Genomic DNA, 99,202 nt, shown 5'->3' with positions numbered 1-99,202 from the left:
CCTCTATTTCCTTGGTTGCCCCGCCATTTTTTCGCCACGCCCCCCCCCCCCCCCCCCCCCCCCCCCCCCCCCCCCCCCCCCCCCCCCCCCCCCCCCCCCCGGGGCCGAAGTGTCTGGAGCGGGTGACGAGAATCGAACTCGCGTGACCAGTTTGGAAGACTGGGGCTCTACCATTGAGCTACACCCGCATGCCGCATGTGAGCATACGACGCCCCCGAAGACTCGTCGGTCACGAGGACGGGGTCAGCCTACCTGGTTCGGTCGGTTGCTTGCACACTGCTTCCGGTTCCGGGCATGTCCGGCGGGCTCTCGATATAGCGGCGAGCGCGGCCCGACCGACGTGTACGCTTCCTCTCGGCACCACGGGGTGTGGCGCAGTTTGGTAGCGCGTCCGCTTTGGGAGCGGAAGGTCGTCGGTTCGAATCCGGTCACCCCGACAGTGCGGCAGGGTCTCGTCAGCGGACGGGGCCCTGTTGGCTTTTTCCGACGACCACTCAGTCGAAGCCGCCGTCGTCGACTTCGAGTTGACGACGTGTCGGGCCAGGTGCCGTCTTGCGCGCCGCCGAACCCGGACCCGCCAAGGCGGCGCCCGATCGGGCGGCGGCGCGCTGATCGCGGGCGGGCCTGGCGTCCGCCTTTCGTGGTACCGGTAGGATGGGCCGCTGGCCGGTAGTGCCTGTGCATACGCCCAGGTCGACCGCCTGAGGGCGAGGAGTCACGCTCACCGTCCACCATGTACGGGAGATGCAGCCCCAACCGCCCATCGCCCGTCTCGCCCGTGCCGGATGAGCCGGACGGGCGGAGACAACCTGACCGCAAGCCCTTAGGAGACCCAACCGTGAAGAGCGCCGTCGAGACTCTGAACCCGACCCGGGTTCGACTCACCGTCGAGGTGCCCTTCGAGGAGCTCAAGCCCAGCCTCGACGCGGCGTACAAGAAGATCAACCAGCAGGTCACGGTCCCGGGCTTCCGTAAGGGCAAGATCCCGGCCCGCGTCATCGACCAGCGCTTCGGCCGCGCCGCCGTGCTGGAGGAGGCGGTCAACGACGCCCTGCCGCGCTTCTACACGCAGGCCGTCGACGAGGGCAAGATTGAGGTCCTCGGCCAGCCCGAGATCACCGACATCGAGGGTGTCGAGCGGATCGCCGACGGTGGCGACCTGAAGTTCACCGCCGAGGTCGACATCCGCCCGGAGATCACCCTGCCGGACTTCTCCACCATCGAGGTCGAGGTCGACCCGATCGTGGTCGAGGACGCCGACGTCGAGAAGTCCCTGGAGCAGCTGCGCGAGCGCTTCTCCTCGGTCAAGGACGTCGAGCGTGCCGCCGCCGAGGGCGACGTCGTGATCGTCGACCTGGAGGCCAAGGTCGACGGTGAGGTTCCGGAGGACGGCACCGCCTCCGACGTCAGCTACGAGATCGGCTCCGGCCGCCTGCTGGACGGCATCGACGAGGCCGTCACTGGCCTGTCCGCCGGTGAGTCCAAGACCTTCACCACCGAGCTCAAGGGCGGCACCCAGGCCGGCAAGAGCTCCGACGTCACCGTCACCGTGAAGACCGTCCAGGAGAAGGAGCTCCCGGCGCTGGACGACGAGTTCGCCCAGCTGGCCAGCGAGTTCGACACCCTGGACGAGCTGAAGGAGGACTCCCGCAAGCGCCTGGAGCGCATGCGCGAGTTCGACCAGGCCACCCAGGCCCAGGAGCGCGTCCTGGACGAGCTGCTGAAGCTGGTCGAGATGGAGTACCCGGCCAAGCTCCTCAAGGACGAGGTCGAGACCCGCCGCCACAACCTGGAGCACCACCAGCTGGAGCCCATGGGTCTGAACCTGGACACCTACCTCGCCACCCAGGGCAAGACCATGGAGGAGTTCCTGGCGGAGACCGAGGAGCAGGCGAAGAAGGGCATCAAGACCCAGTTCGTGCTCGACGCGATCGTGGCGAAGGAGGAGCTCGGCGTCAACCAGGAGGAGCTCACCGAGCACCTGATCCGCCGCGCCGCCGGTTCGGGCCTCACCCCGGACCAGTTCGCCCAGCAGGTCGTCCAGGGCGGCCAGGTTCCGCTGCTGGTCGGCGAGGTCGCCCGCGGCAAGGCGCTGGCCACCGTGGTCGAGGCCGCCACCGTCAAGGACACCAACGGTGAGGTCGTCACCTTCGACGACGCCGAGGACGAGGGCGCCGAGGACGAGGGCGCTGCCGAGAGCACCGAAGCCTGAGTCAGCGAGTAGTGGCCGACGGCGAGCCCGGGTACCGGAAGGTGCCCGGGCTCGCTGCTTTCGAATGCTGACCCTGCGCTCACAGCGAACAGTTCTGCGTGGGGGATTCCGTGGCCCGGCCTGGGCGTTAGGGTCCTTAGACAGCGACATCCACGCAGTGAAACTGCGACAAGCGACGGCTGCTCCGCGGTCCGTCCAATTCAACTGAGCAGGTGGCTAAGTGACGTTCCCGCAGATGCAGATGCCTGGCCTCATGGCGCCGCACGCCGCCGCTGGTGACGTGCTCGGTGGCCTGGGGGACCAGGTCTACAACCGGCTGCTCAACGAGCGCATCATCTTCCTCGGCCAGCAGGTCGACGACGACATCGCCAACAAGATCACGGCCCAGCTGCTGCTCCTGGCCGCTGACCCGGACAAGGACATCTTCCTCTACATCAACTCCCCAGGCGGCTCGATCTCGGCCGGCATGGCGATCTACGACACCATGCAGTACATCAAGAACGACGTGGTGACGATCGCGATGGGCATGGCGGCCTCGATGGGCCAGTTCCTGCTCACCGCCGGCGCCAGGGGCAAGCGCTTCTCGCTGCCGAACGCCAACATCCTGATGCACCAGCCCTCCGCCGGTCTCGGCGGTTCCGCCACCGACATCCGCATCCAGGCCGAGCAGCTGCTGCGCACCAAGAAGCGGATGTCCGAGCTGATCGCCTTCCACAGCGGCCAGAGCTTCGAGAGGGTCACCGCGGACTCCGACCGTGACCGCTGGTTCACGCCCGAGGAGGCCAAGGAGTACGGTCTGATCGACGAGATCATGCACAGCGCCGCGGACGTCCCCGGCGGCGGCGGCACCGGCGCCGGCCTGAGCGCCTGACGCCGGCAGCAGACCCCAGACCGCACGCTTCGGAGGACCATAACCTTATGAACATCCCCAGCCTGTCCAGCGCCAAGGCGCGTGTGGAGGACATGCGCGCCGAGGGCCGCTACATCGTCCCCCGCTTCGTCGAGCGCACCTCGCAGGGCATCCGCGAGTACGACCCGTACGCCAAGCTGTTCGAGGAGCGCATCATCTTCCTCGGCTCGCAGGTGGACGACGTCTCGGCCAACGACATCATGGCCCAGCTGCTCTGCCTGGAGTCGATGGACCCGGACCGCGAGATCCAGATGTACATCAACTCGCCCGGCGGCTCCTTCACCGCGCTGACGGCCATCTACGACACGATGCAGTACGTGAAGCCGGACATCACCACGGTCTGCATGGGCCAGGCGGCCTCCGCCGCCGCGGTGCTGCTGGCCGCCGGTACGCCCGGCAAGCGGATGGCGCTGCCGAACGCCCGGATCCTGATCCACCAGCCGTACACCGAGACCGGCCGCGGCCAGGTGTCCGACCTGGAGATCCAGGCCAAGGAGATCTTCCGGATGCGCGAGCAGCTGGAGGAGATGCTGGCCAAGCACTCCAACAAGGACACCCAGCAGGTCCGCGACGACATCGAGCGCGACAAGATCCTGACGGCCGAGGAGGCCCTGGAGTACGGCCTGATCGACCAGATCATCTCGACCCGCAAGACCTCGCTGACCGACTGACCTCGGCAGCTCCGGCGGGGCGCACGGCGCGGCTCCGGTGGGCCGCGGCCCGCGGACGGCTCCGCCGCGTACGGGGCGGGCGACGGGCGACGAGGGCTCCTCGCCCCGGCCGCCGGGCCGGGGGCACCTCCGGCCCGGCGGCCGGGGGAGCCCTGCCCGGTGGCGGGCGAGGGGCCGAGCGGCGTCGGCACCGGGCGGCAGCGACCGGAAGCGAAGGGCGGGGAGTGACGCACGCCCCGCTCTCGTTCTGTTCCGGACGGGCCCCGGGCCCGGCACAATCTATTGCGGGCGTCATGCCCGCGAGACGGCATCTGTTCGGTATCAATTCGCCCAGGGCGTAGGGCAGAGCTGTCGAAGTCGGCGGATTCACCGGCTCAGCAGAGTACCGTCGGATACCGAGACCGGACGCCGACGGCGCAGCCGGTCCACAGCACCAGGCCCCGGACCCCCGCGGGGCCCCTGGCGAAGGGGAAGCACCTCGTGGCACGCATCGGAGACGGTGGCGACCTGCTCAAGTGCTCGTTCTGCGGCAAGTCGCAGAAGCAGGTGAAGAAGCTGATCGCCGGGCCAGGCGTGTACATCTGCGATGAGTGCATCGACCTGTGTAACGAGATCATCGAGGAGGAGCTCGCGGAGAGCTCCGAGGTGCGGTTCGAGGAGCTCCCGAAGCCGCGCGAGATCTACGAGTTCCTCGACCAGTACGTGGTCGGCCAGGACCTGGCGAAGAAGGCGCTGTCCGTCGCGGTATACAACCACTACAAGCGGGTCCAGGCGGGCGAGGCCGGCCGCAGCGGCGGCAACGGCCGTGAGGACGCGATCGAGCTGGCCAAGTCCAACATCCTGCTGCTCGGTCCGACCGGCTCCGGAAAGACGCTGCTGGCGCAGACCCTGGCCCGGATGCTGAACGTGCCGTTCGCGATCGCCGACGCCACCGCGCTCACCGAGGCCGGCTACGTCGGCGAGGACGTCGAGAACATCCTGCTGAAGCTGATCCAGGCGGCCGACTACGACGTCAAGAAGGCCGAGACCGGGATCATCTACATCGACGAGATCGACAAGGTCGCCCGCAAGAGCGAGAACCCGTCGATCACCCGCGACGTCTCCGGTGAGGGCGTGCAGCAGGCACTGCTGAAGATCCTGGAGGGCACCACCGCCTCGGTGCCCCCGCAGGGCGGCCGCAAGCACCCGCATCAGGAGTTCATCCAGATCGACACCACCAACGTGCTGTTCATCGTGGGCGGTGCGTTCGCCGGTCTGGAGCGGATCATCGAGGGCCGGGCGGGCGCCAAGGGCATCGGCTTCGGTGCCAACATCCGCTCCAAGCGGGAGCTGGACGCAAGCGACCACTTCCGCCAGGTGATGCCCGAGGACCTGGTGAAGTTCGGGATGATCCCCGAGTTCATCGGCCGCCTGCCGGTGATCACCAGCGTGCACAACCTGGACCGCGAGGCGCTGCTGCAGATCCTCACCGAGCCGAAGAACGCGCTGGTCAAGCAGTACCGCAAGCTCTTCGAACTGGACGGCGTGGAGCTGGAGTTCACCCGGGACGCGCTGGAGGCCATCGCCGACCAGGCGATCCTGCGGGGTACCGGCGCTCGCGGACTTCGGGCGATCATGGAGGAGGTGCTGATGTCCGTGATGTACGAGGTGCCCTCGCGTCAGGACGTCGCCCGCGTGGTCGTGACCGGTGACGTGGTCTCCAAGCACGCCATCCCGACTCTGGTCCCGCGCGACATGATCAAGCGCGAGCGCCGCGACAAGAGCGCCTGAGACACCGCGAAGGGGCCCCGCCGAGCGATCGGCGGGGCCCCTTCGCGCTGCCCGAACTACTTCCTGATCTCGGCGAGTTGACGCAGCTCCCGGGTGTCGGCGGCGAGCCCGTCCAGGTCCGTCTCCGGGCCGCCGTCGAACTCCGTCACGGTGACCAGGCTGCTGCCGTCGGCCCAGACGCAGAAGGCCTCCCCGGAACCGGAGTTGTGATGGGCGCAGTCCAGCCGGCCGCCGAGCGGGCCGGGGTCGAAGCTGCGCCGGTCGGTGGCTCCCAGGTGCCTGAGGACGGAGTCCTGACGCTGGTCAGGGAGCAGCAGATCGCCCCAACCTCCCCACACCAGCAGGGCTTTGTGCGAGCCACCATCGTGGTAGACCGCGCTGACCGGGTGCCAGGTGCCGGAGTTGCCCCCGGCCGCCGCGGTGGTGTCCGCACTGAGCTTCCGGGCCACCGGGGCGTCGTCGTCCCGCTTCATCCCGTGGAAGTCGTCGGGCAGCGCGACGCGGTGGTTGCCGGTCTTCGACGCCACCTCGGCGACGAAGTACACCACCGCGCCGCCGCCGAGCAGCGCCACGCCGCCCAGCATGCCGAGCACGGTCCACAGCACCTTGCGGGACTTCTTCGGCGGCACCGGCGCGGCCCAGCCGGGCGCACCCCAGTCGGGGGCGCCGGGCCGGGGCGGACCGTCGGACGGCGGCGCGGCGAAGGGGTTGCGCTCGGACACGCGGAGATCGCCTTCGGGTCGGTGAGACGGGTGGCCGGCCGTGGGAGCGCTACTTGGCGACGACCGCCGCGTCACGGATGGCGCGGGCCTGGTCCGCCGCTTCGGAGGGCGAGAGGGGCTGCACCTTGTCGGTCAGCGAGATGTGGGTGAAGGTGACCGAGCCCATGGTGGAGTGGTTGACCCAGAGGCAGACCGGAATCTCCATGTTGCCGGTGCTGCTGCCCATCACGCCGCAGGAGAGCTTGCCGCCCGGGTCCTTGGCGTCCTTGGCGTCCACGGGAGCGATCGGCGTCTTCCAGGTCGCCCCGTTGGCGACCTTGGCGGTCATCTGGCCGCTCATCGCGGTCATGACCGCGTCCGGGTCCGAGATCTTGCCCCAGGAACCGGCGAGGCCGATCACGTCGGTGGGGGACCCGTTCTTGTTGTACGAGGCGGCCATGGCACCGTCCACCGAGGTGAAGCCCGCGGGGGCCTTCGACGGGTCGGCCGGTGCGTCGGTGGCGGACTTCTGGACGTAGCCGCCGGGCAGGCTGGCCGGCGCGGAGATCTTGTACTGGCCCGCGGTGGAGCCGCCGCCCCCGCCGCCGTTCTTGTCGCCCATCAGCGCGTACGCGCCGAGGCCGCCACCGACCAGCACCACCGCGCCGATCACCAGGCCGACGATCAGGCCGGTGCTGCCCTTCTGCTGCGGGGCCGGCTGCTGGTAGCCGATCGGCGGCTGCGGTGCGCCGTACGGCTGCTGCCCGTACTGCGGCGGCTGGGGCGCCCCGTACTGCGGCTGCTGCGGCGCGCCGTACTGCGGTGCCGGCGGCTGGCCGTACTGCGGCGGCTGCCCGTACGGCTGCTGCGGCTGGCCCTGTGGATACTGCTGCCCTTGGCCGTACATCGGCTTCGCTCTCCCCCACCGCGTCCGCGGCCTGTGTTGTGGCGTGTGTCTGTCGTACCGGTACTCGTACAAATGGGTGCACGAGTACCGGGCACGGTACCGTACCGGAGTGTCAGCCCGTCGGAGTGGCTCGCCAGCAATGCGTTAGTAAGGCACCTCCCGCCGTACGTAAACTGTGCGTCGTGACCGACACGACGAACCAGCGCCCCGACGCCATTCCCGGGGACAACGCAGCCACCCTCCCGACGACCTATGCTCCGGCCGAGGTAGAGGGCGAGCTGTACGAGCGCTGGGTAGACCGCGGTTACTTCACCGCCGACGCGAAGAGCGACAAGCCCGCGTACACCATCGTCATTCCGCCGCCGAACGTCACCGGTTCGCTGCACCTGGGCCACGCGTTCCAGCACACGCTGATGGACGCGCTGACCCGCCGTAAGCGAATGCAGGGTTACGAGACGCTCTGGCTGCCCGGTATGGACCACGCCGGCATCGCCACCCAGAACAAGGTGGAGCAGCAGCTCGCCGAGTCCAACCTCTCGCGCCACGACCTCGGCCGCGAGGCCTTCGTCGAGAAGGTCTGGCAGTGGAAGGAGGAGTACGGCGGCAAGATCCTCGGCCAGATGCGCCGGCTCGGCGACGGTGTCGACTGGTCCCGTGAGCGCTTCACCATGGACGAGGGCCTCTCCAAGGCCGTCCAGACGATCTTCAAGCGGCTGTTCGACGACGGCCTGATCTACCGCGCCGAGCGCATCATCAACTGGTGCCCGCGCTGCCTCACCGCGCTCTCCGACATCGAGGTCGAGCACGAGGAGGTCCCCGGCGAGCTGGTCTCCATCCGCTACGGGGAGGGCGAGGACTCGATCATCGTCGCCACCACCCGGGCCGAGACCATGCTGGGCGACACCGCCGTGGCCGTCCACCCCGACGACGAGCGGTACCAGCACCTGATCGGCCGCACCATCAAGCTGCCGCTGACGAACCGTGAGATCCCGGTCGTCGCCGACGAGCACGTCGACCCGGAGTTCGGCACCGGCGCCGTCAAGGTGACCCCGGCACACGACCCGAACGACTTCGCCATCGGCCAGCGCCACAACCTGCCGTCGCTGACGGTGATGGACGAGCACGGTCTGATCACCGTCCACGGCCCCTTCCTCGGCCTGGACCGCCTGGAGGCCCGCTCCGCCGTCGTCGGCGCCCTGCGGGAGCAGGGGCGCATCGTCGCCGAGAAGCGCCCCTACATGCACGCGGTCGGCCACTGCTCGCGCTGCAAGACCGTGGTCGAGCCGCGGCTGTCCCTGCAGTGGTGGGTCAAGGTCGAGCCGCTGGCCCGCGAGGCGGCCGCCGCCGTCCGCGACGGCCGGGTGCAGATCCACCCCAAGGAGCTCGAGGGCCGCTACTTCTCCTGGGTCGACAACATGCACGACTGGTGCATCTCGCGCCAGCTGTGGTGGGGCCACCGGATCCCGGTCTGGTACGGGCCGGACGGCGAGGTGGTCTGCGTCGGCCCGAACGAGGAGCCGCCGAGCGGCGAGGGCTGGCACCAGGACCAGGACGTCCTGGACACCTGGTTCTCCAGCGGCCTGTGGCCGTTCTCCACGCTGGGCTGGCCCGAGCAGACTCCGGACCTGGAGAAGTTCTACGCCACCGACGTCCTGCTCACCGGCCACGACATCATCTTCTTCTGGGTCGCCCGGATGATGATGTTCGGCCTGTACGCGATGGACGGCCAGGCGCCGTTCCACACCATCGCGCTCACCGGCCTGGTCCGTGACGAGCGCGGCAAGAAGATGTCCAAGTCCTTCGGCAACGTGGTCGACCCGCTGGACTGGATGGACGCCTACGGTGCCGACGCCGTCCGGTTCACCCTGGCGCGCGGTGCCAACCCGGGCGCCGACGTGCCGATCGGCGAGGACTGGGTCCAGGGCTCGCGGAACTTCTGCAACAAGATCTGGAACGCCACCCGCTTCGCGCTGATGAACGGCGCCACGGTCGCTGGCGAGCTGCCGCCCGCCGAGCAGCTGACGGCCGCCGACCGGTGGATCCTGTCGCGCCTGAACGCGACCGTCGCCGAGGTGGACGCGCTCTACGACGACTACCAGTTCGCCAAGCTCAGCGACACCCTGTTCCACTTCGCCTGGGACGAGGTGTTCGACTGGTACGTCGAGCTCTCCAAGACCACCCTGGCCAAGGGCGGCGCGCAGGCCGACGCCTCGCGCCGGGTCCTCGGCGAGGTCCTGGACGTCACGCTGCGGCTGCTCCACCCCATCGTCCCGTTCGTCACCGACACCCTGTGGACCACGCTCACCGGCGCCGAGTCCCTGGTGGTCACCGAGTGGCCGAAGGACAGCGGCTTCCGCGACGCGGACGCCGAGGCGGAGATCGCCACGCTGCAGCAGGTGGTCACCGAGGTCCGCCGGTTCCGTTCGGACCAGGGCCTCAAGCCCGGTCAGCGCGTCCCGGCCCAACTGGAGCTGGCCGGTACCGTCCTGGTCGCGCACGAGGACGCGATCCGCTCGCTGCTGCGCCTGACCGTGCCGGAGGACGGCTTCCACGCCACCGCCTCGCTGCCGGTCGCCGGTGCCACCGTCGCCCTCGACCTCTCCGGCACCATCGACGTCGCGGCCGAGCGCAAGCGCCTGGCCAAGGACCTCGCGGCGGCCGAGAAGGAGAAGGCGCAGACCTCCGGCAAGCTCGGCAACGAGGCCTTCCTGGCCAAGGCCCCGGACGACGTGGTCGCCAAGATCCGGGCCCGCCAGGCTGCCGCCGAGGCCGACATCGCCCGGATCACCGCCCAGTTGGCCGCGCTGCCGCAGGGCTGATCCGCCACCCGCACCCGTCGAGGGCCGCACCACCCGCCGAACCGGCGGGCGGTGCGGCCCTCGGTGCTTACCCGGCCGGCGAGTTGACGACAGGGGGGGACTAAAGCCCCAGGCGCTTAAGGCATTTGATCCCGGGGCGTCATTCGGCAGCACTGGCAGAGTTCCTGATAACCCGTTCGGTCGAATTCCTCACGCGCCCATGCCCCGAAGCCGGATGTCCGGATGTGCGCGAAGAGGCGGAAACGGCGGAACGGGCGGCCGCCAATGACGAGTGTGCGGCGCGGACACGGACCGGCATTGGCATCGACCTCGGAACCGGCGGCATGCTGGTCCACCTGCGTGGCAAGGGGATTGTGCTCAATGAGCCTCCGTCGCCGTGGCGGACCGGAAGACCGGCGGGGTCCTCGGCGTCGGCGTGGCGGCGAAGACGGCACCCAGCCGGGCGTGATGGTCCGTGTGCTGGACGGTGCCACCGGATCCGGGCGGCGGGCTGTCGTGGAGGGGTGCGCGGTGCCGGAGCGAGGAGCCGATGGTGGCGGCGATCCGCGTCTGAACTGCCGCGTAATTGGCCCCGATACCCGGCCCATTCCAGGGTATTGCGGCCGCTCGGAAGTCGTGTTGTCCCAGGTTTGTTCCTCCGCGCCTGTTACCTGAGCGAGTTCACCGAATTTTGCAGGTGCACTGTGTACGGTGAGCAGAAGTCCAGGGAGTTCGTGTTGCGACTGACGGGAGGGCACGGCGTGGTGGTGACCGAGGAGTTGGCCGACGAGCTGTCCGCGGAGGAGGTCGAGGCAGCCAAGTCCCGTGTGGCGACCCTGTTGCTCGCCTTCCGGCACGGCAATCAGCTCGCATTCGACCACGAACTCGACTGCCTTCTGGACGACGGGGCCGAACGCGAGGTGACCACGCTGCTGGTGTGGGTCGCCGCCGAGGCGGTCCGCAAGGCGTACGCGCCCCAGGTGGGCGACCGGGTGCTGCGGGCACTGGTCCGGCGGGCTCCGGCGGACACCGGGGCGGTCGCGGTGGACGAGGACGCCGTGGGCGCGGCCCGGTTGATCGAGGCGGTCGGCTCGAGCGATGTCGCGGCGGTGCGGGCGCTGGTGGCGTCCACGGCCGACACCACCTACCTGCTGGGCGGGCTGCTGCAGGCGGTGGCGATGATGCTGCCGCTGCTGCCGCCGAGGGAGGTCGAGCAGGTGGTGGCCGAGCTGAGGGGGCGGCACGGCGACCGGACCGGCCGGGCCTCCGGTGCTCCGGAGGCCCGGCGGTACTGACCGGGAGCCGGCGCTACGGCACGGCGTGCAGGTGGCTGCCGACGGAGCCGGCGATCTGTCCGCCGTCGCTCGCATCCCAGTTGGTGGACCAGGGCATCGCGCCGCCGATCCCCGGCCAGGTCTGCCTCGGCTTGAAGGAGCCGCAGCCGGCACCGGAGGCGAGGAAGTCCGAGCGCGGCGTTCACCGTGCTCGGACTCAATTCCACTGTCAAGACCGGTGACCGGGTGCGCGCCAGGGCATGGGGTCCCGTGCCCGGGGGCGCCCGTCGAGCACCCGATGGCCCTCGGGACTCCCGACAGAAAGCGACATCAGGTGATGAATCCGCGCTGAACGATCAATCCCGTGCCGCCGCGGTGGAGCGCGGGCACCAGCCCGTCACGGCCCGCCCGGCCGTATCCCGCTCCGACGCCAGCCCCGTCGCTCCGTAGACTGAGGGCGTGAGCGACAAGGCCGAGCAGAACCCGTACACGATCCGCCCCACCAGCAGCGACCCCGCCGACCCGGCGGCCGGACTGCGCGAGGTGGAGGTCGAGCTGGCCAAGCGCTGGCCGGAGAACAAGCTGGAGCCCTCGCTCGACCGGATCGAGGCGCTGATGGACATCCTCGGCCAGCCGCAGCGCTCCTACCCCTCGATCCACATCACCGGCACCAACGGCAAGACCTCCACCGCCCGGATGATCGAGCAGCTGCTCACCACCTTCGACCTGCGCACCGGCCGCTACACCAGTCCGCACGTGGAGTCCGTCACCGAGCGGATCAGTCTGGACGGCGAACCGATCACCGCCGAGAAGTTCGTCGAGACCTACCGCGACATCGAGCCCTACGTGCAGATGGTCGACGCCCAGCAGCCGGTGGCGATGTCCTTCTTCGAGGTGCTGACCGGCATGGCCTACGCTGCCTTCGCGGACGCCCCGGTGGACGTGGCCATCGTCGAGGTCGGCATGGGCGGCTCCTGGGACGCCACCAACGTGATCGACGCCGCCGTCTCGGTGATCACTCCGATCGGCCTCGACCACACCGACAAGCTGGGCGAGACCACCGGCGAGATCGCGGTCGAGAAGTCCGGGATCATCAAGCAAAACGCGCTCGCCGTGGTCGCCCAGCAGCCGCTGGACGCCGCCGAGACCATCCTGCGGCGCGCCGTCGAGGTGGATGCCACGGTGGCCCGCGAGGGCATGGAGTTCGGCGTGATCCACCGTGAGGTCGCCGTCGGCGGGCAGATGGTGACGCTGCGCGGTCTCGGTGGCTACGAGTACGAGGAGATCTTCCTGCCGCTGCACGGCGCCTACCAGGCGCACAACGCGGTCCTGGCGCTGGCGGCCGTCGAGGCGTTCTTCGGTGTCGGTGGCGCGGGCGGCGGCAACCTGAACCCGGACAAGGTGCGCGACGCCTTCGCCGGGGTCCGCTCGCCGGGCCGGCTCGAGGTCGTCCGCCGCAGCCCCACCGTGGTCCTGGACGCGGCGCACAACCCGCACGGCGCCGAGGCGACCGTCGCCGCGCTCGGCGAGTCCTTCGGCTTCACCAAGCTGGTCGGCGTGATCGCCACCAGCGGCGACAAGGACGTCTCCGGTCTGCTGGAGGTCTTCGAGCCGGTCCTGGCCGAGGTGGTCATCACCCAGAACTCCACCCACCGCGCGATGCCGGTGGACGACCTGGCCGCGCTGGCCGTGGAGATCTTCGGCGAGGAACGGGTCCAGGTCGAGCCCCGGCTGGACGACGCCATCGAGGCGGCCGTCACCCTGGCCGAGGAGGAGGACCTCGGCGGCGCCGGAGTCCTGGTCACCGGTTCGGTCATCACGGTGGGCGAGGCCCGCCTGCTGCTCGGGAGGAAGTAGTCATGCGGACCCTGTGCTCCTCGACCCTGATCGGCGAAGCGTTCCTGCTGCTCTTCGCCGGACTGGTCGCCATGCAGCTCAGTCACGTCTCCACCGCCACCATCTGGACCGTCACCGGCATCGCGATGCTGCTGTGCGTCGCGCTCTGCGGTGCGGTCACCCGCCCCGGCGCGGTCGCCGTCGGGTGGGCGCTCCAGATCGGCCTGGTCGCCAGCGGTTTCGTCCTGCCGACCATGTTCGGCCTGGGCGCGGTCTTCGCGGGCCTGTGGTGGTGCTCGGTGCACTACGGCCGGAAGATCGACCAGATCAAGGCCGCGCGCGAGGCCGCGGCGGCTGCCTGAGGTCCGTTCCGGCTCCGCCTCCGCGACGCAGGCTCCCCGGTCGGCGGGGCTTCGCCGACCGGGGGGGGGAGCAGGCTCCGCGTCCAGGGGGACCGGGAGCGCATCGCCGCTGCTCACCCAAGGTAATCTTCGGGTGAGGCCGTATACACCACGCCCCACCGATTCCCCTGGAGCCGCACCGTGTCCCAGCGCACTCTCGTCCTGCTGAAGCCCGACGCCGTCAAGCGCGGCCTGGCCGGCGAGATCATCAGCCGTATCGAGCGCAAGGCGGGCTGGCAGCTCGCCGCCGTCGAGCTGCGCACCTTCGACCGGGCGACGCTGGAGCTGCACTACGCGGAGCACGTCGGCCGCCCGTTCTACGAGCCGCTGCTGGAGTTCATGACCTCGGGCCCGTCGATCGCCATGATCATCGAGGGTGAGAACGTCGTCCCGGGCATCCGCGCGCTGGCCGGTGCGACCGACCCGCTGCAGGCGGGCCCCGGCACCATCCGCGGCGACTTCGCGACCATCACCCGCGAGAACCTGATCCACGCCTCCGACTCCCCGGAGTCCGCGGAGCGCGAGATCAAGATCTTCTTCCCCGCGCACGCCTGATCGAGGTCCGGGAGAGACCTGGTCGGGCCGGGTGCCGCCACTCGGCCACCACCTCCGGGCGCCCTTGCCCACCATGCCGGCCGACGGCCGTGCCGCAGGCGGCGATCCTCGCTCCGGCATGCGCCGTGCCGGAGCGTCCAGGGCCGTCCGCCCCCTCCGGCGTCGGCTCGTCCGCAGGCTCGGCTGGGGTCTGGCCCGACCAGGTGACTCTCAACTTTTCATCCTCAAATAACGGAACTCCCGACCTCGACACGGCGTCCCAATCCAGGAAGAAGCCATCGAGTCCCCCGAGAATGGGCGGCGAACCTCACTCGCCGCTCGTGCTGACCGGCGTGGCTACGATGGACACAACTCATGGGCCCGGTACGGCTGCTCAGCTGAAGTCCGCCCCCCTTGCCGTGGGCGAGCGTCACCACCGGCCTGCTCCCCGCCATCTGACTCCGAGTTCGGGAAGGCACTGCACACCCCATGGCCAACAATCTGTCGTTCATCGGCCGTGACATGGCGATCGACCTTGGTACTGCCAACACGCTGGTGTACGTCAGGGGCAAGGGGATCGTCCTCAACGAGCCTTCCGTGGTGGCGGTCAACACCAATACCGGCGGCATCCTGGCGGTCGGTTCCGAGGCGAAGAAGATGATCGGCCGGACCCCCGGCAACATCGTCGCCATCCGCCCGCTCAAGGACGGTGTGATCGCCGACTTCGAGATCACCGAGCGGATGCTCCGCTACTTCATCCTGAAGATCCACCGCCGCCGGTACCTGGCCCGCCCCCGGGTCGTGGTCTGCGTGCCCTCCGGCATCACCGGGGTCGAGCGCCGCGCCGTGATCGAGGCCAGCTCCCAGGCCGGTGCGCGCCAGGTGCACATCATCGAGGAGCCGATGGCAGCGGCGATCGGCGCGGGCCTGCCGGTCCACGAGCCCACCGGCAACATGGTGGTGGACATCGGCGGCGGTACCACCGAGGTCGCGGTGATCTCGCTCGGCGGGATCGTCACCGCCCAGTCCCTCCGGGTGGCCGGCGACGAGCTGGACAACGCGATCGTCCAGCACATCAAGAAGGAGTACAGCCTGCTGCTCGGTGAGCGCAGCGCCGAGCAGATCAAGATGAGCATCGGCTCCGCCTTCGCGCTGGAGGGCGAGAAGGACGAGCACGCCGAGATTCGCGGCCGCGACCTGGTCAGCGGCCTGCCGAAGACCGTGGTGATCTCCGCGGCCGAGGTGCGCGAGGCCATCGACGAGCCCGTGAACTCCATCATCGACGCCGTCAAGACCACCCTCGACCAGTGTCCGCCCGAGCTGGCCGGTGACGTGATGGACCGTGGCATCGTTCTCACCGGCGGCGGCGCCCTGCTGCGCGGCCTGGACGAGCGGCTGCGCCGTGAGACCGGCATGCCGGTCCACATCGCGGAGAACCCGTTGGACTCCGTCGCACTCGGCTCAGGCAAGTGCGTCGAGGAGTTCGAGGCGCTCCAGCAGGTGCTGGACGCGCAGCCGCGCCGCTGACCCGTCCGAATCTGACAATCTTTCAACTGAAAGGTCCTCGCCCCGCGCCGCACGGCACGGGGCGAGGTCAGGAACTGAAGGGGCAGCTCCACCACCGTGAGGGACACCCGAGAGAGCCGGCTACTGCTCGTCGTGCTGGTAGCCGTCGCCTTCGCGCTGATCACCGTGGACATCAGGGGCGGCGAGAGCTCCCCACTGAACGGTGCCCGGCGGGCCGCCGCCGGCGCCCTCGGGCCGGTCGAGCGGGCCGCCTCCGGCCTCGTCGACCCGGTCGCGGGCACCGTCCGGGCGATCCGTGACGCCGGCACCCACCAGCAGCGGCTCGACCAGATCACCCGCGAGAACACCGACCTGCGCCAGCGCCTGGCCTCCTCCGAGACCGCCGCGGGCCGCACCAAGCAGCTCGACGACATGCTCCGCACCGCCGGAGCCGGCGGCTACACCATCAAGGCCGCCCAGGTGATCGCCATCGGCGCCGCCCAGGGCTTCTCCTGGACCATCACCATCGACGCGGGCAGCAACGACGGCCTCGCCCGCGACATGACGGTGATCAACGGCCAGGGCCTGGTCGGCCGGCTCACCACCGTCGGAGCGACCACCTCCACTGTGCTGCTCGCCTCCGACCCCGGCTTCACCGCCGGCACCAGGCTGGAGGGCAGCAACGAGATCGGCTTCGCCAACGGCCAGGGCACCGGCCCGATGCGGGTCTCGCTGCTGAACGGCCGCGCCCAGGTCAAGGCGGGCGACCGGCTGGTCACCTTCGGCTCCCAGAGCGGCCGCCCGTTCGTCCCGGGCGTGCCGGTCGGCCAGGTGGTCGAGGTGGAGGCGACGCCCGGCCAGCTCACCAAGACCATCCTGGTCCAGCCGTACGTCCAGTTCACCCGGCTCGACCTGGTCGGCGTCGTGGTGGTCCCGCCGCGCACCGATCCGCGCGACGCCGTACTGCCGCCGTCCCCGGCCCCGACCCCGTCGGTCGCCCCCGGTACCCAGCCGGTCGTCCCCGTCACCCCCGACGCTCCCGGCGCCCCCGTGGCCCCCGGCGCGTCCGTACCGTCCGCCGTGGCCGGTGCCACCGGAGCGAGCCCCGTCCCCAGCGCGGCCGCAGCCGGCTCCGCCACGGCGAAGCCCAGTCCCTCAGGGGGGAACTGACCCATGCGTCCTGGCCGCATCCCGCTCGCCGCCGTTCTGCTGGTGCTCGGCCTGGTGATCCAGGTCAGCATCCTCGGCCGACTCCAACTCCCGGGCGCCACGCCGGACCTGCTGCTGCTGATGGTGGTCGGCCTGGCCCTGGTGTACGGGCCGACGGGCGGCTGCCTGGTCGGCTTCACCGCCGGCCTGCTCGCCGACGTCGCGCCGCCCTCCGACCACGCCATGGGCCGCTACGCCCTGGTGCTCTGCCTGATGGGCTACGCCGCCGGCCTGCTCCGCCCCGAGGGCGGCCGCCAGCGCTCGGCGGTCAGCGCGCTGTTCGTGGTGGCCGGCGCCGCCGTGCTCTCCACCCTCCTGTACGCCGTGGTCGGCGCGCTGGTCGGTGACACCGCCGCCCGCCATGTCGGCCTCACCGGCCTGGTGTTCAGCGCACTGCTGTACGACCTGCTGCTGGCCCCCTTCGTGGTGCCGGCCGTGATGCTGCTGGCCCGGCGCCTCGACGGTGAGCGCCCGGCGATGGAGTCCGAGGACGGCAACCGCTCCGGCCTGGGCAGCCTGGCCCGCTACAAGACCACCCGGGAGGCCTCGCCGCTGCCCGGCTACAAGAAGAAGCGCCTGCCCGGCCTCGCCAAGCGCCCGTGAGGGGGGACCGCACATGAGTAACATTCCGGAGACCGGCCGCACCCGACGGGTGACGATCCGACTGGTCGTCCTGCAGGTCCTGGTGCTTTCCCTGCTCGCCACCCTCGGCGGCCGGCTGTGGTACCTGCAGGTCCGCAACGGCAGCGAGTACGCGGCCAAGGCCCAGGGCAACCACATCCGCGAGGTGGTCGAACCCGCCGTGCGCGGGGAGATCCTGGACGCCTCGGGGCGGATCCTCGCGGGGAACGAGACCAAGCTGGTCGTCTCGGTCAGCCGCACCGCCCTGCTCCAGCAGAAGGACCACGGCAAGTCGGCCCTCACCAAGCTCGCCGAGGTGCTCGGCATGCCGGTCAAGGACGTCGAGAACAAGGTCAGGCTCTGCGACGCCAAGACCCCGCAGCCGTGCTGGAACGGCTCGCCGTACCAGCCGATCCCGGTGACCCAGCAGGCCACCACCCAGCAGGCGATGCAGATAATGGAACGCCGCGAGGACTTCCCCGGCATCACCGCCCAGTCCACCGCGCTGCGCCGCTACACCGGCGTCGAGGGCGCCAATGCCGCCCAGATCCTCGGCTACCTCTCCCCGGTGACGGACGACGAGGTCGCCAAGAGCGTCGGCAAGTCCGGCCGGGACCGCCGGCTGCCCTCCGACCAGATCGGCCGGGCCGGTCTTGAGTCGGTCTACGACGACGACCTGCGCGGCACCACCGGCGTCGACCGGCTGGAGGTCGACAACCTCGGCCGGGTGATCGGCAGCGCCGGGCGCACCCCGGCCAAGCCCGGCGACAACCTGGTCACCAGCATCGACGCCCGGGTGCAGAAGGTGGTCGAGGACCAGCTGGCCCAGGCCATGTCGGACGCCCGCAAGACCTACGACAAGGAGACCCAGAAGAACTTCGAGGCGGACTCCGGTGCCGCCCTGGTGATGGACGTGCACACCGGCCGGATCGTCGCGATGGCCAGTGCTCCGACCTTCGACCCCAACCTGTGGGTCGGCGGCATCTCGGCCAAGGACTACCAGAGCCTGACCGGCAAGGACTCCAACTACCCGCTGCTCAACCGGGCCATCCAGGGCCAATCCGCCCCGGGCTCCACCTTCAAGGTCATCTCCACCACGGCGGCCGTCCAGGCCGGCTACTCGCTCGACGGCCACTACGCGTGTCCCAAGAGCATGACCATCGGCGGCCGCGAGTTCAAGAACTTCGAGAGCGAGAGCTTCGGTGACATCTCGCTGGAGCGCGCCCTGGAGGTCTCCTGCGACACGGTCTTCTACGGCCTGGCCTATGACCAGTGGATGAAGGACGGCGGCATCAAGCCAAAGAAGGACCCGGCCGACTGGTTCTTCAAGACGGCCCACCAGTTCGGCCTCGGCGCCAAGACCGGCATCGACCTGCCCGGCGAGGTGCCCGGACGGGTGCCGGACCGGCAGTGGAAGCAGTCCTTCTACGACGCCAACAAGGACGCCTGGTGCGCCCAGGCGGCCAAGGGGGGCCACGAGTACGCCGACGAGATCGCCCGGGAGAACTGCGTCGACGGCAACGTGATGCGCGCCGGTGACTCGGTCAACTTCGCCATCGGCCAGGGCGACACCCTGGTCACCCCGCTGCAGATGGCCCGGATCTACGGCGCTCTCGCCAACGGCGGCACGCTCTACCGGCCGACCATAGGGAAGGCCATCGTCAGCCCGGACGGCACACCGGTGCGCGAGATCGCCCCGCACGTCGACGGCAAGCTGCCCGACGACGACAAGCTGCTCAGCTACATCGACCAGGCCACCGCGGGCGTCATCACCAGCGGTACCGCGGCCTGGAAGTTCGTCGGTGCGGGCTGGCCGCAGGACAAGATCGAGCTGCACGCCAAGACCGGAACCGCCGAGGTCGCCGGCAAGCAGACCACCTCCTGGCTGGCCACGTACAGCAAGGACTACGCGGTCGTGATGACGATAAGCCAGGGTGGTACCGGCTCCGGTGGTTCCGGTGACGCGGTACGACGGATCTACCAGGCGCTGTACGGCGTGGACGACAAGGGCGGCATCGACAACTCCAAGGCGCTGCTGCCCAAGCCGCAGACCGACCTGCCCAAGTTCAACCCGGACGGCACCGCCATCATCCAGCAGGCCGGTTACCCGGCCGGGTCCGCCTTCCTGGACCCGGCCCAGCCGGCCGGCGCCCAGGCCCCGGCCACCGTGCTGCCGGCTGCGCTGGAACCCACCCGCTCCACCGGAAGGGGCCGGGCATGACCTCGTACGGCTCGTACCGCCCCGTCCGGCTGGCGCCGGAGCGCGGCTCGCTGGCCCGGGTGCTGGCCAAGGGCTCCCCGCTGCGCAGGCTGGACTGGATACTGACGCTGTCCGCTCTGACGCTCTCGCTGGGCAGTTCGCTGCTGGTCTGGTCGGCCACCCGCGGCCGGGACTCGCTCACCCACGGCGACCCGCAGTACTTCCTCTACCGGCACCTGACCAACCTGCTGATCGGCCTGGTGCTGTGCGGCGCGGTGATCACGATAGGGAGCCGCCGGGTCCGCACCGCGGTCCCCGTCGTCTACGCCGTGGTGCTGCTGCTGCTGGGGGCGGTGCTGAGCCCGCTCGGCTCCACCATCAACGGCGCGCACTCCTGGATCCAGTTCGGCGGCGGCTTCTCCATCCAGCCCGCCGAGTTCGCCAAGCTGGCCATCGTGCTCAGCATGGCGCTCCTGCTGTCCGCACAGGTGGACGCGGGTGAGCGGGAGATCCCCTCGCACCTCAGCGTGATCCAGTCGCTCGGGCTGGCGGGGATCCCGATCGGGCTGGTGCTGCTGATGCCGGACGTCGGCTCGGTGATGGTGATGTGCGTGATCATCCTGGGCATCCTGCTGGCCTCCGGCGCGCCCAACCGCTGGGTGTTCGGCCTGCTGGTCGCCGGTACGGCGGGATCGATCGCGGTCTGGCAGCTCGGCATCCTCAGCAAGTACCAGATCGACCGCTTCGCCGCCTTCGCCAACCCCGCCCTCGACCCGTCCGGTGTCGGCTACAACACTGCCCAGGCCAGGATCGCCATCGGCTCCGGCGGGCTGACCGGCATGGGTCTGTTCCACGGCACCCAGACCATAGGGCAGTTCGTCCCCGAGCAGCAGACCGACTTCGTCTTCTCGGTCGCGGGTGAGGAACTCGGCTTCGTCGGCGGCATCGCGCTGATCGGGCTGCTCGGTGTGGTGCTCTGGCGGGCCTGCAAGATCGCCCGGCAGGCCACCAACCTGTTCGACACGGTGGTCTGTGCCGGGGTGATCAGCTGGCTCGCCTTCCAGGCGTTCGAGAACATCGGCATGAACCTCGGCATCATGCCGGTCGCGGGCATCCCGCTGCCGTTCGTCTCGTACGGCGGATCCTCGATGTTCGCGGTCTGGATCGGCATCGGACTGCTCCAGTGCGTCCGCACCCAGCGCCCGATAGGGATCTGAGCCGTCCGGCCGGTTCGGCTACTCTTGATGGTCAGCTTGTTTTCTCGGTAAAGGTCCTGTGCATGACTGTCGAGTCGGTCTTCCCCCAGTTGGAGGCCCTCCTCCCGCACGTCCAGAAGCCGATCCAGTACGTCGGTGGCGAGCTCAACTCGACCGTCAAGGACTGGGACGCCTGTGACGTCCGCTGGGCGCTGATGTACCCCGACGCCTACGAGGTCGGGCTGCCCAACCAGGGCGTCATGATCCTTTACGAGGTGCTCAACGAGCGCGAGGGCGTGCTGGCCGAGCGCACCTACAGCGTCTGGCCCGACCTCGAAGCGCTGATGCGCGAGCACGGCGTCCCGCAGTTCACCGTGGACGCCCACCGTCCGGTGCGCGCCTTCGACGTCCTGGGCCTGTCCTTCTCCACCGAGCTCGGCTACACCAACATGCTGACCGCGCTCGACCTCGCGGGCATCCCGCTGGAGTCCAAGGACCGGACGATGGACGACCCGATCGTCCTCGCGGGTGGCCACGCGGCCTTCAACCCCGAGCCGATCGCGGACTTCATCGACTGCGCGGTGATCGGTGACGGCGAGCAGGCCGTGCTCGACATCACCGAGATCATCCGAGCCTGGAAGGCCGAGGGCCGGCCGGGCGGCCGGGACGAGCTGCTGCTGCGCCTGGCCAGGACCGGTGGCGTCTACGTCCCGCGCTTCTACGACGTGGAGTACCTGGCCGACGGCCGGATCGGCCGCATGGTGCCGAACGCCCCGGGCGTGCCGTGGCGGGTCTCCAAGCACACCGTTATGGACCTGGACGAGTGGCCCTACCCCAAGCAGCCGCTGGTCCCGCTCGCCGAGACGGTGCACGAGCGGATGTCCGTCGAGATCTTCCGGGGCTGCACCCGCGGGTGCCGCTTCTGCCAGGCCGGCATGATCACGCGCCCCGTGCGGGAGCGAAGCATCACCGGCATCGGCGAGATGGTCGAGCGCGGACTGAAGGCCACCGGCTTCGAGGAGGTCGGCCTGCTGTCGCTCTCCTCCGCCGACCACACCGAGATCGGCGACATCGCCAAGGGCCTGGCCGACCGCTACACCGAGGACAAGGTCGGCCTCTCCCTCCCCTCCACCCGGGTCGACGCCTTCAACATCGACCTCGCCAACGAGCTGACCCGCAACGGTCGCCGTTCCGGCCTCACCTTCGCCCCCGAGGGTGGTTCCGAGCGCATCCGCAAGGTGATCAACAAGATGGTGTCGGAGGAGGACCTGATCCGCACCGTCGCCACCGCTTACGGCAACGGCTGGCGCCAGGTGAAGCTGTACTTCATGTGCGGCCTGCCCACCGAGACCGACGAGGACGTGCTCCAGATCGGCACCATGGCGAAGAACGTCATCGCCAAGGGCCGCGAGGTCACCGGGCAGAACGACATCCGCTGCACGGTGTCGATCGGCGGTTTCGTACCCAAGCCGCACACCCCGTTCCAGTGGGCCCCGCAGCTGAGCGCGGAGGCCACCGACGCCCGCCTGGCCAAGCTGCGCGACTCCATCCGCGGCGACCGCAAGTACGGCAAGAACATCGGCTTCCGCTACCACGACGGCAAGCCCGGCATCATCGAGGGCCTGCTCTCCCGTGGTGACCGCCGGGTCGGCGCGGTGATCCGCGCGGTGTACGACGACGGCGGCCGCTTCGACGGCTGGCGTGAGCACTTCTCCTACGACCGCTGGATGACCTGCGCGGAGAAGGCCCTCGCGGACACCGGTGTCGACGTCGACTGGTACACCACCCGCGAGCGCACCTACGAGGAGGTGCTGCCCTGGGACCACCTGGACAGCGGCCTCGACAAGGACTGGCTGTGGGAGGACTGGCAGGACGCCCTCGAGGAGGTCGAGGTCGAGGACTGCCGATGGACGCCGTGCTTCGACTGCGGTGTCTGCCCCCAGATGGACACCCACATCCAGATCGGCCCGACGGGGAAGAAGCTGCTGCCGCTGACCGTGGTCAACAAGTAGCCCGACTTTCTCGGATCCCCGACCGGACGCCTCCGGTCGGGGATCCGTCGTGGTCGGCATCGACCGGCCAATGAGATACCGGGGGGAGAGATGACCGAGCAGCAGCCTGCGGGGTGTCTGACCGGGGTCGCGCGGGCGGTCGCGCTGGTGGTCGTGGTGCCACTGCGGCTCGTCTGGGAAGTCCTCTGCGTGGTGGGGCGGTTCCTCAAGGCCGTGCTGTACGCGGTGTTCGTCTGGCCACCTCTGATGCTGGGCCGGTACGTACTCGCACCGCTCGGGCGTTGGCTGCTCGTCCTGCCCGCGAGGTGGTTGTGGCGGTGCGTCCTCGCGCCCGTCGGGCGGTGGCTGGGGGAGTGGGTCCTGGTCCCGCTGCTGCGGGGGTTCGCCTGGCTGGTCGAGTACCTCGTCGTGGTGCCGCTGAAGGCGCTGTGGCGGCACGTGCTGGCGCCGGTCGGCCGCGCGGTGGTACTGCTGCTGGGGTACGTCGGGCAGGCGGTGGCGTGGCTGCTGCGGTGCCTGGTGGCGATCCCGGTGGCCTGGGTGTGGCGGGTACTGCTGTTCCCGGTGCTGCGGGAGTTTGGCCGGGCGGTGGTCTGGGCCTGGCGCGTGGTCGGGCGGGTCTGGCGGTCCCTGGTGGTGCGGCCGTGCCGCTGGGTGCGGCGCGAGGTGTGGTGGCCGGTGAAGGCGGAGGTGCGGCGGGTGCTGCAGGAGATCCGGCGGGCCCTGCTGGGGTGATTGCTCCGTGCGGAGGAGAGTCGGCGTGTCGCGGGCGCGTACCCTTGTCCTGACAGAGTCCGGCCAGCTGTTGCCGGATCGGGAAACTGACTAAGGACTGAGTGACCCTGGCACGCCGCACGCCCGACGGTCCGCCGCCCGCGCCGACGGTGCAGCGCATCCGTCTCCGCTACACCAAGCGCGGCCGTCTGCGCTTCACCAGCCACCGCGACTTCCAGCGCGCGTTCGAGCGGGCACTGCGCCGCTCGGCGGTTCCGATGGCGTACTCGGCCGGCTTCACCCCGCACCCGAAGGTCTCCTACGCGAACGCCGCTCCGACCGGGGTGGCCAGTGAGGCCGAGTACCTGGAGATCGGTCTGGCCGCGGCGCGCGACCCGGAGGCGCTGCGCGCGCAGCTGGACGAGTCGCTGCCGACCGGTCTGGACATCGTCGACGCCGTCGAGGTCCGTACGCCGAACTTCGTGGAGCGGCTGGAAGCCTCCGAGTGGCAGATCAGACTCGCCGGCGTGAGCGAAGAACAGGCGGCCGGTGCGGTCGGGGTCTTCCTGGCCGCGGAACGGGTCGAGGTGCAGCGGCTCACCAAGAACGGAGTCCGGGTCTTCGACGCGCGCAGCGCGGTCGCCGGGATGGAGGTCCTCCCGTCGCAGGTCGACGACGGTAACGACACCGCCACGGAACGCACCGGCGATGTTCGTACGGGCGGTCCCTGTGCGATACTGCGGCTGGTAGTACGACACGCCACACCCGCCGTACGACCCGACGACGTTTTGTCCGGTCTCCGTGCGACGGCCGACCTGGCGCCGCCGGTCCCCGCTGAGGTGACCAGGCTGGCGCAGGGGCCGCTCGACGAGGAGACCGGCACGGTGACCGACCCGCTGGCGCTCGACCGCGCAGCGGCCCCGGCCGGCCTGTAGCGGCTGCCGGGCCGCGCACACTAGCCGACCGCCGAGCGGGAGGGGAACGGGCTCGAAAGGGCCGTGTCTCCCCTGGCCCCCGCGGCTCCCCAGGGGAGCGAGCGCCGTCGCACGCAGGCCAGCTCCTTGCGGCCTGCCGACTCCGATGGTCGGCGGGCTCGAGGGCCCGCCCCTCCTTGCCCGCCATCGGGCTGGGGGCACGCCCCCAGCCTCCGGCCCGGGGGACCCCACCCAGCCCGCCAGGCTGGGGGAGCGGGGATCCGGCTGGGCCTGGGACAACCTGAGAAGACTGGTCAGACCAGAAGACTTTCGACACCCCGCACCATGCGGGGCGCCGAGCGAGACTACGAGCCCCTGTGCGGCTCCGTGTCCGCACGGCGACACCGTGGGAGTCGGCCCGCCATTGCCGCGGCCGACCGGAAGAGCGGTGCCGCGCCGTGCCCGGATGCGGAGCCCGGGGGCCTGACGGGAGATCCACCCGCATGCTCGATAACACTGAACCGCAGCAGCCTGCCGCATCGGGCAGTTCCGAGGCAGACGGCTCCGCCGCGCCCGTGCGCCGCCGTCGCCGGGCGGTGTCCCGCCCGGCCGGTGCGCCGGCCGGAGCGGCCGCCGCCGATTCCGCCGAGACCGTGCTGCCCGCCGAGAGTCACACCGAGGCGCCCGCGCCCGTTGAGGTTCCGGCCGCCGAGCCGGTGGCGGAGAAGCCGGTACGGGCCCGCCGTACCCGCAAGCGCGTCGAGTCGCCGGCCGGTGCGCCCGAGGCCGCCGAGGTCATCGTGACCGCGCCCGAGGCCGCCGAGGCGCCCGCGCCCGTTGAGGTTCCGGCCGCCGAGCCGGTGGCCGAGAAGCCGGTGCGCGCCCGCCGTACCCGCAAGCGCGTCGAGTCGCCGGCCGGTGCGCCGGCCACCGCCGCCGGGCCGGTTGCCGCCGAGACCGTGCTGCCCGTCGAGGCCCCGGCCGCCGAGCCGGTGGCCGCGCCGGCCGCGCCCGCCGCCGAGGAGGCCCCTGCCGCCGCGCCCGCCCGCCGCCGTCGCCGCCGGGTCGTCGAGCCCGCACCGGCCACCGTCGAGCCGGCCGCCGAGGAGGCCCCGGAGGCGGCCGAGACCGCGGAGCAGCCCGAGGAGGAGGCCCCCGCCGAGGCCGTGCAGCCCGCGCCCGCGGTGGAGGAGCCGCCCTCGCCCCGGGGCCGCCGCCGTGCCGTGCGCCCGTCCACCGCGATCTTCCAGGCTCCGGTCTTCCAGGAGCCGGCCCCGTACGTCGCCCCGGCCCCCGCCAAGGCGCAGGGCCCGGTGCAGCCGGCGGCTCCGGTCGCTCCGGCGGCCGAGGAGGAGGACGAGTACGAGTACAGCGGCGTCGGCCGCCGCCGCCGGGTGCGTACGGCCGTTCGGGTGAGCACTCCGGTCAGGCCCAAGCCGGCCGCCGTCGAGGTGCTGGCCGAGGAGGCGCCCGCCGCTGCCGCTGCCGCTGCCGCTGCCGAGGTCGAGGCCGAGGGCGAGGGCGAGTGGGAGGAGGACCGTCCGTCCCGTCGCCGTCGCCGGGGTGGCCGTCGCCGCCGCCGTGGCGAGGCCGAGGAGTTCGAGGCCGAGCAGACGCCGGCCGAGGCCGAGCAGGCAGCCGAGGAGGAGCCGGGCGCGGAGTCCGAGGAGGAAGAAGAGGACGAGCTGGCCGCCGGCCTGAGCTCCTCCCGCCGTCGTCGCCGTCGCCGCCGCCGCACCGGTGAGGCGGGCGTCGAGACCGGTGCCGAGACCACCGAGGATGGCGTCCGTACCGTGGTCAAGGTGCGCGAGCCGCGTCGCCGCTCCACCGAGCCGTCCTTCGACCCGGACGAGGTGCAGTCCATCAAGGGTTCCACCCGCCTGGAGGCCAAGAAGCAGCGCCGCCGCGAGGGCCGCGAGCTGGGCCGCCGCCGGGTGCCGATCATCACCGAGGCCGAGTTCCTGGCCCGCCGCGAGTCGGTCGAGCGCGTCATGGTGGTGCGCCAGAACGGCCAGCGGACCCAGATCGGCGTCCTCGAGGACGGTGTGATGGTCGAGCACTACGTCAACAAGGAGCAGGCCACCTCCTACGTCGGCAACGTGTACCTGGGCAAGGTCCAGAACGTGCTGCCGTCGATGGAGGCCGCCTTCGTCGACATCGGCAAGGGCCGCAACGCGGTGCTCTACGCCGGTGAGGTCAACTTCGGTTCGCTGGGCGGCCACGGCGGCCCGCGCCGGATCGAGTCGGTGCTGAAGTCCGGCCAGTCCGTGCTGGTGCAGGTCTCCAAGGACCCGATCGGCCACAAGGGCGCCCGGCTGACCAGCCAGATCTCGCTGCCCGGCCGCTACCTCGTCTACGTGCCCGAGGGCTCGATGACCGGTATCAGCCGCAAGCTGCCGGAGAACGAGCGCGCCCGTCTGAAGCAGATCCTCAAGAAGATCGTCCCGGACGACGCCGGTGTCATCGTGCGCACTGCCGCCGAGGGCGCCAGCGAGGACGAGCTGACCCGCGACGTGCAGCGGCTGCAGGCGCAGTGGGAGGAGATCAAGAAGAAGGCAGCCTCCGGCAATGCCCCGGCGCTGCTCTACGGTGAGCCGGACATGACCGTCCGGGTCGTCCGCGACATCTTCAACGAGGACTTCACCAAGGTCATCGTCAGCGGCAACGACGCCTGGAACACCATCCACGAGTACGTCTCCCACGTGGCCCCGGACCTCACCGAGCGGCTGCAGCGGTGGACGTCGGACGTGGACGTCTTCGCCACGTACCGGATCGACGAGCAGCTGATGAAGGCGCTGGACCGGAAGGTCTGGCTGCCGAGCGGCGGTTCGCTGGTGATCGACCGGACCGAGGCGATGGTCGTCATCGACGTCAACACCGGCAAGTTCGTCGGCCAGGGCGGCAACCTCGAGGAGACCGTCACCCGCAACAACATCGAGGCGGCCGAGGAGATCGTCCGCCAGCTGCGGCTGCGCGACCTCGGCGGCATCATCGTGATCGACTTCATCGACATGGTGCTGGAGTCCAACCGGGACCTGGTGCTGCGCCGTCTGCTGGAGTGCCTCGGCCGGGACCGGACCAAGCACCAGGTGGCCGAGGTCACCTCGCTGGGCCTGGTGCAGATGACCCGCAAGCGGGTCGGCCAGGGCCTGCTGGAGTCTTTCTCCGAGCCGTGCGTGCACTGCAACGGCCGTGGCGTGATCGTCCACATGGACCAGCCGCACGTCCACGCTGGCGGTGGTCCGACCGTGATGGCCGGCGAGGCCGCCCCGGGTGGCGGCAAGCGCCGTCGCCGGGGCAAGGGCGGCGCCGGGCTGGAGGAGCCGCAGGTCGAGGTCCAGGTGGCCGAGGCCGCCCCGGCCGTCGAGGCGGTCGAGGAGCCGGTCGTGGTGGAGGTCGCCGCCGAGCAGCCGGAGATCGCCGCTCCGGCGGCGGCCGAGGTTGCCGAGGCCCCGGCCGAGCAGCCGGCCCCGGTCGAGGCTCCTGCTGCCGCGGCCGTCGTTCCGGCCGCCCGTCCGCGCCGCCGTGCGGTGCGCAAGGCCACGGCGCCGGCCGGCACCCCGGGCGAGGCGGAGATCGTGGTGCTGCAGGCTCGTGCCGAGGCCGCGGTCGAGGCCGCCCTGGCCGCGGCGGAGGCGGTGACCACGGCCAAGGCCGCTCCGGCTCCCGAGGTCACGGAGGCCGCTGAGGCCGTCACCGAGGCCGTCGAGGCCCCGGCCGCCGTCGAGGCCGTGGTTGAGGCCGCGCCCGAGGAGGCCGCTCCCGCAGTCGAGGCAGCCCCGGCAGAGGCCGAGGCCGAGGCGCCTGCGCCCAAGAAGCGGGCCGCCCGCAAGACGGCCGCGAAGAAGACCACGGCCAAGAAGGCCGTGGCGAAGAAGACCGCTGCCAAGACCACGGCAGCGGCCAAGAAGACCACCGCCCGCAAGACCGCGACCAAGCGGACCAGCGCGGCGGCCAAGAAGGCGGCAGCCGCTGAGAGTGATGGCGCGGCTGAGTGAGCCCACCGCCCGAGGGTGAGCCCAGGCTCACCCTCGGGCACCGTACGGGGTCCGGTTTGCCCCTGTGGCCGCCGTTCCGTATTCTTGACCCTCGGCGTGTCTACGCCACGCTCCCGAGCACATCACCTCCCGGCTCCTCGCGAGAGGCCGGGGGAGGCCCCTGTGTCCGTACCCAGGCGGCTGGCATCGAGAGTTCCGCACCGAGTAAGGAAAGCAGGTACCGCATGTACGCGATCGTTCGCGCCGGCGGCCGCCAGCACAAGGTCGCCGTCGGCGACGTGCTGGAAATTGACCGCGTTGACGCCAAGCCGGGTGACTCGGTGGAGCTCTCGACCATCCTGGTCGTCGACGGCGAGGCCGTCACCTCCGACCCGTGGGTGCTGGCCGGTGTCAAGGCTCACGCCGAGGTCGTCGACCAGACCAAGGGTGAGAAGCTCGTCATCCTGCGCTACAAGAACAAGACCGGCTACCGCCGTCGTCAGGGTCACCGCCAGAAGTTCACCGCGGTGCGCATCACGAGCATCGACTCCGTCAGCAAGTAAGGGGACAGCTAGATGGCACACAAGAAGGGCGCAAGCTCTACCCGCAACGGCCGTGACTCGAACGCTCAGCGCCTCGGCGTGAAGCGCTTCGGTGGCCAGGTCGTCAGCGCCGGCGAGATCATCGTCCGCCAGCGTGGCACCCACTTCCACCCGGGTGCGGGCGTCGGCCGTGGTGGCGACGACACCCTGTTCGCGCTGACCGACGGCGCCGTCCAGTTCGGCAACCGTCGTGGCCGCCGCGTCGTGAACATCGTGGCCGTCGAGGCCTGAGTTCACTGACGTCGCGTCAGGACTCTCCGTGAGGGGTGGACCGGGTGATCCGGTCCACCCCTCATGCTTTACCGCAGTTCCACATTTCTTTTCTTCGCTCTGGAGGCATACCGATGACCACCTTCGTGGACCGCGTCGAGCTGTACGTCGCCGCGGGTAACGGGGGCCACGGCTGTGCCTCCGTGCACCGGGAGAAGTTCAAGCCGCTCGGTGGACCCGACGGCGGCAACGGCGGCGAGGGCGGCAGCGTCATCCTCACCGTCGACGCCAACATCACCACGCTGCTCGAGTACCACCACTCGCCCAAGCGCAAGGCCACCAACGGCAAGCCGGGTGCGGGTGGCCACCGCACCGGTGCCAACGGCGAGGACCTGATCCTGCCGGTTCCGGACGGCACCGTGGTGCTCGACAAGCAGGGCAACGTGCTCGCCGACCTGGTCGGCCACGGGACCAGCTTCGTCGCCGCGGCCGGCGGCCGCGGCGGCCTGGGCAACGCGGCGCTGGCCTCCGCCCGCCGCAAGGCCCCGGGCTTCGCGCTGCTCGGGGAGCCCGGTGAGGCCCGCGACATCGTGATGGAGCTCAAGTCCGTCGCCGACGTCGCCCTGGTCGGCTACCCGAGCGCCGGCAAGTCCTCGCTGATCTCGGTGCTCTCCGCCGCCAAGCCGAAGATCGCGGACTACCCCTTCACCACCCTGATCCCCAACCTCGGCGTGGTCACCGCCGGTGACGTCGTCTACACCGTCGCCGACGTCCCCGGGCTGATCCCGGGCGCCAGCCAGGGCAGGGGCCTGGGCCTGGAGTTCCTGCGCCACGTCGAGCGCTGCTCGGTGCTGGTGCACGTGCTGGACTGCGCGACGCTGGAGCCGGGCCGCGACCCGCTCTCCGACCTGGAGACCATCGAGGCCGAGCTGGCCGAGTACGGCGGTCTGGACGACCGTCCGCGCCTGGTCGCGCTCAACAAGGTGGACGTCCCGGACGGCCAGGACATCGCCGACCTCACCCGGGCTTCGCTGGAGGAGCGCGGCTACCGCGTCTTCGAGGTCTCCGCCGCCTCCCGCAAGGGCCTGCGGGAGCTGAGCTTCGCCATGGCGCAGATCGTCGCCGAGGCCCGGGCCGCCAAGCCGGTCCAGGAGGCCACCCGGATCGTGCTGCGGCCCAAGGCCGTGGACGACGCCGGCTTCACCATCACCGAGGAGGACGGCGCCTACCGCATCCGCGGCGTCAAGCCCGAGCGCTGGGTCCGCCAGACCGACTTCAACAACGACGAGGCCGTCGGCTACCTCGCCGACCGGCTCGCCCGCCTCGGTGTCGAGGAGGAGCTGTGGAAGATCGGCGCCCACGAGGGTGACACCGTCATCATCGGTCCCGAGGAGAACGCCGTGGTGTTCGACTGGGAGCCGACCATGGCTGCCGGCGCCGAGATGCTCGGCCGCCGCGGCGAGGACCACCGCCTCGAGAGTCAGCGCCCGGCCGTCGAGCGCCGCCGGGAGCGGCAGAAGGGCCGCGACGCGGCGGAGGAGGAGTACCTGGCCTTCGAGGCGCTCTCCAGCGGCCGCCAGGCCATCGAGGGCGACGACGAGGACTGCTGAGTCCTGCGCAGACCACCGCGGCCCCTGCTTCCCGTCCGGGAGGCAGGGGCCGCGGTGTCGTTGCCGAGCGGACGTCACTTCGTCCAGGCGGCCTGGAGCTTGAGCAGGTCGACCATCTCGGTGTTGCCGACCATGGCGGGCGTCTTGCCGGTGGTGGAGATGATCGTGCAGCCCTTGACCTCGGTGCCCTTCGAGAAGCCGTGGAAGCCGGCGCCGGCGCACTTCGGCAGCGGCTTGTCGGCGCTCAGCACCGGTTCACTGCTCTTGCCCGTGCTGTCGAAGACGACGAACTCCGAGTCCGGGGCGGGCGGGGCCGCCGGCGGTACGGGGGCACCCTCCGCCTCCGGCGGAGCGGGTTGGACCCCGAGCGGTGTGCCGGCGCCGGGGCGGCAGCCGTCCACCGGGTGAAATGCCGTGCGGGGGCGGGGCGCGAATCGCGTAGATTGCGAGGAACCGCCGGGCCCGGGCCCGTCGTATCCGCACCACACCAGCGAAGGGCACCAGCTCGAATGAGTGAGCAGACGCTTCGGGAGGAGGTGCTGACCGCACGGCGGATCGTGGTCAAGGTCGGCTCCTCCTCACTCACCACCGCCGCCGGCGGTCTGGACGCCGACCGGGTCGACGCCCTCGTGGACGCGCTCGCCAAGGTGCGCAGCCGCCCGGACGCCCCCGAGGTGGTCCTGGTCTCCTCCGGTGCCATCGCGGCCGGCCTCGCGCCGCTCGGTCTGGAGAAGCGACCCAAGGACCTGGCCCGCCAGCAGGCCGCCGCCAGCGTCGGCCAGGGCCTGCTGGTGGCCCGTTACACCGCCTCCTTCGCCCGGTACGGCGTGCGCGTCGGCCAGGTGCTGCTGACCGCCGAGGACGCCAGCCGGCGCGCCCACTACCGCAACGCGTACCGGACCCTGGACCAGCTGCTGGCGATGGGCGCGATGCCGATCGTCAACGAGAACGACACCGTGGCCACCGCCGAGATCAAGTTCGGTGACAACGACCGGCTGGCCGCGCTGGTGGCTCACCTGGTCCGGGCCGACCTGCTGATCCTGCTCTCCGACGTGGACGGCCTCTACGACGGCGACCCCAGCAAGCCCGGCAGCAGCCGGATCGCCGAGGTGCGCGGCCCGCACGACCTGGACGGGGTCGAGATCGGCAGCGCGGGCAAGGCCGGAGTGGGCACCGGTGGCATGGTCACCAAGGTGGAGGCCGCCCGGATCGCCACCGGTGCGGGCATCCCGGTGGTGCTCACCGCCGCCAGCCAGGCCGCCGACGCGCTGGCCGGGCGGCTCACCGGCACCCTCTTCCTGCGCACCGGGAGCCGCTCCGCCGACCGGCTGCTCTGGCTGGAGCACGCCAGCACCCCGCGGGGCGCCCTGCACCTGGACGCGGGGGCGGTCGAGGCCGTGGTCTCGGGTGGCAAATCGCTGCTGCCCGCCGGGGTCACCCGGGTGGACGGGGACTTCACCGCCGGTGATCCGGTGGACCTTCTTGGCGAAAACGGCCACATCGTCGCCCGAGGGCTGGTCAACTTTGATGCGAGGGAGTTGCCCCGACTGCTCGGCCGGTCCACCCGAGAGCTGGCCCAGGAGCTCGGCGTCGCCTATGAGCGCGAGGTCATCCACCGCGACGACCTGGTCATCCTGCGCGGCTGACCGCCTGCGGGGACCTGCCGGCGGCCGCTCCCGCCAGGGGGAGGGCCGGGCGCGGTCGGCGCGGCCGGGCCGGACACGATGCCGAACAGGAGGCCGCCGGTGGCACGCAGGCGCGGAGCGCTGCCCGAGGAGTCGCCCCAGCGCAGGCTGACCAGCATCGCGGGCGGGCGGGCCGAAGGCGGCTCGGTCGACGAACGGTCCGACGGCGCAAGGAACTTGGGTCGCAGACCGAATGGCGCCGAGGGTCCCGAGGCGGACCAGGCCCGGCTCTGGCACGTGGTGCTCAGCGTGGCCGGGCAGGTCACGCCGCTCGCCGAGCTGCGCGCGGCGCTGGAGCGGCTGGCGCACGACCACTCCTTCTTCCTGACGGCGCGCTATGCCGCGGACCACGCCGAGATCCGCTACTGGGAGCAGGCGCGCGACCTGCACGACGCAGCGGCGATCGCGCTGCGGCTGTGGGGCGAGCACAAGGCGTCGGCGAACTTACCGCCGTGGGAGATCGTGGGTCTTGAGGTGGTGGACAGGCCGACATACCACAAACGGGTGGCGGAGGGCTTCGGGGGTCCGCCACCGCAGCTGGGCGGGGTGCATCCGTACTGACGCGGGCGCCTTCGGGGGCGTGCCCCCCGAAACCGCGAGGCGGCAGCCGGTCGGCCGGGTCTTCGGTGGCGGGGGCGACCGCTGTGCCGGGACGGCGCGACCGCTCTGCCGGGACGGCGCGCGGAGAACGTCCCCCGCTTCCGCACCTCTCCTCGCGCCCGACCGGCCGTCCATGTGTTTGGGGGCCGTCTCGGCCGTTGAAATGCGGCGGGTCGGCGCTGCAGCAGTCGCTACCCTTTCAGACATGAGCAGCGATCACGCCACCGCCGACAGTCCCGTCCTCGCCGTCGCCCGCCGAGCCCGTGCGGCGGCCGCCGCGCTCGCTCCGCTGCCGCGCAGGGCGAAGGACGACGCGCTGCTCGCGATCGCCGACGCGCTGGTGGCCCGGAGCGGTGAGATCACCGCGGCCAACGCCGAGGACGTGGCCCGTGCCCGGGAGGCCGGTACCGCCGAGTCGGTGATCGACCGGCTCACGCTGACCGAGGAGCGGGTCGCCGCGATCGCCGCCGATGTCCGCAACGTGGTCGGGCTGCCCGACCCGGTGGGCGAGGTGGTGCGCGGCTACACCCTGCCCAACGGCCTGGACGTCCGGCAGGTCCGGGTCCCGCTCGGCGTGGTCGGCATCATCTACGAGGCCCGGCCGAACGTCACCGTGGACGCCGCCGCGCTCTGCCTGAAGTCAGGCAACGCGGTACTGCTGCGCGGCTCGGCCTCCGCCTACCGCTCGAACACCGCGCTGGTCGCGGTGGTGCGGGACGCGGTGGCCGCGGCCGGCCTGCCGGCGGACGTGATCCAGCTGGTCCCGGGCGAGAGCCGGGACTCGGTGCAGGAGCTGATGCGCGCCCGGGGCCTGGTGGACGTGCTGATCCCGCGCGGCGGCGCCTCGCTGATCCGTACGGTCGTCGAGGGCTCCACCGTGCCGGTGATCGAGACCGGTACCGGCAACTGCCACGTCTACGTGGACGCCAGGGCCGACCTGGCGATGGCCGTCGGCATCCTGCTCAACTCCAAGGCCCAGCGGGTCAGTGTGTGCAACTCCGCCGAGACGCTGCTGGTGCACCAGGACATCGCGGACGCCTTCCTGCCGCTCGCCCTCGACGCGCTGGCCGAGGCGGGAGTCACCGTGCACGGCGACGAGGCGGTGCTGAAGGCGGCCGAGGGCGGCCGGGCCACCGTCGTCCCGGCGACCGAGGAGGACTGGGAGGCCGAGTACCTGTCCCTGGACCTGGCCGCCGCCGTGGTGCCCTCGCTGGACGCCGCGGTGGAGCACATCCGCCGCTGGTCCTCCGGCCACACCGAGGCGATCGTGACCACCTCGCAGGCGGCCGCCCGGCGCTTCACCCAGCTGGTCGACTCGACCACGGTGGCCGTCAACGCCTCCACCCGGTTCACCGACGGGGGTGAGTTCGGCTTCGGCGCGGAGATCGGCATCTCCACCCAGAAGCTGCACGCCCGGGGCCCGATGGGCCTGCCGGAGCTGACCTCCACCAAGTACATCGTCACTGGTGACGGGCATGTGCGCGGTGAGGCGGCGCAGACCGTGGGCTCGGCCGAGTCCTGAGCGGGACGGTTCGTCCAAGGCCAACTGGCGGGAGCCACAGACAAACGGCGCGCCCGGTAATACCCTGAGTCCGTGGCTGAGGATGTGGGGGGCTCGCCGTACCCCGACGGCGCCGACCACGGTGGTGCGGACGACGAGTTCGCCACCGTGGTGCTCGACGAGGCATTCGTCCGGTCCGCCGCCGTGCACGAGCCGAGCGCCAGGGAACGCCAGCTGGCCGCCGCCGAGGCGAGGTTCGAGCCGGACACCGGACTGCTCGGCCGCGGCTACGAGATGACCGTCAGCGGGGAGGGGCTCCCGTTGGAGCTGCGCCCGCACCCGAGCCTGGACGACGACCGCCTCTACCCTGACCCGTGGTCAGCCCCGGGCCGGGCCGGACGGGCAGCCCGGTGGCGCCGCAGGACCAAGTCCTTCGGCGGGTACGACCCGAGGCGGGCCGGCGGCGGCCGGTACGTGGCGCAGCAGCGCTGGCACCGTCCGGTGGCCTGGGTGCTGGCGGTGGTGATGGTGGTCGGGGTGGCCGCGGTGGCGGTCGCCGCGATCTACCGGGGTGCCGGCGGGGCCGCCGACTCCCCGCGCCGTCCGGAGACGGGTACCAGCCGTCCGGAGAGCGGTACGGCCGGTGCCGGTGCGACCGGCGCGGGCGCGACACCGGGCGCGACACCGGGCGCCCCGGTGGGTACCGCCCCGATGGCGCTGCAGACCGGGTGACGGGCGCCGCTCGCAGCGGTCGCCGGCTGCCGCTCAGAAGTTGCGTCGTAGGCCTCGAGACGGGCCGCATCCCGGTCTTACCCTGGTGTTATGGGTGACCCGCGCGAACCTCCGGAGGGTGTGCCCGACGGTGGTTCCGGAAACGAGGACGAGTACCGATCCGTCGTGTTCGACGAGTCGTTCGTCCGCTCTGCCCGGATCCAGGAGTTGTCGGCCAGCGAGCGGCTCGGCGGCTATTCGCGGGGGGTACGGCCGAGGCTGGGGTTCGGCCACATCGGTTCGCTGCCCCGGCAGGCGGTGGCGCTGCTGCTGCTCGTCGTGATGGCGTTCGCGGCGGCGGTCTACTTCGGGGTGAGCTCACCGCGCCGGATGGGCGTCCAGCCGACCGGCAACCAATTGACCGTCAGCATGGTGGCGCTCAGCCCGAGTTCGGCGGTCCCGGCGGTGGCGGACCCGAAGAGCCCGTTCGCCGCGCTGCCCCCCGGCTACGCCGACGGCGCCGCGGGGCTCGGCATTCCCACCGGTTCGTCCACGGCGCACTTCACCAGGATCGAGGTCACCCGGGCCCTGGACACCGTCCAGCACTTCCTGGTCGCCTCCGCACTCAACCCCGCCACCCTGGTGCAGGGGGAGACCGGGGTGGTCCGCGCCCTGGTGACGCCCGGCGAGCAGGCGCAGTACGACCAGAGTCTGAACTCGCCGGGCGACGACCAGCACCACGCCGCCACGGGCTGGCTGGTCCGGTTCGACCCGGGCAAGGTGGCGTTGGCCGTCGACTCGGTCAAGGTGGCCGGCGGTATGAAGGTCGCCGAGGCGGACAGTGCGACGCTGGAGATCGACACCGACCACACCCTGGTCTACGCGCTGCGGCCGGCCGGGACGGACACCTCCGCGCCGGTCAGCCTGTTCAGTGTCCGGCGCGAGCTGCGGTTCGAGTTCGACCACACGGACATCGGGGCGGGCCGGGCGCGGCTGGTGGACGCGGTGCTGCAGGCCGGGCCCATGGCGTGCGGGGCGCCGCTGGCCGACCACCTGCAGCCGCTGCTGGCCGGGCAGTCGGCCGGCACGCCGCCGGCAGTGGATCCGGCCGATCACACGGTGCCGGCCTGGCAGGTGTGCGGGGTGCTCGGTCCGCTGGGCGCCGGGCACTGAGTTCCACGGCGGATCGAGGACCGCACCAGGCGCGCGGGCGCGAGGAACGGCGTGACTGTGGTTCCGCGCGCCCGCGAGGTGGCGCTAGTCCTCGTCGGAGTGGCGGGTGCCGGTGAAGGTGTCGCGGAGCTTGCCGCCGACGGTGCCGACACCGCCCGCCACATCGCGCAGCAGGCCCATCAGCGGGTCCTTGCTCTCCTTGACGCTCCTGGAGTACGAGTCGGCGGCGGCCTTCCACTGCTCGCCGACCGAGGTGTCCGGGTCGTCCTCGCGGCGCGGGTAGGCGCCGGCCAGGATCGAGCGGTACTCCTCGCTCTCCCCCCACTTCTTCAGCTTGGCCACCCGGACCACCGCGAAGGGGTGGGTCTGCGGCAGCACCTGGAGCAGCTTGAGCACGCCGTCGCGCAGGTCGCCGGCCTTCTCGTACTCCTCGGCCTGCTCCAGGAAGGCGTCCACGTTCATCTCGGCCAGGTTGTGCCCGCCGGCCAGCTTCATCAGGCCGCGCATGGACGCCTGGAGGTCCTGGCCGGCCAGCAGCCCGGCCCGGTCGCAGGAGAGCTCGGCCTTGCGGAACCACTCCTTGAGCGCGGTGATCACCGCGGTGATGGCGAGGTTGCCGAGCGGGAGCCAGGCGATCCTGGCGGCGATGTTGGTGAGGATCAGCAGCATCGTCCGGTAGACCGCGTGGCCGGACATCGCGTGGCCGACCTCGTGGCCGATCACGGCCCGCAGCTCCTCCTCGTCGAGCAGTTCGACCAGGCCGGTGGTGACCACGATGATCGGGGTGTCCATGCCGATGCACATGGCGTTGACCGCCGGGTCCTGGGTCACGTACAGGTCCGGTACCCGCTCCAGGTCGAGCACGTAGGCGGCGTCGCGGACCATGTCGTACAGCTCGGGGAACTGCCGTTCACTGGCGCGGACGGCGGTGGCCAGGAACATCAGGCGGACGCTGCGCTCGGAGACCAGGCCGGCCAGCTTCTTGAGGACCTCGTCGAATCCGGAGAGCTTGCGCAGCGAGACCAGGGCGGAACGGTCCGCCGGGTGCTCCCAGGCCCGGGTGGAGATCCCGGGGAAGCGTTCGCGGCGGCGACTCGGCGTGCTCGGCTTGGTCATGTCGGTCATGTGAGTACCTCCTGGTCGATGCCGGCACCGGCTCACGTCCGGCCCCCGCTGCTGTTGGCTACAACGCTTGTTCGTCCGTACTCGTCCCCGCCGCCCACGGTACGCCGGGGGTGCCGTCCGCCATCCGGAGTGCCCGGGGCTACCCTGGGCCTACCGGAGGTCCCGCGGGACCGTCGCCCGTCCTGAGGAGCCCACCATGTCCACTGTCGAGAGCCTCACGCAGCTGGCCGGGCCGGTCTCCACGGAGTCGGGGCCCGGGCTGTTCCTGCGGATCATCCTGGTGGCGTCCTTCGTCGGTGTCGGCCTGCTGGTCTGGATCATGGCGCGGGCGTTCCGCAGCGGCAACGGCGGCAACTGATCCCGTGCGGACGCCTACAGGGGGTCAGACGCGGTGGGCCGCCGCGCGGTTGCCGGAGGGCCACCCGTACGATAGGGACGCTGGCCGCCGGCCCGCGTCCTGGTCCCTCACCCGAGCCGAGAAGGTCTGCCGACCATGAGCAATAACGTTCTGCCCGCCGTTTCCCGGATCGCCGAGGGTGGCAACCACGAGAGCCTCAACCCGTTGGTGACCGGCGGCTCCGCCTTCCTGATCCTGCTGCTGCTGCTCTTCGTGACCACGCGTTTCAACCGCGACCGCTGAGCAGCGCGCCACTACTGATCGGTGACGAGGAGCGTCCGGCGGACCGCCGGACGCTCCTCGTCGTTGTCCCGGTGTCCGGGCTTGTCCGGGGGTGACGCGGGTCGCGTAAGGTGTGGCGGCATGGGACAGCAGGCCGAGACCCCCGGCGGAGCGACGAAGCGGCGCCTTGGCGTGATGGGCGGCACCTTCGACCCGATCCACCACGGGCACCTGGTCGCCGCCAGCGAGGTGGCGAGCGCATTCCACCTCGATGAGGTGATCTTCGTACCGACCGGGCAGCCGTGGCAGAAGAGCCACCGTGAGGTGGCCCCCGCCGAGGACCGCTACCTGATGACGGTCATCGCCACCGCGGAGAACCCGCAGTTCTCGGTCAGCCGGATCGACATCGACCGCGAGGGCCCCACCTACACCGTGGACACCCTGCGCGACCTGCACGCCCTGCACCCGGACGCCGAGCTGTTCTTCATCACCGGCGCCGACGCGCTGGCCCAGATCCTGTCCTGGCACGACTCGGAGGAGCTCTTCGAGCTCGCCCACTTCATCGGTTGCACCCGCCCGGGGCACACCCTGTCGGACGCCGGGCTTCCGGTGGGCGGGGTCTCCCTGGTGGAGGTGCCCGCGCTGGCCATCTCCTCCACGGACTGCCGGATGCGGGTCGCCAAGGGCGAGCCGGTCTGGTACCTCGTCCCGGACGGCGTGGTCCGTTACATCCACAAGCGGGCGCTGTACGCGCCGGCCCAGCAGCCTTGATCCCGGGAGGGGCCGCGTGACCGGAACGGCAGACCGCAGGGGACCTGAGGACGGGTGGTACCCGCAGCCGGGTTACGACGGGTACGGACGGCCCGAGCACGGCCAGGACCCGCAGTACTCGCAGGGCCAGTACCAGTACGGGCAGCAGCAGCAGGGGTACCCGCAGGAGCAGTACCAGGACTACCAGCAGCAGCCGTACGAGCCGCAGCAGTACCAGCAGCAGGGCTACTACCAGCAGCCGGTGCAGCGGCCGGTGCACGATCCGTACGGGCAGCCCCAGCACCCGTACCAGCCGCAGCAGCAGGAGTACTACTACCAGCAACAGCCGGCGGCCCAGCCGGTGGTGCAGCCCGTCGTCCAGCCGGTCGTCCCGGCGCAGGCACCCGCGGAGCCGGCGCCGGTGCCGCCACAGGTGCGGCGGTCGGCTCCGGCCCAGCCGGCGGCGAGGCCGCGACCCGAGCGGACCCAGCCGGACGACCCCTACGTGACGGGCGAGTTCACCTTCCTCGACGAGGAGGCGGAGGAGACCGAGGACGTCATCGACTGGCTGAAGTTCGCCGAGTCGAGGACCGAGGTCAGGGCCGAGCGCAAGCGCAGGCTGCGCAACCGGCTGATCGCGGCCGTGGTGGCGTTGGTCGTGCTCGCCGGCGGCGGGGCGGGCTACCTGTGGTGGAGCGGCAAGCTGGGCAGCACCAAGACCGTCGCGGCGGCGGCCGGAGGGCGGCAGGTGAACGTGGTCCAACTGCGCGATCTGGGCGGCAAGGTGACCAGTGCGCTGCTGGTCAACGACGCGGGCGCGCACAAGGGCTCGATCCTGCTGCTGCCGGACATCCTCAAGCTGCCCAGTACCGGTGACTCCCCGACGGTCTCGATCGGGCAGGCGATGGACACCGTCGGCGCCTCCGCCACCAGGGAAGGCCTGAAGACCGTGCTGGGCGCCCCGGTCGCCGGTACCTGGCGGTTGGACACCCCGTACCTGCAGCTGCTGGTCTCCCAGCTCGGCGGTGTGCGGGTGGACACCAACGCGGACGTGAAGGGGACGGACGGCAAGGTCACCCCGGCCGGCAAGGGCACCACGCTGTCGGGCGACGCGGCCGTCGCGTACGCCACCTACCAGGCACCCGGCGAGGGTCGGGACGCCCAGCTGGCCCGGTTCGGGCAGGTGCTGGACGCGGTGGTGCGGGCCATGCCGACCGACCTGCCCGAGGCACAGGACGACGTGCACCGGATGAACGCGGTGCTCGACCCGTCGCTGCCCGAGCAGGCGCTGGCCGGGGTGCTGGCCCAGCTGGCCCAGCTCGCGAAGGACGGCGCCTTCGGCACCAGCACCCTCAAGGTGCAGCCGGACGGCACGCTGGACGAGGCGACGGCGGGCGCGCAGGTCAAGCAGGTGCTCGGCGGCACGGTGCACAAGGCCCAGAGCGGCACCGGGACGCCCCGGGTCAGCATCGTCAACGCCTCGGGCAACGACCAGGCGGCGACCTCGGCGCAGGTGCAGGTCAACAACGCCGGTCTGAACGTGGTCCCGAGCGGCAGCAAGTCGGGCAGCACCCAGGCGACCAGCGAGATCCGCTACACCGACGACGCCAGGGCGGCGGCGGCGAAGTCGCTGGCGACCACGCTCGGTCTGAACGAGTCGGTGGTGAAGAAGACCACCGACGCGCAGAACGCCGACCTGGTGGTGGTGCTGGGTAAGGACTATCAGCCGGGCAAGAACCCGTAGCCGCCTGCGGATCGAAGGCCCCGGAGAATTCTCCGGGGCCTTCGCGCGTTCATGAGATCCTGGAAACCGTATCTGTGTACAACGAGCGGGAAGAACACCGTGACTGCCACTGACCGGAGCCAGGAACTGATCACCGTCGCCGCCCAGGCGGCGGCCGACAAGCTGGCCCACGACATCATCGCCTTCGACGTCAGCGAGGTGCTGTCGATCACCGACGCCTTCCTGATCGCCTCGGCGAACAACGACCGCCAGGTCCGGTCGATCGCCGAGGAGATCGAGGACCAGCTGCGCGAGCAGCTGGACGTCAAGCCGGTGCGCCGCGAGGGCGAGCGCGAGGGCCGCTGGATCCTGCTGGACTACCTGGACATCGTGGTCCACGTCCAGCACTCGGAGGAGCGTTCCTTCTACTCGCTGGACCGCCTCTGGAAGGACTGCCCGGAGCTGCCGCTGCCCGCCGACGCGCTGGCGACCCGCAACCGTCCCCAGGACGTGGTCACCGACGCCAAGGGCAACGCCATCGCCGAGGACGAGCGCTGAGCCGCACCGCAGGGGGCCCGCGCGTCGTCTTCTGGCGGCACGGCCAGACCTCCTGGAACCTGGAGTCCCGTTTCCAGGGCACGACCGACATCGACCTGACCGACCAGGGGGTGTTCCAGGCCAAGCGGGCGGCCAAGCTGCTCGCGGGCCTGCGTCCCGACCAGCTGATCTCCTCGGACCTCACCCGGGCCCGGCGCACCGCCGCCGAGCTCGCCAAGCTCACCGGCCTCGAGGTGGACCACCACGAGGGCTTGCGGGAGACCTACGCGGGCGAGTGGCAGGGGCTGACCAACGCCGAGATCAGGGCGCGGTACCCGGAGCAGTACGAGGCGTGGGCCAAGGGCGAGCCCGTCCGGCGCGGCGGCGGCGAGTTGGCCGCCGAGGTGGCGGACCGGTCCGTCCCGGTGGTGCTGGCGGCGGTCGAGAAGCTGCCCGTGGACGGCACGCTGGTCGTGGTCAGCCACGGCGGGACCATCCGCACCATGATCGGCCGGCTGCTCGGCATGGAGGCGGCCCTGTGGGAGCGCTTCGGCGGTCTCTCCAACTGCTGCTGGTCGGTGCTCGGCCAGGGCGCGCGGGGCTGGCGGCTGCTGGAGCACAACGCCGGCACGCTGCCGCAGCCGGTCATCGGAGACGAGACCTGAGGCCGTCCGGACGACGGATTTCGCAGTTCCGGGCCTGACCAGCTAGAGTCTTCCTCGTTCGCAGGAAAGAACGCCGACCGGCAGGGAGGCGGGAATCCTCCGAGGGGCTGTAGCTCAGTTGGTAGAGCGCTTGCATGGCATGCAAGAGGTCCGGGGTTCAATTCCCCGTAGCTCCACTCCGCATCGGCGGTCCGCAAGGGCCGTGCGGCTTGCGGGGCTGTAGCTCAGTTGGTAGAGCGCTTGCATGGCATGCAAGAGGTCCGGGGTTCAATTCCCCGTAGCTCCACAACAGAAACTGAAGGGCACCTACCGGGTCGGTAGGTGCCCTTCGGCGTTCGCGGCGGTTCAGCCGGTGTGCATGTGATGGATGGGGTCGACTGGTCGGCGCGGTCTTCCCCGGGAGGCTCAACTGTTCCGGGCCGGCCGCTACTTCGGAGCGCGCTGCAAGTGGTCGCGGCTGCTGGCCGCCGCCCGCGTGCTGTGCATCGGGAGGGTTGTCGCCTGACGCGGACGGGTCCGTCCCGCGCCGGTCGGCGCTGCTCCATGGGGGCGAGCAGCGACGACCGGCGGCTTCCGGGTCCCGGAAGCGTACGAGGGATGGCCGGGGAAGCGGAAGACGGTCCTCCGTGAAGCTTTGATGGTGATCCGCAGCGTGAGGATCCGACTACCGTGCGCGTTCTCGGGTGGGCTGAAGAACGGATTAGGGGACTGGTCGTCGGACCGTGTACAGTTGTGCACGTCGCTGAGGGGGACCGCAGGAAAACCTCGGACGACAAGCAGGGCAAGGGGCTGTAGCTCAGTTGGTAGAGCGCTTGCATGGCATGCAAGAGGTCCGGGGTTCAATTCCCCGTAGCTCCACAGGAAGAAGGCCGTTTCCCGGATCGGGAGGCGGCCTTCTGTGCTGTTCGCTCCGAACTCCCGCGCCGCGCGCCGGTGTTCGACCCGGCGGGGGCTCTACCACGCTGCCCGGCCCGGCGGTTACGGTCGTGCCATGGCGGATCTGGCGCGCAAGCGGAACGAAGAACTGGCCCGGATACTCCACCAGCTCGGCTGGAGCCCCGAGCGCCTCGCCCGTGAGGTCAACTCCGCCCTCCCCACCCAGCTCGCCATCAGCTCCACCGCCCCCTACAAGTGGCGCGACCGCGGCATGGTGCCCAGGTCACCGCACGACCAGACGGTCTGCGAGGTGCTCAGCCGGGCCGTCGGCATCGCCGTGACGTACGAGCAGCTCTGGGGCCGGATGGGCAGCGGACGCGGTGCCAAGATGCTCTCGCCCCGGCTGCTCACCGATCCGTGGACCGCCGACACCGCGCAGACCGCCCTGCGCGAGGCCGGTGCCGACAGCACGCCGGTCCGCCTCACCGACCTGTTCCGCGGCGCCGAACTCGAACAGGCCGCCCGCCACTGGGCCTCCCCGCCGCCCGAGGTCACCGGCGGCGAGGGTGCGCTGCGGATCGCCGCCGCGCACCTCGCCGACCTGCGGACCTCCCACGACAGCAAGCAGCGCCTGGAGCGCGCCTACGGTGGCGGGCTGATCCTCGGCCCCGCCAAGGCCGAACTGGCGCTGGCGGGCAAGCTGCTGGAACTCGGCTCGTACGGCGAGCAACTCGGCCGGGAGCTGTACGGGGTGGCGGGCCGGCTGGCCCGCCTGGTCGGCTGGGCCAGCTACGACATGGGCCATGACGCCGCCGCGCAGCGCGCCTTCGTCGCCGCGCTGCGGGCCGCCCACGTCTGCGGCGACCCCCGGCTGGGCGTGAGCGTGGTCGGCTGCCTGGCCGCGCAGGCCACCTACAACTCCGCCGGGCGCGGCCTCGACGCGGTCGCGATGCTCTCCACCGCACTGCGCGCCGCCGACGAGGCGCTGGCGCCGGCCGAACGGGCGCTGCAACTCGGCCGGATCGCCCGGGCGCACGGCCGCAAGGGCGAGCAGATCAGCGCCGAGGCGGTCGCCGGACTCGCCTTCAAGGCGCTGGAGGAGGCCGCGGGGGAGGACCTCGGCCAGGAGCTCGCCGATCTGGAGGGCATGGTGGGGGAGGGCTACCTCTTCCTCGGTGACCACGAGCGGGCCCGCCGCCTGCTCTCGTCCGCCACCGCCGCCCTAGCGCCCGATCGGGCCAGAACCAAGGCGCTGCTGCTGGTCCGGCTGGCCGACTCCTACCGGCGGACCGGCGAGCACGAAGGCGCCACCGAGACCGCGGACCAGGCGAGAATGCTCGCGGCCGGCATGCAGTCCGGCCGGGTGGCCGCCGCCCTCCGGGAGTTCGACGCTGCGGTCAAGGCCGGATAGTCAGGTGGCCGCCGCTTGACCGTGCGGTACCCTGAGCCCATGCGAACCGTGCGCCTGCTCCTTAGCCGGCCGCGCTGACCAGGACCGGCTGAGCCTTCGGGTGGTGCCGGAGTCGGCGTGGCGTCCCCTCCTGCGAGGGGCTTTTTTGTTTTACGCGCTGCTTCCTTCCCAGGGCGCTGCCCCGCTGACGATTCGCTAACTGACATCGATGGAGCTTGAAGGACCATGAGCGAGACGACACCTGCTTCCGCCGCCGTCGAGGCCGCCGGCGAGCCCTTCCGGTACAGCGCGGCCCTGGCCGCGGAGATCGAGTCCCGCTGGCAGGACGTCTGGGAGAAGGAGGGGACGTTCAACGCGCCCAACCCGGTGGGCGCGCTGGTCGACCCGACCGCCGGTGACGTCACCGCGAAGCCGCACAGCTTCATCATGGACATGTTCCCGTACCCCTCGGGCGCCGGCCTGCACGTCGGCCATCCGCTGGGCTACATCGCCACCGACGTGTACGCCCGCTACCAGCGGATGACCGGCCACAACGTGCTGCACACCCTGGGCTACGACGCCTTCGGCCTGCCCGCCGAGCAGTACGCGGTGCAGACCGGCACCCACCCCCGGGTCTCCACCGAGGCGAACATCGCCAACATGCGCCAGCAGCTGCGCCGCCTGGGCCTGGGCCACGACTCGCGCCGCTCGATCTCCACGATCGACCCCGAGTACTACCGCTGGACCCAGTGGATCTTCCTGCAGATCTTCAACTCCTGGTACGACGCGGACGCCGCCAAGGCCCGCCCGATCGCCGAGTTGATCGCCCAGTTCGAGGACGGCTCGCGCGAGGTGCCGGGCAGCCGCGCATGGTCCGAGCTGACTGCCGCCGAGCGCGACGAGGTGCTGGGCGAGTACCGCCTGGCGTACGCCAAGGAGGTGCCGGTCAACTGGTGCCCGGGCCTGGGCACCGTGCTGGCCAACGAGGAGGTCACCGCGGACGGCCGCTCCGAGCGCGGCAACTTCCCGGTCTTCAAGTCCAACCTGCGCCAGTGGATGATGCGGATCACCGCGTACTCCGACCGCCTGATCAAGGACCTGGACCTGCTGGACTGGCCCGAGGCCATCAAGCTGCAGCAGCGCAACTGGATCGGGCGCAGCGAGGGTGCCCGGGTCGACTTCGCGGTCGGCGAGGACCGGTCGATCACCGTCTTCACCACCCGCCCCGACACCCTGTTCGGTGCCACGTACATGGTGCTGGCCCCCGAGCACGAGCTGGTCGACTCGATCGTCCCGGCCGCCTGGCCGTCGGACACCCACAACGACTGGAAGGACGGCGCCCACACCCCGGCCGAGGCCGTCGCCGCCTACCGGGCCGCCGCGACCGCCAAGTCGGACGTCGAGCGCCAGATGGACGCGAAGGTCAAGACCGGTGTCTTCACCGGCGCGTACGCGACCAACCCGGTCACCGGGAAGCCCGTCCCCGTCTTCATCGCCGACTACGTGCTGATGGGCTACGGCACCGGTGCCATCATGGCCGTCCCCGCCCACGACCACCGCGACTTCGCCTTCGCCCGCGCCTTCTCGCTGCCGATGGCCTGTGTCGTCCAGCCGACCGACGGTCGGGACGAGGACCCGCACACCTGGGACGACGCCTTCGACACCTACGACTCCGTCATCGTCAACTCGGCGCACGACGGCCTGGCACTGGACGGCCTGAGCGTCGTCGAGGCCAAGGCCGCGGTGACCGCCTGGCTGACCGAGCGGGGCATCGGCGAGGGCACCGTCAACTACCGCCTGCGCGACTGGCTGTTCAGCCGCCAGCGGTACTGGGGCGAGCCGTTCCCGATCGTCTACGACGAGGACGGCGTGATGCACGCGCTGCCCGAGTCGATGCTGCCGGTCGAGGTGCCCGAGGTCGAGGACTACTCGCCGCACACCTACGACCCCGACGACGCCACTTCCTCGCCGAAGACCCCGCTGTCCCGCAACGAGGCCTGGGTCAACGTCGAGCTGGACCTGGGCGACGGCCTGAAGACCTACCGCCGCGAGACCAACACCATGCCCAACTGGGCCGGTTCCTGCTGGTACGAGCTGCGCTACGTCGACCCGGTCAACGGCGAGAAGGCCGTCGACCCGGCCAACGAGCAGTACTGGCTGGGCGCGACCGCCGACAAGCCGGCCGGCGGTGCCGACCTGTACGTCGGCGGCGCCGAGCACGCGGTGCTGCACCTGCTGTACGCCCGCTTCTGGCACAAGGTGCTGCACGACCTGGGCCACGTCTCCTCGGTCGAGCCGTTCCACAAGCTGTTCAACCAGGGCATGATCACCGCTGACGTCTACCGCGACGAGCGCGGCTTCCCGGTGCCCGCCGCCGAGATCGAGGAACGCGACGGCAAGTACTTCTGGCAGGGCCAGCCGGTCAGGCGCGAGGCCGGCAAGATGGGCAAGTCGCTGAAGAACGCGGTCGCCCCGGACGAGATCGCCGACGAGTACGGTGCCGACACGCTGCGCCTGTACGAGATGTCGATGGGCCCGCTGGACGTCTCCCGTCCGTGGGACACCCGCGCGGTGGTCGGCTCGTACCGCTTCCTGCAGCGGCTGTGGCGCAACATCGTCTCCGAGGCCACCGGTGAGCTGGTGGTCACCGAGGAGGAGCCGGACGAGGCCACCCTGCGCGCGCTGAACAAGGCGATCGACGGGATCCGCGGCGACATGGCGGGTCTGCGCTTCAACACCGCCGTCGCCAAGGCGATCGAGCTGAACAACTTCCTGGTGAAGCGCGGCTCCACGCCCCGTGCGGTGGCCGAGCAGCTGGTGCTGCTGATCGCCCCGCTGGCCCCGCACATCGCCGAGGAGCTGTGGCGCAGGCTGGGCCACAACGGCTCGCTGGCGTACGTCGACTACCCGGTCGCCGACCCGGCCTACGTGGTGGACGAGACGGTCACCTGCGTGGTCCAGATCAAGGGCAAGGTCAAGGCCCGGTTGGAGGTCGCGCCGTCGATCTCCGACGCCGAGCTGGAGGCGCTGGCGCTGGCCGAGCCGGCCGTCGTCGCGGCGATCGGCGACGCTCCCGTGCGCAAGGTGATCGCGCGGGCGCCGAAGCTGGTGAACATCGTCACGGGCTGACGGGAGTCCTGCGGGTTGGCCTTCCCGCAGTCGGCGGGCGGCCCGTCCCGCGTAGTCGCCGGGTGGTCCTACCCGCAGTCGCTGGGTGGCCCTCCCGGAGCCCCGTTCGGGCTCCGGGAGGGCCACCCTCGCTGCTTTCGGCGACGGCTCCGCCGTCCGTTGCGCCGTTCCCTCGGGGGGCGGTGGTCGATGCCGTGGGGGATGTCCCTGAGGGTCCCCTGATCTCGGGCAGGATGTCCGGTTTTGCGAATCCCCGCGGCGGTGGGGACGGCTACCGTGGAAGACCTTGACGGGTGTGGAAGGTGGCTGGTGATGGACGCGATCGGCGTAGTGCTCGGCTTGGTTCTGCTCTTCGCGGTGGCCGCGCTGGCCATGCTGGCGGTCGGGGCGGTGAAGGCGACCAAGCGGGTCGCGGCAAAGGTCAGTGAGCACGAGGCGAACGCCCGCCGCGCGGTCGAGAACGCCGCGCTGAAGGCGAAGACCTTCACCAAGCCGGGTCCCGTGGGCCGGATTTCGGCGGTCCGCCTCTCGCTGCGCACCTCGCTGGAGAGCACCCGCCAGGTGCTGGAAGCCGGCCTGTCGGAGGACGGCCAGCTCACCGAGGCGCTCCAGCTGCTGGCCCGGCTCGACTCGCACGCGGCCGAGCTGGACGGCGAGTTGAGGATCCTGGAGCGCGAGCCCGACCAGGGCCGGGTCGCCGCCAAGCTGGCGGAACTGACCGAGCGGGCCGAGCGGATCACTCACTCCGCGGAGTCGATGCGCTGGGCCGCGCAGGACCGGATGCGCCGGTTCGCGGACGACGAGCTGGCCCGGCTGGCCGAGGCATGCGAGGCCGAGGCGGGGTCGCTGAGGCACTGGGAGCCGACGGCCGGGGCCGCGGCTGCCGCGGCTGCCGCGGATGTCGCCGGGAACGGGGCCGGGAACGGGGCCGGGAACGGGGCCTTCACGGCCTCCGCCCAGGGGCAGGGAGCGGGGCGGACCTCGGGGCGGTCTTCGGGGCAGGCGTCCTCCGGCGCGGAGCGGAAGGGGCTCGGCGCGGGGCGCCAGCCGGGCGCCGAGGACGTGCTCGGACTCGCCGCCGAACCGCTGGCCCGGCTTGCCGAGCGGCTGCGCAAGCCCTCGACCGGGAGCTCTTCGGCAGGCTGACCCGGCGGGACCGGCCCGAGGCGTCGGGCACGGCGAAGCGGCGTCCGGCTGCGGGGTCGATGCGCTGATGTGCCCGTCCGCGCCGGAGACCGAGGCGTCCAAGGCTCGGTGGGCGGCTACACGCACCCTGCCGCGCACGCCCGGCGCGAGCGCGTGGCCGCCGGACACGGACCGGCCGCGGACCCGGCCGGCCGTCCGCAGTCGGGACTGCCGTCCGCCGCAACTGTCCTCTGCGCCGGACGGGGAGTAACCTCCGGCTCATGCCCGACCGCCTCGCACTCGTCACCGACTCGACGGCCTATCTGCCGCAGGAAGCCATCGACCGGCACCGGATCGCGGTGGTCCCGTTGAGCGTCGCGGTGGGCGACGAGGTGCTCGCCGAGGGCGTGGAGATCTCCCCGAAGGAGGTTGCCGAGGCGCTGCGCGCCAAGCGCAGGGTGACCACCTCCCGGCCCAGCCCCGAGACCTTCGCCGCCGCCTACCGCGCCGCGGCCGCCGAAGGCGCCTCCGGAGTCGTCTCGGTGCACATCTCGGGCGAGCTCTCCGGTACGTACGAGGCCGCGAGGCTCGCCGCCAGCGAGGCCGGGATTCCGGTCCGGGTCGTCGACAGCCGCCTGGTCGGCATGGCGCTCGGCCACACCGTGCTGACCGCCGCGCGGGCAGTGGAGGCGGGACTCGGTCTTGACGAGGCGGTGGCCGCCGCCACCGCCCGCGCGGCGACGACCAGCAGTTTCTTCTACGTGGACACCCTCGAGCACCTCCGGCGCGGCGGTCGGATCGGCGCCGCACAGGCGCTGCTCGGCTCGGCGCTCGCGGTGAAGCCTCTGCTACACCTGTCCGGCGGCCGGATCGAGCCGCTGGAGAAGGTCCGGACCGCCTCCCGGGCTATCGCCAGGCTGGAAGAGCTCGCGGTCGACCGGGCGGGGGCGGCCGACGTGGACATCGCCGTGCACCACCTGGCGGCCGAGGAACGTGCGGAGCCGCTGGCCGAGCGCCTGCGGGAGCGGATCCCCGGGCTGAGAGACCTGTACGTGGGCGAGGTCGGCGCGGTGATCGGCGCGCATGTCGGGCCGGGGCTGCTCGCGGTGGTCGTCTCGCCGCGCTGAGGGGCCGGCTGGGGAGCCGGTGTTCCGAGACGCGCGGTACTGGGACCGGACCGGGGAGCGGGGACCACCGCGTGCTGGGTGATGCATCGTGGGCATGCGGGTGGGCGTGGGTGTTCTGGCGTCCTGGGTTCCGGTATTTCGGCTGAAAACCACCCATTCGGGCGATAGGAGATATCCACAACCGCGAGTTGTCCACAGGAATCAGGCCGGGGCGGGCGAGGCGTCGAACCGCTCGTACCGTCCTCGCCATGAGGACGCTGACACCGGGTGCCGCCGCCCGCCGCCGCGAGACAACCGAAGCCGTCCGGGACCGGATGGCCAACCTGTTCCCGACCGACCAACCGTCGCAGCGACCGGTCCCGGACGGGACGGCTGCCTCCCGGGGCACCCGGTGGACGGCTGCGCCATCTCGACCCGGTTCTCCGTCGGGGGCTCCGGACGTCTCGGACGCGTCGGATTCCCCGGACGTGCCGGACACCGTGGACACGCCGGATTCGTCGGAGGTCACGGACGCCTCGGACGTTCCCGGCTCCTCGGAGGCGGGCGAGCTCTCCGAGCCGGATCAGCCGCCGGACACTCCGCAACCTGAGGCCGCTTCGGCCGTCGGGTGGGTGCCGGTCCCCGGGGCCGTCCTGCCCGCACACGACGCCGCGTCGCTGCTGCGGTACTACGAGCGCCGCGCGGCCGGGCTGGCCGAGGCGCCACTCGGTGAGCGTGTCCGATCGCCGTCCGGTGCGGACGAGACCGGTCGGAGGGCGGATGCTGCCGTTGGCGCTCCTGACCCCACTGCCCTCGACTCCGTTGCCCGCCGCTCCGCCGTCCCGGAGCCCGCCGTCCCGGAGCCCGCCGTCCCGGAGCCCGCTGTTCGTGGCCTCGACATCGCCGACCGAGTACCGACCCCTGTCGCCCGGCTCCCGGTCCCGGCCGATGCGGTCGACCGTCCAGCAGGGGCGCGGCGACGACGGGTACGGCTGCCGAGGCTGCATTCCGGCCTGGCGCTCGACCGGCGGGCGGTCCTCGGGCTGACCGTGCTGCTCCTGCTCGCCGTGGGCTACGCCGTACAGCACTTCTGGCTCGGGCGACCGGAGGCCGTGGCGATCCCGACCACCGCGGTCACCCCGAGCCCTGCAGTCGCCGCGCCGGGGAGCGGCGGTGATCCGCCGGCCTCGTCGCCCGCGAGGCCGTCGGGCGCCGTGGTGGTCGTGGAGGTGGCGGGGAAGGTCCAGCACCCCGGACTGCGCACACTGCCCAGCGGGTCCCGGGTCGCCGATGCGGTGAATGCCGCCGGCGGACCGCTGCCGGACACGGACACCTCCGGCGTCAACCTCGCCCGGCTGCTCACCGACGGCGAGCAGATCGTGGTCGGTGCGCCGGCCGGCCAACCGCCCCCGGTCGCCGCCGGGCCGCGCACACCGCTCAGCCTGAACCAGGCAACCGTGGAGCAACTCGACGCACTTCCCGGAGTCGGTCCCACACTGGCCCAGCGAATCGTCACCTTCCGTCAGGAGCACGGCGGATTCCGGTCCCTGGAGCAGCTCCGGCAGGTCAGCGGTATCGGAGCCCGTAAGTTCAGCGACCTGCGTGCCCTGCTCACCCTCTGACGCGCTGCCGGTCACCGCCTGCCGCCACCGCCCGTCCGTTTCGCCCGTCCGTTTCGCCCGCGGCCGCCGCCCGCAGACCGGCTCCCACACCGCCCGCACACCGACCGCCGACCGTCCGACGGAGGTGCACCGTGATCGCCCTGTCCGAGGCCGCGGCCCTGTACCGATCGCCCGCAAACCGCGAACCCGCCGACCTCCGTCTCATCCTCCCGGCGCTCTCCGCCTGGTTGGCCGCCTTCACCGTTCTCGGTCTGGCGCCGGAGCACCGATCGTGGTGCCCGCCCTTGGCCGTGCTCGCGGTGACCGTCGCGCTGCTGCTCCTCGTGCGGCCCGTAGAGCGGCACCGGCGCATGTCCCTCCTCCTGGCCGCAACCATCCTCACCGCGACCGCTGCGACGGTCACCACCCTGCTGCACACCGCCGATCTCCATCGAGGTCCGCTGCCCGCCCTCGCCCGCTCGCAGGTCTCCGCCTCCGTCGGCAACCCCGACCTCGCCGACCCGGCCGATCCGTCCGGTGGTTCCGGCACCCCGAAGGCGGGGCCGGCACCGGAACTGACCGTCAGCCTCACCATCGCCGGAGACCCTGAGGCCCACACCTCGCACGCACGCGGCACCAGTCCGGGGCGGTCCCTGCTCACCGTGGCCGCCGTCGTCGACAGCGTCACCCTTCCGCAGCCCGCGAACGCGGACGCTTCCGGAGCCGGTCCTCCGCCCGAGTCCTCAGCTGCCCGTCCGAGCCGAGGGCCGACCACAGCTGCGCCCGGGATGTCGATCGCGACACCGCACGCGGCGTCCCCCGCAACAAAGCCCGGGACACCGATCGCGACACCGCCCGGGGCGTCGGCTGGGAACTCGGCCAGGACAGCGGCTGGCACTCCCCGCACAGTCCGGACCCGAACTCCCGTGACCGTCATGGTCCGCGCCCAGGACACCGACGCCTGGCACGATCTGCTCCCCTCCACCCGGCTGCGGGCGGACGTACGGGTGCTTCCCGCCCGTGAGGGCACGCAGACCGCCGCCGTCCTGTTGGCACGCGGCCAGCCCGAACTGCTCACCCCGCCGAGCCTGCCGCAGCGGCTGGCCGGCCGGTTGCGGGCCGGCCTCCGTGCCGCCTGCGAGCACCTGCCCGCCGATGTCCGGGGGTTGCTGCCCGGACTGGTGGTCGGCGACACCTCCCGTCTTCCCGACGACCTGAACGAGGCGTTCCACGTCACGGACCTCAGCCACCTCACCGCCGTCAGCGGCGCGAACCTGATGATCGTGCTGACCGTCCTGGTCGGAGCTCCCGGCCACGCGGGCACATCCGGTCGCGGCGGGCTGGCCGGGCGCCTGGGCCTGCCCCTGCGCGTCACCGCCGTGCTCGGTGCCGGGCTCACGCTGGCGTTCGTCACGGTCTGCCGACCGGAGCCGAGCGTGCTCCGGGCTGCCGCCACTGGTCTGGTCGGGATGCTGGCCCTGGGCACCGGGCGGCCACGCCAGGCGCTTCCGGCACTGACTGCCGCCGTCCTCGGGTTGATCCTCCTCGATCCCCACCTCGCCCGCTCGTACGGGTTCGTCCTGTCGGTGCTGGCCACCACCGGTCTGCTCACCCTCGGCCCGCGCTGGATGGCAGCACTGGTCGAACGGCGCTGGCCGCACCACCTGGCCAGCGCCGTCGCGGCCACGGCCGCCGCACAGGCGCTCTGCGCGCCGGTCACGATCCTGCTGGCACCCCGGGTCAGCCTGGTCGCGGTCCCGTGCAATCTGCTGGCCGAGCCCGCCGTCGCACCGACAACCCTGCTCGGGTTCGCCGCGTTGGCGGCCGATCCGCTCTCCCACCCCGCCGCGCGATTCCTGGCCGATCTGGCGGCCTTGCCCGTCGCCTGGCTGGCCGGCGTCGCGCGGACCGGCGCTGCGCTCCCTGGGGCCCAACTAGCCTGGCCCGGTGGACCGTTCGGTGTCATCCTGCTCGCCCTGACAACGGTCGCCCTGGTCTGGGCAGCCCGTCCGTTCCTGATCCCAGCGCGGCCGACGGCGTCGTCCGCCGCCTCCGCGGTCCGTCGGGGCGGCGCCGTTTCCCCGTCGGTGGACACCCGTCGGAACCCGTTCGCCACCCGCTGGGGCAGAGCCGTCCTGACGGTGGTCCTGGGCGTGATCATGCTGGCCGTCCTGCTGCGGCCGCCCACGCTCACCAGGATCGCCACCGGCTGGCCGCCGAAGGGCTGGCAGCTCGTCATGTGCGACATCGGCCAAGGGGACATGACCGTGCTGCCCATCCGCTCGGCCGGTGGCGAGGCTCCCGACAGCGCGATCGTGGTGGACACCGGACCCGATCCGCACGCCGCCGACACCTGTCTGCGCGACCTGGGCATCACCAAGGTGCCGCTGCTGATCCTGAGTCACTTCCACGCCGACCACGCGGAGGGACTGCCGGGGGTCCTGCACGGTCGCCGGGTCGGGGCGCTCCAAGTCACCACGCTGGACACGCCGGCGGGGGAGTACGCGCGGGTGGTCGCCTGGGCGGCCGCGGCCGGAGTTCCGGTCGTGCGCGCCCAGCGCGGTGAACACCGTTTCGCCGGGCCCGAACTCTCCTGGGACGTACTGTGGCCGGACAGTACGCTCGGGCCCGCCACTCCGGGCGCGAACAATGCCAGTGTCGCCCTGCTGGCAGCGGTCGGGCCGTCCTCGGGCTCGCTCCGGATCGCCCTGCTGGGCGATCTGGAACCGCCGGCGCAGGCCGCTCTGCACGCCCGGCTGACGCCGCCCCGGGTCGACGTCCTCAAGGTGGCGCACCATGGTTCGGGCAACCAGGACTGGGACTTCACCGCGGCCCTGCACCCCCACCTGGCTCTCATCTCCTGCGGGAGCGACAACCCCTACGGGCACCCGGCGGCCCAGACCGTCTCACGGCTGCGCGCCCTCGGGGCAACGGTGATGCGCACCGACCAGGTCGGCGATATCGCGATCCTGGGTACCCCGTCCGCGCTCAGCGTCGCCACGCATCCCCGCCATCCGGAGCCGCTCGCCCGAGCTCCGCCGCTCGTCGGCGTCGCAGGGGGAGGGGTCCTGCCGCACCCGGTTGTCGCCGAGCCGGATTCCCGCCGCACCGGGCCATCGCTGTAGACGGAGGCCCTCGCTCACATCGGGCAATCGCCGTACCGGACCCTCGCCTTCAGCGGGCTCTCAGTGCCAGGTGGTGGCGCCGTGCCGGAGGCTCTCCACCCCGGCACAGCGCCCGTCGGATTCGGTCACGGTGCACTCGGACCCACAACGCGGCCAGCTCCGCGGCGCGTTGGCGAGTCCGGCCTCCAGCAGGTCCCGCTTCGCGCTCCCTCGGTGTCAGCCTTCCTCGCGCCAGCCGTCCTGGTCGGTGGCGAGGGTGTCCAGTGCGGCCAGCAGCTCAGGGGTCCAGCCGGTCTCCTCCGGCGGGTCCACGACGACCAGCCACTGGGCGTCCTCGGCATCGTCCTCGCCGGCCAGCGAGTCGCGGACGACTTCGAGTTCGCCCAGGTCGGGCCAGCGCGCGGAGAGCTCCTCGGCCACCTCTTCGGCGGCGTCACGGTCGGGAAGAACGAGGAGTTGACGAGTGAAGTTCGTTGTCACCGCACCATTGTGCAGATCCTGCCGTCCACTGGGGAGAGCGGGTCCGGCCGTTGTTGTCGGCGCAGCGTGCGATGCTGGTAGGCGATGGCCAGGAAGAGTGCACCCGACGACCTGCTCGCCCCGCTGACCCTCGCGGTCGGACAGGAGGAGCTGCTGCTCGACCGTGCGGTGGCCCAGGTGGTGGCCGCTGCGAAGGCGGCCGATCCGGACACCGATGTGCGCGATATGGCTCCCGGCACCCTCCAGCCCGGCGGGCTGGCCGAGTTGACCACGCCGTCGCTCTTCGCCGAGCGGAAGGTCATCGTGATCCGCGCCGCGCAGGATCTCGCCGCCGAGTCGGTGAAGGAGGTCAAGGCCTACCTCGAAGCGCCCGCCGACGAGGTGATCATGGTGCTGGTGCACGCCGGTGGCGCGAAGGGCAAGGGCCTGCTGGACGCAGGCCGCAAGGCGGGCGGGCGCGAGGTGCAGTGCGCCAAGCTGACCAAGTCCGGTGACAAGCTGGCCTTCATCCGCAACGAGTTCCGTACGCTGGGCCGTTCCGCGACGCCGGAGGCGTGCCAGGCCCTGCTGGACTCGCTCGGCAGCGATCTGCGCGAACTGGCCGCCGCGTGCAGCCAGCTCACCGCTGACGTCGAGGGCACCATCGACGAGACGGTGGTGGCCCGTTACTACAGCGGCCGGGCCGAGGCGACGGGCTTCGAGGTGGCCGATCTCGCGGTCACCGGGCGGGCGGCGGAGGCACTGGAGCGGCTGCGCTGGGCACTGGCGGTCGGCCAGCCCCCCACCGGGATCACCTACGCCCTCGCCTCGGGTGTCCGCAGCATCGGCCGGCTGGCGACGACCGGCCGGAACATGCGCCCGGCAGATCTGGCCCGCGAGTTGGGCATGCCGCCGTGGAAGGTCGAGCGGGTCCGCCAGCAGATGCGTGGCTGGACGGGGGACTCGGTGGCCGCCGCGCTGACGGCGATCGCCAAGGCGGACGCCGCGGTCAAGGGCGGCTCGGACGACCCCGCGTACGCGCTGGAGCGAGCCGTGGTCGCCGTGGCCCGCGCCGCCCGCTCGGGCGCGCGCCCGTACTGACCGACTGCCTGTACTGACCGACTGCCCGTACTGACCGGCTGCCCGTACTGACCGGCTGCCCGTACTGACCGGCTGCCCGTACTGACCGGTTCCTCGTACCGGCCGGTTCCCCACCCACCCTGCAGCAGGCAGCAGGCAGCAGGCAGCAGGCAGCCGGCGCCTGGACCGGCAACCCGGCGATGCCGTCAGACTCCGATGGCTCCGCCGATGGCCGTGAGCACGTCCCGGCTGTCCATCACCAGCGCCTGCCGGAGGGCCTCCTGGTCCGGCGGGCTGCTCTTGCCCACCTGGTACGACCCCGACCAGCTCAGGTAGTACGTCAGGGCGCCGTCGCGTACGTACAGCACCTGGGTGAGGTAGTGCCAGGAGCGGTCCGTGCTGCTGGGATCGTCCAGGTAGCCGACGTACGCCTCCTGGCCGAGGCCGTGGACCGGGGTGATCCGGTACCGGCGCCGCCCCAGGCCGGCTCGCTGGGCCGCGAACTCCGGGCGCGGGTCGACCGCCTTGTGCAGCTGCGCCTCCAGGTAGAGGGAGGAGTACTCGCTGTCGCCGTCAGCTCTCTTCCGGTACTGGCTGCAGTACATGTCGTCGAGCGCCGAGTGCCGGGTCGAGTAGTGGTACGGGGCGCCGGACTGGGCGGGGTAGAGCTGGGTGAAGCGACTCAGTCGTGCGGCGCCGCAGAGGTCGTTCACCACCCGGTAGCCGCCCGGGCTCAGCGGAGCGCCGACGGTGACCAGGGCCGGAACGGTGATCACCGCCGCCGCCCACACCGCCGAGGCGACCAGTGCGCCCGCCACGCCCCACCACAACCCCCGGCGTGACCTCCACCCGACGGGCGCCGGCAGGGCCGCGGCCGGCGGCGGGAAGTGCGGTGGAGAGGGCGGTCCGTAGGCGGCCGCCGGTCCGGGGTATCCGTAGCCGTACCCGGGCCCGGCGTCGGTCGGCGATGACATCTGATGCGCCCCCCAGAGGGTGTGCTGCGTGGTCAGTCCACCGCACGATATCGGTAGTCGACTGATTGCGCAGAGTCACCAGGGTGCTCCGGAACGCCGACAGGCGCCGCGGCCGCCCGGGAAAGGGGCTGGGCCGTGACGCCTGTCGGTTCTGTTGTGTACCGCACCCGCGTGGCGAACGCAGGCCGCGTGCGGTACGGAGTCATGCGCCTCGGTGCGCCGGGTAGAGGGCCGGTCGCGACCCGAGGAGGGTGGTCGGGCGGGAGGCGGGTAGAGGGCCGCGGAGTTCACGCCGACCGGTCCGGGCGAGGCCCGGGGTGAATCAGGCAGCGGCGTTGACGCGCTTGGTGATCGCCGACTTCTTGTTGGCGGCCTGGTTCTTGTGGATGATGCCCTTGCTGGCGGCCTTGTCGAGGGCCTTGGAGGCGGCGCGAGCCAGCTCGACGGCCTTCTCGGTCTCGCCGGCGGCAGCGGCCTCGCGGGCCTTGCGCAGAGCGGTCTTCAGCGAGGACTTGACGGCCTTGTTGCGCAGGCGCGCCTTCTCGTTGGTCTTGTTGCGCTTGATCTGGGACTTGATGTTCGCCACGAAGGAGCCTCAGTCTGTGATGTCGGTCTACGGGTGCACACCCGGTGCTCCTCGACCCGCTGAGAGGGCATGCCGAGGCCAGGTGCAGCGCCCCAGGCTACCAGGGGCCCCTGGAACGGCCCAAACCGGCCACTTCGTCCGGGTGACGATCCGTGGACGGGAGCGGTGAGCAGCGGCTTCCCGCACTGCTCGTCGTACCGCTCGACCTCGTCGGCCTCGGAGGGCGATTCGTGGTGGCTCCGCTGCGGCAGTGCCCGCCACCCGGGGTGGCCCGGTGGCGCACCGGCGGGTTCCGGAGCCGTCGTGCGGTCGGCCGGCGTCCGCCGAGCCACCCGGAGGAGGCGGCGCGAGCCGCCCCCGTGGAGGCGGGCGTCTTGCCCGGGCGCCCGTCGCAGCTGGGGCGAGAAGTAGCCCCGCTGGGTCGCGACCAGTGGTCTGGCCTGGACGAACGCCACGGCGAGCGCCTCTTCGAAGCCGGGTGGGACATCGAGTGGGGTGCTTGCCACGGGCCCTGGCCGCCGGCCTTCTCACGGGCCGGTGGGCAGGGAAAGCGATTGGGCGAGAGCTGAACCGCGCACAGGTCCGCCGTCGTGGGAAGATGGATGGAACCATTTCGATCGGACGAGACCGTCCGGTCCCCGGGAAGCCGGTCAGCGATGACCCGGACACCCCGGCCCCCGGACCAACGGAGAATCGGACCAAGGTGCCCGCGACCCCCAGCAATGTGCCAGAGCCCAGCCGCACCGACCCGGCGGTGATCCGCAACTTCTGCATCATCGCCCACATCGACCACGGCAAGTCCACGCTCGCCGACCGGATGCTGCAGATCACCGGTGTGGTGGACCCGCGCCAGATGCGTGCCCAGTACCTCGACCGGATGGACATCGAGCGCGAGCGCGGCATCACCATCAAGTCGCAGGCGGTCCGCCTCCCGTGGGCGCCCCGGACCGGTGAGAACGCCGGCCGGACGCACATCCTCAACATGATCGACACCCCGGGCCACGTGGACTTCACGTACGAGGTGTCCCGTTCGCTCGCCGCCTGCGAGGGGACCATCCTGGTCGTCGACGCGGCCCAGGGCATCGAGGCGCAGACCCTCGCCAACCTCTACCTGGCGCTGGAGAACGACCTCACGATCATCCCGGTGCTCAACAAGATCGACCTGCCGGCCGCCCAGCCGGAGAAGTACGCCGACGAGATCGCCCACATCATCGGCTGCGACCCGTCGGACGTGCTCAAGGTCAGCGCCAAGACCGGTCTGGGTGTCGAGGACCTGCTCGACCACATCGTGGACAAGATCCCGGCCCCGGTCGGCGTCGCGGACGCCCCGGCGCGCGCGATGATCTTCGACTCGGTCTACGACTCCTACCGCGGCGTGGTCACCTACGTCCGTGTCGTCGACGGCCAGCTGAACAAGCGCGAGCGGATCGCGATGATGTCCACCGGCGCCACCCACGAGCTGCTGGAGATCGGCGTCATCTCGCCCGAGCCCAAGGTCGCCGAGGGCCTCGGCGTCGGCGAGGTCGGCTACATCATCACCGGCGTGAAGGACGTCCGGCAGTCCAAGGTCGGTGACACCATCACGTCGCAGCACAAGGGCGCCACCGAGCCGCTGGGCGGCTACAAGGACCCGCGTCCGATGGTGTTCTCCGGCCTCTACCCGCTGGACGGCTCCGACTACCCGCTGCTGCGCGACGCGCTGGACAAGCTGCGCCTGAACGACGCCGCGCTGGTCTACGAGCCGGAGACCTCGGTCGCGCTCGGCTTCGGCTACCGCTGCGGCTTCCTCGGCCTGCTGCACCTGGAGATCATCCGGGAGCGCCTGGAGCGCGAGTTCAACCTCGACCTGATCTCCACCGCGCCCAACGTGATCTACCGGGTGGTCATGGAGGACGGCAGCGAGCACACCGTCACCAACCCGAGCGAGTTCCCCACCGGCAAGATCGCCGAGGTCTTCGAGCCGGTCGTGCGCGGCACCATCCTGGCGCCGAACGAGTTCGTCGGCGCGATCATGGAGCTCTGCCAGTCCCGCCGCGGTTCCCTCCAGGGCATGGACTACCTCTCCGAGGACCGGGTCGAGCTGCGCTACACCCTGCCGCTCGCCGAGATCGTGTTCGACTTCTTCGACCAGCTGAAGTCCAAGACCCGTGGTTACGCCTCGCTCGACTACGAGCCCATCGGCGAGCAGAGCGCCAACCTGGTCAAGGTCGACATCCTGCTGCACGGTGACGCGGTGGACGCCTTCTCCGCGATCGTGCACAAGGACAAGGCGTACAGCTACGGCGTGATGATGGCCGGGAAGCTGCAGAAGCTGATCCCCCGCCAGCAGTTCGAGGTGCCGATCCAGGCCGCCATCGGCTCGCGGGTCATCGCCCGTGAGACGGTCCGCGCGATCCGCAAGGACGTCCTCGCCAAGTGCTACGGCGGTGACATCTCCCGTAAGCGGAAGCTGCTGGAGAAGCAGAAGGAAGGCAAGAAGCGGATGAAGATGGTCGGCCGGGTGGAGGTCCCGCAGGAGGCCTTCATCGCCGCGCTGTCGACCGACGCGGACGCCCCGAAGGAGAAGAAGTAGCACCGACGCCGAAGGGGCCCGGGGAACCGGGCCCCTTCGGCGTTCTCCGTCAACGCAGGTCCGACACCACGTACCTGACGATGTACGCCTTGGTCAGTCGACCGAGTACGCCGGTCAGGACGGTCCGGTGCATCGAGTCGTCGGGCCGGACGTCGGCGGGGATCCCCCCGCCGGCGGTCCGCAATCTGTCCGGAGCGGCGGTGGTGACCTCGGCGTTCTCGTCGATCCGCACGCCGAGCCGCGCCAGCACTTCCAGCACATGGGCCCGCCCGCGCGGGGAGAGAACCAGTCTCCGGCCCGGCCGGCCGCCACGATCCGCGCGGGTGGCGGCGGCCAGCCCGGCGTAGCCCGCGCCCACCACGACGATGTGCTTCCCGGTCATGTCGTCCTCCTCGGTCGTGCGCTCGGCGCGCGTTCGGGAGGGGGGTGGCACGGCCCGCCGGAGCGTAACGGTGACCCGCGTCACGGCGGGTCGGCCGATCCGCCCGGTGTCGGCGGGCAGTGACCGGCGGGCCTCAGTCGGCGGGCTGCAGCCGGGTCAGCTTCTCCGGGTTGACCACGACGTACGCCTCGGTGATCCGGCCGCCGGCCACGGTGAAGGCGACCACACAGCCGACCGTGCCGGGAGAGGAGTACATGACCAGGCCCAGCTCGCCGTTGACCTGGGCGAAGGTGAAGGACACCTCGGGGGTGAACCACTTGGCGACCACCCCGGCGACCAGGCGGGAGACCCGGTCGGCGCCGACGATCGGCTGGACGCCCGCCCGGACGATGCCGCCGCCGTCGGAGTGCCAGACCACGTCGGGGTCGAGAACCGCGAGCAGCGCCTGGATGTCGCCGCCGGCGGTCGCTGCGGCGAAGGCGTGTACCGCCTGCCGGTGTTCGGCGGCGTCGACCCGGCCGCGGCCCGCGCGGCCCTGGCCGGCCTTGATCCGGCGGCGGGCCCGGGAGGCCAACTGGCGGGTGGCGTCGGGTGTGCGGTCCAGGGAGGCCGCGATCTCGTCGAAGCCGATCGCAAACACGTCGTGCAGGACGAAGGCGGCGCGTTCGGCGGGGGTGAGCTGCTCCATCACGGCGAGCAGGGCGAAGGAGACCTCCTCGCCGAGCTCGGCGAGCCGGTCGGGGGTGCGGTCGTCGGTGATCACGGGCTCGGGCAGCCACTCACCGTAGTACGCCTCGCGGCGCGCCCGGGCCGAGCCCAACTGGTCGTAGCAGAGCCGGGTGACGACGGTGGTCAGGTACGCGCGCGGGTCGGCGACCCGGGGCCGGTCCACCGCCTGCCAGCGCAGCCAGGCCTCCTGGAGGATGTCCTCGGCGTCCGTGATCGAGCCGAGCAACCGGTAGGCGACCGAGCCCAGATAGCGGCGGTTGGCCTCGAACGCGTCCGGAGCGGCCGCTGGGCCTTCGTCACTCACCCGGACACCGTAGCGTGCCGCGGGCGCCTTCCGTCGGGCGGGTCGTCGGGTACGGAGCTCCCCGCGCCGGAACAGGCCTGCGGCGCAGGGGGCATGACGAGCCCGCCCGGCAACCCGCTGACGAGGGTTCGGGGTTGCGTGCGCGGGTCCGGAGCGAGTCGTAACTGGGCCTGGCTCCCGGGCACTTCAGGGGCCGGCGGTGGTCATGAGGTTGCGGAGGAGGCCGTTGAGGGCGGCAGTCTGGGCGGGGAGAGGCTGCGGAGGGCCTCCTGCTGGACGGCGAGGCCGGCGGCGACGGCGCGGTCGACCACGTCGATGCCGGTGTCGGTGAGGTGGACGGCGATCCAACTGCTCGGGATGGCCATCGCGTTCGGCAGCACCCTGCTCGGTCAGCGGCGAGGCCCGAAACACCGTACGGAGCAGGGCCTGGACCGGCGCACGGAGCAGGGCGCGGAACTGGGCCCGAAGAGCACCCGGAAGCGCAGTGAGGGGGAGCCGCAGCTCCCCCTCACCTCACCGGACGCCACGCGGGGGCGTCAGTCCACCTCGGCGACCGCCTGAGCGAACTGGGCCTGGTAGAGCCGTGCGTAGGCTCCCTCGGCGGCGATCAGCTCGTCGTGGGAGCCCTGCTCCACGATCGAACCGTTCTCCATCACCAGGATCACGTCGGCGTCCCGGATGGTGGAGAGACGGTGGGCGATCACGAAGCTGGTCCGCCCGCTGCGCAGCCGGGCCATGGCCCGCTGGATCAGCACCTCGGTCCGGGTGTCCACCGAGCTGGTGGCCTCGTCCAGCACCAGGATGCTGGGCTGGGCGAGGAAGGCCCGGGCGATGGTGATCAGCTGCTTCTCACCGGCGCTGACACCGGTGCCCTCGTCGTCGATGACGGTGTCGTAGCCATCGGGCAGGGTGCGCACGAAGCGGTCCACGTGGGCCGCCTTGGCGGCCTCGATCACCTGCTCGCGGGTGGCGCCGGTGGAGCCGTACGCGATGTTCTCCGCGATGGTGCCGCCGAACAGCCAGGTGTCCTGGAGCACCATGCCGATGCCCGAACGCAGCTCCTCGCGGGACATCGCGGCGATGTCCACCCCGTCCAGGGTGATCCGGCCGCCGCTGACCTCGTAGAACCGCATCAGCAGGTTGACCATGGTGGTCTTGCCGGCGCCCGTCGGTCCGACGATGGCCACCGTGTGGCCGGGTTCGACCTTGAGTGAGAGGCCCCCGATCAGCGGCTTCTCCGGGTCGTACCGGAACGAGACGTCCTCGAAGGAGACCCGGCCGCGCAGCTCGGCGGGACGCTCCGGCATCGCGGGCTCGGGGGTCTGCTCGGGGGCGTCCAGCAGCTCGAAGACCCGCTCCGCCGAGGCGACCCCGGACTGCACCAGGTTGGCCATCGAGGCGACCTGGGTGAGCGGCTGGCTGAACTGCCGGGAGTACTGGATGAAGGCCTGCACGTCGCCGATGGTCAGCGCGCCGCTGGCCACCCGCAGACCGCCGACCACCGCGACCGCCACGTAGTTGAGGTTGCCGATCAGCATCATCGAGGGCTGGATGATGCCGGAGATGAACTGGGCCTTGAAGCTGGAGGCGTAGAGCGCCTCGTTCTCCCGCTGGAAGGTCTCGGCGGCCTCCTGTTGACGGCCGAAGACCTTGACCAGCGTGTGGCCGGTGTACATCTCCTCGATGTGCGCGTTCAGCGTGCCGGTGGTCTTCCACTGGGCGATGAACTGCGGCTGCGCCTTCTTGCCGACCTTCGCGGCGACTATGACCGAGAGCGGCACCGAGACCAGTGCGACCAGGGCGAGCAGCGGCGAGATCCAGAACATCATCGCCAGTACGCCGACGATGCTGAGCAGCGAGTTCACCACCTGGCCCATGGTCTGCTGCATGGACTGGCCGATGTTGTCGATGTCGTTGGTGACCCGGCTGAGCAGCTCGCCGCGCGGCTGCTTGTCGAAGTAGCTCAGCGGCAGCCGGGCGATCTTCGCCTCGACGGACTCGCGCAGCCGGAAGACCGTGTTGTTGATGGCGCGGGCGGCGAGTCTGCCCTGGACGATGCCGAAGCACGCGGAGGCCAGGTAGATCGCCAGTACCCAGAGCAGCACGATGCCGATGGCGTTGAAGTCCATGCCCTGACCGGGAGTGAAGTCCACCCCGGCGAGCATGTCGGCGATGCCGCCCTTGCCTTGGTGGTGCAGACCCTCGATCACCTCGTCGCGGGTCAGGCCGGCCGGGAGTCCGCGGCCGATCACCCCGGCGAAGATCAGGTCGGTGGCGTGGCCGAGCACCTTGGGCCCGACCACGGCGCAGCCGACGCTGAGCACGCCGAGGGTGAGGACGGCGCCCACGGTGGTCCGCTCGGGGCGCAGCAGGTTGAGTACCCGCTTGCTGGAGCCCTTGAAGTCCAGCGACTTCTCCTGGCCCTGGGCGCCCATGAACCGGCCGGGTCCGGCCGGTCCACGCCGGGCGGCCGCATCCTGGGAGCTGGAGTTGCGGCCGTCCTGCCGGGATGTGGTCGGGCTGGTCACGCCGCCTCCTGCTCGGTGAGCTGGGAGAGCACGATCTCCCGGTACGTCGGGTTGTCGGCCATCAGTTCCTGGTGGGTGCCGCTGCCGACCACGGCCCCCTCGTCGAGCACGATGATGCGGTCGGCGTCCCGGATGGTGCTGACCCGCTGCGCGACGATCACCACGGCCGCGCCCGCGGTCTCCTTGGAGAGCGCCCTGCGCAGCTTGGCGTCGGTCGCGTAGTCGAGGGCGGAGAAGGAGTCGTCGAAGAGGTAGATCCGCGGGCGGCGGACCAGGGCACGGGCGATGGCCAGGCGCTGGCGCTGGCCGCCGGAGACGTTGCCGCCGCCCTGGGCGATCGGGGCGTCCAGGCCCTCCGGCAGCTTCTCGACGAAGTCCTTGGCCTGCGCGATCTCCAGCGCCTGCCAGAGCTCCTCGTCGGTGGCGTCGGGGCGGCCGTAGCGGAGGTTGCTGGCGATCGTGCCGGAGAACAGGTACGGCTTCTGCGGGACCAGGCCGACGGTCTCGGCGAGCAGTTCGGGGGAGAGCTCGCGCACGTCGACACCGTCCACCAGCACCCGGCCGTCGGTCGCGTCGAAGAGCCGGGGGATCAGGCCGAGCAGGGTGGACTTGCCGCTGCCGGTGGAGCCGATCACGGCGGTGGTCTCGCCGGGCCGGGCCACGAGGTCGATGCCGCGCAGCACCGAGGCCTCGGCGCCGGGGTAGCGGAAGTCGACGGCGCGCAGTTCGAGGTGGCCCTGGCGCGCCAGCTCGGTGACCGGGGCGGTGGGCGGCACCACGCTGGTCTCGCTGTCCATGACCTCCTCGATCCGCTCGGCGCAGACCTCGGCGCGGGGCACCATCATGAACATGAAGGTGGCCATCATCACGCTCATCAGGATCTGCATCAGGTAGGAGAGGAAGGCGGTCAGCGCGCCGACCTGCATCGCGCCGCTGTCGATGCGGTGGCCGCCGAACCACATCACCGCGACGCTGGAGACGTTCACGACCAGCATCACGCTGGGGAACATGAAGGCCATCAGCCGGCCGGTGCGCAGCGAGACCTCGGTCAGCTCGGTGTTGGCTCCGGCGAACCGATCCTGCTCGTGGCCGTCCTTGACGAAGGCCCGGATGACCCGGATGCCGGTGATCTGCTCGCGCAGGATCCGGTTGACCCCGTCGATCCGGGTCTGCATGGTGCGGAACTGGGGGCGCATCCGGCGCACCAGCAGGGAGACCACGATGCCCAGGGTGGGGACCGCGACCAGCAGCAGGCCGGAGAGCGGCACGTCCTGGTTGAGCGCCATGATGATGCCGCCGAAGCACATGATCGGTGCGGCCACCATGAGCGTGAAGCCCATCAGGACCAGCATCTGGACCTGCTGGACGTCGTTGGTGGTCCGGGTGATCAGTGAGGGGGCGCCGAAGTGGCCCATCTCCCGGGCGGAGAAGCTCTGCACCCGGTCGAAGACGGCGGCCCGGATGTCCCGTCCCACCGCCATCGCGGTGCGCGCCCCGAAGTACACGGCACCGATCGAGCAGACCGCCTGGGCCAGGGTGATGGCTATCATCACACCACCGGTCCGCAGGATGTAATCGGTGTCGCCCTTCACCACCCCGCTGTCGATGATGTCGGCGTTGAGTGTCGGCAGGTAGAGCGCGGCGATGGTTGCGATCAGCTGGAGCAGGACCAGCAGTGAGATCGGTTTGGAATAGCGGCCCAGATGGGCACGCAGGAGTTTGATCAGCACCTGGACACTCTCGTGGTCGGATTCGTGGGTCGCACCCTATTTTCAGCTCTTCCACAGATGGTTGCGGCAGTTTGACCATTCGGGATCGGGCGGATTTCGTGTGGGCGGTCGGCACCGGTCCGGGACGGCTGCACCGCAGGTCCGTCGACGTGCCAGCCTGCAGAACCCTCTTACGCAACGGAGCGGTTGGCCCTAGGCTGCGTATGACCCTCTTGTTACTAGCAAGTTAATAAGGTGGGCCGGTCGGCCTGCCCCCACAGCCACCGCCCTCCCCTCGCCCCCCGACCACCCGCCCCCGGAGGTCATCGTTGAGTACCGCGCACACCATGATCGAGCGGCGACCGCCCTCGGTGGCCCACCTCTTCCTGGACCGGGTCGCCGCCACGCCCGACGCCGAGGCGTACCGGTTCCCGGCGCCCGTGGACGAGCACGCGGCGGACGGTGCTCCTGGCGCGGAGCAGTGGCGCTCGCTGACCTGGGCGCAGACCGCCGAGCGGGTCAAGGCGGTGGCGGCGGGCCTGATGGCGATCGGCGTCGAGCCCGAGGACCGGGTCGCGATCGCCTCCTCCACCAGGGTTGAGTGGATCATCGCCGATCTCGGCAACATGTGCGCGGGTGCCGCGACCACCACGGTCTACCCCAGCACCAACGCCGAGGAGACCGCCTTCATCCTGGCCAACTCCGCCAGCCAGGTGCTGTTCGCCGAGAACGCCGCCCAGCTCGCCAAGGCCGTCGCCCAGCGTGACCAGCTGCCCGAGCTGCGGACCGTGATCCTCTTCGACGGCACCGCCGAGCCCCCCGAGGCCGCGGACCTGGAGGTGCTGACCCTCGCCGAGCTGGAGCAGCGCGGCGCCGAGTACCTCGCCGAGCACCCGGACGCGATCAAAGCGGCGGTCGACGCGCTCGACAAGGAGCAGCTCGCCACCCTGATCTACACCTCCGGTACCACCGGCCGCCCCAAGGGCGTGCGCCTGGTGCACGACTGCTGGGCGTACGAGGGCGTGGCCCAGCAGCAGAGCGGGCTGCTGCGCTCCGACGACGTGCAGTTCATGTGGCTGCCGCTGTCGCACGTCTTCGGCAAGACCCTGATCTCCGGCCAGATCGCCACCGGCCACGTGATGGCCGTGGACGGCCGGGTGGACCGGATCATCCACAACCTCCCGGTGATCCGGCCGACCCTGATGGCCTCCGCGCCGCGCATCTTCGAGAAGGTCTACAACGGCATCGCCGGGAAGGCCCGGGCGGAGGGCGGCGCCAAGTACAAGATCTTCATGTGGGCGGCCAAGGTCGCCCGTGACTACGCCAGGACCACCCAGGCCAACCGCATCGCCACCGGCCGGGACGGCGCGCCCTTCGCGCTGAGCCTCCAGCACGCCCTCGCCGACAAGCTGGTCTACGCCAAGATCCGGGCCGCCTTCGGCGGGCGGCTGCGCGGCTCGGTCTCCGGCGCCTCCGCACTGGCCCCCGAGATCGGGTACTTCTTCAAGGGCGCGGGCGTGCCGATCCTGGAGGGCTACGGCCTGAGCGAGACCAGCGCGGGCTCCACCGTCAACCCCGCCGAGGACTACCGGATCGGCACCGTCGGCCTGCCGCTGCCCGGCACCGAGGTCCGGATCGCCGAGGACGGCGAGATCCTGCTGCGCGGCCCCGGCGTCATGCGCGGCTACCACGACCTGCCCGAGCAGACCGAGGAGGTGCTGGAGCCGGACGGCTGGTTCCACACCGGGGACATCGGCGAACTCTCCGAGGACGGCTACCTGCGGATCACCGACCGCAAGAAGGACGTCTTCAAGACCTCCGGCGGCAAGTACGTCGCACCCACCGAGGTCGAGGGCAAGTTCAAGGCGGTCTGCCCGTTCGTCAGCAACATCCTGGTGATCGGCAACGGCCGCAACTACTGCACCGCGCTGATCGCCCTGGACGAGGGCGTGATCATGCCCTGGGCGAGCGAGCGCGGCCTCGGCGGCCGCAGCTACGCCGAGGTGGTCGCCACCCCCGAGGTCAGGGAGCTGGTGGACGGCTACGTCCGCAAGGTCAACGCCGAGCTCCAGCGCTGGCAGACGATCAAGAAGTTCTCGCTGCTCCCGCGGGACCTGGACGTCGAGCACGGCGAGCTGACCCCGAGCCTCAAGATCAAGCGCCCGGTGGTCGAGCGGACCTACGCGGACGCGGTCGCCGAGATGTACGCGGGCGCCAACGAGGCGTGACGGCCGTACGGCCCGAGCGGATCACTCGGGCCGTACGGGACAATGGGTGCATGCCCTCCGCACTTCCCGACGGCGAACCGGTGCCGTCCGATGGTTCCCTGCCCGACCACGCCCTGGCCGGGCTGGGCACGCGGCCGTTCGGTTTCTACGTGCACGTGCCGTACTGCGCCACCCGCTGCGGCTACTGCGACTTCAACACCTACACCGCCACCGAACTGCGCTCCTCGGGAGCGGTCGCCTCGCAGGAGACGTACGCCGACAACCTGATCGCGGAGATCAGGCTCGCCCGGCGAGTGCTGGGCTCCGCCGACCTGCCGGTGCGGACGGTGTTCCTGGGCGGCGGCACGCCGACCCTGCTGCCCGCGCGGGACCTGGTGCGGATGCTGGCGGCGATCCGGGACGAGTTCGGGTTGGCTGCCGACGCCGAAGTGACCACGGAGGCCAATCCGGAGTCGGTGGGCCCGGCGTACCTGTGCGAGCTGCGCGAGGGCGGCTACAACCGGATCTCCTTCGGAATGCAGAGCGCCCGTCCGCACGTGCTCTCCCTGCTGGACCGGCACCACACCCCGGGCCGGCCCGAGGCGTGCGTGGCCGAGGCGCGGGCCGAGGGCTTCGAGCACGTCAACCTCGACCTGATCTACGGCACTCCCGGTGAGTCCGACGACGACTGGCGGGCCTCGCTGGACGCCGCGATCGGCGCCGGGCCCGACCACGTGTCCGCGTACTCGCTGATCGTCGAGGAGGGCACCAAGCTGGCCGCCCGGATCAAGCGCGGCGAGCTGCCCATGGTGGACGACGACGTGCACGCCGACCGCTACCTGATCGCCGAGGAGGCGCTCAGCGCCGCCGGGTACTCCTGGTACGAGGTCTCCAACTGGGCCACCACCGAGGCCGGGCGGTGCCGCCACAACGAGCTCTACTGGACCGGCGCCGACTGGTGGGGCGCGGGCCCCGGTGCGCACAGCCACGTCGGCGGCGTCCGCTGGTGGAACCGCAAGCACCCCGCCGCGTACGCCCAGTCGCTCGCGGAGCGGCGGACCCCTGCGCAGGGGCGGGAGGTACTGCCGGACGAGGACCGGCGGGTCGAGCGGATCCTGCTGGAACTGCGGCTGCGGGAGGGGTGCCCGCTCTCGCTGCTCGCCGCCGCCGGGCGCCGGGCGGCCGAACGTGCGCTGGCGGACGGCCTGCTGGACCAGGCCGCGTTCGAGGACGGGCGGGCCGTGCTCACCCTCCAGGGGCGGCTGCTGGCCGACGCGGTGGTGCGCGATCTGGTGGACTGAGTCCCGGCGGACGTGCCGGGACGCCCCCTGGTCCTACGGCTGACCGGCCGTCACGAAGTCGATCAGTTCTTCGACCCTGCCCAACAATTCGGGCTCCAGGTCCTTGTAGCTGCGGACCGAGGCCAGGATGCGCTTCCAGGCGGCCGGCGTGTCGACCGGCCAGCCGAGGCGGCGGCAGACGCCCTCCTTCCAAACCTCGCCGCGCGGGACGGCGGGCCAGGCCGGGATGCCGACGCTCCCCGGCTTCACGGCCTGCCAGATGTCGATGTAGGGGTGGCCGACGACCAGCACGGACTCGCCGGTGACCCGGGCGGCGATCCGGTGCTCCTTGGTGCCGGGCAGCAGGTGGTCTACCAGGACACCGAGCCGCCGTCCCGGGTCGGGCGCGAACTCGGCGACGATCGCGGGGAGGTCGTCGATCCCCTCCAGGTACTCCACGACCACGCCCTCGATCCGCAGGTCGTCGCCCCAGACCCGTTCGACCAGCTCCGCGTCGTGCCGTCCCTCCACGTAGATGCGCGACTCCCGGGCCACCCGGGCCCGCACGCCGGGCACCGCGATCGAACCGGAGGCGGTACGGCCCGGCCCCGCCCCGTTGTGCTGCCGGGCGGGAGCCGTCCCGGCCGGGCGGACCAGCGTCACCACCTTCCCCTCCAGCAGGAAGCCACGGGGCGTCAGCGGGAAGACCCGGTGCTTGCCGAAGCGGTCCTCCAGGGTGACGGTCAGGCCCTCGGCGGTCTTCTCGCACCGCACGACGGCCCCGCAGAACCCCGTGCTCACCTCCTCCACCACCAGGTCACGCTCGGCGGCCACCTCCGGCGCGGGCTGAGGCCGCTTCCACGGCGGGGTCAGGTCGGGTCCGTACTGCCTGCTGCGCATGCGGCCGACTATATGAAACCTGGTGCGGACTCAGCAGGCGGGCGTGTGACCGGGGGCACCGGCGGTGGTGTCGGGAAAGCCTCGTATCCTCTTAGCCGCTCATCGGCTGGGCAGCGGCGGAAAACCGACCGGGGGAGGGTGCGTGGCCTACCACCGCAACAACTGGCAGCAGGCGGCCAACAATGTGGCCGACTTCATCCCGTTCGGCCGTGGGGTCATGGCGGCGGTGAACATCGCCAAGGGGATCGCCGACGAGGTCGGCATCGAACGGCTGGACTACCGACCCGACGGCCACCCCGTGGTGGAGCGCCCCTGGCAGCCGCCGGGCCCGCCGCCGGACCCGGCCCGGGTCGAGGCGGTCGGCCGCCAGGCCTGGGACGCGCTCTTCGCCGACACCGACCGCTACCCGGCCCGCTCGCTGCTGGACCAGGTCGGCAACCTGCTGGTGCCGCTCCCGCCCAGTGAACTCGACCTGGTCATCCGGCGGTTCGGCCCGCAGGGGCTGCTGCGCTGGGACGAGCTGATGCACGTCACCGACGCGGGCGGGGAGGAGGCGTACGACTTCTACCGACAGCAGGAGGTCTTCAACTGGCTGCTGCGCGCGGTCAGTCCGTACGCGACCATGTTGATCGGGGACTCCATGCCCTGCACCCAGCCGACGTACAAGGTGCTGCCGGAGGACGAGAGGCGGGGCGGGACGCCGGGCTGGGTGCTGCCCGCCGGGCCCTTCGCCCAGATCGACGGGGCGTACTTCACCGAGAGCTGGCAGCGCGTCTCGGCCTCCACCGAGCCGATGAGCTGGCAGGACATGGACCAGGGCCGGTTCGGCACCTGCTGGATGCTCACCGCCATGCAGGCCGTGCTGCAGGCCAATCCGACCTACGCCCCGCGCCATCTGCGCCAGGAGGCCAACGGCTCGGTCACCTTCACGCTCTACGAGAACGGCCGGCCGTACGACGTGACGGTGGTCGCCGACCTGCCGATGGTCGGCAACACGCTGTACGGGGCCAAGGGGCACAGCGACGACCCGCGCTACGCCGAGACCTGGCCCGGCTACTACGAGAAGGCCGTCGCCCAGTGGCACCGGGGGTACGAGGAGATCGCCAACGGCGGCTACGCCGCGCGGGCACTGGCGTTCCTGACCGCCCAGCCGGTGCAGGAGCTCGACATCAGCTCGCCCTGGCTGATCCACGAGATGGCCGACCGCAAGTCGCGGGGCCAGGCGGTCACCGTCGGCACCAAGGGTCACGGGAGCGACCGGGAGACCCTGATGGGCGGCCGGCTCGCCACCAGCCACGCGTACTTCGTCAAGGACGTGGACGTCCCCGGCGGCCGGATCTGCCTCGGCAACCCCTGGGGCGACGGGGCCTCCCGCAAGATGTGGGAGGCCTGGCTCAGCTACCAGGACATCCAGTACTACCTCGCCCACGCGGAGGCCGCGTTCACCTGGTAGCCGCTCAGAGGCCGGGTGCGCCCCAGACCGGGAACCAGCGGGAGAGGTCGGGCTCGATCCGCAGGTCGTCGGTGAGCAGCGCCTTCACCTGGATCTCCAGCGGGTTGTCGCGCTTCTCGCCGGGGAGCGGGGCGAAGGGGTAGAAGGTGCCGCGTTTGTAGAGGTAGACCAGGCCCAACGGCCGGCCCGCGTCGTCCTGGAAGGCCACGATCGAGCAGAGCAGCTGGGGGCCGAAGCCGTTCGCCTCCAGCTCGCTGTTGACCGCGTGCAGGTCGTTGACCAGCTCGGGCAGTTGCCCGGGGGAGTGCCGGGCGAGCAGCCAGGAGTAGCCGTAGGAGTCCCGGCTGGCCTCGACCGGGGCGCCGCCGCGCTCGGTGTCGGCGTCCAGCAGCGCCCGGACCTGGCGCTGCACCTCGCCGAACACACCGCCCTCCACGGCGGCGAAGCAGACCGAGCCGAGGCCGGTCGGCCGGAAGGAGGTCGCGGCCTCCAGGGTGAGGGCCGCCGAGGGCACGGCGAACAGTTGGTCGAGATCGGGCTTGACCGGCTTGGTGCGGCCGAAGAGGGCGTCCAGGAATCCCACGGTGGTCCCCTTGTGCGAGGTGGCGATCAGCGGCCGAGCTGGGCGGAGATCGTGGCGAGTTGGGCGAGCCGCTGCTCCAGCGTCGGGTGGGTGGACATCAGCTGGCTCGCGGTCTCCCGGGCGCTCAGCGCGGGCGCGAAGTAGAAGGCGTTGTACGGCTGCGCCTGGCGCAGGTCCTTGCTGGGGATGGCCGCGATCTGGCCGGTCACCTTGGTGAGCGCCGAGGCCAGCGCGCTCGGCCTGCCGGTGAGCTGGGCGGCGGCCCGGTCGGCGGCCAGCTCGCGGTAGCGCGAGAGCAGCCGGGTGAGCAGGAAGCTGATCGCGTACACCAGCATGCTGACGAGCGGGATGACCAGCATGGCGATGGCCGCGTTGCTGTCGTTGTTGTTCCGGTTGCCGCCGCCGAGGAAGCCGCCGTACAGCGCGATCCGGGTCATCATCCCGGCCAGTACGCCGAGGAAACCGGCGATCGTCATCACCGCGACGTCCCGGTGCGCGACGTGCGAGAGCTCGTGGGCGAGAACGCCCTCCAGTTCCTCCGGTTCCAGTCGGCGCAGCAGGCCGGTGGTCACGCAGACCACCGCGTTCTGCGGGTTGCGGCCGGTGGCGAAGGCGTTGGGCATGTCGTTGTCGGCGACCGCCACCCTGGGTTTGGGCATGTCCGCCATGGCACAGAGCCGGTCGATGGTGCCGTGCAGCTGCGGGTACTGCTCGGGGCTCACCGGCCGGGCTCCCATCGCCCGCTCGGTGATCTTGTCGCTGAACCAGAACTGGGCCACGAAGAGCCCGCCGGAGATCAGCACGATCAGCGGCCACGCCCCGCGCAGCAGGACGATCAGCACTCCCGTGAAGCCCACGTACAGCAGGCCGATGAGGAACATGGTGATGACCATCCGCCCGGTCAGGCCACGATCGGGTGCGAAGCGGGAGTGCTGGGATGAAGCCGACATCTCTGCTCCTTCGTTACATCGCTCGCCTTCGATGCTGCCACCCCGGGCGCCCCGGGGCACCGACTTCGTACCCCGGATCCGACGAGGATCACCGGGGCGGCCCGTTCCTGCCGTCGGAGCCGGGCCGTACACTGGCAAGTACGGTTCTGGCACTCTGCCTTCCAGAGTGCCAAGGGGCCGGTCGGCCAAGGGATTCAACGGACGAAGACGGAGGTGCGTGCCGTGTACAGCGAGCGCAGTGCTGACGAGCGCAAGCCGGACGCGCGCCGGCTCGAGCCCCGTCGTCCGCTGGACGAGCGCAAGCTGGCGGTACTGCGCGCGATCGTCCAGGACTACGTGGGCACCGAGGAGCCGGTCGGCTCCAAGGCCCTGGTCGAGCGGCACAACCTCGGGGTCTCACCGGCCACCGTGCGCAACGACATGGCGGCGCTGGAGGAGGACGGTTACATCCACCAGCCGCACACCAGCGCCGGGCGGATCCCGACCGACAAGGGCTACCGCCTGTTCGTCGACAGGCTGGCCGAGGTCAAGCCGATGAGCGCGCCGGAGCGTCGGGCGATCCGCCACTTCCTGGACGGCGCGGTCGACCTGGACGACGTGGTGGCCCGCACGGTCCGCCTGCTGGCGCAGTTGACCAGGCAGGTCGCGGTGGTCCAGTACCCCTCGCTCAGCCGGTCCACGGTGCGGCACATCGAGCTGGTGGCGCTGGCCCCGGCGAAGGTGATGCTGGTGCTGATCACCAACACCGGCCGGGTCGAGCAGCGGCTGGTGGACTGCCCCGGCACGGTCGGCGAGAACGTGCTGGCCGATCTGCGGTCCAGACTCAACGCCAGCGCGGTCGGCCGCCCGCTGCCCGAGGTGCCCGGCGCGCTGGAGGAACTCCCGGCGGCCTTCGAGTCGTCGGACCGGCCGACGGTCAGTGTGGTGCTCGCCACGTTGTTCGAGACGCTGGCCGAGCAGAAGGAGGAGCGGATCATGCTGGCCGGTACGGCCAATCTGACCCGCTTCGGACATGACTTCCCGCTCACCATCCAGCCGGTGCTGGAAGCACTGGAGGAGCAGGTGGTACTGCTCCGCCTGTTGGGTGAGACGGCGGACGCCGGAATGACGGTCCGGATCGGTCACGAGAACGAGTACGAGGGGCTCAATTCCACCTCGATCGTCTCGGTCGGTTACGGTTCCGGCGACCAGAGTGTGGCAAAACTCGGGGTGATCGGTCCGACCCGGATGGACTATCCGGGCACAATGGGGGCGGTGCGAGCGGTGGCCCGGTACGTGGGTCAGATCCTGGCCGAGTCATAGCACAGGCCGCTGGTTGAACCGGCGGCGACCAGTCGCAAGCACTTCTACAGGCGGAACAAGCGGAGCATTTGGTGGCCACGGACTACTACGCGGTACTCGGCGTCCGACGGGATGCGGGGCAGGACGAGATCAAGAAGGCGTTCCGGCGCCTGGCACGCGAACTGCACCCGGACGTCAACCCGGACCCGAAGACGCAGGAGCGGTTCAAGGAGATCAACGCCGCCTACGAGGTGCTCTCCGACCCGCAGAAGCGGCAGGTGTACGACCTCGGCGGAGACCCGCTGTCGCCCAACGGCGGTGGTGGCGCGGGCGGCTTCGGCGCCGGTGCGGCGGGCTTCGGCTTCTCCGACATCATGGACGCCTTCTTCGGCGCCGCCTCCGGCCAGCGCGGCCCGCGCTCGCGGACCCGGCGCGGCCAGGACGCGATGATCCGTCTGGAGATCACCCTGGAGGAGGCCGCCTTCGGCACCACCAAGGAACTCCAGGTCGACACCGCCGTGACCTGCACCACCTGTTCCGGCGAGGGTGCCGCACCCGGCACCTCCGCGCAGACCTGTGACATGTGCCGCGGCAAGGGCGAGGTCTCCCAGGTCACCCGGTCCTTCCTGGGCCAGGTCATGACCTCCCGTCCCTGCCCGCAGTGTCAGGGCTTCGGCACCGTCGTGCCGACCCCGTGCCCCGAGTGCGCCGGCGACGGCCGGGTGCGCGCCCGCCGTACCCTCACCGTCAAGATCCCGGCCGGTGTGGACAACGGCACCCGGATCCAGCTGGCCGGCGAGGGCGAGGTCGGCCCCGGCGGCGGCCCGGCGGGCGACCTCTACGTCGAGATCGCCGAGACCAGCCACGCGGTCTTCCAGCGGCGCGGCGACGACCTGCACTGCACCGTCACCATCCCGATGACGGCCGCGGCGCTCGGCACCCAGGTGCCGCTGCAGACCCTGGACGGCCTGGAGGACGTGGACATTCGCCCCGGCACCCAGTCCGGCCAGTCGATCCCGCTGCACGGCCGCGGCGTGACGCATCTGCGCGGCGGCGGCCGAGGCGACCTGATAGTGCACGTCGAGGTGCAGACGCCCACCAAGCTCGACGCCGAGCAGGAGGACCTGCTGCGGCGGCTCGCGGCGCTGCGCGGCGAGGAGCGTCCGTCCGGGCAGTTCGCGCCGGGCCAGCAGGGGCTGTTCTCGCGGCTGAAGGACGCCTTCAACGGACGCTGAGGCTCTGGGCCCTGGTCCGGTGAAGCCTTTCGAGCCGCTTCCGAGCCGCTGAGCTTCCGGGCGCCCGGTGACTCCCCGAGGGTCGCCGGGCGCCGCCGTGTCGGTACCGAGAGATTGTTTGGGGAAATGCCATGACCGCGCCCGTGTTCGTCGTCGAGACCGACAGGCTGGCCGCGGCCGCGCCCGGAGCGGTGATCCGGGTGGACGGGCCCGAGGGGCGGCACGCCGTCGCCGTGAAGCGGCTGGAGGCCGGGGAGGCGGTGACCCTCGCGGACGGGCTCGGGCTCGGAGTGGACGGCACGGTCGCCGCGGTACACGGCAAGGACGCGCTGGACGTCACCGTCGAGGCGGTGCGGCGGGAGGCCGAGCCGGCGCCCAGGATCGTGGTCGTGCAGGCGCTGCCCAAGGGCGACCGGGGTGAACTCGCCGTCGAGACCATGACCGAGGTCGGCGTGGACGTGGTCGTCCCTTGGGCCGCCGCCCGCTGCATCACCCAGTGGAAGGGCGACCGTGGGGCCAAGGCCCTCGCCAAGTGGCGGGCCACCGCGCGGGAGGCCGGGAAGCAGTCGCGGCGGCTGCGGTTCCCCGAGGTGCGCGAGCTGGTGACGACGCGTCAACTCGCGCCGCTGCTCGCCCAGGCGGCCTTCGCGGCGGTGTTGCACGAGGAGGGCGCCGCGCCGCTGGCCGGCGCGGAACTTCCGGCGAGCGGGGACATCGTGCTGGTCGTCGGGCCCGAGGGCGGGGTGTCGCCGGACGAGCTGGCCGCCTTCGCACAGGCGGGGGCGAAGCCGTACCGGCTGGGCCCCTCGGTGCTGCGGACGTCCACCGCGGGCGTGGCGGCTGGGGCGCTTCTGCTCGGGCGTACCGGCCGCTGGGGCTGAGGCTCGGCCAGCGGCATCGCGTGGACCGGCAGGCGGCCGCCGCCGGTCGGGACTCGGAGGGCCCGGTGGGGCGTTCGGCTTCATGCCGTTCACCGCGCGCTGACGGGCCGCCGTCTGCCCCGCGAGCCGGGGCGCGGCTGAACGGCCTTGCGGTGCCGTGTGCTTCCCCGCGCCCGCTGCGGTGCACCACCCGCCCCCCGTGCACAACTCCCCGGCCGCCTTTGGGAGAAACCCGTCACGCGAGGTCAAGGGCGTGCGTAGGGTGGCGCCCGTGACCGATGTTCAGAGCACCTCAGCCGGCGCCTATCTGCGCCATCCGCACCTGCACGGGGACCTCGTGACCTTCGTGGCCGAGGACGACATCTGGCTCGCGCCGATCAGCGGTGGCCGGGCCTGGCGGCTGACGGCCGATCAGGCACCCGTCAGCCACCCCAGGTTCTCGCCGGACGGGCGGCACATCGCCTGGACCTCGACCCGGGACGGTGCGCCCGAGATCCATGTCGCACCTGCCGCGGGCGGCCCCGCCCGCCGGCTGACCTACTGGGGCAGCGCCCAGACGATGCTGTGCGGCTGGACCGAGGACGGCCGACCGGTCGCGATCACCAGCGCGGGCCAGGCGACTGGGCGCCGCACCTGGGCGTTCGCGATCCCGCTGGACGGTGGCGAGCCCGTCCGGCTGCCGTACGGGCCGATCGGCGGGTTGGCCTTCGAACCCGGCGGCGGGCGGACGCTGCTCGCCAGCCCGACCAACCGCGAACCCGCCTGGTGGAAGCGCTACCGGGGCGGCCGGACGGGCAAGTTGTGGATCGGCGACCGGGAGTTCGTCCGGGTGCACGAGGACCTGGACGGCAACATCCACTCCCCGCTCTGGGCGGGCGGCCGGATCGCCTTCCTCTCCGACCACGAGGGCGTCGCGCAGCTGTACTCCAGCCTGCCGGACGGCAGCGGCCTGCGCCGGCACAGCGACGGCGAGTTCTACGCCCGCAACGCCGCCACCGACGGGACCAGGATCGTCTGGCACAGCGCCGGTGACGCGTGGCTCCTGGACGACCTGGACGGTGCCGAGCCGCGTCGGCTGGAGATCGCACTGGCCGGTCCGCGCACCGGCCGCACCCCGCATCCGACCCCGGCCGCCGGGCAGTTGGAGACCGTCTCCCCGGACCGCACCGGCCGGGCCAGCGCAGTGGTGGTGCGCGGCAGCGTGCACTGGCTGACGCACCGCCAGGGGCCTTCCCGGGTACTGACCGAGACGCCGGGGGTGCGGGCCAGGCTGGCCCGGGTGGTACCCGGGACGGACGGCACGCAGGGCGCGCTCTGGGTGACGGACGCCGAGGGTGACGACGCGCTGGAGCTCGCTCCCGCCGTGCTGGGCACCGAGCGCCGCCGGCTGGCCCCGGGACAGCTCGGCCGGGTCCGCGATCTGGCCGTCTCGCCGGACGGCCGGCAGGCCGCCGTCGCCTCGCACGACGGCCGACTGCTGCTGGTCGCCCTGGCCGACGGCGGCGTGCACCAGCTGGTCCGCAGCGCTCAGGGCGAGGTGTGCGACCTGGCCTTCTCCCCGGACTCGCGCTGGCTGACCTGGTCCCAGCCGGTCCAGGACGACGGCTCGCTGCGGCAGATCATGCTGGCCGACCTTACGGACCGCACGGTCAGCGAGGCCACCCAGCCCCGCTTCATCGACTACTCGCCGGTCTTCACCCCGGACGGCAAGTACCTGGTCTTCCTCTCGGTGCGCAACTTCGACCCGGTCTACGACGCGCACATCTTCGACCTGTCCTTCCCGCACGGCACTCGGCCATACCTGATCACGCTGGCCGCGGACACCCCGTCGCCGTTCGGCCCGCAGCGCGCCGGACGGCCGCTCGCCGGTGAGGAGGAATCCAAGGAGGCCAAGAAGGACGGCACCGAGGAGGGCACCGAATCCGTCCCGGTCACCCGGGTCGATCCGGAGGGCATCGCCGACCGGATCGTCCCGTTCCCGGTCGAGGGCGGCAGCTTCGGCAGTCTGCGGGCGGCCAAGGACGGCGTGCTGTGGACCAGGCAGCCGCTGCTCGGCAACCTCGGCGACAACGCCGCCTCGCCGGAGGACGAGCAGCCGCGCGCGGCGCTGGAGCGCTTCGACTTCGCGAAGCTGCAGACCTCGCAGCTGGTCGCCGAGGTGGACGGCTTCGCGGTGAGCGGCGACGGCACCCGGGCCGCCGTGTTCGACCGGGGTGGTCTGCGGATCGTCCCGGCCGGCCACCGCGCCGGTCAGGACGAGGACCTGGACGTGGACCTCGACCGGGTCCGGGTCACCGTCGACCCGGCCGCCGAGTGGCGCCAGATGTTCGACGAGAACGGCCGGCTGATGCGCGACAACTTCTGGCGCGCGGACCTGGGCGGCCACGACTGGACCGGGACGTTGGCGCGCTACCGGCCGCTGGTGGACCGCTGCGGTTCGTACGACGACCTGGTCGACCTGCTCTGGGAGACCGTGGGCGAACTGGGCACGTCGCACGCGTACGTGCTTCCGTACGAGCGGGGCGCCCAGGCCGCCCACCGGCAGGGACTGCTCGGCGCGGACCTGGGCAAGGACGGCGAGCTGTGGCGGGTCGAGCGGATCCTGCCGGGCGAGTCCTCGGACCCGCGGGCCCGTTCCCCGCTGGCCGCGCCCGGTGCCGCGGTCCGGGCCGGGGACGCGGTGCTCGCCGTCAACGGCCGCCCGGTCGACCCGGTCACCGGCCCCGCCCCGCTGCTCGCCGGTACCGCCGGGCAGCCGGTCGAGCTCACCGTCGCCGGGAAGGACGGCACCGAGCGGTACCCGGTGGTCGTCCCGTTGGCCGACGAGGAGCCGCTGCGCTACCACGACTGGGTGGCCGACCGCCGGTCCGCGGTCCGCGAGCTCTCCGGCGGCCGGCTCGGCTATCTGCACATCCCCGACATGCAGAGCAACGGCTGGGCCCAGCTCCACCGGGACCTGAAGACCGAACTGGCCAAGGAGGGCGTGATCGTCGACATCCGGGAGAACCGGGGCGGCCACACCTCCCAGCTGATCATCGAGAAGCTCAACCGGAGGATCGTCGGCTGGGACCGCACCCGTGACCTCGACGAGGGCATCTCCTACCCCCGGGAGGCACCGCGCGGTCCGGTGGTGGCCCTGGCCAACGAGCTGTCCGGCTCGGACGGCGACGTGGTCAACGCGGCGATCCAGGCGCTCGGGATCGGCCCGGTGGTCGGTACCCGCACCTGGGGCGGCGTGATCGGCATCGACAGCAAGTACCGCCTGGTGGACGGCACTCTGGTGACCCAGCCCAAGTACGCGCTGTGGCTGGAGGGTTACGGCTGGGGCGTGGAGAACCACGGGGTGGACCCGGACGTCGAGGTGCCGATGCCGCCGCACGCCTGGGCCGAAGGCTCGGACCCGCAGCTCGCCGAGGGCGTCCGGATCGCGCTCGCCGCCCTCGCCGAGAAGCCGGCCGCCCGAGCCCCGGAGATCCCGGAGCTGTAGCGGAGTGCCGGCGGCGGTCTGGGGCCCGTACCTCCCGCCCGCCGCCGGCGCGGCTCTCCTCCCTCCGGCGCGGGGAGCCGGAGTGGCCGGGCGCCCTGGCTAGGGCCTCCCGCATCGTTGGAGAGCAGCAACTCGCCGGCGGCGCACGGGAGATCGGTCGCCGGCGGGCCGGCCGCGCGGCTCCCCGCGCCGCGGAGGTGCTCACCTCTCGCCCCCGGGGCGGGTTCGGCTGGGCTAGGCTGCGGGCGGTAGTGATGAGCGATCAGTGAAGTCCAGTTTGAGGAGAGCGAGATGGCCGGCGAGCCGCAGTCCGACTGCCTGTTCTGCAAGATCGTGGCAGGCGAGATCCCGGCGACGGTGGTCCGGGAGACCGACCGCACCCTCGCGTTCCGGGACATCAGCCCGAAGGCTCCCACCCACATCCTGGTCATCCCCAAGGTGCACTACCCGAACGCCGCCGAACTGGCCGCCGCCGAGCCGGAGATCGCGGGTGAGCTGCTCGCCGAGGCCGGTGAGGTCGCCGCGGACGAGAAGATCGTCGAGTCCGGTTACCGGCTGATCTTCAACACCGGCGCGGGCGCGGGCCAGACCATCTTCCACGCGCACGTCCACGTCCTCGGCGGCCGGCCGATGAACGAGAACATGGTCTGAGACCGTGTCGCAGCGCGAACTCGTCGTCCTCGGCACCGCCAGCCAGGTGCCCACCCGGCACCGCAACCACAACGGCTACCTGCTCCGCTGGGACGGCGAGGGCCTGCTGTTCGACCCCGGTGAGGGCACCCAGCGGCAGATGCTGCACGCCGGGGTCTCGGCCACCCAGATCACCCGGATCGGGGTGACCCACTTCCACGGCGACCACTGCCTGGGCCTCGCCGGGGTGATCCAGCGGATCAACCTGGACAAGGTCCCGCACCCCGTGGACGCCTACTACCCGGCCGGCGGCGAGGTCTACTTCGAGCGGCTGCGGTACTCCACCGCGTACCACGAGACCGCCGAGCTGCGCCCCCGTCCGATCAGCGCGCCGGGAGTGCTCCAGGCCCCCGGCGCCCCCTTCGCACTGGAGGCCAGGCGGCTCTCCCACCCGGTGGAGTCCTACGGCTACCGGCTCGTCGAGCCCGACGGCAGCCGGATGCTGCCCGAGCGGCTGGCCGCCCTCGGGCTGCGCGGTCCCGCCGTCGGCCGGCTGCAGCGCGAGGGACGGGTCGAGGTGGACGGCCGTACCGTCAGCCTGGACGAGGTCAGTGAGCCGCGGCCGGGCCAGCGCTTCGCCTTCGTGATGGACACTCGGTTGTGCGACGGGGTGTACGAACTGGCCGAGGGCGTCGACCTGCTGGTGATCGAGGCGACCTTCCTGGAGGGCGACACCCGGCTCGCCTCGGAACACGGCCACCTCACCGCCGTCCAGGCCGCCCAGGTCGCGGCCGCCTCCGGGGTCCGGACCCTGGTCCTGACCCACTTCTCCCAGCGCTACCCGGACCTGGACGGCCACCTCGCCGAGGCCCGCGCGCACTTCGACGGGGAACTGGTCCTCGCCGAGGATCTGGCCCGGGTACCGGTGCCACCGCGCCGATGATCCGAAAAGCAGTCGCATCACGGGGCGATCTGCCCCAGCATCGAATGCGCCGCCCCGGGTGCCACGCCGCCACGGCGAACATCTGCGCGGCGTACCCTGGTGACCCGGAGAGCCCCAGCGGCCCCACGAGACGACGGATGGGATGAGGCAGGCCACAGCGCCGACCCATGAGTGAGACTTCGCAGACCCCCACCAACGGACAGCAGCGCGTCGACGCGGCGAGTGCCCGGATCGTGATTCCCGAGCGGCACCCGATGGTCACCCTGCTCGGTACTGCCGACTCCCTCCTGCGGGTGATCGAGCAGGGCTTCCCCGCCGCCGACATCCATGTGCGCGGCAACGAGGTGACCGCGACCGGCGACCGCCGTGAGGTCGCCCTGGTCAAGCAGTTGTTCAACGAGATGATGCTGGTGCTGCGCACCGGCCAACCCCTGACGGAGGACGCCGTGGAGCGCTCCATCGCCATGCTCAGGAGCGCCGCCGAGGACCCGGGCCACCCGGCCCCGTCCGAGGTCTTCACGACGAACATCCTGTCCAACCGGGGCCGCACCATCCGCCCCAAGACCCTCAACCAGCAGCGCTACGTCGACGCGATCGACAAGCACACCATCGTCTTCGGCCTCGGCCCCGCCGGCACCGGAAAGACCTACCTGGCCATGGCCAAGGCCGTGCAGGCGCTGCAGGCCAAGGAGGTCAACCGGATCATCCTGACCCGCCCGGCGGTGGAGGCGGGCGAGCGGCTGGGCTTCCTGCCCGGCACGCTCTTCGAGAAGATCGACCCGTACCTGCGCCCGCTCTACGACGCCCTGCACGACATGATGGACCCCGACGCCATCCCGCGCCTGATGGCCGCGGGGACCATCGAGGTCGCACCGCTCGCCTACATGCGCGGCCGGACCCTCAACGACGCCTTCATCATCCTGGACGAGGCCCAGAACACCTCGCCCGAGCAGATGAAGATGTTCCTCACCCGGCTGGGCTTCAACTCCCGGGTCGTGGTCACCGGTGACACCACCCAGATCGACCTCCCGGGCGGCACCCGCAGCGGCCTCAAAATCGTCCAGGAGATCCTGGCGGATGTCCCGGACATCCACTTCTCCGTGCTCACCAGCACCGACGTGGTCCGCCACAAGCTGGTCAGCCGGATCGTGGACGCCTACGAGCGCTGGGACGCCGAGCAGGAGACCGAGGCCGGACGCGTGCCCCGCAAGCCCGTCCAGCGGCGTACCGGCAAGACCGGTGCGGCCCGCGCACCCCGACAGTCCCATCGCACCGAAAGCTGAGTACCAACCCCTCCATGTCGATCGACATCGCCAATGAGTCCGGCTGGGACGTCGATGAGGAGTCCATCCTCGACGTCGCCCGATTCGCCCTCGACAAGATGCGGATCCACCCGCAGGCCGAACTGTCCGTGATCCTGGTGGACGGCGCCGCCATGGAGGAGCTGCACATCCAGTGGATGGACCTGCCGGGCCCCACCGATGTGATGTCCTTCCCGATGGACGAGCTGCGCCCCGGCAAGGAGGGCGAGGAACTGCCGCAGGGCCTGCTCGGCGACATCGTGCTCTGCCCCGAGGTCGCCGAGAAGCAGGGCCTGGCGGCCCCCTCCAAGCACTCCATGGACGAGGAGCTCCAGCTGCTCACCGTCCACGGGGTGCTGCACGTGCTCGGCTACGACCACGAGGAGCCGGACGAGGAGCGCGAGATGTTCGCGCTGCAGAAGCGGATCCTGGACGACTGGCGGTCCGGCCGCGGCCTCTCGGGGATCTCCCCGGCGCCGACCACCCACTGAGGGCCGGCCCCCTGTGAGTGGTGAGAGTACGAGCTTCCTGGTCGGTGCGCTGGCACTGGTCGTCCTCGGCTGGCTGGCCGCCTGCGCCGAGGCCGGGATCTCCCGGATCTCCCGGTTCCGAGCCGAGGAGGCCGTCCGGGCCGGGCGGCGCGGCGCGGGCCGGCTGCTGACCCTGGCCAAGGACCCGATCCGCTACCTCAACCTGGCCACCCTGACCCGGGTGGCCAGCGAGATGGCGGCGACGGTCCTGGTCACCGTGGTGTGCGTACGGAACCTGCAGCAGACCTGGCAGGCGGTGCTGCTGGCGTTCGGCGTGATGGTGCTGGTCTCCTTCGTGGCGGTCGGCGTCTCGCCGCGCACCATCGGCCGCCAGCATCCGCTGACCACCGCCACCGCCTCGTCCTTCGTGCTGCTGCCGCTGGCCAGGATCCTCGGCCCGATCCCCCGGCTGCTGATCCTGCTCGGCAACGCGCTGACCCCCGGGAAGGGCTACAAGGAGGGACCGTTCGCCTCCGAGGCCGAGCTGCGCGCCCTGGTCGACCTGGCCGAGAAGGACGACCTGATCGAGGACGAGGAGCGCCGGATGGTGCACTCGGTCTTCGAACTGGGCGACACCATCGTCCGCGAGGTCATGGTGCCGCGCACCGACCTGGTGATGATCGAGCGCCACAAGACGGTCCGTCAGGCGCTCACCCTGGCCCTGCGCTCGGGGTTCTCCCGGATCCCGGTGGTCGGCGACAACGAGGACGACGTGGTCGGCATCGTCTACCTCAAGGACCTGGTCCGGCGCACCCACATCAACCGGGATGCGGAGTCCGAGCCGGTCGGCAGCGCGCTGCGCCCGGCGGTCTTCGTACCCGACTCCAAGCCGGCCGGCGACCTGCTGCGGGAGATGCAGCAGATGCGCTCGCACGTGGCGATCGTGATCGACGAGTACGGCGGCACGGCCGGCCTGGTCACCATCGAGGACATCCTGGAGGAGATCGTCGGCGAGATCACCGACGAGTACGACCGGGAGATCGCGCCGGTCGAGGACCTCGGCGACGGCACCTACCGGATCACTGCGCGGCTGCTGGTCGAGGACCTCGGGGAGCTGTTCGGGATCGTGCTGGAGGACGAGGACGTCGAGACGGTCGGCGGGCTGCTGGCCAAGCACCTCGGGCGGGTGCCGATTCCCGGGTCCTCCTGTCAGGTGCCGGTGCCCGAGGAGGTGTCCGGTGACCTGGCGGCGATCCGGCTCACCGCCGAGAGCGCGGCGGGGCGCCGCAACCGGATCGGGACGGTGGTCGCCGCACCGGTGCGGCCGGAGGAGATCGGCGACGCCGGCACCGAGTGACCCCTCGCGCCGGCGCCTGATCAAGGGGGCGCGGAGGCTGTGCGACCGCTCCGCGGCGGGGGCTGCTCGCGCGGTTCCCGCGCCCCTGGGACGCACCGGCCCCGCGTCCCCGAACCGCCCGCCGCCCGGGCCCGGGAGCCGGCCGGGGGCCCGGAAGGCACGCTTCCCGCGCCCTCGCAACCCCGCGGCCGGTGCGGGACGCACGAGTTGCCGGGACGGGGGATGGCTCCGACCATGTGAGGCATGACGCACCAACTGCGCGCGGAGTACGGCCCCGGTGGCCGGTCCGGCGGTATCCGGATGTGGCACGTGGTACGGACGCCGGGTGCCACCGAGGCTCTGTGCGGTCGTGAGATGGACCCCGACTCCGAGGCCAGGCCGGAGGAGGACTGGGGGACCGGACTTCGCTGCTGTCAGCAGTGCGGCTCGCTCTACCTGCACGAGGTCCCGTTCCACCCGGCCGACTGGGAGCGCTCGCCCGGCCCGGGCGGGGAACCGGCCCGGGGGCAGGGCACCGGACAGGAGTAGCGTGGAGTCGGCCTGGTGGAGGTCACCATGAAACTGCAAGACGAACTGCCCGTCGACCACCGGATGGCGCTGGTCTACCGGATCGGCGCGGGACTCGGCGGAGTGTTCCTGCTGGTCTTCGGCATCCTGGGGTTGCTGGACCACCCGGGCTTCCTTGCCACCCACGGTCCCCGGATCGCCGGTCTGTCGACCGACGGGGCGCTGAGCATCCTGTCCGTGATCGTGGGTCTGGTGCTGGTCGCCGGAGCCGCGGTCGGCGGGATCGTCGCTTCCAACCTCAACATGATCGTCGGCGTGTTGTTCGTGCTGTCGGGCTTCTACGGGCTGACCGTGCTCGGCCGCCCGGACGCCAACCTCCTCAACTTCCGGCTCGCCAACGTCCTGTTCGCCTTCATCTTCGGGTTCGTGGTGCTGACCTTCGGCATGTACGGCAGGGTGAGCAGCCATCTGCCGCAGGACAACCCGTACTGGAAGAAGCGCAGGGCGCTCGAGAAGGCGCGGGAGGAGTCCCGGCCGACCGGGCCGCCGGCCCTGATCAAGGTGTTGAACGCCGGGCCGCCCAAACCGATCGGTCACTGAGCAGAACGACGGTGGCCCGCGAGGGAGTCCCCCGCGGGCCACCGTCGTGCGCGGTCATGCCCGGCGGCGCAGGCCGAGCCAGACCAGCAGGGCGATCGCGGCGACCGCGGCCGCGTCCACGCCCAGGCCCAGCCGGACGCCGCCCAGGGTGGCGGTGGCGAAGCCGTCCCCGGCCGCCCGCAGGGCGTCGCTGCGGGACGCGGCGATCGCGCTGAGTACCGGGACACCGACAGTGATGCCGACCTGCTGGGTACTGGTGACCAGGCCGGTGGCCAGACCCTGCTCCTCGTCGGCCAGGCCCGAGGTGGGCGGTGATGCTGTACGCGACGATCGCGACGCCGCCGTGGGATGACGCGCCCGGCCGGATAGCGGCGGCATGTGACGGACCGGCAGGTTCGAGTGATCGGCTCCTCCGGTGAGATGCGGAAGGCCCCGGAGGCGCCGGGCCCCGAGCCTGCGTGGCGAGGCGCGATTCCGGCCGGGCGGGCGGGCGTCGAGGCGGTCCGCCGGCGAGGGCGGGGCGCCTATGCTCAGCGGCATGAGTGAGCTGATCGAGCTGGACCCCGAGGACAAGAAGATCATCACGCTGGCCCGTTCCGCGCGGGCCCGCAACGGCGTGGCGGAGGGGGCCGCCGTGCGCGACGAGACCGGCCGTACGTACGTGGCCGGGACGGTTGGGCTGGAGTCGCTGCGGCTGAGCGCCCTGCAGACGGCGGTCGCGATGGCGGTGGCCAGCGGGGCGAAGGACCTGGAGGCCGCCGCCGTGGTCTCCGAGGCCGCCGAGCCGGCCGAGGCCGATCTGGCCGCGGTGCGCGACCTGGGCGGCGCCGGGACGCCGGTCCTGCTGGCGGGGCCGGACGGTGTGCTGAAGTCCGCCACCGAGGCGCGCTGAGGTCGCGCCGAGACCGCCGTCCACCGCTGTGCGGGTACCCCCGGAGGTATGGGGTGCCCGCACTTCCCCTCGCACCGGGCGCGGGTAGGGTGGCAGCGATCGAGGGGGTGTGCGATGGGGGCACTGGCGTTCTTCGCCGGGCTGCTGCTCACTGTGATGGGCATGGGCCGTTGGAAGGAGACCGGTACTGGTTGGCCGGCTCGATCGCGCTCTTCGTGCTGACCGTGATCGGCGCGCTCACCGGGGGGCGCAAGTCCCGCTGAGGCCGCCCCGTGCGGCCGCGTCCGGACGCGGTCCGGACGCGGTGTCCGAGCATGCTCGGGCGATCAGGGAGAATGGTGCCCATGAGTGCCCCTTCATCCCCGTACCGCTCCGGGTTCGCGTGCTTCGTCGGCCGTCCGAACGCGGGCAAGTCGACCCTGACCAACGCGCTGGTCGGGACGAAGGTCGCGATCACCTCCGACCGTCCGCAGACCACCCGGCACACGGTGCGCGGCATCGTGCACCGCCCGGACGCCCAGCTCGTCCTGGTCGACACCCCCGGCCTGCACAAGCCCCGCACGCTGCTCGGTGAGCGGCTCAACGACCTGGTGCGCTCCACCTGGGCTGAGGTCGACGTGATCGGCTTCTGCCTGCCCGCCGACCAGAAGATCGGCCCCGGCGACAAGTTCATCGCCAAGGAGCTCGCCGAGATCAAGAAGACCCCCAAGGTCGCCATCGTCACCAAGACCGACCTGGTCGACTCCAAGCGCCTGGCCGAGCAGCTGCTCGCCGTCCAGCAGCTCGGGGTCGAGCTGGGCATCGAGTGGGCCGAGATCATCCCGGTCTCCGCGGTCGGCGACAAGCAGGTCGAGCTGGTCGGCGAGCTGATCACGAGGCTGCTCCCCGAGGGCCAGCCGCTCTACCCGGACGGCGACCTCACCGACGAGCCCGAGCAGATCATGGTCGCCGAACTGATCCGTGAGGCCGCCCTGGAGGGCGTCCGGGACGAGCTGCCGCACTCGCTCGCCGTGGTGGTCGAGGAGATGCTCCCGCGAGAGGGCCGCCCGGCGGACCGCCCGCTGCTGGACATCCACGCCAACGTCTACATCGAGCGCCAGAGTCAGAAGGCCATCGTGATCGGCGCCAAGGGCTCCCGCCTGAAGCACGTCGGCACCACCGCCCGCAAGCACATCGAGGCCCTCCTCGGTACCCCGGTCTACCTCGACCTGCACGTCAAGGTGGCCAAGGACTGGCAGCGCGACCCGAAGCAACTGCGCAAGCTCGGCTTCTGAGCCGCCACCCGGACCACCCCAGGGCCACCCGAGGCACCCCCTCGGGTGGCCCTCACGGCTTGTATGCACCCAGCGCTCGCCAGCGGGTGCCTCAGCGCGGCCCGTGCCGCCAGTATGGAGACGTATGCTATCCATATTGTCCCGGATGTGCGGCTGGGTGCGGGTGGGGCGGTCCCGGTGGTGGGGTGGTCAGGGCCGGTCGGGGTGGGGCGGCCGGGATGGGAGAGGCGATGCGGATCGGCGAGCTGAGCAGTCGTACCGGCGTACCTGTGCCCACGATCAAGTACTACCTGCGCGAGGGGCTGCTCCCGTCCGGTGAGCGGACCAGTCCCAACCAGGCCCAGTACGGCGACGGGCATGTGCGGCGGCTGAAGCTGGTGCGGGCCATGCTCGAGGTCGGGAAGCTCTCCATCGCGGCCACCCGTGAGGTGCTGAACACGATCGACGCTCCCGGCGGCACCCTGCACGGGATGCTCGGAGCCGCCCAGTCCGCCGTCACGGCCGAGCCGTCGGCGGGTGGGGGCGAGGACGGGGCGTGGCGGGAGGCCGACCGGCTGGTGGCAGTGCTGGCCGAGCGCCGGGGCTGGCGGGTGAAGCCGGGCAGCGCGGCATGGCAGGCGCTGATCCAGGTCGCGGCGGCCTACCAGGGGCTCGGCCAGGAGGACCTGCTCGGCATCCTCGACGAGTACGCGGTCGCGGCGGAACGCCTCGCCGCTGCCGAGATCGCCGTGATCGCGGGCCGGTCCGAGCCGGACGGCCAGGTCGAGGGAGCCGTGATCGGATTGGTGCTCGGCGACGCCCTGATGGCCGCCATGAGGAGGCTGGCCCAGGAGGACGCCTCCCGGCGGGCTTCCGGCGAGAGGGCCGACTGAGTCGTCACAGTGTCAGCGGTCGTGTGATGTGGGTGATTTGAGCCGCGTGTCATATGCGGTCGTCGATGCGTTGCTTTCCTTGGCTCCGCGCTTTCGGGGGCGCGTGGTCGCTCGGGCGCGCCGATCTCCCGCGCGGTGCGCGGTTGTTCACGCACGCGGTTGATCGGGATGATCGCCGCGCCGTCGGGCTCACTTGGCGAGGCCTGGTTGCGGGACGCCCTCGCGGAGGACCAGGGAGACCAGTTCGTGCTGGGCGTCGGTCAGTTTGGGGTCGGCGCAGTAGACCGTCCGGCCGTCGACGGTGATCTCGTAGCGGAAGCCGTCCGGCACGCCGCACGAAGGGGTGCGCAGGCCGCCCGCCACCGCTTCGCGGGCGAGGGCGTGCACGTGCGGCGCGTCGGGTCGGTCGGCGGTGTCCAACTCCGCGCGCTGGGTTCGGCCTGCCAGGCCGCCGGTCCTGGTCACCTGGATACGCATGGTGGTAAGTCTGCTACGCACCGGTGGGGCGTGCTGACTTTTCGCCCAGGTCGGCATCGGCTGGTCGGCGAACCAGTCCGCGGAGCGGTCGGTTCAGGTGGTGCTGATCCCGACCTGGGACCAGGCGGCGGTCACCGCGTCCGCCACCGACTGGTCCTGGTACCGGGACTTGGCGGCGGCCACGGTGGCCCTGGCGAAGGCTGCGAAGTCGGCGTCGTGGGTGAGCCGCCCACCCGTGAGGGTGTCGTACCAGATCCGTCCGGCCCGCTCCCAGGCGTTGCCGCCGAGCGCGGTGGCCAGCAGGTAGAAGGCGTGGTTGGGTATCCCGGAGTTGATGTGCACCCCACCCTGGTCGTCGGCGGTGTCGACGTAGTCGTTCAGGTGGGCGGGCTGCGGGTCCTTGCCGAGCATGGGGTCGTCGTAGGCGGTGCCGGGCGCCTTCATCGAGCGCAGCGCGACGCCCTGGACGCCCGGGGCGAGCAGTCCGGCGCCGATCAGCCAGTCGGCCTCGGCGGCGCTCTGGCGCAGGGCGTACTGCTTGACCAGCGAGCCGAACACGTCCGAGACGGACTCGTTGAGCGCCCCGGGTTGGTCGTGGTAGTCGAGACCGGCGGTGTACTGCGTGACGCCGTGGGTGAGTTCGTGGCCGATCACGTCCACGGCGGCGGTGAAGTCGGTGAAGACGACGTTGTCACCGTCGCCGAAGACCATCTGGGAGCCGTCCCAGAAGGCGTTGTCGTAGTTCTGTCCGTAGTGGACCGTGGCGTTCAGTGGCAGCCAGTCGCCGTCGATGGAGTTCCTGGTGTACACGGTCTCGTAGAGCGCGAAGGTGGCGCCGAGGCCGTCGTATGCGCGGTTGGCCGAGCCGTCAGCGACCGCGGCCTGGCCCTCACGGCGGATGGTCCGCCCGGGGGTCCGCTCGGCGTGGCCGGCGTCGCCGATGGTGCGGGTGAGGCGGTGGGCCGGGGGCGGGGGAGCGATGGCCTGGAGTCTGGCGGTGCGGTGGGTCAGGTCGAGTGCCAGCGAGCGCTGCGCGGGCTCGTGGCCCTGCTCGGCGAGTCGGTCGAGGACGTACGGCGGGATGATCGTGCAGTAGTGGGGCACTGAGGTCATGTCGCCAAGAGTGAGGCATTGATGACCGGTTGTCACGGGGGTTGGCGGCCGGTAGTCCGTCTCAAGGGGTGGAATGGTGGTGGAGTTCACTGCCCCGCGCCGGTGACCTGGGTTACTCTCGGACACATCATGCGTCACGGGCTGCTTCTCCTTAGCTGCCGCGGCGAGGGCCTGTAGTCCCCGAAGGCCGGCCCCCTCGCCGCGGGGAGTTGTGTTGCGCGCGATCAACGTCGATGCGGCGCACCAGTCGGCCCAGCCGGGTGTTCACCTGCCCCGGCCAGCCCGCAATCGATCAGGGAAGCTGAGACTCTCCTCCATGACTGAGCAGTCCGCCATCGCTCGCGCGTTCAACGACCGTCCCACCCCGATCACCGCCGCCACCGTGCAGCAGAAGCCCTCCGGCATGCCGTTCCACCGCTACCTGCCGTTCGGCACCGTGGACCTGCCGGACCGCACCTGGCCGAACCAGGTCATCGCCAAGGCTCCGCGCTGGCTCTCCACCGACCTGCGGGACGGCAACCAGGCGCTGATCGACCCCATGTCGCCGGCCCGCAAGCGCAAGATGTTCGACCTGCTGGTGAAGCTGGGCTACAAGGAGATCGAGGTCGGCTTCCCGTCCTCCGGGGCCACCGACCACGACTTCGTCCGCTCGCTGATCGAGGAGCGGGCGATCCCCGAGGACGTCACGATCTCGGTGCTGACCCAGGCCCGCGAGGACCTGATCGAGCGCACCGTGGAGTCCCTGATCGGGGCCCCGCGCGCCACCGTCCACCTGTACAACGCGACTTCGCCGCTGTTCCGCCGGGTGGTCTTCAAGGGCAGTCGGGAGGACATCAAGGGCATCGCGGTGGACGGCACCCGGCTGGTGATGGAGTACGCCGAGAAGCTGCTGGGCGAGAACACCGTCTTCGGCTACGAGTACTCGCCGGAGATCTTCATCGACACCGAGCTGGACTTCGCACTGGAGGTCTGCGAGGCGGTGATGGACGTCTGGCAGCCGGGCGAGGGTCGTGAGATCATCCTCAACCTGCCGACCACGGTGGAGCGTTCCACTCCGAACGTCTACGCAGACAAGATCGAGTGGATGTCGCGCAACCTCTCCCGCCGCGAGTTCGTCTGCCTGTCCTCGCATCCGCACAACGACCGCGGCACCGGCGTCGCCTCGGCCGAGCTGGCCATCATGGCCGGTGCCGACCGGGTCGAGGGCTGCCTGTTCGGCCAGGGCGAGCGGACCGGCAACCTGGACCTGGTCAACGTCGGGATGAACCTGTTCTCGCAGGGCGTCGATCCGATGATCGACTTCTCGGACATCGACGAGATCCGCCGCACCTACGAGTACTGCAACCAGATGGTCGTGCCGGAGCGCCACCCGTACGCCGGTGACCTGGTCTACACCTCGTTCTCCGGCTCGCACCAGGACGCCATCAAGAAGGGCTTCGACGCCCTGGAGGCCGATGCCGAGGCGGCCGGTGTCCCGGTGGGCGAGTACACCTGGGGCGTCCCGTACCTGCCGATCGACCCGAAGGACGTCGGCCGCTCCTACGAGGCGGTCATCCGGGTCAACAGCCAGTCCGGCAAGGGCGGTATCGCGTACGTCCTGAAGAACGACCACAAGCTGGACCTGCCGCGCCGGATGCAGATCGAGTTCTCGAAGATCATCCAGGCCAAGACCGACGCCGAGGGCGGGGAGGTCACCCCGGCCGACATCTGGGCGGTCTTCCAGGACGAGTACCTGCCCACCCCGTCCAACCCGTGGGGCCGGATCGCGCTGAGCGGCTCGCGCAGCCTGACCACCGAGGGCGGCCGGGACGTGCTGTCCGCCGAGGCCGTGGTGGACGGGCGGCCCGTCACCCTGTCCGGCACCGGCAACGGCCCGGTCTCGGCCTTCGTCAACGCGCTGACCGAAATCGGCGTGGACGTACGGGTGCTGGACTACGCCGAGCACGCGCTGAGCGAGGGTGGCGACGCCCAGGCCGCCGCGTACGTCGAGTGCGCGGTGGACGGCCAGGTGCTGTGGGGCGTCGGCATCGACGGCAACACCGTGCTGGCCTCGCTGAAGGCAATGATCAGCGCCGTCAACCGGGCCCAGCGCGGCTAGTCCGCAACGACCGGCTGCCGGCGGCCGGCCGGGTCCGTACGACCGTGCGCCGGTGGCCGCTCGGCCGGTCCGCAGGGCCGTTTGTCGGCGGTCGGCACACGGGGCCGACTTCGCGCGGGGGTCGCCGGATTCCGGGTGAGGTCACCGGAAAGGGCGACTCCCGCTTGCAATGTGTTCCGCGCCACACCTTTACCCGTTCGGGGTGCTGACACATCCCGGTAACCATGGCAGCATCTACCCACCGGAACCGAGGTCGGTGGGACGGCTCCCGGCGTCCGGTCGCGTGACCTGCCCATCGATGCGCAGGCCGCCTGCCATGTCTGGGGAGTGGCGCCGTGACAGGGTTGTGGGGTGTTCGCCCTCGCTGGCGGACGGACGTTCTCGGTGATTTCTTCTGCCCCGGCTGTGGTGGGGACCGCAACTACCGCCGCCAGTACGGCCGTCGGTGGCTGCGACTGTTCGGCACTCCGGTGCTGCCGGTAGGACCCGTCGTGGGCAGCGTCCAGTGCACCAGCTGCCACGGCCGGTACGGCGTCGAGACCTTGGAGCAGGTCACCTGCGTCCGGCTCGCCTCGATGCTCCGCGACGCCCAGTACACGGTGAGCCTGGCGGTCCTCGCCGCCGGCGGTACTGGCGGTCGGGCCGTCCGGGAGGCCGCCTGCGCCACCATCCGCGAGGCTGGCTTCGAGGACTGCGGCGAGGCCCAGATCCTGGCCGCGCTGGCCGCACTCACCGGCTCCAGCGGGGAGGGACCGCTCGACCTGGAGGGCCACGGCAGCGGCCTCACCATCGAACTGCACGCCGCGCTGGAGCCGTTGGCCCCGCACCTGGCCCAGCAGGGCCGCGAGCGCCTGGTCCTGCAGGGCGCCTCGATCGCGCTGGCGGACGGGCGGTACCTGCCGCAGGAGCGCGCCGCGCTGGCCGCCGTCGGCCGTTGCCTCAAGCTCGGCGAGGGACGGGTCGGCGAACTGCTGCAGGCCGCGGCGGGCGCACCGCACTAGTCGGGACTCCGGTCCTCTTCGACTCCTCTTCGACCGGGCCCGAACACCCCCTCTGGGCCCGCCGTGCCCCGCACCCGCCGGTATTCCCACACGCCGACCGGGGTACGGGCGCACGGCTGCCCGTTCGTCGAGGCAGCGGAGTGCGCGAGAATGGTCGGATGGCCACACTGTTCGACTTCCACGCCCGGGGGCGCCGATGAGCCTCTTCCGGGACGACGGCGTGGTCCTGCGCACCCAGAAGCTGGGCGAGGCCGACCGGATCATCACCCTGCTCACTCGCCAGCACGGCAAGGTGCGCGCGGTGGCCCGGGGCGTCCGCAAGACCAAGTCCAAGTTCGGTGCCCGGCTCGAACCGTTCTCCCATGTGGACGTGCAGTTCTTCAGCCGGGGCGCCGACCTGGTCGGCCGCGGGCTGCCGCTCTGCACCCAGGTGGAGACCATCGCCCCCTATGGCGGCTCGATCGTCACCGACTACGGCCGCTACACGGCGGGCACGGCCATGCTGGAGACGGCGGAGCGGTTCGCCGAGAACGAGGGCGAACCGGCGGTCCAGCAGTACCTGTTGCTGGTCGGCGGGCTGCGCACGCTGGCCGCCGGGCTGCACGAGTCCCACCTGGTGCTGGACGCCTTCCTTCTGAGGTCGCTCGCGGTCAACGGATACGGCGCGAGTTTCACGGACTGCGCCAAGTGCGGACTGCCAGGACCCAACCGGTTCTTCTCGCTCCAGGCGGGCGGAGTGCTCTGCGCGGACTGCCGAGTGCCTGGAAGTGCCGTACCCTCCCCTGAGACACTGGTACTGCTCGGCGCGCTGCTGTCAGGGGACTGGCAGACGGCGGACAACTGCGAGCCTCGGTACTGGCGGGAGGGCAGCGGGCTGGTGGCCGCCTATCTGCAGTGGCACCTGGAGCGGGGTATCCGCTCGATGAGATACGTGGAGAAGTGAGCAGCATGGCAGCGCGACGGCTCTTCGGCGGTAAGCAGCGCGAGTACGTGACCCCGGCCCCGCACCCGAGCGGTGCGAAGCCTCCGAAGATCCCCGGTGAGCTCGTCCCCGATCACGTCGCGATCGTGATGGACGGCAACGGCCGCTGGGCCAAGGAACGCGGGCTGCCGCGCACCGAGGGCCACAAGGTCGGCGAGGCGGTCGTCCTCGACGTGCTCAAGGGCGCGATCGAGCTCGGTGTGAAGAACGTGTCCCTGTACGCCTTCTCCACCGAGAACTGGAAGCGGTCCCCGGACGAGGTGAAGTTCCTGATGAACTTCAACCGGGACGTCATCCGCCGCCGCCGCGACGAGCTCGACTCCATGGGCGTGCGGATCCGCTGGGCCGGCCGGATGCCCCGGCTCTGGAAGAGCGTGGTCCAGGAGCTCCAGGTCGCCCAGGAGCAGACCAAGCACAACGACGCCGTGACCCTCTACATGTGCGTCAACTACGGTGGCCGGGCCGAGATCGCGGATGCTGCGGCGGCCATCGGTCGGGATGTCGCGGCCGGCAAGCTGGACCCGGGGAAGATCACCGAGAAGACCATCGCGAAGTACCTGTACCACCCCGACATGCCGGACGTGGACCTGCTGCTGCGGCCCAGCGGTGAGCAGCGCACCTCCAACTTCCTGCTCTGGCAGAGCGCTTACGCCGAGTTCGTGTTCCAGGACGTGCTCTGGCCGGACTTCGACCGGCGCGATCTGTGGCGCGCCTGCGAGCAGTTCGCGATGCGTGACCGCCGCTTCGGCGGTGCGGTCCCCAATGAGGTGGCCGCTGAAGCCGAGGTGCCGGTGCAGCGCTGAGGCGGCTTCGACGCGGTGCCGGGGCAGCCGTGGTGCGGTGTCGGGACGTGCGACGTGGCGTCGGTAAGGGTGCGACGCGGCGTCGGGGATACGTGAACGTGTGACACCGTGTTGGCACCACGGTGACGCGGCGTCGGGACATGCATGAAGGGGCCCGGGAGCAACTGCTGCTCCCGGGCCCCTCGTTCTGTCCGCTCAGGCCTTCTTGGCCGCGCACTCCCCGCAGAGTCCGAAGATCTCCAGCGTGTGGGCGATGTCGGTGTACCCGTGTTCGGCGGCCACGGTGTTGGCCCAGCGTTCGACCGCGGGGCCCTCGACCTCCACGGTGGCGCCGCAGGCACGGCAGACCAGGTGGTGGTGGTGCCCGCTGCTGCACCGGCGGTAGACCGCCTCACCGTCCGCGGTGCGCAGCACGTCCACCTCGCCGGCGTCGGCCAGTGACTGCAGGGTGCGGTACACCGTGGTCAGCCCGACCGAGTCGCCCCGGTGCTTGAGCATGTCGTGCAGCTCCTGCGCGCTGCGGAAGTCCTCGATCTCGTCCAGGACCGCCGAGACGGCGGCTCGCTGCCGAGTGGATCGGGCGCGCGGCGACGGGCCTGCGGTGGTCACCGTGGGTCCTCCTGGGGGTGGGTTCGTCTCGCACCTCATTGTGCCAGCCCCGTACTGGCGATCGGGTCGCTCTCCCGCGCTCCGTTCGCAGTTGTGGTGTGGAGGTTGTCGCCGGTGTTCTGCCGGGCCGAGGTCGCCTGGCCGGGGATCGCGGTCTTGCAGACCTCGGGTCCGTGGTCGGCGGCGGCGCGGTGGCGGCGGCGGGCCAGCGGTGCGGCGATCGCGCTGAACACCGCGAAGATCGCGATGGCGAGCAGCACGATGGCCGGGCCCGAGGGCACGTCGGCCTGGTAGGAGCCGGTCACGCCGGCCACCGCGACGGTGATGCCGAGCGCGATGGCCGCCGCCTGGGTGGCGGCGAAGGAGCGGGTGAGCTGTTGGGCCGCCGCCACCGGGACCACCATGAGCGCGCTGACCAGCAGCAGTCCCACCACCCGCATGGCCACGGTCACGGTGACGGCGGCGGTCACGGCCAGCAGCAGGTTGAGGACGCGCACCGGAATTCCGGTGACCCGGGCGAACTCCTCGTCCTGGCAGACCGCGAAGAGCTGGCGGCGCAGTCCGATGGTGATGGCGATCACCACGGCGGCGAGTGCCGCGATGGTGCTCAGGTCGGAGGGGGAGACGGTGAGGATGGAGCCCCAGAGGTAGCTCTCCAGGCTGCCACTGCCGGCCTGGGCGCTCACGCTGACCAGCAGCTTCCCACAGGCCATACCGCCGTAGAAGAGCATCGCCAGGGCGATGTCGCCGCGCTGCTTGCCGCGCGCGCGGACGAGTTCCATGACGATCGCGCCGAGGACGCAGACCAGGACGGCCATCCAGATCGGGCTGGTCTGGAACAGGAAGCCCAGGCCGACACCGGTCAGCGCGACATGGCCGATGCCGTCGCCCATCAGGGCCTGCCGCCGCTGCACCAGGTAGACACCGACGGCGGGCGCGGTGACGCCCACCAGGATGGCGGCGATCAGTGCGCGCTGCATGAAGTCGTAGTTGAGCATGTCGATCATGCGAGCAGCCTCGGGGTGTTGTTCGGGTGGTCGTCGTCCGCGTGCGGGTGGACGTGATCGTGGCCGGGCAGGGCGTGCTGTCCGACCTCCTTCGGGGGCGGGCCGTCGTGCGAGACGCAGCCGTCGCGGAGCACCACGGCCCGGTCGATCAACGGCTCCAGCGGGCCGAGTTCGTGCAGTACGAGCAGGACGGCGGCGCCGCGCTCGACCTCCCGGCGCAGGGTGTCGGCGAGGATCTGCTGGCTGGCCATGTCCACCCCGGCCATCGGCTCGTCCATGATCAGCAGGTCCGGGGTGCCGACCAGCGCGCGGGCGATCAGCACCCGCTGGTGCTGGCCGCCGGAGAGGTTGGCCACCCCGTCCTCGGCACGGTCCAGCATGCCGACGGCGTCCAGGGCCCGGTCCACGGCCTCCCGGTCCTTGCGGCGGAACGGCAGCAGCCGGTGCTGCGGCAGCCGACCGGTGGAGACCACCTCGCGGACGGTCGCGGGCACGCCACCCGCTGCGGTGGTGCGCTGGGGCACGTACCCGATCCGGCGCCACTCCTTGAACCTGGCGTACGGCGTTCCGAAGAGCTCGAGTCCGCCGCGCTCCAGCGGGATCGAGCCGATCACGGTTTTGACGGTGGTCGACTTGCCGGAGCCGTTCGCGCCGAGCAGTGCGACCACCTCGCCGGGCCGCACCACGAGGTCGATGCCGCGCAGGACGGGACGGCCTTCGAGCGAGGCGACAGCGTCGCGGAGCGAGACGGCCGCGGGAAGCGGGTGCCGCGCCGGGGCGGAGTCCGTCGGCGTCGTGTCGGGTATGACAGAGCTCATGGGGGTGTCCTCGTGGTCCTCTTGGTCCTCTTGGGCCTCTTGGTATTGCTCGGCTCGTGCCGCTTGGCCCGGCTGGGGGCGCCGAGGCCGGGTTGCCGGGGCCTGGATCGCCGCGCCTGGACTGCCGGGTCTCGATCGCCGGGCCCGGGGTTTGCTCAGCTCTTGGCGCCGAGGGCGGCCTGAAGGTTCGCCAGGTTCTGGTGCATGATCGAGAAGTAGTCGTTGCCGGACGGGTCCTTCACGCCCTCGATCGGGTCGAGTACGGCGGTCTTCAGGTTGAGGTCCTTGGCGACGGTCTTGGCCAGGTCCGGGCTGACCAGCGCCTCGAAGAAGATCGTGGTGACGCCGTTGTCCTTGGCGGCCTTCTGGATCGTGGCGAGGCGGGCCGGGGTCGGCTCGGCCTCCGGGTCCACACCGTTGATGGCGATCTGGTTCAGGCCGTAGTGGTCGGCGAGGTAGCCGAAGGCGGCGTGGCTGGTGACGAAGGTCTTGGTCTTGGTGCCCTTCAGTCCGGCCTGGAACTCCTGGTCGAGCGCGGACAGTTTGGTGACCAGCGCGTCGGTGTTCTTCTGGTAGTCGGCGGCGTGGTCCGGGTCGGCCTTGGCCAGCTCGGCGCCGACGCTCTTGGCGACTGCGGTGTACCGGGTCGGGTCGAGCCAGATGTGCGGGTCGCCCGCCGCGTCGGTGTGGTCGTGCCCGTCCTGGCTCTGGGTGCCCTCGTCCAGGTGGTGGTCGACCAGCGGGGAGGCGGCGGTGGCATCCACCACGTGCTTGGCGGAACCCTGCTCGACCGCCTTGTCGACGGAGGGCTGGAGACCCTTGAGGTAGACCACCAGGTCCGCGCTCTGAATGGAGGCGACCTGCTTGGCCTTGAGTTCGAGATCGTGCGGTTCGACTCCGGCAGCGGTGAGGTCGGTGACCTTCACATGGCTGCCGCCGATCTGCTCGGCGAGGAACTCCATGGGGTAGAACGACGCAACCACGTTCAGCTTGCCGTCGCCACCCTTGCCCGCTGCACTGCTCGAACCGCCGCAGGCGGTCAGGGCGAGGGCGCCGACGACGGCGGTGGCGGTCAGGGCTATCGAGGTGGTCGGGAGACGTCGCAACATCATGACAACCATTGTCATCTTTACTGGAAATGATTGTCAACTCACACGATTGGCGTATGAATCATGGCCATGTGAGAGCTATGCCACTCGGGGGCGTGTGGGCGGGAGGGTGCATGCGTCGACGGGAGGGTGCATGCGTCGACGGGAGGGCGCGTGCGTCGATGGGAGGGTGCATGCGTCGACGGGAGGGCGCGTGCGTCGATGGGAGGGCGCGTGCGTCGACGGGAGTGAAATGTGTCGACAGGGGGTGCGTGCGTTGAGAGGAGGGCGCATGTGTCAACAGAAGGGGCGTGCTCGCGTCAAGCTGCTCGTGCGGGCGTCGATGGGCCGACCCGCAATACTGATTTGAACCGTCTACCCACGAGCCCGGTAACCTGAGGTATTCGGGTGCGCGCAACCAGCCGCGCCTTGACCGTGCCGTCGAACTGACGTCGTACTGAAGAGAGCACTGTGGCCGCCGACAAGATCGACACGATTGTCAGCCTGAGCAAGCGCCGTGGCTTCGTCTACCCCTGCAGCGAGATCTACGGCGG

At 71.2% G+C, this 99,202-nt stretch carries 83 protein-coding genes and 5 tRNA genes; 65 read left to right on the top strand and 23 right to left on the bottom strand.

Annotated elements, in window-relative coordinates:
• Nucleotides 1-114: 114 nt before the first annotated feature.
• Nucleotides 115-188, bottom strand: a tRNA-Gly gene (locus ACZ5ON_RS23255).
• A gap of 175 nt (nt 189-363) precedes the next feature.
• Between ACZ5ON_RS23255 and ACZ5ON_RS23250 the strand changes: the two genes are divergently transcribed.
• The 5 genes from ACZ5ON_RS23250 (at nt 364) to clpX (ending at nt 5,563) form a co-directional block, all read left to right on the top strand.
• Nucleotides 364-437: transfer RNA gene (locus ACZ5ON_RS23250), tRNA-Pro, on the top strand.
• Between the two features lie 401 nt (nt 438-838).
• Nucleotides 839-2,212 (top strand): trigger factor, encoded by a 1,374-nt coding sequence (gene tig, locus ACZ5ON_RS23245; RefSeq protein WP_465595831.1) that lies wholly within the window; start codon nt 839-841, stop codon nt 2,210-2,212.
• Nucleotides 2,213-2,453: 241 nt separating this feature from the next.
• Complete coding sequence (locus ACZ5ON_RS23240; RefSeq protein WP_465595936.1) at nt 2,454-3,083, top strand: ATP-dependent Clp protease proteolytic subunit; 630 nt, start codon at nt 2,454-2,456, stop codon at nt 3,081-3,083.
• A 47-nt stretch (nt 3,084-3,130) separates the two neighbouring features.
• A complete protein-coding gene (locus ACZ5ON_RS23235; protein ID WP_465595828.1) occupies nt 3,131-3,793 on the top strand; it encodes an ATP-dependent Clp protease proteolytic subunit in 663 nt (220 codons plus the stop codon).
• A gap of 480 nt (nt 3,794-4,273) precedes the next feature.
• Nucleotides 4,274-5,563 (top strand): ATP-dependent Clp protease ATP-binding subunit ClpX, encoded by a 1,290-nt coding sequence (clpX, locus tag ACZ5ON_RS23230; RefSeq protein WP_344638442.1) that lies wholly within the window; start codon nt 4,274-4,276, stop codon nt 5,561-5,563.
• A gap of 56 nt (nt 5,564-5,619) precedes the next feature.
• On the opposite strand, the gene ACZ5ON_RS23225 is transcribed toward clpX, so the two are convergent.
• Together ACZ5ON_RS23225 and ACZ5ON_RS23220 are read right to left on the bottom strand one after the other, a co-directional pair.
• On the bottom strand, nt 5,620-6,285 hold the full coding sequence (locus ACZ5ON_RS23225) for a hypothetical protein (protein WP_465595825.1): 666 nt from the start codon (nt 6,283-6,285) through the stop codon (nt 5,620-5,622).
• Between the two features lie 49 nt (nt 6,286-6,334).
• Complete coding sequence (locus ACZ5ON_RS23220; RefSeq protein ID WP_465595822.1) at nt 6,335-7,171, bottom strand: hypothetical protein; 837 nt, start codon at nt 7,169-7,171, stop codon at nt 6,335-6,337.
• Nucleotides 7,172-7,353: 182 nt separating this feature from the next.
• Between ACZ5ON_RS23220 and ACZ5ON_RS23215 the strand changes: the two genes are divergently transcribed.
• The 17 genes from ACZ5ON_RS23215 to obgE all read left to right on the top strand — a co-directional run bounded on the left by ACZ5ON_RS23215 (nt 7,354) and on the right by obgE (nt 30,785).
• Entirely contained in the window at nt 7,354-9,990 is a 2,637-nt protein-coding gene (locus tag ACZ5ON_RS23215) for a valine--tRNA ligase (RefSeq protein ID WP_465595819.1), read from the top strand.
• A 716-nt stretch (nt 9,991-10,706) separates the two neighbouring features.
• Nucleotides 10,707-11,264 (top strand): hypothetical protein, encoded by a 558-nt coding sequence (locus ACZ5ON_RS23210; protein ID WP_465595816.1) that lies wholly within the window; start codon nt 10,707-10,709, stop codon nt 11,262-11,264.
• Nucleotides 11,265-11,702: 438 nt separating this feature from the next.
• Nucleotides 11,703-13,100: a bifunctional tetrahydrofolate synthase/dihydrofolate synthase gene (folC, locus tag ACZ5ON_RS23205; protein WP_465595813.1), complete on the top strand. Its 1,398-nt coding sequence runs from the start codon at nt 11,703-11,705 to the stop codon at nt 13,098-13,100.
• Nucleotides 13,101-13,102: 2 nt separating this feature from the next.
• The gene (locus tag ACZ5ON_RS23200; RefSeq protein ID WP_465595810.1) at nt 13,103-13,441 is read left to right on the top strand and encodes a DUF4233 domain-containing protein; all 339 of its coding nucleotides are present in this window, start codon (nt 13,103-13,105) and stop codon (nt 13,439-13,441) included.
• A gap of 180 nt (nt 13,442-13,621) precedes the next feature.
• Nucleotides 13,622-14,035 carry a nucleoside-diphosphate kinase gene (ndk, locus tag ACZ5ON_RS23195; protein WP_465595807.1) on the top strand — a complete coding sequence of 138 codons (414 nt, stop codon included), beginning with the start codon at nt 13,622-13,624 and terminating at the stop codon, nt 14,033-14,035.
• Between the two features lie 480 nt (nt 14,036-14,515).
• Nucleotides 14,516-15,541, top strand: a complete 1,026-nt coding sequence (locus ACZ5ON_RS23190) for a rod shape-determining protein (protein WP_344638518.1) — start codon at nt 14,516-14,518, stop codon at nt 15,539-15,541.
• Between the two features lie 96 nt (nt 15,542-15,637).
• A complete protein-coding gene (mreC, locus tag ACZ5ON_RS23185) occupies nt 15,638-16,690 on the top strand; it encodes a rod shape-determining protein MreC (protein WP_465595804.1) in 1,053 nt (350 codons plus the stop codon).
• A 3-nt stretch (nt 16,691-16,693) separates the two neighbouring features.
• The gene (mreD, locus tag ACZ5ON_RS23180) at nt 16,694-17,332 is read left to right on the top strand and encodes a rod shape-determining protein MreD (RefSeq protein WP_465595801.1); all 639 of its coding nucleotides are present in this window, start codon (nt 16,694-16,696) and stop codon (nt 17,330-17,332) included.
• Nucleotides 17,333-17,345: 13 nt separating this feature from the next.
• Nucleotides 17,346-19,571 carry a penicillin-binding protein 2 gene (gene mrdA, locus ACZ5ON_RS23175; protein ID WP_465595798.1) on the top strand — a complete coding sequence of 742 codons (2,226 nt, stop codon included), beginning with the start codon at nt 17,346-17,348 and terminating at the stop codon, nt 19,569-19,571.
• Entirely contained in the window at nt 19,568-20,767 is a 1,200-nt protein-coding gene (gene rodA, locus ACZ5ON_RS23170; protein WP_465595795.1) for a rod shape-determining protein RodA, read from the top strand. Before mrdA ends, rodA begins: the two co-directional genes overlap by 4 nt.
• A 62-nt stretch (nt 20,768-20,829) precedes the next feature.
• Nucleotides 20,830-22,758 carry a TIGR03960 family B12-binding radical SAM protein gene (locus ACZ5ON_RS23165; protein ID WP_465595792.1) on the top strand — a complete coding sequence of 643 codons (1,929 nt, stop codon included), beginning with the start codon at nt 20,830-20,832 and terminating at the stop codon, nt 22,756-22,758.
• Nucleotides 22,759-22,848: 90 nt separating this feature from the next.
• Complete coding sequence (locus ACZ5ON_RS23160; RefSeq protein ID WP_465595789.1) at nt 22,849-23,493, top strand: hypothetical protein; 645 nt, start codon at nt 22,849-22,851, stop codon at nt 23,491-23,493.
• 101 nt (nt 23,494-23,594) lie between these two features.
• Nucleotides 23,595-24,407 (top strand): TIGR03936 family radical SAM-associated protein, encoded by an 813-nt coding sequence (locus tag ACZ5ON_RS23155; RefSeq protein WP_465595786.1) that lies wholly within the window; start codon nt 23,595-23,597, stop codon nt 24,405-24,407.
• Between the two features lie 482 nt (nt 24,408-24,889).
• Nucleotides 24,890-28,384, top strand: coding sequence for an Rne/Rng family ribonuclease (locus tag ACZ5ON_RS23150; protein ID WP_465595783.1), 3,495 nt, complete (start codon nt 24,890-24,892; stop codon nt 28,382-28,384).
• Nucleotides 28,385-28,608: 224 nt separating this feature from the next.
• Nucleotides 28,609-28,926, top strand: a complete 318-nt coding sequence (gene rplU / locus ACZ5ON_RS23145; RefSeq protein ID WP_344638456.1) for a 50S ribosomal protein L21 — start codon at nt 28,609-28,611, stop codon at nt 28,924-28,926.
• Nucleotides 28,927-28,938: 12 nt separating this feature from the next.
• Nucleotides 28,939-29,196, top strand: a complete 258-nt coding sequence (gene rpmA / locus ACZ5ON_RS23140; protein ID WP_280697157.1) for a 50S ribosomal protein L27 — start codon at nt 28,939-28,941, stop codon at nt 29,194-29,196.
• A gap of 113 nt (nt 29,197-29,309) precedes the next feature.
• A complete protein-coding gene (obgE, locus tag ACZ5ON_RS23135) occupies nt 29,310-30,785 on the top strand; it encodes a GTPase ObgE (protein ID WP_465595778.1) in 1,476 nt (491 codons plus the stop codon).
• Nucleotides 30,786-30,859: 74 nt separating this feature from the next.
• On the opposite strand, the gene ACZ5ON_RS23130 is transcribed toward obgE, so the two are convergent.
• Nucleotides 30,860-31,186: a hypothetical protein gene (locus tag ACZ5ON_RS23130; protein WP_465595775.1), complete on the bottom strand. Its 327-nt coding sequence runs from the start codon at nt 31,184-31,186 to the stop codon at nt 30,860-30,862.
• 108 nt (nt 31,187-31,294) lie between these two features.
• On the opposite strand from ACZ5ON_RS23130, the gene proB reads away from it, so the two are divergent.
• From proB to ACZ5ON_RS23105, 5 genes are all read left to right on the top strand, one after another.
• On the top strand, nt 31,295-32,431 hold the full coding sequence (gene proB, locus ACZ5ON_RS23125; RefSeq protein ID WP_465595772.1) for a glutamate 5-kinase: 1,137 nt from the start codon (nt 31,295-31,297) through the stop codon (nt 32,429-32,431).
• A gap of 78 nt (nt 32,432-32,509) precedes the next feature.
• On the top strand, nt 32,510-33,031 hold the full coding sequence (locus tag ACZ5ON_RS23120; RefSeq protein WP_465595769.1) for a hypothetical protein: 522 nt from the start codon (nt 32,510-32,512) through the stop codon (nt 33,029-33,031).
• A 244-nt stretch (nt 33,032-33,275) separates the two neighbouring features.
• The gene (locus ACZ5ON_RS23115) at nt 33,276-34,592 is read left to right on the top strand and encodes a glutamate-5-semialdehyde dehydrogenase (RefSeq protein WP_465595766.1); all 1,317 of its coding nucleotides are present in this window, start codon (nt 33,276-33,278) and stop codon (nt 34,590-34,592) included.
• A gap of 72 nt (nt 34,593-34,664) precedes the next feature.
• Nucleotides 34,665-35,303, top strand: coding sequence for an SCO2584 family spore wall biosynthesis protein (locus ACZ5ON_RS23110; RefSeq protein ID WP_465595763.1), 639 nt, complete (start codon nt 34,665-34,667; stop codon nt 35,301-35,303).
• Nucleotides 35,304-35,393: 90 nt separating this feature from the next.
• A complete protein-coding gene (locus tag ACZ5ON_RS23105) occupies nt 35,394-36,455 on the top strand; it encodes an SCO2583 family membrane protein (protein ID WP_465595760.1) in 1,062 nt (353 codons plus the stop codon).
• 84 nt (nt 36,456-36,539) lie between these two features.
• On the opposite strand, the gene ACZ5ON_RS23100 is transcribed toward ACZ5ON_RS23105, so the two are convergent.
• Nucleotides 36,540-37,580, bottom strand: coding sequence for a M48 family metallopeptidase (locus ACZ5ON_RS23100; protein WP_465595757.1), 1,041 nt, complete (start codon nt 37,578-37,580; stop codon nt 36,540-36,542).
• A gap of 196 nt (nt 37,581-37,776) precedes the next feature.
• Here ACZ5ON_RS23100 and ACZ5ON_RS23095 point away from each other — a divergent pair, with 196 nt between their 5' ends.
• From ACZ5ON_RS23095 to ACZ5ON_RS23025, 15 genes are all read left to right on the top strand, one after another.
• Complete coding sequence (locus ACZ5ON_RS23095) at nt 37,777-37,938, top strand: hypothetical protein (RefSeq protein WP_465595754.1); 162 nt, start codon at nt 37,777-37,779, stop codon at nt 37,936-37,938.
• 135 nt (nt 37,939-38,073) lie between these two features.
• Nucleotides 38,074-38,220 carry a hypothetical protein gene (locus ACZ5ON_RS23090; RefSeq protein ID WP_465595751.1) on the top strand — a complete coding sequence of 49 codons (147 nt, stop codon included), beginning with the start codon at nt 38,074-38,076 and terminating at the stop codon, nt 38,218-38,220.
• A gap of 120 nt (nt 38,221-38,340) precedes the next feature.
• Nucleotides 38,341-38,970 carry a nicotinate-nucleotide adenylyltransferase gene (gene nadD, locus ACZ5ON_RS23085; protein ID WP_465595748.1) on the top strand — a complete coding sequence of 210 codons (630 nt, stop codon included), beginning with the start codon at nt 38,341-38,343 and terminating at the stop codon, nt 38,968-38,970.
• A 16-nt stretch (nt 38,971-38,986) separates the two neighbouring features.
• Nucleotides 38,987-40,693: an LCP family protein gene (locus ACZ5ON_RS23080; protein ID WP_465595745.1), complete on the top strand. Its 1,707-nt coding sequence runs from the start codon at nt 38,987-38,989 to the stop codon at nt 40,691-40,693.
• Between the two features lie 99 nt (nt 40,694-40,792).
• Entirely contained in the window at nt 40,793-41,230 is a 438-nt protein-coding gene (rsfS, locus tag ACZ5ON_RS23075) for a ribosome silencing factor (RefSeq protein ID WP_344638469.1), read from the top strand.
• Nucleotides 41,227-41,874 carry a histidine phosphatase family protein gene (locus ACZ5ON_RS23070; protein WP_465595932.1) on the top strand — a complete coding sequence of 216 codons (648 nt, stop codon included), beginning with the start codon at nt 41,227-41,229 and terminating at the stop codon, nt 41,872-41,874. The genes rsfS and ACZ5ON_RS23070 overlap by 4 nt, the downstream gene beginning before the upstream one ends.
• A gap of 103 nt (nt 41,875-41,977) precedes the next feature.
• A tRNA-Ala gene (locus tag ACZ5ON_RS23065) sits at nt 41,978-42,050 on the top strand.
• Between the two features lie 37 nt (nt 42,051-42,087).
• Nucleotides 42,088-42,160: transfer RNA gene (locus ACZ5ON_RS23060), tRNA-Ala, on the top strand.
• A gap of 499 nt (nt 42,161-42,659) precedes the next feature.
• A tRNA-Ala gene (locus ACZ5ON_RS23055) sits at nt 42,660-42,732 on the top strand.
• A gap of 133 nt (nt 42,733-42,865) precedes the next feature.
• Entirely contained in the window at nt 42,866-44,161 is a 1,296-nt protein-coding gene (locus ACZ5ON_RS23050; RefSeq protein ID WP_465595742.1) for a hypothetical protein, read from the top strand.
• A gap of 225 nt (nt 44,162-44,386) precedes the next feature.
• On the top strand, nt 44,387-47,269 hold the full coding sequence (gene leuS / locus ACZ5ON_RS23045) for a leucine--tRNA ligase (RefSeq protein ID WP_465595740.1): 2,883 nt from the start codon (nt 44,387-44,389) through the stop codon (nt 47,267-47,269).
• Nucleotides 47,270-47,581: 312 nt separating this feature from the next.
• Complete coding sequence (locus ACZ5ON_RS23040; protein ID WP_465595737.1) at nt 47,582-48,415, top strand: hypothetical protein; 834 nt, start codon at nt 47,582-47,584, stop codon at nt 48,413-48,415.
• 260 nt (nt 48,416-48,675) lie between these two features.
• Nucleotides 48,676-49,521, top strand: a complete 846-nt coding sequence (locus tag ACZ5ON_RS23035; RefSeq protein ID WP_465595734.1) for a DegV family protein — start codon at nt 48,676-48,678, stop codon at nt 49,519-49,521.
• Between the two features lie 467 nt (nt 49,522-49,988).
• Nucleotides 49,989-51,122: a helix-hairpin-helix domain-containing protein gene (locus tag ACZ5ON_RS23030; protein ID WP_465595731.1), complete on the top strand. Its 1,134-nt coding sequence runs from the start codon at nt 49,989-49,991 to the stop codon at nt 51,120-51,122.
• A gap of 131 nt (nt 51,123-51,253) precedes the next feature.
• Nucleotides 51,254-54,226, top strand: a complete 2,973-nt coding sequence (locus ACZ5ON_RS23025) for a ComEC/Rec2 family competence protein (protein ID WP_465595728.1) — start codon at nt 51,254-51,256, stop codon at nt 54,224-54,226.
• Nucleotides 54,227-54,442: 216 nt separating this feature from the next.
• Here ACZ5ON_RS23025 and ACZ5ON_RS23020 read toward each other — a convergent pair whose 3' ends face one another.
• Nucleotides 54,443-54,706, bottom strand: a complete 264-nt coding sequence (locus ACZ5ON_RS23020) for a hypothetical protein (RefSeq protein WP_465595725.1) — start codon at nt 54,704-54,706, stop codon at nt 54,443-54,445.
• Nucleotides 54,707-54,790: 84 nt separating this feature from the next.
• Here ACZ5ON_RS23020 and holA point away from each other — a divergent pair, with 84 nt between their 5' ends.
• Nucleotides 54,791-55,786, top strand: coding sequence for a DNA polymerase III subunit delta (holA, locus tag ACZ5ON_RS23015; RefSeq protein WP_465595722.1), 996 nt, complete (start codon nt 54,791-54,793; stop codon nt 55,784-55,786).
• Nucleotides 55,787-55,971: 185 nt separating this feature from the next.
• On the opposite strand, the gene ACZ5ON_RS23010 is transcribed toward holA, so the two are convergent.
• Both ACZ5ON_RS23010 and rpsT read right to left on the bottom strand, forming a co-directional pair.
• A complete protein-coding gene (locus ACZ5ON_RS23010) occupies nt 55,972-56,739 on the bottom strand; it encodes a hypothetical protein (RefSeq protein ID WP_465595719.1) in 768 nt (255 codons plus the stop codon).
• Between the two features lie 322 nt (nt 56,740-57,061).
• Complete coding sequence (gene rpsT / locus ACZ5ON_RS23005) at nt 57,062-57,325, bottom strand: 30S ribosomal protein S20 (RefSeq protein ID WP_465595717.1); 264 nt, start codon at nt 57,323-57,325, stop codon at nt 57,062-57,064.
• Nucleotides 57,326-58,028: 703 nt separating this feature from the next.
• Here rpsT and lepA point away from each other — a divergent pair.
• Entirely contained in the window at nt 58,029-59,897 is a 1,869-nt protein-coding gene (gene lepA, locus ACZ5ON_RS23000; RefSeq protein WP_465595714.1) for a translation elongation factor 4, read from the top strand.
• A 49-nt stretch (nt 59,898-59,946) separates the two neighbouring features.
• Here lepA and ACZ5ON_RS22995 read toward each other — a convergent pair whose 3' ends face one another.
• From ACZ5ON_RS22995 to ACZ5ON_RS22975, 5 genes are all read right to left on the bottom strand, one after another.
• Nucleotides 59,947-60,279 carry a hypothetical protein gene (locus ACZ5ON_RS22995; RefSeq protein ID WP_465595712.1) on the bottom strand — a complete coding sequence of 111 codons (333 nt, stop codon included), beginning with the start codon at nt 60,277-60,279 and terminating at the stop codon, nt 59,947-59,949.
• A 133-nt stretch (nt 60,280-60,412) separates the two neighbouring features.
• Nucleotides 60,413-61,312 carry an RNA polymerase sigma factor SigJ gene (gene sigJ, locus ACZ5ON_RS22990; protein ID WP_465595710.1) on the bottom strand — a complete coding sequence of 300 codons (900 nt, stop codon included), beginning with the start codon at nt 61,310-61,312 and terminating at the stop codon, nt 60,413-60,415.
• A 203-nt stretch (nt 61,313-61,515) separates the two neighbouring features.
• Nucleotides 61,516-61,677, bottom strand: coding sequence for a hypothetical protein (locus tag ACZ5ON_RS22985; protein ID WP_465595708.1), 162 nt, complete (start codon nt 61,675-61,677; stop codon nt 61,516-61,518).
• Nucleotides 61,678-61,848: 171 nt separating this feature from the next.
• Nucleotides 61,849-63,747 carry an ABC transporter ATP-binding protein gene (locus tag ACZ5ON_RS22980; RefSeq protein ID WP_465595929.1) on the bottom strand — a complete coding sequence of 633 codons (1,899 nt, stop codon included), beginning with the start codon at nt 63,745-63,747 and terminating at the stop codon, nt 61,849-61,851.
• Nucleotides 63,748-63,836: 89 nt separating this feature from the next.
• Nucleotides 63,837-65,570 carry an ABC transporter ATP-binding protein gene (locus ACZ5ON_RS22975; RefSeq protein ID WP_465595705.1) on the bottom strand — a complete coding sequence of 578 codons (1,734 nt, stop codon included), beginning with the start codon at nt 65,568-65,570 and terminating at the stop codon, nt 63,837-63,839.
• A 308-nt stretch (nt 65,571-65,878) separates the two neighbouring features.
• Here ACZ5ON_RS22975 and ACZ5ON_RS22970 point away from each other — a divergent pair, with 308 nt between their 5' ends.
• Nucleotides 65,879-67,777, top strand: a complete 1,899-nt coding sequence (locus tag ACZ5ON_RS22970) for an AMP-dependent synthetase/ligase (protein ID WP_465595702.1) — start codon at nt 65,879-65,881, stop codon at nt 67,775-67,777.
• 50 nt (nt 67,778-67,827) lie between these two features.
• Nucleotides 67,828-69,057 carry a radical SAM family heme chaperone HemW gene (gene hemW, locus ACZ5ON_RS22965; protein WP_465595699.1) on the top strand — a complete coding sequence of 410 codons (1,230 nt, stop codon included), beginning with the start codon at nt 67,828-67,830 and terminating at the stop codon, nt 69,055-69,057.
• A 33-nt stretch (nt 69,058-69,090) separates the two neighbouring features.
• Here the strand turns inward: hemW and ACZ5ON_RS22960 are convergent, their stop codons facing one another.
• Nucleotides 69,091-69,936: a DUF3097 domain-containing protein gene (locus ACZ5ON_RS22960; RefSeq protein WP_465595696.1), complete on the bottom strand. Its 846-nt coding sequence runs from the start codon at nt 69,934-69,936 to the stop codon at nt 69,091-69,093.
• Nucleotides 69,937-70,078: 142 nt separating this feature from the next.
• On the opposite strand from ACZ5ON_RS22960, the gene ACZ5ON_RS22955 reads away from it, so the two are divergent.
• Nucleotides 70,079-71,389: a C2 family cysteine protease gene (locus tag ACZ5ON_RS22955; RefSeq protein ID WP_465595693.1), complete on the top strand. Its 1,311-nt coding sequence runs from the start codon at nt 70,079-70,081 to the stop codon at nt 71,387-71,389.
• 4 nt (nt 71,390-71,393) lie between these two features.
• On the opposite strand, the gene pspAB is transcribed toward ACZ5ON_RS22955, so the two are convergent.
• Nucleotides 71,394-71,972 (bottom strand): PspA-associated protein PspAB, encoded by a 579-nt coding sequence (gene pspAB, locus ACZ5ON_RS22950; RefSeq protein WP_465595690.1) that lies wholly within the window; start codon nt 71,970-71,972, stop codon nt 71,394-71,396.
• Nucleotides 71,973-71,998: 26 nt separating this feature from the next.
• Nucleotides 71,999-72,922, bottom strand: a complete 924-nt coding sequence (htpX, locus tag ACZ5ON_RS22945; protein ID WP_465595687.1) for a zinc metalloprotease HtpX — start codon at nt 72,920-72,922, stop codon at nt 71,999-72,001.
• A 288-nt stretch (nt 72,923-73,210) separates the two neighbouring features.
• On the opposite strand from htpX, the gene hrcA reads away from it, so the two are divergent.
• From hrcA to ACZ5ON_RS22890, 11 genes are all read left to right on the top strand, one after another.
• Nucleotides 73,211-74,224: a heat-inducible transcriptional repressor HrcA gene (gene hrcA, locus ACZ5ON_RS22940; protein WP_465595926.1), complete on the top strand. Its 1,014-nt coding sequence runs from the start codon at nt 73,211-73,213 to the stop codon at nt 74,222-74,224.
• 71 nt (nt 74,225-74,295) lie between these two features.
• Nucleotides 74,296-75,438, top strand: coding sequence for a molecular chaperone DnaJ (gene dnaJ / locus ACZ5ON_RS22935; protein WP_465595685.1), 1,143 nt, complete (start codon nt 74,296-74,298; stop codon nt 75,436-75,438).
• A 131-nt stretch (nt 75,439-75,569) separates the two neighbouring features.
• A complete protein-coding gene (locus ACZ5ON_RS22930; protein ID WP_465595682.1) occupies nt 75,570-76,319 on the top strand; it encodes a 16S rRNA (uracil(1498)-N(3))-methyltransferase in 750 nt (249 codons plus the stop codon).
• A gap of 271 nt (nt 76,320-76,590) precedes the next feature.
• Entirely contained in the window at nt 76,591-79,806 is a 3,216-nt protein-coding gene (locus ACZ5ON_RS22925; protein ID WP_465595679.1) for a S41 family peptidase, read from the top strand.
• A 291-nt stretch (nt 79,807-80,097) separates the two neighbouring features.
• On the top strand, nt 80,098-80,457 hold the full coding sequence (locus tag ACZ5ON_RS22920; protein WP_344638495.1) for a histidine triad nucleotide-binding protein: 360 nt from the start codon (nt 80,098-80,100) through the stop codon (nt 80,455-80,457).
• A gap of 4 nt (nt 80,458-80,461) precedes the next feature.
• Entirely contained in the window at nt 80,462-81,379 is a 918-nt protein-coding gene (locus ACZ5ON_RS22915; protein ID WP_465595676.1) for a ribonuclease Z, read from the top strand.
• Between the two features lie 167 nt (nt 81,380-81,546).
• A complete protein-coding gene (locus tag ACZ5ON_RS22910) occupies nt 81,547-82,662 on the top strand; it encodes a PhoH family protein (protein WP_465595673.1) in 1,116 nt (371 codons plus the stop codon).
• A 14-nt stretch (nt 82,663-82,676) separates the two neighbouring features.
• Nucleotides 82,677-83,171 carry an rRNA maturation RNase YbeY gene (gene ybeY, locus ACZ5ON_RS22905; protein WP_436562080.1) on the top strand — a complete coding sequence of 165 codons (495 nt, stop codon included), beginning with the start codon at nt 82,677-82,679 and terminating at the stop codon, nt 83,169-83,171.
• A gap of 13 nt (nt 83,172-83,184) precedes the next feature.
• Entirely contained in the window at nt 83,185-84,507 is a 1,323-nt protein-coding gene (locus ACZ5ON_RS22900) for a hemolysin family protein (RefSeq protein WP_465595669.1), read from the top strand.
• A gap of 243 nt (nt 84,508-84,750) precedes the next feature.
• Nucleotides 84,751-85,035, top strand: coding sequence for a hypothetical protein (locus tag ACZ5ON_RS22895; protein ID WP_465595666.1), 285 nt, complete (start codon nt 84,751-84,753; stop codon nt 85,033-85,035).
• A gap of 27 nt (nt 85,036-85,062) precedes the next feature.
• Nucleotides 85,063-85,614, top strand: coding sequence for a DUF4383 domain-containing protein (locus ACZ5ON_RS22890; protein WP_465595663.1), 552 nt, complete (start codon nt 85,063-85,065; stop codon nt 85,612-85,614).
• 54 nt (nt 85,615-85,668) lie between these two features.
• Here the strand turns inward: ACZ5ON_RS22890 and ACZ5ON_RS22885 are convergent, their stop codons facing one another.
• The gene (locus ACZ5ON_RS22885; protein WP_465595660.1) at nt 85,669-85,992 is read right to left on the bottom strand and encodes a hypothetical protein; all 324 of its coding nucleotides are present in this window, start codon (nt 85,990-85,992) and stop codon (nt 85,669-85,671) included.
• 148 nt (nt 85,993-86,140) lie between these two features.
• Between ACZ5ON_RS22885 and ACZ5ON_RS22880 the strand changes: the two genes are divergently transcribed.
• The 3 genes from ACZ5ON_RS22880 to ACZ5ON_RS22870 all read left to right on the top strand — a co-directional run bounded on the left by ACZ5ON_RS22880 (nt 86,141) and on the right by ACZ5ON_RS22870 (nt 88,652).
• The gene (locus ACZ5ON_RS22880; protein ID WP_465595657.1) at nt 86,141-86,506 is read left to right on the top strand and encodes a cytidine deaminase; all 366 of its coding nucleotides are present in this window, start codon (nt 86,141-86,143) and stop codon (nt 86,504-86,506) included.
• Between the two features lie 344 nt (nt 86,507-86,850).
• Nucleotides 86,851-87,780, top strand: coding sequence for a GTPase Era (gene era / locus ACZ5ON_RS22875; RefSeq protein WP_465595654.1), 930 nt, complete (start codon nt 86,851-86,853; stop codon nt 87,778-87,780).
• A gap of 218 nt (nt 87,781-87,998) precedes the next feature.
• Complete coding sequence (locus tag ACZ5ON_RS22870) at nt 87,999-88,652, top strand: MerR family transcriptional regulator (RefSeq protein WP_465595651.1); 654 nt, start codon at nt 87,999-88,001, stop codon at nt 88,650-88,652.
• A 189-nt stretch (nt 88,653-88,841) separates the two neighbouring features.
• Here the strand turns inward: ACZ5ON_RS22870 and ACZ5ON_RS22865 are convergent, their stop codons facing one another.
• Nucleotides 88,842-89,129: a protealysin inhibitor emfourin gene (locus ACZ5ON_RS22865; RefSeq protein ID WP_465595648.1), complete on the bottom strand. Its 288-nt coding sequence runs from the start codon at nt 89,127-89,129 to the stop codon at nt 88,842-88,844.
• A gap of 93 nt (nt 89,130-89,222) precedes the next feature.
• Nucleotides 89,223-90,242, bottom strand: a complete 1,020-nt coding sequence (locus ACZ5ON_RS22860; protein ID WP_465595646.1) for a M4 family metallopeptidase — start codon at nt 90,240-90,242, stop codon at nt 89,223-89,225.
• Between the two features lie 316 nt (nt 90,243-90,558).
• On the opposite strand from ACZ5ON_RS22860, the gene leuA reads away from it, so the two are divergent.
• From leuA to ACZ5ON_RS22840, 4 genes are all read left to right on the top strand, one after another.
• The gene (leuA, locus tag ACZ5ON_RS22855) at nt 90,559-92,340 is read left to right on the top strand and encodes a 2-isopropylmalate synthase (protein WP_465595639.1); all 1,782 of its coding nucleotides are present in this window, start codon (nt 90,559-90,561) and stop codon (nt 92,338-92,340) included.
• Nucleotides 92,341-92,831: 491 nt separating this feature from the next.
• A complete protein-coding gene (locus ACZ5ON_RS22850; RefSeq protein WP_465595636.1) occupies nt 92,832-93,341 on the top strand; it encodes a TerB family tellurite resistance protein in 510 nt (169 codons plus the stop codon).
• Nucleotides 93,342-93,537: 196 nt separating this feature from the next.
• Entirely contained in the window at nt 93,538-94,284 is a 747-nt protein-coding gene (gene recO, locus ACZ5ON_RS22845; protein WP_344634393.1) for a DNA repair protein RecO, read from the top strand.
• A 5-nt stretch (nt 94,285-94,289) separates the two neighbouring features.
• Complete coding sequence (locus tag ACZ5ON_RS22840; RefSeq protein ID WP_465595633.1) at nt 94,290-95,126, top strand: isoprenyl transferase; 837 nt, start codon at nt 94,290-94,292, stop codon at nt 95,124-95,126.
• A gap of 195 nt (nt 95,127-95,321) precedes the next feature.
• Here ACZ5ON_RS22840 and ACZ5ON_RS22835 read toward each other — a convergent pair whose 3' ends face one another.
• The 4 genes from ACZ5ON_RS22835 to ACZ5ON_RS22820 form a co-directional block, all read right to left on the bottom strand.
• Complete coding sequence (locus ACZ5ON_RS22835; RefSeq protein WP_465595630.1) at nt 95,322-95,735, bottom strand: Fur family transcriptional regulator; 414 nt, start codon at nt 95,733-95,735, stop codon at nt 95,322-95,324.
• Nucleotides 95,736-95,770: 35 nt separating this feature from the next.
• The gene (locus tag ACZ5ON_RS22830; RefSeq protein ID WP_465595923.1) at nt 95,771-96,739 is read right to left on the bottom strand and encodes a metal ABC transporter permease; all 969 of its coding nucleotides are present in this window, start codon (nt 96,737-96,739) and stop codon (nt 95,771-95,773) included.
• Nucleotides 96,739-97,560 (bottom strand): metal ABC transporter ATP-binding protein, encoded by an 822-nt coding sequence (locus tag ACZ5ON_RS22825; protein ID WP_465595627.1) that lies wholly within the window; start codon nt 97,558-97,560, stop codon nt 96,739-96,741. Before ACZ5ON_RS22825 ends, ACZ5ON_RS22830 begins: the two co-directional genes overlap by 1 nt.
• A 155-nt stretch (nt 97,561-97,715) precedes the next feature.
• Nucleotides 97,716-98,672, bottom strand: a complete 957-nt coding sequence (locus ACZ5ON_RS22820) for a metal ABC transporter substrate-binding protein (RefSeq protein ID WP_465595624.1) — start codon at nt 98,670-98,672, stop codon at nt 97,716-97,718.
• Between the last annotated feature and the right edge of the window lie 530 nt (nt 98,673-99,202).

This window comes from Kitasatospora sp. NPDC032150, assembly GCF_055579945.1.
This window is presented reverse-complemented; position numbering and strand designations above follow the sequence as displayed.

Coding starts and splice junctions, on each gene's coding strand:
- ACZ5ON_RS22960 (WP_465595696.1), bottom strand. CDS start 69,936: ATGCGCAGCAGGCAGTACGGACCCGACCTGACCCCGCCGTGGAAGCGG.
- ACZ5ON_RS22865 (WP_465595648.1), bottom strand. CDS start 89,129: ATGCGTATCCAGGTGACCAGGACCGGCGGCCTGGCAGGCCGAACCCAG.
- ACZ5ON_RS23115 (WP_465595766.1), top strand. CDS start 33,276: ATGAGCAGCGATCACGCCACCGCCGACAGTCCCGTCCTCGCCGTCGCC.
- ACZ5ON_RS23235 (WP_465595828.1), top strand. CDS start 3,131: ATGAACATCCCCAGCCTGTCCAGCGCCAAGGCGCGTGTGGAGGACATG.
- ACZ5ON_RS22870 (WP_465595651.1), top strand. CDS start 87,999: ATGGGAGAGGCGATGCGGATCGGCGAGCTGAGCAGTCGTACCGGCGTA.
- ACZ5ON_RS23200 (WP_465595810.1), top strand. CDS start 13,103: ATGCGGACCCTGTGCTCCTCGACCCTGATCGGCGAAGCGTTCCTGCTG.
- proB (WP_465595772.1), top strand. CDS start 31,295: ATGAGTGAGCAGACGCTTCGGGAGGAGGTGCTGACCGCACGGCGGATC.
- ACZ5ON_RS22860 (WP_465595646.1), bottom strand. CDS start 90,242: ATGACCTCAGTGCCCCACTACTGCACGATCATCCCGCCGTACGTCCTC.
- mreD (WP_465595801.1), top strand. CDS start 16,694: ATGCGTCCTGGCCGCATCCCGCTCGCCGCCGTTCTGCTGGTGCTCGGC.
- ACZ5ON_RS22885 (WP_465595660.1), bottom strand. CDS start 85,992: ATGCCGCCGCTATCCGGCCGGGCGCGTCATCCCACGGCGGCGTCGCGA.
- ACZ5ON_RS23050 (WP_465595742.1), top strand. CDS start 42,866: ATGGCGGATCTGGCGCGCAAGCGGAACGAAGAACTGGCCCGGATACTC.
- htpX (WP_465595687.1), bottom strand. CDS start 72,922: ATGTCGGCTTCATCCCAGCACTCCCGCTTCGCACCCGATCGTGGCCTG.
- ACZ5ON_RS23150 (WP_465595783.1), top strand. CDS start 24,890: ATGCTCGATAACACTGAACCGCAGCAGCCTGCCGCATCGGGCAGTTCC.
- hemW (WP_465595699.1), top strand. CDS start 67,828: ATGCCCTCCGCACTTCCCGACGGCGAACCGGTGCCGTCCGATGGTTCC.
- obgE (WP_465595778.1), top strand. CDS start 29,310: ATGACCACCTTCGTGGACCGCGTCGAGCTGTACGTCGCCGCGGGTAAC.
- ACZ5ON_RS22820 (WP_465595624.1), bottom strand. CDS start 98,672: ATGATGTTGCGACGTCTCCCGACCACCTCGATAGCCCTGACCGCCACC.
- ACZ5ON_RS23035 (WP_465595734.1), top strand. CDS start 48,676: ATGCCCGACCGCCTCGCACTCGTCACCGACTCGACGGCCTATCTGCCG.
- nadD (WP_465595748.1), top strand. CDS start 38,341: ATGGGACAGCAGGCCGAGACCCCCGGCGGAGCGACGAAGCGGCGCCTT.
- ACZ5ON_RS22995 (WP_465595712.1), bottom strand. CDS start 60,279: ATGACCGGGAAGCACATCGTCGTGGTGGGCGCGGGCTACGCCGGGCTG.
- rpmA (WP_280697157.1), top strand. CDS start 28,939: ATGGCACACAAGAAGGGCGCAAGCTCTACCCGCAACGGCCGTGACTCG.
- ACZ5ON_RS22980 (WP_465595929.1), bottom strand. CDS start 63,747: ATGGGCGCCCAGGGCCAGGAGAAGTCGCTGGACTTCAAGGGCTCCAGC.
- ACZ5ON_RS23240 (WP_465595936.1), top strand. CDS start 2,454: ATGCCTGGCCTCATGGCGCCGCACGCCGCCGCTGGTGACGTGCTCGGT.
- ACZ5ON_RS22895 (WP_465595666.1), top strand. CDS start 84,751: ATGACGCACCAACTGCGCGCGGAGTACGGCCCCGGTGGCCGGTCCGGC.
- ACZ5ON_RS23220 (WP_465595822.1), bottom strand. CDS start 7,171: ATGTACGGCCAAGGGCAGCAGTATCCACAGGGCCAGCCGCAGCAGCCG.
- ACZ5ON_RS22985 (WP_465595708.1), bottom strand. CDS start 61,677: ATGGCCATCCCGAGCAGTTGGATCGCCGTCCACCTCACCGACACCGGC.
- ACZ5ON_RS22880 (WP_465595657.1), top strand. CDS start 86,141: ATGCTCAGCGGCATGAGTGAGCTGATCGAGCTGGACCCCGAGGACAAG.
- rplU (WP_344638456.1), top strand. CDS start 28,609: ATGTACGCGATCGTTCGCGCCGGCGGCCGCCAGCACAAGGTCGCCGTC.
- holA (WP_465595722.1), top strand. CDS start 54,791: ATGGCCAGGAAGAGTGCACCCGACGACCTGCTCGCCCCGCTGACCCTC.
- ACZ5ON_RS23010 (WP_465595719.1), bottom strand. CDS start 56,739: ATGTCATCGCCGACCGACGCCGGGCCCGGGTACGGCTACGGATACCCC.
- ACZ5ON_RS22890 (WP_465595663.1), top strand. CDS start 85,063: ATGAAACTGCAAGACGAACTGCCCGTCGACCACCGGATGGCGCTGGTC.
- ybeY (WP_436562080.1), top strand. CDS start 82,677: ATGTCGATCGACATCGCCAATGAGTCCGGCTGGGACGTCGATGAGGAG.
- recO (WP_344634393.1), top strand. CDS start 93,538: ATGAGCCTCTTCCGGGACGACGGCGTGGTCCTGCGCACCCAGAAGCTG.
- ACZ5ON_RS23160 (WP_465595789.1), top strand. CDS start 22,849: ATGACCGAGCAGCAGCCTGCGGGGTGTCTGACCGGGGTCGCGCGGGCG.
- ACZ5ON_RS22930 (WP_465595682.1), top strand. CDS start 75,570: ATGACCGCGCCCGTGTTCGTCGTCGAGACCGACAGGCTGGCCGCGGCC.
- ACZ5ON_RS23090 (WP_465595751.1), top strand. CDS start 38,074: ATGAGCAATAACGTTCTGCCCGCCGTTTCCCGGATCGCCGAGGGTGGC.
- leuS (WP_465595740.1), top strand. CDS start 44,387: ATGAGCGAGACGACACCTGCTTCCGCCGCCGTCGAGGCCGCCGGCGAG.
- ACZ5ON_RS22840 (WP_465595633.1), top strand. CDS start 94,290: ATGGCAGCGCGACGGCTCTTCGGCGGTAAGCAGCGCGAGTACGTGACC.
- ACZ5ON_RS23165 (WP_465595792.1), top strand. CDS start 20,830: ATGACTGTCGAGTCGGTCTTCCCCCAGTTGGAGGCCCTCCTCCCGCAC.
- ACZ5ON_RS22825 (WP_465595627.1), bottom strand. CDS start 97,560: ATGAGCTCTGTCATACCCGACACGACGCCGACGGACTCCGCCCCGGCG.
- ACZ5ON_RS23105 (WP_465595760.1), top strand. CDS start 35,394: ATGGGTGACCCGCGCGAACCTCCGGAGGGTGTGCCCGACGGTGGTTCC.
- ACZ5ON_RS22910 (WP_465595673.1), top strand. CDS start 81,547: ATGAGTGAGACTTCGCAGACCCCCACCAACGGACAGCAGCGCGTCGAC.
- ACZ5ON_RS23120 (WP_465595769.1), top strand. CDS start 32,510: ATGCCGAACAGGAGGCCGCCGGTGGCACGCAGGCGCGGAGCGCTGCCC.
- leuA (WP_465595639.1), top strand. CDS start 90,559: ATGACTGAGCAGTCCGCCATCGCTCGCGCGTTCAACGACCGTCCCACC.
- ACZ5ON_RS23100 (WP_465595757.1), bottom strand. CDS start 37,580: ATGACCGACATGACCAAGCCGAGCACGCCGAGTCGCCGCCGCGAACGC.
- rodA (WP_465595795.1), top strand. CDS start 19,568: ATGACCTCGTACGGCTCGTACCGCCCCGTCCGGCTGGCGCCGGAGCGC.
- ACZ5ON_RS22920 (WP_344638495.1), top strand. CDS start 80,098: ATGGCCGGCGAGCCGCAGTCCGACTGCCTGTTCTGCAAGATCGTGGCA.
- ACZ5ON_RS23095 (WP_465595754.1), top strand. CDS start 37,777: ATGTCCACTGTCGAGAGCCTCACGCAGCTGGCCGGGCCGGTCTCCACG.
- era (WP_465595654.1), top strand. CDS start 86,851: ATGAGTGCCCCTTCATCCCCGTACCGCTCCGGGTTCGCGTGCTTCGTC.
- mrdA (WP_465595798.1), top strand. CDS start 17,346: ATGAGTAACATTCCGGAGACCGGCCGCACCCGACGGGTGACGATCCGA.
- ACZ5ON_RS23040 (WP_465595737.1), top strand. CDS start 47,582: ATGGACGCGATCGGCGTAGTGCTCGGCTTGGTTCTGCTCTTCGCGGTG.